This is a genomic window from Citrobacter sp. wls716 (assembly GCF_005280975.1).
Classification (GTDB): domain Bacteria; phylum Pseudomonadota; class Gammaproteobacteria; order Enterobacterales; family Enterobacteriaceae; genus Citrobacter; species Citrobacter youngae.
This window is the reverse complement of the sequence record NZ_SZWX01000057.1, coordinates 1-115,343: the sequence shown is the minus strand read 5'-3', so window position 1 is coordinate 115,343 and position 115,343 is coordinate 1. Positions and strand designations below refer to the sequence as shown.

111 protein-coding genes, 3 tRNA genes and 1 pseudogene (1 of these 115 running past the window's edge) are annotated in these 115,343 nt (G+C 51.9%); 62 read left to right on the top strand and 53 right to left on the bottom strand.

Going from position 1 to position 115,343, the window contains the following annotated elements; genetic code table 11:
• On the bottom strand, window positions 1-215 hold the beginning of the coding sequence (gene gpmB / locus FDX24_RS22380; RefSeq protein WP_005123948.1) for a 2,3-diphosphoglycerate-dependent phosphoglycerate mutase GpmB. 433 nt of this gene lie to the left of the window's left edge; only the first 215 of its 648 coding nucleotides appear in the window; its start codon is at window positions 213-215; the stop codon falls past the left edge of the window.
• 52 nt (window positions 216-267) lie between these two features.
• Here gpmB and yjjX point away from each other — a divergent pair, with 52 nt between their 5' ends.
• Window positions 268-783 carry an inosine/xanthosine triphosphatase gene (gene yjjX, locus FDX24_RS22375; protein ID WP_137364956.1) on the top strand — a complete coding sequence of 172 codons (516 nt, stop codon included), beginning with the start codon at window positions 268-270 and terminating at the stop codon, window positions 781-783.
• 55 nt (window positions 784-838) lie between these two features.
• Here yjjX and trpR read toward each other — a convergent pair whose 3' ends face one another.
• Window positions 839-1,165, bottom strand: a complete 327-nt coding sequence (gene trpR / locus FDX24_RS22370) for a trp operon repressor (protein ID WP_003837292.1) — start codon at window positions 1,163-1,165, stop codon at window positions 839-841.
• An 88-nt stretch (window positions 1,166-1,253) separates the two neighbouring features.
• Complete coding sequence (gene sltY / locus FDX24_RS22365; protein WP_137365012.1) at window positions 1,254-3,191, bottom strand: murein transglycosylase; 1,938 nt, start codon at window positions 3,189-3,191, stop codon at window positions 1,254-1,256.
• A 332-nt stretch (window positions 3,192-3,523) separates the two neighbouring features.
• On the opposite strand from sltY, the gene ettA reads away from it, so the two are divergent.
• Complete coding sequence (gene ettA / locus FDX24_RS22360) at window positions 3,524-5,191, top strand: energy-dependent translational throttle protein EttA (RefSeq protein WP_048212765.1); 1,668 nt, start codon at window positions 3,524-3,526, stop codon at window positions 5,189-5,191.
• 99 nt (window positions 5,192-5,290) lie between these two features.
• Here the strand turns inward: ettA and nadR are convergent, their stop codons facing one another.
• The 3 genes from nadR to serB all read right to left on the bottom strand — a co-directional run bounded on the left by nadR (window position 5,291) and on the right by serB (window position 9,022).
• A complete protein-coding gene (nadR, locus tag FDX24_RS22355) occupies window positions 5,291-6,544 on the bottom strand; it encodes a multifunctional transcriptional regulator/nicotinamide-nucleotide adenylyltransferase/ribosylnicotinamide kinase NadR (protein ID WP_137364955.1) in 1,254 nt (417 codons plus the stop codon).
• Between the two features lie 115 nt (window positions 6,545-6,659).
• Window positions 6,660-8,042, bottom strand: a complete 1,383-nt coding sequence (gene radA / locus FDX24_RS22350) for a DNA repair protein RadA (RefSeq protein ID WP_001728171.1) — start codon at window positions 8,040-8,042, stop codon at window positions 6,660-6,662.
• Between the two features lie 11 nt (window positions 8,043-8,053).
• Window positions 8,054-9,022 carry a phosphoserine phosphatase gene (serB, locus tag FDX24_RS22345; protein ID WP_101741335.1) on the bottom strand — a complete coding sequence of 323 codons (969 nt, stop codon included), beginning with the start codon at window positions 9,020-9,022 and terminating at the stop codon, window positions 8,054-8,056.
• 116 nt (window positions 9,023-9,138) lie between these two features.
• Here serB and FDX24_RS22340 point away from each other — a divergent pair, with 116 nt between their 5' ends.
• Both FDX24_RS22340 and lplA read left to right on the top strand, forming a co-directional pair.
• Entirely contained in the window at window positions 9,139-9,780 is a 642-nt protein-coding gene (locus tag FDX24_RS22340; protein WP_048212768.1) for a YtjB family periplasmic protein, read from the top strand.
• A 21-nt stretch (window positions 9,781-9,801) separates the two neighbouring features.
• Complete coding sequence (gene lplA, locus FDX24_RS22335; protein WP_048212769.1) at window positions 9,802-10,818, top strand: lipoate--protein ligase LplA; 1,017 nt, start codon at window positions 9,802-9,804, stop codon at window positions 10,816-10,818.
• A 95-nt stretch (window positions 10,819-10,913) separates the two neighbouring features.
• Here the strand turns inward: lplA and deoD are convergent, their stop codons facing one another.
• From deoD to deoC, 4 genes are all read right to left on the bottom strand, one after another.
• Window positions 10,914-11,633 carry a purine-nucleoside phosphorylase gene (gene deoD / locus FDX24_RS22330; RefSeq protein WP_000224864.1) on the bottom strand — a complete coding sequence of 240 codons (720 nt, stop codon included), beginning with the start codon at window positions 11,631-11,633 and terminating at the stop codon, window positions 10,914-10,916.
• A 203-nt stretch (window positions 11,634-11,836) separates the two neighbouring features.
• Window positions 11,837-13,060, bottom strand: coding sequence for a phosphopentomutase (gene deoB / locus FDX24_RS22325; protein ID WP_003019037.1), 1,224 nt, complete (start codon window positions 13,058-13,060; stop codon window positions 11,837-11,839).
• Window positions 13,061-13,111: 51 nt separating this feature from the next.
• Window positions 13,112-14,434, bottom strand: a complete 1,323-nt coding sequence (deoA, locus tag FDX24_RS22320; RefSeq protein ID WP_043018339.1) for a thymidine phosphorylase — start codon at window positions 14,432-14,434, stop codon at window positions 13,112-13,114.
• Between the two features lie 180 nt (window positions 14,435-14,614).
• Window positions 14,615-15,394: a deoxyribose-phosphate aldolase gene (gene deoC / locus FDX24_RS22315; RefSeq protein WP_003019042.1), complete on the bottom strand. Its 780-nt coding sequence runs from the start codon at window positions 15,392-15,394 to the stop codon at window positions 14,615-14,617.
• Window positions 15,395-15,655: 261 nt separating this feature from the next.
• On the opposite strand from deoC, the gene FDX24_RS22310 reads away from it, so the two are divergent.
• Together FDX24_RS22310 and FDX24_RS22305 are read left to right on the top strand one after the other, a co-directional pair.
• Window positions 15,656-17,206 carry a YjjI family glycine radical enzyme gene (locus tag FDX24_RS22310; protein WP_061067195.1) on the top strand — a complete coding sequence of 517 codons (1,551 nt, stop codon included), beginning with the start codon at window positions 15,656-15,658 and terminating at the stop codon, window positions 17,204-17,206.
• A complete protein-coding gene (locus FDX24_RS22305; protein WP_048212772.1) occupies window positions 17,178-18,041 on the top strand; it encodes a YjjW family glycine radical enzyme activase in 864 nt (287 codons plus the stop codon). The genes FDX24_RS22310 and FDX24_RS22305 overlap by 29 nt, the downstream gene beginning before the upstream one ends.
• 37 nt (window positions 18,042-18,078) lie before the next feature.
• On the opposite strand, the gene FDX24_RS22300 is transcribed toward FDX24_RS22305, so the two are convergent.
• From FDX24_RS22300 to FDX24_RS22265, 8 genes are all read right to left on the bottom strand, one after another.
• Window positions 18,079-18,855: a metal-dependent hydrolase gene (locus tag FDX24_RS22300; protein WP_137364954.1), complete on the bottom strand. Its 777-nt coding sequence runs from the start codon at window positions 18,853-18,855 to the stop codon at window positions 18,079-18,081.
• On the bottom strand, window positions 18,852-19,925 hold the full coding sequence (locus tag FDX24_RS22295) for a patatin family protein (RefSeq protein ID WP_137364953.1): 1,074 nt from the start codon (window positions 19,923-19,925) through the stop codon (window positions 18,852-18,854). The genes FDX24_RS22300 and FDX24_RS22295 overlap by 4 nt, the downstream gene beginning before the upstream one ends.
• 130 nt (window positions 19,926-20,055) lie before the next feature.
• Window positions 20,056-20,217, bottom strand: coding sequence for a DUF1328 domain-containing protein (locus FDX24_RS22290; protein WP_003019081.1), 162 nt, complete (start codon window positions 20,215-20,217; stop codon window positions 20,056-20,058).
• Window positions 20,218-20,345: 128 nt separating this feature from the next.
• Window positions 20,346-20,963 carry a molecular chaperone OsmY gene (gene osmY, locus FDX24_RS22285; RefSeq protein WP_061067191.1) on the bottom strand — a complete coding sequence of 206 codons (618 nt, stop codon included), beginning with the start codon at window positions 20,961-20,963 and terminating at the stop codon, window positions 20,346-20,348.
• 308 nt (window positions 20,964-21,271) lie between these two features.
• Complete coding sequence (gene prfC, locus FDX24_RS22280) at window positions 21,272-22,861, bottom strand: peptide chain release factor 3 (protein ID WP_115643925.1); 1,590 nt, start codon at window positions 22,859-22,861, stop codon at window positions 21,272-21,274.
• A 92-nt stretch (window positions 22,862-22,953) separates the two neighbouring features.
• Window positions 22,954-23,634 (bottom strand): pyrimidine 5'-nucleotidase, encoded by a 681-nt coding sequence (gene yjjG, locus FDX24_RS22275; RefSeq protein WP_137365011.1) that lies wholly within the window; start codon window positions 23,632-23,634, stop codon window positions 22,954-22,956.
• A 14-nt stretch (window positions 23,635-23,648) separates the two neighbouring features.
• A complete protein-coding gene (rimI, locus tag FDX24_RS22270; protein WP_003829985.1) occupies window positions 23,649-24,095 on the bottom strand; it encodes a ribosomal protein S18-alanine N-acetyltransferase in 447 nt (148 codons plus the stop codon).
• Window positions 24,064-24,477: a DNA polymerase III subunit psi gene (locus tag FDX24_RS22265; protein WP_137364952.1), complete on the bottom strand. Its 414-nt coding sequence runs from the start codon at window positions 24,475-24,477 to the stop codon at window positions 24,064-24,066. Before FDX24_RS22265 ends, rimI begins: the two co-directional genes overlap by 32 nt.
• A 102-nt stretch (window positions 24,478-24,579) precedes the next feature.
• On the opposite strand from FDX24_RS22265, the gene rsmC reads away from it, so the two are divergent.
• From rsmC to FDX24_RS22245, 4 genes are all read left to right on the top strand, one after another.
• Window positions 24,580-25,611 (top strand): 16S rRNA (guanine(1207)-N(2))-methyltransferase RsmC, encoded by a 1,032-nt coding sequence (rsmC, locus tag FDX24_RS22260; protein WP_137364951.1) that lies wholly within the window; start codon window positions 24,580-24,582, stop codon window positions 25,609-25,611.
• A gap of 139 nt (window positions 25,612-25,750) precedes the next feature.
• A tRNA-Leu gene (locus FDX24_RS22255) sits at window positions 25,751-25,837 on the top strand.
• A gap of 28 nt (window positions 25,838-25,865) precedes the next feature.
• Window positions 25,866-25,951 (top strand) — tRNA-Leu (locus tag FDX24_RS22250).
• Window positions 25,952-25,983: 32 nt separating this feature from the next.
• Window positions 25,984-26,069 (top strand) — tRNA-Leu (locus FDX24_RS22245).
• Window positions 26,070-26,108: 39 nt separating this feature from the next.
• Here the strand turns inward: FDX24_RS22245 and FDX24_RS22240 are convergent.
• Window positions 26,109-26,345 (bottom strand): DUF1435 domain-containing protein, encoded by a 237-nt coding sequence (locus FDX24_RS22240; protein WP_086523828.1) that lies wholly within the window; start codon window positions 26,343-26,345, stop codon window positions 26,109-26,111.
• A gap of 253 nt (window positions 26,346-26,598) precedes the next feature.
• On the opposite strand from FDX24_RS22240, the gene FDX24_RS22235 reads away from it, so the two are divergent.
• A complete protein-coding gene (locus tag FDX24_RS22235; RefSeq protein ID WP_048212780.1) occupies window positions 26,599-27,675 on the top strand; it encodes a GGDEF domain-containing protein in 1,077 nt (358 codons plus the stop codon).
• 108 nt (window positions 27,676-27,783) lie between these two features.
• Entirely contained in the window at window positions 27,784-28,572 is a 789-nt protein-coding gene (gene fhuF / locus FDX24_RS22230) for a siderophore-iron reductase FhuF (RefSeq protein WP_048212781.1), read from the top strand.
• A gap of 29 nt (window positions 28,573-28,601) precedes the next feature.
• Here the strand turns inward: fhuF and FDX24_RS22225 are convergent, their stop codons facing one another.
• Window positions 28,602-29,945 (bottom strand): PTS sugar transporter subunit IIC, encoded by a 1,344-nt coding sequence (locus tag FDX24_RS22225; RefSeq protein ID WP_048212782.1) that lies wholly within the window; start codon window positions 29,943-29,945, stop codon window positions 28,602-28,604.
• Between the two features lie 365 nt (window positions 29,946-30,310).
• On the opposite strand from FDX24_RS22225, the gene FDX24_RS22220 reads away from it, so the two are divergent.
• Window positions 30,311-30,769 carry a YbaK/EbsC family protein gene (locus tag FDX24_RS22220; RefSeq protein ID WP_048212783.1) on the top strand — a complete coding sequence of 153 codons (459 nt, stop codon included), beginning with the start codon at window positions 30,311-30,313 and terminating at the stop codon, window positions 30,767-30,769.
• A gap of 45 nt (window positions 30,770-30,814) precedes the next feature.
• Here the strand turns inward: FDX24_RS22220 and bglJ are convergent, their stop codons facing one another.
• Window positions 30,815-31,504, bottom strand: coding sequence for a DNA-binding transcriptional activator BglJ (gene bglJ / locus FDX24_RS22215; RefSeq protein ID WP_048212784.1), 690 nt, complete (start codon window positions 31,502-31,504; stop codon window positions 30,815-30,817).
• Window positions 31,465-32,190 carry a response regulator transcription factor gene (locus FDX24_RS22210; protein ID WP_061067185.1) on the bottom strand — a complete coding sequence of 242 codons (726 nt, stop codon included), beginning with the start codon at window positions 32,188-32,190 and terminating at the stop codon, window positions 31,465-31,467. Before FDX24_RS22210 ends, bglJ begins: the two co-directional genes overlap by 40 nt.
• 443 nt (window positions 32,191-32,633) lie before the next feature.
• Between FDX24_RS22210 and FDX24_RS22205 the strand changes: the two genes are divergently transcribed.
• From FDX24_RS22205 to opgB, 6 genes are all read left to right on the top strand, one after another.
• Entirely contained in the window at window positions 32,634-33,410 is a 777-nt protein-coding gene (locus FDX24_RS22205) for a threonine/serine exporter ThrE family protein (RefSeq protein ID WP_048212786.1), read from the top strand.
• The gene (locus FDX24_RS22200; protein ID WP_048212787.1) at window positions 33,401-33,874 is read left to right on the top strand and encodes a threonine/serine exporter; all 474 of its coding nucleotides are present in this window, start codon (window positions 33,401-33,403) and stop codon (window positions 33,872-33,874) included. Before FDX24_RS22205 ends, FDX24_RS22200 begins: the two co-directional genes overlap by 10 nt.
• A 122-nt stretch (window positions 33,875-33,996) precedes the next feature.
• Complete coding sequence (dnaT, locus tag FDX24_RS22195) at window positions 33,997-34,536, top strand: primosomal protein DnaT (protein WP_137364950.1); 540 nt, start codon at window positions 33,997-33,999, stop codon at window positions 34,534-34,536.
• Window positions 34,537-34,538: 2 nt separating this feature from the next.
• Window positions 34,539-35,276: a DNA replication protein DnaC gene (dnaC, locus tag FDX24_RS22190; protein WP_061067183.1), complete on the top strand. Its 738-nt coding sequence runs from the start codon at window positions 34,539-34,541 to the stop codon at window positions 35,274-35,276.
• A gap of 70 nt (window positions 35,277-35,346) precedes the next feature.
• Window positions 35,347-35,838 carry a DUF2501 domain-containing protein gene (locus tag FDX24_RS22185; protein WP_048212789.1) on the top strand — a complete coding sequence of 164 codons (492 nt, stop codon included), beginning with the start codon at window positions 35,347-35,349 and terminating at the stop codon, window positions 35,836-35,838.
• A 240-nt stretch (window positions 35,839-36,078) separates the two neighbouring features.
• Complete coding sequence (opgB, locus tag FDX24_RS22180; RefSeq protein WP_137364949.1) at window positions 36,079-38,370, top strand: phosphatidylglycerol--membrane-oligosaccharide glycerophosphotransferase; 2,292 nt, start codon at window positions 36,079-36,081, stop codon at window positions 38,368-38,370.
• Window positions 38,371-38,414: 44 nt separating this feature from the next.
• On the opposite strand, the gene FDX24_RS22175 is transcribed toward opgB, so the two are convergent.
• The gene (locus tag FDX24_RS22175) at window positions 38,415-39,860 is read right to left on the bottom strand and encodes a tagaturonate reductase (protein ID WP_048212791.1); all 1,446 of its coding nucleotides are present in this window, start codon (window positions 39,858-39,860) and stop codon (window positions 38,415-38,417) included.
• A 13-nt stretch (window positions 39,861-39,873) separates the two neighbouring features.
• A complete protein-coding gene (locus FDX24_RS22170; RefSeq protein ID WP_048212792.1) occupies window positions 39,874-40,896 on the bottom strand; it encodes a zinc-binding alcohol dehydrogenase family protein in 1,023 nt (340 codons plus the stop codon).
• Window positions 40,897-41,033: 137 nt separating this feature from the next.
• Here FDX24_RS22170 and FDX24_RS22165 point away from each other — a divergent pair, with 137 nt between their 5' ends.
• The 3 genes from FDX24_RS22165 (at window position 41,034) to FDX24_RS22155 (ending at window position 44,091) form a co-directional block, all read left to right on the top strand.
• Window positions 41,034-41,948: a GntR family transcriptional regulator gene (locus FDX24_RS22165; protein WP_003019148.1), complete on the top strand. Its 915-nt coding sequence runs from the start codon at window positions 41,034-41,036 to the stop codon at window positions 41,946-41,948.
• A 213-nt stretch (window positions 41,949-42,161) separates the two neighbouring features.
• Window positions 42,162-43,523 carry an MFS transporter gene (locus tag FDX24_RS22160; RefSeq protein ID WP_061067180.1) on the top strand — a complete coding sequence of 454 codons (1,362 nt, stop codon included), beginning with the start codon at window positions 42,162-42,164 and terminating at the stop codon, window positions 43,521-43,523.
• A 52-nt stretch (window positions 43,524-43,575) separates the two neighbouring features.
• Entirely contained in the window at window positions 43,576-44,091 is a 516-nt protein-coding gene (locus FDX24_RS22155; protein ID WP_137364948.1) for a GNAT family N-acetyltransferase, read from the top strand.
• An 85-nt stretch (window positions 44,092-44,176) separates the two neighbouring features.
• Here the strand turns inward: FDX24_RS22155 and tsr are convergent, their stop codons facing one another.
• Window positions 44,177-45,838, bottom strand: coding sequence for a methyl-accepting chemotaxis protein (gene tsr / locus FDX24_RS22150; RefSeq protein ID WP_137364947.1), 1,662 nt, complete (start codon window positions 45,836-45,838; stop codon window positions 44,177-44,179).
• A 355-nt stretch (window positions 45,839-46,193) separates the two neighbouring features.
• On the opposite strand from tsr, the gene btsT reads away from it, so the two are divergent.
• From btsT to yjiA, 3 genes are all read left to right on the top strand, one after another.
• Window positions 46,194-48,344 carry a pyruvate/proton symporter BtsT gene (btsT, locus tag FDX24_RS22145; protein WP_115601038.1) on the top strand — a complete coding sequence of 717 codons (2,151 nt, stop codon included), beginning with the start codon at window positions 46,194-46,196 and terminating at the stop codon, window positions 48,342-48,344.
• A gap of 202 nt (window positions 48,345-48,546) precedes the next feature.
• A complete protein-coding gene (locus FDX24_RS22140) occupies window positions 48,547-48,741 on the top strand; it encodes a YbdD/YjiX family protein (RefSeq protein ID WP_003830038.1) in 195 nt (64 codons plus the stop codon).
• 12 nt (window positions 48,742-48,753) lie between these two features.
• Window positions 48,754-49,710, top strand: coding sequence for a GTPase (gene yjiA, locus FDX24_RS22135; protein WP_101743000.1), 957 nt, complete (start codon window positions 48,754-48,756; stop codon window positions 49,708-49,710).
• A gap of 63 nt (window positions 49,711-49,773) precedes the next feature.
• Here yjiA and FDX24_RS22130 read toward each other — a convergent pair whose 3' ends face one another.
• The 3 genes from FDX24_RS22130 to FDX24_RS22120 form a co-directional block, all read right to left on the bottom strand.
• The gene (locus tag FDX24_RS22130; RefSeq protein WP_121585443.1) at window positions 49,774-50,076 is read right to left on the bottom strand and encodes a BrnA antitoxin family protein; all 303 of its coding nucleotides are present in this window, start codon (window positions 50,074-50,076) and stop codon (window positions 49,774-49,776) included.
• Window positions 50,063-50,350, bottom strand: coding sequence for a BrnT family toxin (locus tag FDX24_RS22125; protein WP_137364946.1), 288 nt, complete (start codon window positions 50,348-50,350; stop codon window positions 50,063-50,065). The genes FDX24_RS22130 and FDX24_RS22125 overlap by 14 nt, the downstream gene beginning before the upstream one ends.
• Before the next feature lie 268 nt (window positions 50,351-50,618).
• Window positions 50,619-51,533 (bottom strand): restriction endonuclease, encoded by a 915-nt coding sequence (locus tag FDX24_RS22120; protein ID WP_137364945.1) that lies wholly within the window; start codon window positions 51,531-51,533, stop codon window positions 50,619-50,621.
• Window positions 51,534-51,731: 198 nt separating this feature from the next.
• Between FDX24_RS22120 and hsdR the strand changes: the two genes are divergently transcribed.
• The 4 genes from hsdR (at window position 51,732) to symE (FDX24_RS22100) (ending at window position 58,989) form a co-directional block, all read left to right on the top strand.
• Entirely contained in the window at window positions 51,732-55,241 is a 3,510-nt protein-coding gene (gene hsdR / locus FDX24_RS22115) for a type I restriction-modification system endonuclease (protein WP_137364944.1), read from the top strand.
• 71 nt (window positions 55,242-55,312) lie between these two features.
• Complete coding sequence (gene hsdM / locus FDX24_RS22110) at window positions 55,313-56,902, top strand: type I restriction-modification system methyltransferase (RefSeq protein ID WP_137364943.1); 1,590 nt, start codon at window positions 55,313-55,315, stop codon at window positions 56,900-56,902.
• On the top strand, window positions 56,899-58,419 hold the full coding sequence (locus FDX24_RS22105) for a restriction endonuclease subunit S (RefSeq protein ID WP_137364942.1): 1,521 nt from the start codon (window positions 56,899-56,901) through the stop codon (window positions 58,417-58,419). Before hsdM ends, FDX24_RS22105 begins: the two co-directional genes overlap by 4 nt.
• A 225-nt stretch (window positions 58,420-58,644) precedes the next feature.
• Window positions 58,645-58,989, top strand: coding sequence for an endoribonuclease SymE (symE, locus tag FDX24_RS22100; RefSeq protein WP_137364941.1), 345 nt, complete (start codon window positions 58,645-58,647; stop codon window positions 58,987-58,989).
• A gap of 81 nt (window positions 58,990-59,070) precedes the next feature.
• Here the strand turns inward: symE (FDX24_RS22100) and tssD are convergent, their stop codons facing one another.
• From tssD to FDX24_RS22065, 7 genes are all read right to left on the bottom strand, one after another.
• Window positions 59,071-59,562, bottom strand: coding sequence for a type VI secretion system tube protein TssD (gene tssD, locus FDX24_RS22095; RefSeq protein WP_137364940.1), 492 nt, complete (start codon window positions 59,560-59,562; stop codon window positions 59,071-59,073).
• Window positions 59,563-60,069: a hypothetical protein gene (locus FDX24_RS22090; protein ID WP_137364939.1), complete on the bottom strand. Its 507-nt coding sequence runs from the start codon at window positions 60,067-60,069 to the stop codon at window positions 59,563-59,565.
• Window positions 60,069-60,431, bottom strand: a complete 363-nt coding sequence (locus FDX24_RS22085) for a tlde1 domain-containing protein (protein WP_061067169.1) — start codon at window positions 60,429-60,431, stop codon at window positions 60,069-60,071. The genes FDX24_RS22090 and FDX24_RS22085 overlap by 1 nt, the downstream gene beginning before the upstream one ends.
• 277 nt (window positions 60,432-60,708) lie before the next feature.
• The gene (locus FDX24_RS22080; RefSeq protein WP_137364938.1) at window positions 60,709-61,773 is read right to left on the bottom strand and encodes a DUF2955 domain-containing protein; all 1,065 of its coding nucleotides are present in this window, start codon (window positions 61,771-61,773) and stop codon (window positions 60,709-60,711) included.
• A complete protein-coding gene (locus tag FDX24_RS22075) occupies window positions 61,763-62,830 on the bottom strand; it encodes an HlyD family secretion protein (protein WP_137364937.1) in 1,068 nt (355 codons plus the stop codon). The genes FDX24_RS22080 and FDX24_RS22075 overlap by 11 nt, the downstream gene beginning before the upstream one ends.
• A gap of 6 nt (window positions 62,831-62,836) precedes the next feature.
• Window positions 62,837-63,301, bottom strand: coding sequence for a MarR family winged helix-turn-helix transcriptional regulator (locus tag FDX24_RS22070; protein ID WP_048212801.1), 465 nt, complete (start codon window positions 63,299-63,301; stop codon window positions 62,837-62,839).
• 146 nt (window positions 63,302-63,447) lie between these two features.
• Window positions 63,448-63,612: a DUF1127 domain-containing protein gene (locus FDX24_RS22065; RefSeq protein WP_071887315.1), complete on the bottom strand. Its 165-nt coding sequence runs from the start codon at window positions 63,610-63,612 to the stop codon at window positions 63,448-63,450.
• Window positions 63,613-63,789: 177 nt separating this feature from the next.
• Between FDX24_RS22065 and FDX24_RS22060 the strand changes: the two genes are divergently transcribed.
• The 4 genes from FDX24_RS22060 (at window position 63,790) to mdtM (ending at window position 68,490) form a co-directional block, all read left to right on the top strand.
• Window positions 63,790-65,202, top strand: coding sequence for a PLP-dependent aminotransferase family protein (locus FDX24_RS22060; protein ID WP_137364936.1), 1,413 nt, complete (start codon window positions 63,790-63,792; stop codon window positions 65,200-65,202).
• Window positions 65,203-65,410: 208 nt separating this feature from the next.
• A complete protein-coding gene (locus FDX24_RS22055) occupies window positions 65,411-66,226 on the top strand; it encodes an AraC family transcriptional regulator (RefSeq protein ID WP_137364935.1) in 816 nt (271 codons plus the stop codon).
• Between the two features lie 48 nt (window positions 66,227-66,274).
• Window positions 66,275-66,925: a LysE family translocator gene (locus FDX24_RS22050; RefSeq protein WP_137364934.1), complete on the top strand. Its 651-nt coding sequence runs from the start codon at window positions 66,275-66,277 to the stop codon at window positions 66,923-66,925.
• A gap of 323 nt (window positions 66,926-67,248) precedes the next feature.
• Window positions 67,249-68,490 carry a multidrug efflux MFS transporter MdtM gene (gene mdtM, locus FDX24_RS22045; RefSeq protein ID WP_137364933.1) on the top strand — a complete coding sequence of 414 codons (1,242 nt, stop codon included), beginning with the start codon at window positions 67,249-67,251 and terminating at the stop codon, window positions 68,488-68,490.
• An 80-nt stretch (window positions 68,491-68,570) separates the two neighbouring features.
• Here the strand turns inward: mdtM and metC are convergent, their stop codons facing one another.
• Together metC and FDX24_RS22035 are read right to left on the bottom strand one after the other, a co-directional pair.
• Window positions 68,571-69,761, bottom strand: a complete 1,191-nt coding sequence (gene metC, locus FDX24_RS22040; RefSeq protein WP_048212806.1) for a cystathionine beta-lyase — start codon at window positions 69,759-69,761, stop codon at window positions 68,571-68,573.
• 31 nt (window positions 69,762-69,792) lie between these two features.
• Window positions 69,793-71,025 (bottom strand): dicarboxylate/amino acid:cation symporter, encoded by a 1,233-nt coding sequence (locus FDX24_RS22035; RefSeq protein ID WP_048212807.1) that lies wholly within the window; start codon window positions 71,023-71,025, stop codon window positions 69,793-69,795.
• Window positions 71,026-71,244: 219 nt separating this feature from the next.
• On the opposite strand from FDX24_RS22035, the gene FDX24_RS22030 reads away from it, so the two are divergent.
• From FDX24_RS22030 to FDX24_RS22005, 6 genes are all read left to right on the top strand, one after another.
• Window positions 71,245-72,171, top strand: coding sequence for a LysR family transcriptional regulator (locus tag FDX24_RS22030; protein WP_048233971.1), 927 nt, complete (start codon window positions 71,245-71,247; stop codon window positions 72,169-72,171).
• Window positions 72,172-72,246: 75 nt separating this feature from the next.
• Window positions 72,247-73,527, top strand: coding sequence for a DUF445 domain-containing protein (locus tag FDX24_RS22025; RefSeq protein ID WP_115643944.1), 1,281 nt, complete (start codon window positions 72,247-72,249; stop codon window positions 73,525-73,527).
• Window positions 73,528-73,540: 13 nt separating this feature from the next.
• On the top strand, window positions 73,541-74,005 hold the full coding sequence (locus FDX24_RS22020) for a GNAT family N-acetyltransferase (protein ID WP_048212809.1): 465 nt from the start codon (window positions 73,541-73,543) through the stop codon (window positions 74,003-74,005).
• Window positions 74,006-74,100: 95 nt separating this feature from the next.
• Window positions 74,101-75,252 carry a double-cubane-cluster-containing anaerobic reductase gene (locus tag FDX24_RS22015; protein ID WP_137364932.1) on the top strand — a complete coding sequence of 384 codons (1,152 nt, stop codon included), beginning with the start codon at window positions 74,101-74,103 and terminating at the stop codon, window positions 75,250-75,252.
• A 9-nt stretch (window positions 75,253-75,261) separates the two neighbouring features.
• Window positions 75,262-76,029: a putative 2-hydroxyacyl-CoA dehydratase activator YjiL gene (gene yjiL / locus FDX24_RS22010; RefSeq protein WP_061067157.1), complete on the top strand. Its 768-nt coding sequence runs from the start codon at window positions 75,262-75,264 to the stop codon at window positions 76,027-76,029.
• On the top strand, window positions 76,026-76,277 hold the full coding sequence (locus FDX24_RS22005) for a DUF3343 domain-containing protein (RefSeq protein ID WP_086523573.1): 252 nt from the start codon (window positions 76,026-76,028) through the stop codon (window positions 76,275-76,277). The genes yjiL and FDX24_RS22005 overlap by 4 nt, the downstream gene beginning before the upstream one ends.
• 642 nt (window positions 76,278-76,919) lie before the next feature.
• On the opposite strand, the gene FDX24_RS21995 is transcribed toward FDX24_RS22005, so the two are convergent.
• From FDX24_RS21995 to uxuA, 5 genes are all read right to left on the bottom strand, one after another.
• Window positions 76,920-77,912, bottom strand: coding sequence for a porin (locus FDX24_RS21995; RefSeq protein ID WP_137364931.1), 993 nt, complete (start codon window positions 77,910-77,912; stop codon window positions 76,920-76,922).
• 121 nt (window positions 77,913-78,033) lie between these two features.
• Window positions 78,034-78,237 carry a hypothetical protein gene (locus tag FDX24_RS21990; protein WP_071887314.1) on the bottom strand — a complete coding sequence of 68 codons (204 nt, stop codon included), beginning with the start codon at window positions 78,235-78,237 and terminating at the stop codon, window positions 78,034-78,036.
• A gap of 638 nt (window positions 78,238-78,875) precedes the next feature.
• Complete coding sequence (gene uxuR / locus FDX24_RS21985; RefSeq protein WP_003033268.1) at window positions 78,876-79,649, bottom strand: Uxu operon transcriptional regulator; 774 nt, start codon at window positions 79,647-79,649, stop codon at window positions 78,876-78,878.
• A 132-nt stretch (window positions 79,650-79,781) separates the two neighbouring features.
• A complete protein-coding gene (locus FDX24_RS21980; protein ID WP_137364930.1) occupies window positions 79,782-81,257 on the bottom strand; it encodes a fructuronate reductase in 1,476 nt (491 codons plus the stop codon).
• 79 nt (window positions 81,258-81,336) lie between these two features.
• Complete coding sequence (gene uxuA, locus FDX24_RS21975) at window positions 81,337-82,521, bottom strand: mannonate dehydratase (RefSeq protein WP_003837169.1); 1,185 nt, start codon at window positions 82,519-82,521, stop codon at window positions 81,337-81,339.
• A gap of 259 nt (window positions 82,522-82,780) precedes the next feature.
• On the opposite strand from uxuA, the gene gntP reads away from it, so the two are divergent.
• Window positions 82,781-84,124, top strand: coding sequence for a gluconate permease GntP (gene gntP / locus FDX24_RS21970; RefSeq protein WP_003033260.1), 1,344 nt, complete (start codon window positions 82,781-82,783; stop codon window positions 84,122-84,124).
• A gap of 49 nt (window positions 84,125-84,173) precedes the next feature.
• Here the strand turns inward: gntP and FDX24_RS21965 are convergent, their stop codons facing one another.
• Genes FDX24_RS21965 through FDX24_RS21955 form a run of 3 tightly spaced genes read right to left on the bottom strand, consistent with a single transcriptional unit; the run spans window position 84,174 to window position 87,016 of the window.
• The gene (locus FDX24_RS21965; protein ID WP_137364929.1) at window positions 84,174-84,866 is read right to left on the bottom strand and encodes a lactate utilization protein C; all 693 of its coding nucleotides are present in this window, start codon (window positions 84,864-84,866) and stop codon (window positions 84,174-84,176) included.
• Window positions 84,859-86,286: a LutB/LldF family L-lactate oxidation iron-sulfur protein gene (locus FDX24_RS21960; RefSeq protein WP_137364928.1), complete on the bottom strand. Its 1,428-nt coding sequence runs from the start codon at window positions 86,284-86,286 to the stop codon at window positions 84,859-84,861. Before FDX24_RS21960 ends, FDX24_RS21965 begins: the two co-directional genes overlap by 8 nt.
• A gap of 10 nt (window positions 86,287-86,296) precedes the next feature.
• Window positions 86,297-87,016 (bottom strand): (Fe-S)-binding protein, encoded by a 720-nt coding sequence (locus tag FDX24_RS21955; protein WP_005134137.1) that lies wholly within the window; start codon window positions 87,014-87,016, stop codon window positions 86,297-86,299.
• 556 nt (window positions 87,017-87,572) lie between these two features.
• Here FDX24_RS21955 and FDX24_RS21950 point away from each other — a divergent pair.
• Window positions 87,573-89,126, top strand: a complete 1,554-nt coding sequence (locus tag FDX24_RS21950; protein ID WP_137364927.1) for an L-lactate permease — start codon at window positions 87,573-87,575, stop codon at window positions 89,124-89,126.
• A 458-nt stretch (window positions 89,127-89,584) separates the two neighbouring features.
• On the opposite strand, the gene FDX24_RS21945 is transcribed toward FDX24_RS21950, so the two are convergent.
• Window positions 89,585-90,850: an aromatic amino acid transporter gene (locus FDX24_RS21945; RefSeq protein WP_137364926.1), complete on the bottom strand. Its 1,266-nt coding sequence runs from the start codon at window positions 90,848-90,850 to the stop codon at window positions 89,585-89,587.
• Window positions 90,851-91,039: 189 nt separating this feature from the next.
• The gene (locus FDX24_RS21940) at window positions 91,040-92,410 is read right to left on the bottom strand and encodes a tyrosine phenol-lyase (protein WP_137364925.1); all 1,371 of its coding nucleotides are present in this window, start codon (window positions 92,408-92,410) and stop codon (window positions 91,040-91,042) included.
• 778 nt (window positions 92,411-93,188) lie between these two features.
• On the opposite strand from FDX24_RS21940, the gene symE (FDX24_RS21935) reads away from it, so the two are divergent.
• The 4 genes from symE (FDX24_RS21935) (at window position 93,189) to FDX24_RS21920 (ending at window position 95,306) form a co-directional block, all read left to right on the top strand.
• Window positions 93,189-93,551, top strand: a complete 363-nt coding sequence (gene symE / locus FDX24_RS21935) for an endoribonuclease SymE (RefSeq protein WP_040230256.1) — start codon at window positions 93,189-93,191, stop codon at window positions 93,549-93,551.
• Between the two features lie 249 nt (window positions 93,552-93,800).
• A complete protein-coding gene (locus FDX24_RS21930; protein ID WP_137364924.1) occupies window positions 93,801-94,475 on the top strand; it encodes a hypothetical protein in 675 nt (224 codons plus the stop codon).
• A 1-nt stretch (window position 94,476) separates the two neighbouring features.
• A complete protein-coding gene (locus FDX24_RS21925; RefSeq protein ID WP_137364923.1) occupies window positions 94,477-94,824 on the top strand; it encodes a hypothetical protein in 348 nt (115 codons plus the stop codon).
• Between the two features lie 2 nt (window positions 94,825-94,826).
• Window positions 94,827-95,306, top strand: coding sequence for a type VI secretion system tube protein TssD (locus FDX24_RS21920; protein ID WP_048219803.1), 480 nt, complete (start codon window positions 94,827-94,829; stop codon window positions 95,304-95,306).
• A gap of 217 nt (window positions 95,307-95,523) precedes the next feature.
• Here the strand turns inward: FDX24_RS21920 and FDX24_RS21915 are convergent, their stop codons facing one another.
• Window positions 95,524-95,850, bottom strand: a complete 327-nt coding sequence (locus tag FDX24_RS21915; RefSeq protein WP_137364922.1) for a DUF1493 family protein — start codon at window positions 95,848-95,850, stop codon at window positions 95,524-95,526.
• Window positions 95,851-96,046: 196 nt separating this feature from the next.
• Between FDX24_RS21915 and FDX24_RS21910 the strand changes: the two genes are divergently transcribed.
• A complete protein-coding gene (locus tag FDX24_RS21910) occupies window positions 96,047-96,919 on the top strand; it encodes a phosphorothioated DNA-binding restriction endonuclease (protein WP_137364921.1) in 873 nt (290 codons plus the stop codon).
• Between the two features lie 132 nt (window positions 96,920-97,051).
• On the opposite strand, the gene FDX24_RS21905 is transcribed toward FDX24_RS21910, so the two are convergent.
• Both FDX24_RS21905 and FDX24_RS21900 read right to left on the bottom strand, forming a co-directional pair.
• Window positions 97,052-97,474 carry a FosA7 family fosfomycin resistance glutathione transferase gene (locus tag FDX24_RS21905; protein WP_137364920.1) on the bottom strand — a complete coding sequence of 141 codons (423 nt, stop codon included), beginning with the start codon at window positions 97,472-97,474 and terminating at the stop codon, window positions 97,052-97,054.
• A 178-nt stretch (window positions 97,475-97,652) separates the two neighbouring features.
• Window positions 97,653-98,108, bottom strand: a complete 456-nt coding sequence (locus FDX24_RS21900; RefSeq protein ID WP_137364919.1) for a very short patch repair endonuclease — start codon at window positions 98,106-98,108, stop codon at window positions 97,653-97,655.
• A gap of 225 nt (window positions 98,109-98,333) precedes the next feature.
• Here FDX24_RS21900 and FDX24_RS21895 point away from each other — a divergent pair, with 225 nt between their 5' ends.
• Both FDX24_RS21895 and FDX24_RS21890 read left to right on the top strand, forming a co-directional pair.
• On the top strand, window positions 98,334-99,473 hold the full coding sequence (locus FDX24_RS21895; protein ID WP_137364918.1) for a DNA cytosine methyltransferase: 1,140 nt from the start codon (window positions 98,334-98,336) through the stop codon (window positions 99,471-99,473).
• Window positions 99,409-100,482, top strand: a complete 1,074-nt coding sequence (locus FDX24_RS21890; protein WP_137364917.1) for a restriction endonuclease — start codon at window positions 99,409-99,411, stop codon at window positions 100,480-100,482. The genes FDX24_RS21895 and FDX24_RS21890 overlap by 65 nt, the downstream gene beginning before the upstream one ends.
• Before the next feature lie 44 nt (window positions 100,483-100,526).
• Here FDX24_RS21890 and FDX24_RS21885 read toward each other — a convergent pair whose 3' ends face one another.
• From FDX24_RS21885 to FDX24_RS21875, 3 genes are read right to left on the bottom strand one after another with little or no spacing between them, the layout of a single operon-like run.
• Window positions 100,527-101,423 (bottom strand): hypothetical protein, encoded by an 897-nt coding sequence (locus tag FDX24_RS21885; protein WP_137364916.1) that lies wholly within the window; start codon window positions 101,421-101,423, stop codon window positions 100,527-100,529.
• Window positions 101,424-101,427: 4 nt separating this feature from the next.
• Window positions 101,428-102,591, bottom strand: coding sequence for a DUF3696 domain-containing protein (locus FDX24_RS21880; RefSeq protein WP_137364915.1), 1,164 nt, complete (start codon window positions 102,589-102,591; stop codon window positions 101,428-101,430).
• On the bottom strand, window positions 102,591-104,519 hold the full coding sequence (locus FDX24_RS21875; RefSeq protein ID WP_137364914.1) for a DUF262 domain-containing protein: 1,929 nt from the start codon (window positions 104,517-104,519) through the stop codon (window positions 102,591-102,593). The genes FDX24_RS21880 and FDX24_RS21875 overlap by 1 nt, the downstream gene beginning before the upstream one ends.
• 215 nt (window positions 104,520-104,734) lie before the next feature.
• On the opposite strand from FDX24_RS21875, the gene FDX24_RS21870 reads away from it, so the two are divergent.
• The 14 genes and pseudogenes from FDX24_RS21870 to FDX24_RS21800 form a co-directional block, all read left to right on the top strand.
• Window positions 104,735-105,625: a hypothetical protein gene (locus FDX24_RS21870; RefSeq protein ID WP_137364913.1), complete on the top strand. Its 891-nt coding sequence runs from the start codon at window positions 104,735-104,737 to the stop codon at window positions 105,623-105,625.
• A gap of 138 nt (window positions 105,626-105,763) precedes the next feature.
• Window positions 105,764-105,958, top strand: a complete 195-nt coding sequence (locus FDX24_RS21865) for an AlpA family transcriptional regulator (protein WP_001561320.1) — start codon at window positions 105,764-105,766, stop codon at window positions 105,956-105,958.
• Between the two features lie 16 nt (window positions 105,959-105,974).
• Window positions 105,975-107,228 carry a ParB family protein gene (locus FDX24_RS21860; RefSeq protein WP_137364912.1) on the top strand — a complete coding sequence of 418 codons (1,254 nt, stop codon included), beginning with the start codon at window positions 105,975-105,977 and terminating at the stop codon, window positions 107,226-107,228.
• Complete coding sequence (locus FDX24_RS21855; RefSeq protein ID WP_137364911.1) at window positions 107,212-107,769, top strand: DUF2857 domain-containing protein; 558 nt, start codon at window positions 107,212-107,214, stop codon at window positions 107,767-107,769. The genes FDX24_RS21860 and FDX24_RS21855 overlap by 17 nt, the downstream gene beginning before the upstream one ends.
• On the top strand, window positions 107,759-108,631 hold the full coding sequence (locus tag FDX24_RS21850) for an STY4528 family pathogenicity island replication protein (protein WP_137364910.1): 873 nt from the start codon (window positions 107,759-107,761) through the stop codon (window positions 108,629-108,631). Before FDX24_RS21855 ends, FDX24_RS21850 begins: the two co-directional genes overlap by 11 nt.
• A gap of 159 nt (window positions 108,632-108,790) precedes the next feature.
• Window positions 108,791-109,402, top strand: a complete 612-nt coding sequence (locus tag FDX24_RS21845) for a PFL_4669 family integrating conjugative element protein (RefSeq protein ID WP_137364909.1) — start codon at window positions 108,791-108,793, stop codon at window positions 109,400-109,402.
• A complete protein-coding gene (locus FDX24_RS21840) occupies window positions 109,392-109,817 on the top strand; it encodes a DUF3158 family protein (RefSeq protein WP_137364908.1) in 426 nt (141 codons plus the stop codon). The genes FDX24_RS21845 and FDX24_RS21840 overlap by 11 nt, the downstream gene beginning before the upstream one ends.
• Before the next feature lie 191 nt (window positions 109,818-110,008).
• Entirely contained in the window at window positions 110,009-111,814 is a 1,806-nt protein-coding gene (locus FDX24_RS21835; protein WP_137364907.1) for a DNA topoisomerase III, read from the top strand.
• Between the two features lie 107 nt (window positions 111,815-111,921).
• Complete coding sequence (locus tag FDX24_RS21830) at window positions 111,922-112,104, top strand: hypothetical protein (RefSeq protein WP_001561310.1); 183 nt, start codon at window positions 111,922-111,924, stop codon at window positions 112,102-112,104.
• 282 nt (window positions 112,105-112,386) lie between these two features.
• Window positions 112,387-112,830: an STY4534 family ICE replication protein gene (locus FDX24_RS21820; protein WP_049079530.1), complete on the top strand. Its 444-nt coding sequence runs from the start codon at window positions 112,387-112,389 to the stop codon at window positions 112,828-112,830.
• Between the two features lie 70 nt (window positions 112,831-112,900).
• Window positions 112,901-113,284 carry a hypothetical protein gene (locus FDX24_RS21815; RefSeq protein WP_071684804.1) on the top strand — a complete coding sequence of 128 codons (384 nt, stop codon included), beginning with the start codon at window positions 112,901-112,903 and terminating at the stop codon, window positions 113,282-113,284.
• Between the two features lie 114 nt (window positions 113,285-113,398).
• The gene (locus tag FDX24_RS21810) at window positions 113,399-114,055 is read left to right on the top strand and encodes a pilus assembly protein PilL (RefSeq protein ID WP_137364905.1); all 657 of its coding nucleotides are present in this window, start codon (window positions 113,399-113,401) and stop codon (window positions 114,053-114,055) included.
• 3 nt (window positions 114,056-114,058) lie between these two features.
• Window positions 114,059-114,733, top strand: a complete 675-nt coding sequence (locus tag FDX24_RS21805) for a TIGR03759 family integrating conjugative element protein (protein ID WP_137364904.1) — start codon at window positions 114,059-114,061, stop codon at window positions 114,731-114,733.
• A pseudogene (locus FDX24_RS21800) lies at window positions 114,712-115,173 on the top strand (transglycosylase SLT domain-containing protein); the annotation flags it as partial. The gene FDX24_RS21805 and the pseudogene FDX24_RS21800, both read left to right, overlap by 22 nt.
• Window positions 115,174-115,343 lie beyond the last annotated feature (170 nt).

Sequence of the window (115,343 nt, the reverse complement as noted above, 5' to 3'; positions counted from 1 at the left end):
CAGCCGCAGGCCTGGGCGATGATTTCTGCGGTGCGTCGTGTACGACCTAAATCGCTACTGATGACATGCGTAATACCAAACGAGCGGGCGCGTTCACCCACCTGCATGGCTTGCTGCTCACCTTTAGCGGTCAGTGGGCTGTCTGACTGGCCTTGAATACGTCGCTCGGCGTTCCACTGCGTTTCGCCATGGCGAACAAGGTATACCTGTAACATGCTTTTTTTCCGTTATACTGCGATGCGATGAATTTTCAAACTGAGCTTAATTATGCACAAGGTTATCTCTGCGACCACCAATCCTGCCAAAATTCAGGCAATTCTGCGGGCATTTGAAGAGATTTTCGGGGAAGGATCCTGCCATATTGAACCCGTCGCCGTCGAGAGTGGCGTGCCGGAACAACCTTTCGGAAACCAGGAAACGCGCACTGGCGCACGAAATCGCGTTGATAACGCTCGCCGCCAGCACCCGCAGGCTGATTTCTGGGTCGCCATTGAAGCAGGAATTGACGATGACGCCACCTTTAGTTGGGTGGTAATTGATAACGGCGTCCAGCGCGGCGAAGCCCGTTCAGCCACGTTGCCATTGCCTGCTGTCATTCTCGACAGAGTCCGCTTGGGTGAAGCGCTCGGCCCGGTAATGTCGGACTATACAGGTATTGATGAAATTGGCCGTAAAGAGGGTGCAATCGGCGTGTTTACTGCAGGTAAGCTGACGCGCTCGAGCGTCTACCACCAGGCGGTGATTCTGGCGCTCAGCCCGTTTCATAACGCGGTGTATTTATAGCATTGTGCCGGATGTTCAATCGTAGGCCGGATAAGGCAAAGCCGCATCCGGCGGATCAATTTTTCCCGAGCAACACCTGTTCCAGCCACTGACGCAGATCCACCGGCGCGGATTTGAGGCTATTCGACCCTCGCGTAATAGTAGCAATCCCCGCCCCGAGCTCGTTTTTAAGCTCACGCTGGCTCATCTCACCGCGCAGCAGCTCTTCAATGATACGCACACGCGTGCCCAACGCTTCACGCTCATCCGGCGTTAACATCAAATTGAGCAGTGGCAGGTGTAAATCTTGTTCGTAGGCGTGTTTAAGCAAATCGACAAAACGTAACCACTCCTGGTGACGTTGTTCTGCCATCTCTGCTGAATAGGGTGATTGCTGAGTCATAAGTTATCGCCATCGTTGCGGGGGAAGCGTGCTTGCTTCCCCCTTTGTACTCTTTAACGAGTACGATAGCATAACACAACCGACACGATCAGTAACGACGTTGCCATTCTGCGTCGCTCATCAACTCCGGTTTATCGCCGAGAAAATAGCGATAGTACGCATCGTATGCCAGCACGTTCTTCACATAACCACGCGTCTCTGAGAATGGAATGCTCTCGACAAACGCGACGGCATCAATGCGGCCAGCGCTATTGCCAAGCCAGGTGCGAACGCGCCCCGGACCGGCATTATAGGCTGCTGACGCAAAGATGCGGTTATTGCCAAATTGCTGATACACGTACTGCAAATAGCTGGTTCCGATGTTGATGTTGGTATCAGGATCCAATAGCTGGCTCGGACTGCTGTAACCCGGAATCGAGAACATTTTCACCGTATGCGTCGCCGTACCCGGCATAATCTGCATCAGCCCGCTTGCGCCAACCGGTGATTTCACTTTCGGGTTCCAGGCGCTTTCCTGACGCGCTATCGCCATCGCATAGCTTGGCTGAATATCCTTGCCGCTGGTGTAACGGGTAAACAGATCCTTGTAGGCCAGAGGGAAACGTTCTTCCAGGTGATCCCACAGCTTACCGGCGATCGTGGCCTGAACGCTCAGATCCCACCAGTGATTGTTGAACGCGTAACGCGCCAGTTGTGCCTGTTCAGACTTCGTGCGGCTGGTAACCAGATTCGCCCACTCACTGCGTGCGGTATTGTCCATGTTCCAGTACATCAGTTCACGAACACGCGCCATTTCTGGTCCCTGAGTCAGCGCAGAATCAACGTTAGCTGGTGCTTTATCCACTTTCAGCGCGTACTCTTCGCCCAGGCGCTGTGCCGCCACCATCGGATAGAAACCGCGCTGCTGCATGAGTTGGTGCAGGATCTCTTTGGCTTCCGCATCGCGTCCGCGCTCCAGCAGCAGATCCGCCTGCCAGTAGCGCCATTCATCTTTTTCTTTGGCTTCCATTGGCAAACGCGCCAGCCAGGTATTCAGGCCACGGCGATCGCCGGTTCCCAGCGCCATGCGCACACGGCGCTCCACAAGCGTTGTGGAATTCGAGCGCATAATGGCATCATCGCGCCATTTGGCCTGCTCGTCGGTAACGTCATTGCCCATCAGGCGCCAGGCAACAATATCGCGCAGATCCTGGGTTTGCTCGTCATTCAGCTGCTGCGCCTGCACCAGCGAGGGGATCATCAGGCGGGCGTTTTCCACATCCTGGCGCGCCACGCTGGCAAAAGCCACCGCCGCCATCTGGCGCGTAAAATCTGTTGCTCCAGTTGTCCGCGCAAAGGTCATCACCGAATTAGGATCGTTGGCCAGCGCGATAATTGCCTGCGCAATTGTCTGATACTGTGCAGGCATCTGTCCGGCCAGCGCGGTCACCAGTCCGGTATTCCCGGCTTTCATCGCCAGACGGATACGTTCCAGATACGCCAGCGGATCCTGAGTACCGGAAGCGCGCCATACGCCAAATAATTTGTCACAAGCGTTCGGCTGGCTTTTGCCGGTTAACCACAGTTCTTTCGCGCCCTGCCAGGCTTCTTCGGTTTGCCCGGTACTCCATTTCGCAAAGTAATAGTTACATTGCGCTTCCGTGGTACCCGGTTTTTCCGGGCTGAACGCCAGCAGTCCACGCCAGTCTTCGCGGCGCGCCAGTTCGTTCACGAAACGCGATTGCAGCGTACGCGCCGGGGGCAGCGTCGGGTTGGTGCGCACAAAATTGGTGACGGTAATGGTGGGCTGATTCATCAGATCGTCAGTGATCTGGCGATATTCCAGATAAGGATACAGAGGATAGTTCTTCAGCCCGGGCATCATCTGCTCTACGACGTCCATTTGTCGGTTATCCCAGGCTTGCTTAATTTGCGCATAGCGATTGCGCTGCTCATCCAGGGAATCGGCTCGCGCCACTTGACTGACCGTCAGCAGACATACGCTGGCCGCCAGCAGGCGCCAGGTAAATTGTTTGGCTTTGTCCACAAGCTCTTCCTCTTGTCGTTTACGTCTGTGCAGCATCATGCCGCTTAATTCATTCATGCTAACCAGACATTGCAGAATGTGCCACGTCACGGACACTTTTTTACTTTTGTTGCGAGTGAGATCTGCTGGCTGGGATTGGGCAATGAAAAAGGCTACACTTCGCCTTTGATAACTATTTACCAATAATTAGCCCTCAATAATTCAAGTTGCAGCAAGGCGGCGAGGGAGTGAATCCCCTGAGCGTACAAAAGTACGTGACTGGGGTGAACGAACACAGCCAACGCATCTGCGGCTTGAAGTATGACGGGATAAACATTAGAGGCGAGTCCAACGTGGCCCAATTCGTTTATACCATGCATCGTGTCGGCAAAGTCGTTCCGCCGAAACGTCATATTCTTAAAAACATCTCACTGAGCTTCTTCCCTGGCGCCAAAATCGGTGTACTCGGTCTGAACGGCGCGGGTAAATCTACCCTGCTGCGCATCATGGCCGGCATTGATACCGATATCGAAGGCGAAGCTCGCCCACAGCCTGGCATTAAAATCGGTTACCTGCCGCAGGAACCGAAACTAAACCCGGAACATACCGTTCGCGAATCCGTTGAAGAAGCGGTTGCCGAAGTGGTTAACGCACTGAAAGGCCTGGATGAAGTGTACGCCAAGTACGCAGAGCCAGACGCCGACTTCGATAAACTTGCTGCGCAACAGGGCAAGTTTGAAGAGATTATTCAGGCGCACGACGGTCATAATCTGAATGTACAGCTCGAACGTGCCGCCGATGCCCTGCGTCTGCCGGACTGGGATGCCAAAATTGAGAAGCTTTCCGGTGGTGAACGCCGCCGCGTCGCGCTGTGCCGCCTGCTGCTGGAAAAACCAGACATGCTGCTGCTCGACGAACCGACTAACCACCTGGACGCCGAATCCGTGGCGTGGCTGGAACGCTTCCTGCATGACTTCGAAGGCACCGTGGTGGCCATTACCCACGACCGGTACTTCCTCGACAACGTAGCGGGTTGGATTCTGGAGCTTGACCGCGGTGAAGGTATTCCGTGGGAAGGCAACTACTCCTCCTGGCTGGAGCAGAAAGATCAGCGTCTGGCCCAGGAGGCCTCTCAGGAAGCGGCTCGCCGTAAATCCATTGAGAAAGAGCTGGAGTGGGTACGCCAGGGCGCGAAAGGCCGTCAGTCTAAGGGCAAAGCCCGTCTGGCGCGCTTTGAAGAACTCAACAATACCGAATACCAGAAACGTAACGAAACCAACGAACTGTTTATTCCACCAGGACCTCGTCTGGGCGATAAAGTCGTTGAAGTCACCAATCTGCGTAAATCCTACGGCGATCGCGTACTGATTGACGACCTGAGCTTCTCGGTACCGAAAGGCGCTATCGTCGGCATTATCGGTCCGAATGGCGCGGGTAAATCGACCCTGTTCCGCATGATGTCCGGTCAGGAACAGCCTGATAGCGGCACCATTGAGCTGGGTGAAACCGTGAAGCTGGCGTCTGTTGACCAGTTCCGTGATGCCATGGACAACAGCAAAACCGTGTGGGAAGAAGTGTCCGGCGGGCTGGATATCATGAAGATCGGCAACACCGAGATGCCAAGCCGCGCCTACGTAGGCCGCTTTAACTTCAAAGGGGTGGATCAGGGCAAACGCGTCGGCGAGCTGTCCGGTGGTGAGCGTGGCCGTCTGCACCTGGCGAAGCTGCTGCAGGTTGGCGGTAATATGCTGCTGCTCGATGAACCAACCAACGACCTGGATATCGAAACCCTGCGCGCGCTGGAAAACGCCCTTCTGGAGTTCCCGGGCTGCGCGATGGTTATCTCGCACGACCGTTGGTTCCTTGACCGTATCGCCACCCATATTCTGGATTACCAGGATGAGGGTAAGGTTGAGTTCTTCGAAGGTAACTTTACCGAATACGAAGAGTACAAGAAACGCACGCTGGGCGCGGATGCACTGGAGCCGAAGCGTATTAAGTACAAGCGTATTTCTAAGTAATTAGCGTTAAGCGCCGGATGGCGGCGTGACGCCTTATCTGGCCTACGAGGTTAGTGCGACTTGTAGGCCGGATAAGCGCAGCGCCATCCGGCATGTAAACTATCTCTGTTCGCCCATCAACTCTTTTACCAGCTCCACGCAGCGCAGGAAGCGACCATCGTAGTCCGGCTCCTGAACGTGCACAAAATCGATGTTGTTTTCCTGTAACATCTCCACCAGCAACGTCTGAAACGCTTTTCTGTCAACCGAGCTGCCAAGGCTGCGCAAACCATCTGCCACCCACGGGGTGTTGTTTTCCAGCAGGATCACCAGGTCAAAGCGATACTCGTCAATCAGCGCCTGCACAAACGGGTGTTCACGCCCTTCGTACTTTTTGCAGAAGGCCTGAGTGGTCACGAAATCGGTGTCGATGAACGCCACTTTATTGGCATACTTAACAGCAAAATCAATGTATTGCGCTTGTCCCAGGGCGATTTTATCGTAGTCAGAATACTGTAATGCCATCTCGTCGCCGCCCAAATGGGAGAAGACGTAATCACGCCCATATTCCCACGCACTGGTGGTGTTAAAAATGTTGGCGAGCTTGTTCACCAGCGTCGATTTACCGCTCGACTCCCCGCCGAGGATCGCCACGGTGCGCACGAAAAACGGCTTCACTTCGGTGGGAATATACTCCCAGTAGCGAAACGGGTTCTCACGGATTTGCCCGCCGCTGATGCTCATAAACGTCCGCTTGGGATCCACCAGCACGGTTTCGATCCCCAGATGTTCGAGGTATTGCGGGGCATCTGACTCTTCAGAGGTGTAGATCCAGTTTGGCTGGATCCCTTTCTCCTGCATGAACGTTTTTATTCCGTTGCTCCACACGTCCCAACCATGTGGATACGGCTCCATGCCCTCTTCATTGAAGGCATGAATACGAATATTTTTCTGATACTTAAAGGTTTGCAGCAGCCAACGCAGACGATCGGGCACCGTGGGCTGTTGCGACATGGCGCTGTCTTCAAACAGACTACGATCGCGCGTGTCGTCATAGCCCATAATGATATGCAGTTCATCGACCTGACTACAGGCGCGCTGGATAAGATAGATATGGCCGGTATGCAGCGGATAAAACTTACCGAATACCACACCGATATTTTTCTGCTGACGCGGAAACTCCAGTCCGAGAAAACGGTGCAACGCCTCCAGCTTTTGCGCGCTGGGGCTTTTAATTTTGGCATTCAGAAGCTGGCTTAGATATCCCTTGGTCATGCCACTGGCATCCGCCACCTGTTGCAGGGTACAGCCCTTTTGCTTAATGGCGGTTTTCAGATAATCAAATGACACAAGAGCCTCCTGCTGAAGAAACATGTAAAAATGCCTGATGGCGCTTCGCTTATCAGGCCTACAACATCAATCCGTAGGCCGGATAAGACGCATTGCGTCGCCACCCGGCAAATTATACAACATCAGTGCATACAGATAATTATAGGTCGTCAAACACGCTTAACGCATCTGCAAGCTTCTTAACGCCAAAGACCTGCATCCCTTCCGGCACTTTTTTCGGAACGTTAGCGGCAGGAACAATCGCCCGGCGAAAGCCGTGCTTCGCCGCTTCGGAAATACGCTCCTGACCGCTCGGCACAGGGCGGATTTCTCCCGCCAGCCCCACTTCACCAAAGACCACCAGATCCTGCGGCAACGGCCTGTCGCGCAGACTGGAAACCATTGCCAACAGCAGTGCCAGGTCGGCGCTGGTTTCGGTAACCTTTACGCCGCCGACCACGTTGACGAACACGTCCTGATCCGCCATCTGCAAGCCACCGTGACGATGTAACACCGCCAGCAGAATCGCCAAACGGTTTTGTTCCAGACCGACCGCCACGCGACGCGGGTTCGCCATCATTGAGTGATCGACCAGCGCCTGAATCTCTACCAGCAGCGGGCGCGTGCCTTCCCAGACTACCATCACCGAACTACCGGAAGTGACTTCATCGCCACGGCTTAAGAAGATTGCAGACGGGTTGCTGACTTCGCGCAGACCCTGCTCGGTCATGGCAAAGACGCCCAGCTCATTCACCGCGCCAAAGCGGTTTTTGTGGCTACGCAGAGTGCGGAAACGGGAATCAGCGTCACCGTCGAGCAACACCGAGCAGTCAATACAGTGCTCCAGCACCTTCGGCCCGGCCAACGAGCCATCTTTGGTGACGTGGCCGACCATCACAATCGCTACGCCGCGCGTTTTGGCAAAGCGCGTCAGGTAAGCCGCAGTTTCACGCACCTGTGCCACGCTGCCCGGCGAAGACTGAATGTCCGCCATATGCATCACCTGAATGGAGTCGATCACCATCAGTTTCGGCTGTTCTTCTTCAGCAATCAGGCAAATTTGTTCGATACTGGTTTCCGACAGCATGTTCAGGTTCGCCGTCGGCAAGCCAAGTCGATGCGCGCGCATCGCCACCTGTTGCAGCGACTCTTCGCCAGTGACGTACAGGGTTTTCATCTGCTCGGCGAGCCTGCACAGCGTTTGTAGCAGCAGCGTTGATTTCCCCGCGCCGGGGTTACCGCCAATCAGTATGGCGCTGCCGGGAACCACCCCGCCGCCGAGCACGCGGTCAAACTCTTTAAATCCGGTAGAAAAACGCGGCAGTTCCTCAAGGCTGATGTCAGAAAGCTTCTGCACTTTTGCGACGCCCGCATTTCCGGCGTAGCCGCTGAGTCGCTCGTTGCGCGCCACCGTTGGCGACGCGGCAAGGCGCACCTCGGTTATGGTGTTCCAGGCCTGACAGGCGCTGCATTGCCCCTGCCAGCGCGGGTAATCGGCCCCGCATTCATTACAAACAAAGGCGCGTTTAGGAGCTTTTGCCACGTTTTACCTCATTATTTCTGATTCATGCTGCCAGAGAGAATGCAGAACACGCCCATCAGGTCAGCGTGACGGATAGTAATCTCCGTCTTTTCATTCACTTTGGGTTTCGCATGATACGCAATGCCCAGCCCGGCCGTTTTGATCATCGGCAGATCGTTGGCACCGTCGCCGATCGCCACCGTCTGCGCCATCGGGATCTCATACTCTTGCGCCAGGCGGGTCAGAGTACTGGCTTTGTACTGCGCATCGACGATATCGCCGATCACGTTGCCAGTGAATTTACCGTCCATGATCTCCAGCTCATTCGCTACAGCTGCCGTCAGGCGCAGCTTGTTACGCAGATAATCGGCAAAGAAAGTAAACCCGCCAGAAGCGATAGCCACTTTCCAGCCAAGCGTTTCCAGTTTTAACACCAGTTGCGTCAGGCCTGGCATCAGCGGCAATGTTTCGCGCACCTGGTGCAGAATATTGGCATCAGCACCCTTCAGCGTCGCCACGCGGCTGCGCAGGCTGGCGGTAAAATCCAGTTCGCCGCGCATCGCGCGTTCGGTGACTTCAGCAACCATTTCGCCGGTTCCGGCCAGTTTAGCAATTTCATCAATGCATTCGATCTGGATAGCCGTTGAATCCATATCCATCACCAGTAAACCCGGCGTGCGCAGATGCGGAATTTTACCTAATGGGGCAACATCCAGTTTGGCGTCATGCGCCAGTTTTGTCGCTCTCGGCGTTAACGAGCCCGCCAGACGAATCACCTGATAATCCTCAACGCACCAGGCGGCTACGATCACCATCGCCGCACCCAGTTTGCTCTGGTATTGCGTTAAACGTTGTTTATCCAGCCCACGACCATACAGCAGCCAGCCACTGCGGCCCGCGTGGTAATCCAGCGGCATCACTTCATCACCGCTTAAAGAAAGGGGCAGACCTGGCCACAGAGAGACATCTTCAGGTAGATCGCACCAGGTAATGTTAGGCATTAAAGCTCCTGTAAAATCGTTCGGGTCGGAATCATCCAGCGGAAAATAACGCATGAGGCTACCCTGTAACCAGCGCTTCTGGCAACATTAAGCCTCAAATTTTCAGCAGGTGGAATATGGCTCGCGCAAAACTGAAATTCCGACTTCATCGTGCAGTGATTGTATTGTTCTGTCTCGCGTTGCTTGTCGCCCTGATGCAGGGTGCATCCTGGTTTAGTCAAAGCCACCAGCAGCAACGTAATCCGCAGTTGGAAGAACTGGCGCGTACACTGGCCCGCCAGGTCACCTTAAACATCGCGCCGCTGATGCGCACCGAAACACCGGATGAAAAGCGCATCAAAGCCGTACTCACGCAGTTAACGGAAAGTAGCCGTATTCTGGATGCGGGCGTGTACGATGAACAGGGCGATCTGATTACCCGCACTGGTGAGAGTGTCGATGTCCGTGACCGGCTGGCGCTCGATGGCAAAAAAGCCGGGGGCTATTTTAATCAGCAAATCGTTGAGCCCATTCAGGGGAGAAACGGCCCGCTGGGTTATCTGCGCCTGACACTCGACACCCACACGCTTGCCACCGAAGCGAAGCAGGTAGACAACACCACCAACATCTTACGCCTGATGCTGCTTCTGTCACTGGCTATTGGTGTAGTCCTCACACGTACATTATTGCAAGGCAAGCGTACCCGCTGGCAGCAATCCCCTTTCCTGCTGACCGCCAACAAACCGGTGCAGGAAGAAGACAACGAGAAAAAAGAGTAATTCAAAGAAAGGAAATCGACCATGACCACACTACGCCTGCTTATCTCAGACTCTTACGATCCGTGGTTTAACCTGGCGGTTGAAGAGTGCATTTTTCGCCAGATGCCCGCCACGCAGCGCGTCCTGTTCTTGTGGCGTAACGCCGATACGGTGGTGATTGGCCGGGCGCAAAACCCGTGGAAAGAGTGTAATACCCGCCGGATGGAGGAAGACAACGTGCGGCTCGCCCGTCGCAGCAGCGGCGGCGGCGCGGTGTTCCATGACTTAGGTAATACCTGCTTTACCTTTATGGCCGGTAAACCGGAATACGACAAAACCATCTCCACGGCAATAGTCCTCAATGCGCTGAATACGCTGGGCGTAGAAGCTGATGCCTCCGGGCGTAACGATCTGGTGGTGAAAACGCCGGATGGCGATCGTAAAGTCTCTGGTTCTGCTTATCGTGAAACGAAAGACCGCGGATTCCACCACGGCACGCTGCTGTTGAATGCCGATCTCAGCCGCCTGGCAAACTATCTCAATCCCGATAAAAAGAAACTTGCCGCTAAAGGCATCACTTCGGTTCGCTCGCGCGTGGCGAATTTGACCGAGCTGTTACCGGGCATCACTCATCAACAGGTCTGTCAGGCCATCACGGAAGCCTTTTTCGCCCACTACGGCGAACGCGTAGAAGCCGAGGTAATCTCCCCGGACAAAGCGCCGGATCTGCCGAACTTTGCCGAAACCTTTGCCCGCCAGAGCAGTTGGGAGTGGAACTTTGGTCAGGCGCCGGCCTTCTCGCACCTGTTGGATGAGCGTTTCACCTGGGGCGGCGTTGAGCTGCATTTCGACGTTGAAAAAGGCGTGATTACCCGCACCCAGGTCTACACCGATAGCCTCAATCCCGCGCCGCTGGAAGCGCTGGCGGGTCGTCTGCAAGGATGCTTGTATCGTGCGGATATGCTGCAACAAGAGTGCGAGGCGCTTCTGGTTGATTTCCCGGAGCAAGAAAAAGAGTTACGCGAGCTGTCGGCATGGATTGCCGGAGCGGTGCGTTAAGCACTGGCCTGAAATTGCCGGATGGCGGCTGCGCCTTATCCGGCCTACATACTGCTGTAGGCCCGGTAAGCATCGCGCCACCGGGCACAAACAACTTACTCTTTATCGCCCAGCAGAACGGATTCCAGTGCAATTTTGATCATGTCGTTGAAGGTCGTCTGACGTTCAGCGGCAGTGGTCTGCTCGTGAGTACGGATATGGTCGGATACAGTGCAGATGGTCAGCGCTTTCGCACCAAATTCAGCCGCAACGCCGTAGATGCCCGCTGCTTCCATTTCCACGCCCAGCACGCCGTATTTTTCCATCACGTCGAACATTTCGCCGTCCGGAGAGTAGAACAGATCAGCGGAGAACAGGTTACCCACGCGCGCGTCTACGCCCAGCGCTTTTGCTGCATCAACGGCGTTACGCACCATGTCGAAGTCAGCAATAGCTGCAAAGTCATGATCTTTAAAACGGATACGGTTAACTTTGGAGTCGGTGCAAGCACCCATACCGATAACCACGTCACGCAGTTTAACGTCCATACGCACAGCGCCGCAGGAGCCTACGCGAATGATTTTCTTCACGCCGAAATCGGTGATCAGCTCTTTGGTATAGATGGAGCAGGACGGGATACCCATACCGTGGCCCATAACGGAGATCTTACGGCCTTTGTAGGTACCGGTGAAACCTAACATACCGCGAACGTTGTTCACTTCGCGAACATCTTCGAGGAAAGTTTCAGCAATATGTTTCGCACGCAGCGGGTCGCCCGGCATCAATACGACGTCAGCGAAATCACCCATTTCTGCATTAATATGTGGAGTTGCCATTTTTTATCCTTATTTCGTTGTTATTGCCTGATGGCGGCTACGCCTATCAGGCCTACAAAACGTATGCAAAACAGTGAAATACCCTAAGGATTTCGCGTTGTAGGAAGGCGACGAATTCGTGAATCCCCGGGAGCATAGATTAACTATGTGACCGGGGTGAGCGAATGAAGTCAACGCATCTACAGCGCGAAAGACAACGGGTATTACAGCATGTTTTTACCGTAGTCCATCGGCGACGTACCAAAGTAGCTCGCCAGCGTCTGGCCGATATCCGCGAAGGTTTCACGGTGACCTAAAGAACCTGGTTTCACTTTCGGGCCGTAAACCAGTACCGGAATGTGTTCACGGGTGTGGTCAGTCCCGGTCCAGCTCGGGTCGCAGCCGTGGTCAGCGGTCAGGATCAGAATGTCATCTTCCCCCACCAGCTCCATCAGCTCAGGCAGACGGCGGTCGAACAGTTCCAGACCTGCGGCATAACCGGCGATATCGCGACGATGTCCCCAGGAAGAGTCGAAATCAACGAAGTTGGTGAAGACGATGGTCTTATCACCGGCTTCTTTCATCTCTTTGATGGTGGCGTCAAACAGCGCGTCCAGACCGGTGGCTTTCACTTTTTTGGTGATGCCGCAGTTCGCATAGATATCCGCGATTTTACCCACGGAAACCACGTGGCCGTCTTTCTCGTCGACCAGTTTCTGCAGCACGGTCGGTGCTGGCGGCTCAACGGCCAGATCGTGACGGTTACCGGTACGCTGGAAGTTACCGGCTTTATCACCGATAAACGGACGCGCGATAACACGACCGATGTTGTAACCACCTTCGGTCAGTTCCTCACGAGCGATTTCGCACAGTTCGTAGAGTTTATCCAGGCCAAAAGTCTCTTCGTGACAGGCAATCTGGAACACGGAGTCAGCGGAGGTATAGAAAATCGGCTTGCCGGTTTTCATATGCTCTTCACCCAACTGATCCAGAATCACGGTACCGGAAGAGTGGCAGTTACCGAGGTAGCCCGGCAGGTTGGCACGTTTTACCAGTTTATCCAGCAGTTCCTGCGGGAAGCTGTTTTCATGATCGGAGAAGTAACCCCAGTCAAACAGAACCGGTACACCGGCGATTTCCCAGTGGCCAGACGGTGTGTCTTTCCCGGAAGAGAGTTCATGCGCCCAGGCGTAGGCACCAATCACTTCCGCATTACCGTCCATGCCGGCAGCAATTTTACCAGTAGAACCTTCGTGAGCTTTCACCAGGCCCAGACGGGTCAGGTTAGGCAGATTCAGTGGGCCTTTGCGACCATTGTCAGCTTCACCTTTCGCACAGGCTTCTGCAATGTGTCCCATAGTGTCTGAGCCTACGTCGCCAAAGCGATCCGCATCTTCAGTCGCACCAATACCAAAGGAGTCCAGCACCATAATAAATGCACGTTTCATCTTGTTCTCCATACATCTGCGCCGCAAAAAAGCGATCAGATCAGTATACAGTTATTCGGTTATACGACGATAGACTGTCGGTGTAATTTCTGGCGCTTTATCGTCAAGGCTAATTGCCGCTTTGACCGCTTTCGCCGCTTCCTGCCAGCTGGCCTCGTCTTTGGCGTGGATCACCGCCAGCGGACGCTGTCCGTCTACGCTGTCGCCCAGACGCGCCATGTCGCTAAAGCCAACGCTGTAATCAATGGTGTCCGAGGCCTGACGACGACCGCCGCCCATGGAAACGACCGCCATCCCCAGCGCACGGGTATCCATCGCGCTGACAAAGCCTTCGGTATCAGCATATACCGCTTTGCTGAGCATTGCCGTCGGCAGGTACTTCGCATAATTTTCGACGAAATCGGTCGGGCCTTTTTGCGCCGCCACCATGCGACCAAAAATCTCTGCCGCTTTACCGTTATCCAGCACCGCCTGCAATTTCGCACGGGCTTCGGCGTCATCTTTCGCCAGCTTGCCGGAGATCAGCATTTCCACGCACAGCGCCATGGTAACGTCTAACAGACGTGGATTGCGGTATTCACCGGTCAGGAACTGCACAGCCTCGCGAACTTCTACCGCGTTACCTGCGCTGGAGGCCAACACCTGGTTCATATCAGTTAACAGCGCGGTGGTACGTACACCCGCACCGTTTGCCACGCCGACAATCGCTTCAGCAAGGGCTTCAGAGAGCTCGTAGGTCGGCATAAAGGCACCGCTGCCCACTTTCACATCCATCACCAACGCATCCAGCCCTTCCGCCAGTTTTTTCGCCAGAATGGAACCGGTAATCAGCGGGATGGAATCCACCGTCGCGGTAATATCGCGGGTGGCATAAAAACGTTTATCCGCCGGTGCGAGCGAGCTGGTTTGCCCAATAATCGCCACACCCACGTCTTTAATAATTTCACGGAAACGGGCGTCGTCCGGGAAGATGTCAAATCCTGGAATAGCTTCCAGTTTATCGAGCGTACCGCCGGTATGCCCCAGGCCACGCCCGGAGATCATCGGAATATAGCCGCCGCACGCAGCAACCATCGGGCCTAACATCAGTGACGTTACGTCACCTACGCCGCCGGTAGAGTGTTTATCCACAATCGGGCCGTTCAACTGCAGGCTTTTCCAGTCCAGCACAGTTCCTGAATCACGCATTGCCATGGTCAGCGAAACACGCTCAGGCATTGTCATATCGTGGAAAAAAATGGTCATCGCCAGGGCGGCGATTTGCCCTTCAGAGATGGTATTGTCGCGAATGCCATTGATAAAGAAACGAATTTCTTCATCGCTCAGCGCATGACCATCACGTTTTTTACGAATAATTTCTTGTGCGAGAAACACGGTAACCCCCGATTAATCAGGTTAAATGCGGCGGAAAACCCACTGCAATGGATGATTACTCTAAATAATTCAAGTCGCAGGAAGGCGGCAAGGGAACTCATCCCCAGGAGCTTACTAGAGTAAGTGACTGGGGTGAGAGAGTGCAGCTAACGCACCTGCGGTTTGAAGTATGACGAGTAATTAGTAGCTGCTTGCGCTCTTACCGTCGCCGTGACCCAGCGCTTTCAGCAAGCTAGCCAGCAGGCTGGACGCGCCAAAACGATAGTGACGGGAATCAGCCCAGTCAGCGCCAAACAGTTCATCGGCAATCGCCAGGAACTGCTGTGCATCTTCTGCAGTACGCACGCCGCCAGCCGGTTTGAAACCTACAGTTTTAGAAACACCCATGTCGCGGATCACTTCCATCATGATGCGTGCGCTTTCCGGCGTCGCATTGACCGGCACTTTACCGGTAGACGTTTTGATGAAATCAGCACCGGCTTTGATGGAGATTTCAGATGCTTTGCGAATCAGTGCTTCTTCTTTCAGCTCACCGGTTTCGATGATCACTTTCAGCAGAACGTTTGCCGCCGCACACGCGTCTTTGCAAGCTTTAACCAGATCAAAACCAATCTGCTCGTTACCGGCGATCAGCGCACGGTACGGGAACACCACGTCAACTTCATCGGCACCGTAGGCGATCGCCGCGCGAGTTTCCGCCAACGCAATCTCGATGTCGTCGTTGCCGTGCGGGAAGTTGGTGACGGTTGCAATGCGGATGTCCGGCGTACCCTGCTCTTTCAGAGTCTTACGCGCAATAGGGATGAAACGCGGATAAATGCAGATTGCGGCAGTGTTGCCAACCGGGGTCTTCGCCTGATGACACAGCGCGATCACTTTTTCATTGGTGTCGTCGTCATTCAGAGTGGTCAGGTCCATCAGTTTCAGTGCACGCAGGCTGCTTGCTGTTAAATCGGTCATAACATTCTCCAACGGCGTCGCCGTATAAAATTTCACCTTGCGAGTTTGTTAGTATTCTAACATCCGCTCGCTATTACACTTCGATATACATCACAGTTAATGAAAACCACATACAGATTTGCATTACTCTAATGAGATCTACTTCAAATAAATTACCTTTTCTAAAGGGATGCGGTGGCATCAGGCGCATCCGGATCAAAGGTTGTGGCGGCGTTGCTTTCTACAATGGCGTTACACCTTCGGGATAAAAAGGAATCAACGATGCCCACGTCAAGCGAACTCGCGCTGCAACAGCGTTGCCAACAAATCGTGACCAGTCCGGTGCTCAGCCCTGAGCAGAAACGCCACTTTCTGGCGCTGGAGGCTGAAAACGCGCTGCCCTACCCGCAACTGCCTGCTGAGGCACGCCAGGCACTGGATGACGGGGTGATCTGCGACATGTACGAAGGCCATGCTCCGTTCAAACCGCGTTATGTTTTACCCGACTACGCGCGTTTTCTGGCCAACGGCTCATCATGGCTGGAGCTGGAGGGGGCAAAGGATCTCGATGACGCATTATCCTTACTCACTATTCTTTACCATCACGTTCCGTCAGTGACGTCGATGCCGGTCTATCTCGGTCAACTCGATGCCCTGTTGCAACCGTATGTTAGAATTCTAACACAAGATGAGATCGATATTCGAATAAAACGTTTCTGGCGTTATCTCGACCGTACCCTGCCAGATGCCTTTATGCATGCCAACATTGGCCCGGCCGACACGCCGATTACACGCGCAATTTTACGCGCAGATGCAGAGTTAAAGCAGGTTTCACCTAATCTTACCTTTATTTATGATCCGCAAATTACCCCTGACGATCTGCTGCTCAACGTGGCGAAAAATATTTGCGAATGCAGTAAACCGCACATTTCTAACGGCCCTGAAAATGATAAAATTTTCACAAAAGGCCACTACGGCGTCGTCAGTTGTTACAACTCACTGCCAATGGCTGGCGGCGGAAGTACGCTGGTCAGGCTCAATCTGAAAGCCATCGCAGAGCGCAGCACCTCTGTCGATGACTTCTTTACGCGCACCCTACCGCACTACTGCCAGCAGCAAATCGCTATCATTGATTCACGATGTGAATTCCTCTATGAAAAATCACATTTCTTTGAGAATAGCTTCCTGGTGCAGGAAGGGTTGATTGATCCCAAGCGTTTTGTGCCTATGTTCGGGATGTATGGTCTGGCGGAGGCGGTAAATCTGCTGTGTGAAAAAGCAGGGCAATGCGCGCGTTACGGGAAAGATGCGTTTGCCAATCAGCTAGGCTACCGTATTAGCGCCCAACTGGCGGAATTTGTAGAAAGCACACCGGTGAAATACGGCTGGAATCAGCGCGCGATGCTGCATGCACAGTCGGGGATCAGTTCTGACATCGGCACCACGCCGGGCGCTCGCCTGCCCTACGGTGATGAACCGGACCCGATCACCCATCTGCAAACCGTTGCGCCGCATCACGCGTATTATCACGCCGGTATCAGCGACATTCTCACGCTGGATGAAACCATCAAGCGTAATCCTCAGGCGCTGGTGCAATTGTGCCTCGGCGCATTTAAAGCCGGGATGCGTGAATTTACCGCTAACGTTAGCGGTAACGATCTGGTCCGCGTCACCGGTTATATGGTGCGCCTGTCGGATCTGGAAAAATATCGTGCCGCAGGTTCTCGCACCAACACCACCTGGCTTGGCGAAGAAGCCGCGCGTAATACGCGCATTCTGGAACGACAACCTCGCGTGATTAGCCATGAACAGCAGATGCGCTTCGGTAAGTAAGCTGATTCCCTTCTCCTGCGTCGACGGGCCGGGGAGTCGCCTGGCCCTGTTCCTGCAGGGATGCAATTTGCGCTGTAAGAATTGCCACAACCCGTGGACGATGGGACGCTGCAATGACTGCGGGGAGTGTGTACTGCATTGCCCACATGAAGCGTTAAGTCTGAGCGCGGGAAAAGTATGGTGGCAATCTGATATTTGCCAGCAATGCGACACCTGCCTGCACATGTGCCCCCAGCAGGCTACGCCGATGGCGCAGACCATGAGCATTGATGAGGTACTGCAGCATGTTCGCAAAGCCTCGCCGTTTATTGAAGGAATGACGGTCAGCGGCGGCGAAGCAACGACCCAGCTACCGTTTATTGTGGCGCTGTTTAGCGCGATCAAAACCGATCCGCAGTTGCAACACCTGACCTGTATGGTAGACAGCAACGGCATGCTGAGCGAAACCGGCTGGCAAAAGCTGTTGCCGGTGTGCGACGGCGTAATGCTGGATTTAAAAGCCTGGGATAGCGCATGTCATCGTCAGTTGACAGGGCGCGATAACACGCTGATTAAACAAAGTATTACCTTTCTGTCCGGGCAAGGGAAACTTGCGGAACTGCGCCTGCTGATTATCCCTGGTCAGGTGGATTATCTCCAGCATATCGATGCGCTGGCGGCGTTTATCAAGCGTTCAGGTGATGTACCGGTGCGGCTGAATGCCTTTCATGCGCACGGGGTATACGGCGAAGCAAAAGACTGGCCGAGCGCCACGCCGGAGGATGTGGAGCACCTGGCGCAAAGATTGCGCGAGCGCGGGGTGGATAATTTGATCTTCCCGGCTTTGTATCTGTGAAATGCCGGATGAGATGCGAAAGCGCCGCATCCGGAAATCAAAAATCAAACAACGCCGTCGTATTCCGATACAGCGCGTCAGCAATCACGTCCGCAGGTTCCGGGCGCAGCTCGCATAAGACGTCAAACACTCTGACTACCTGCTCCGGGCGGTTGGGCTGGCCCTGAAATCCGTTGAGCGGCATATCCGGCGCATCGGTTTCCAGCAGCAGTGACTCCAGCGGCAATCGCGCCATTACCTCGCGGGTTTTGCTGGCGCGTGGATAAGTAATGGTGCCGCCCACGCCAATTTTGTAGCCCAGTTGCACAAAGCGTTCAGCCTGCTGAAAACTCCCGGAAAATCCATGCACCACGCCGGTTCGCGGCAAAGCATGGCGTTTCAGGTGCATCGCCAGCTTGTCATGCGTGCGTCGCGAATGCAGGATCACCGGCAGTTCGTACCGCTTCGCCAGCTTAAGTTGCGCTTCCAGCACCCGCTCTTGCTTGTCGAATTGCGGATCGTCGCGATACAGATCCAATCCAATCTCACCTACCGCCACCAGCTTTTGTGGGCGCTTATCCAGCACCTGTTGCAACTGGTCCAGGCAGTCATCACTATGTTGTTCAATAACAATGGGATGTAGACCAAGCGCGGCAAATAATGGAGGATAATTTTCCGCTAACGCCAGTACGCGGGAAAAATTCGCCGCCTCGGTAGCCGGGACGATAATACTGCCCACACCGGCTTCACAGGCGCGCTGCAGGCTGGCGGATTCGTCGCCAGTAAACGGAGGGAAATCAAAGTGACAATGCGTATCGATAAAGCGAAAACTCACGCCAAATCCTCATTATCAAACGTGGTGTCGTTAGCCTGGGGCGCGCTGCTCGCAACGGACGCATGGGCATCGTTGGCAACGGGTGCAGGTGGAACCACCACCGGTCCCGGCACCACAATCTTCGGCGTCTGACGAGGCAGCGGCGCGTTTTTCGCCAGCAGTTTACCAATCGTTGCCAAAAAATAGCGCCCGCACAGGCGTCCGGTTTTGTAGTCTTCACGCAATGCCGGAATACGGCTCCCCAGTGCCATACTATGGAGTGGCTTTGGTGGGTAGATCTCAAAGATACGCAGCTTGCCCGGCGGTTTCTCAATAAAGCTCTGAATCGCGCGATAGGTGGCTTCATGGTGCTGCACCAGATTCAACAGTGGTTGCAGGCTGCTTTCGCCCAGCCAGCGTTCCATACGTTTGAACCATTGTGGGGTGTAGTACATTTGCGAAGGCACCGTGCGGATAACCACCAGCGTTTTCGCCCCCTGCTTCGCCGCTTCCTGCACGGGAATAGCGTCGCTGACGCCCCCATCCAGGTAATTCACGCCGTCCAACACAACCCCAGTGCGGTAGAACCCGGGAATCGCGCTGGAGGCACGAATAAGATCGAGCCAGTTTTGCCGGTTCGGCGAAAAATAGCCCGGTGTGTAGTCATCTCCCCGGCAGGCGCACATATAAAACGCTTTACCTGCCTCAAACAGGCGCTCGGCGTTATCCATTGCCAGCGGCATTTGGGACGAGGTCGAATCCACCAGCCAGTCGAGGTCGATTAAGTTTCCCCCGCGCACAAAGCGCACCGGGTCAAAAAACTCACGTCGGGTAGTGTAACGCATAATGACTTTGCGCCCGTAACCGGGCTGGTTACAGAGATAGGCCGACAGATTTTGCGCGCCAGCAGATGTCCCGTAGAAGAGATCAAAAGGATTGAACTGGGCGCGCATGAACTCATCCAGTACGCCGGCAGTAAAGATCCCCCGTTGCCCTCCACCTTCGCACACCAGCGCCATGCTGCCTGGTTGAAATGGACGTAACGATAACGGCGCTATATTACCGAGCGTAACGGGTATTCTCTGCCCCACCTCTGCCTTCCTGTTTTTTGTAATAGAGCAACAAGGTAACGCAAATTGCCTGGCGCTAAAACCGTAAAAGCCAGTCCAATGGACTGGCTTAGTAGCAAGTTATCTTTACGGTTTTCTTTGCAGTTGCATGCTAGGGTCGTTTACGCCCGGTAAACAAGCTGACCAGAAACAGGATGATCCCCACCACAAAAACAATTTTTGCAGCACCTGCTGCAGTACCCGCCAGTCCACCAAATCCCAGAGCGGCGGCAATTAACGCGATAACCAGAAATATGATGCCCCATCGAAACATATGCTTCTCCTTTACCATAGTTAATGTCGACCGCTTGATATGAGCGCTCAGGCAGCTCATCGGCGATATTTTTAGTGTGGTGCACAATACGCCTCCCGACAAACGTCAGGAGGGCGAATTAAGTCTAATTACTGAGTTTTGAGGTCGTTTTTGACGCTTTTCACGCCATCAATCGCTTTGGCGATGCTCTCAGCGCGATCGCTTTGCGCCTGTGAATCGACAGTTCCTGAAAGCTGTACCACACCATCGGTGGTTTCAACTTTCACTTTGCGGGATGGGACAATATCATCGGCCAGCAGCTTGGCTTTTACTTCGCTGGTGATGGCCGTATCGCCGGCATAGCCTTTTACGGAGGTGTTTTTGCTGTCACGCACGTGCAGTTTGTCGCTAACGGAGGTCACGCCCTCAACGCCTTTCGCGACTTTAACGGCCTCTTCGGCCTGCGCCTGGCTTTCAACAAAGCCGCTTAGCGTTACTACTTTCTGATCGGTCTTGACGGAAATATCGGTGCTCTTAATGCTATCGTGGTCCACCAGCGCGGCTTTTACTTTGGCGGTGAGGGTGCTGTCATCCATGAAATTACCGACTTTGTTCATAGAGCTATCGACTTTCTGCCCCGCACTTTCGAGCCCGGATTGCGCTTTATCCATTGTGGCGTTTTCTGCATAAGCAGAACCCGTTGCCACAGCGGAAGTCAGCATCACGGCCAGCAGCGTTTTAGAAATCTTAAGTCCTGTCATTGTCATCGATGTATTCCTGTATGTTTTGCTAAAAGCCAGGCTCTGCCGTTATACGGCCTGAACCAGCAACTAATTTTGTAAGTGGAATAAATATCAGCAATAGAAGCTGCAACAGGCAGCCTAAAAAGCATTTAACGCCGATATTTATGTCACCACATTGTTAAATATAGTTCAGGATTTCGTGATCGCAGCCCAAACTGGCTAAGAAACAGGCAGACAAAAGAAAAACGCGAGGTTTTAAGAACATTCCGCAAGGGATTTAAAAGACAGGGAAAGTTGCAGGGCACGGCGGATACCGTGCCCTGGAAGGTCGATTAGTGTTCGCGTGTTTTACGGAACTGAACGTCCGGGTAACGTTCCTGGGTGAGATTCAGGTTAACCATGGTTGGCGCGATATAGGTGAGGTTATCACCGCCATCCAGCGCCAGCTGAACTTCGTTTTTACGCTTAAATTCTTCGAATTTTTTCACGTCAGAACACTCTACCCAGCGCGCAGTCGCCACGTTGACGGATTCATAAATGGCTTCAACGTTGTACTCGCTCTTCAGACGTGAAACCACCACGTCAAACTGCAGCACACCCACCGCGCCGACAATCAGATCGTTGTTGGCGATCGGACGGAAGACCTGCACTGCACCCTCTTCTGACAGTTGAACCAGCCCTTTCAGTAGCTGCTTCTGCTTCAATGGATCCTTCAGGCGAATACGACGGAACAGCTCCGGCGCGAAGTTCGGAATACCGGTGAACTTCATCATTTCGCCCTGGGTAAAGGTATCGCCGATCTGGATAGTGCCGTGGTTATGCAGACCAAGAATATCGCCCGGATACGCTTCTTCCACATGAGAACGGTCACCGGCCATAAAGGTCAGCGCATCGGAGATCACCACGTCTTTACCAATGCGCACCTGGCGCATTTTCATGCCTTTCTCGTACTTGCCGGAAACCACACGCATGAAAGCGACACGGTCGCGGTGTTTCGGGTCCATGTTGGCCTGAATTTTAAACACGAATCCGGTGAACTTCTCTTCAGAGGCTTCCACAACGCGGGTATCGGTTTTACGCGGCATCGGCGCAGGCGCCCACTCCACTAAGCCGTCCAGCATATGGTCAACGCCGAAGTTACCCAACGCGGTACCGAAGAAGACCGGGGTGATTTCGCCCGCAAGGAACAACTCATGGTCGAACTCGTTGGACGCGCCCTGCACCAGCTCCAGCTCGTCGCGCAGCTGCTGCGCCAGGTCTTCACCCACGGCAGCATCAAGTTCCGGGTTGTTGAGACCTTTAACAACACGCACTTCCTGAATCGTATGGCCTTTACCGGTCTGGTACAGATACGTTTCATCTTTATAAAGGTGATAGACGCCCTTGAACAACTTCCCGCAGCCAATCGGCCAGGTGATCGGCGCACAACCGATTTTCAGTTCGTTCTCAACTTCATCCAGCAGCTCCATCGGATCGCGGATGTCACGGTCGAGTTTGTTCATAAAGGTCAGGATCGGCGTATCGCGCAGACGGGTAACTTCCATCAGCTTACGGGTACGATCTTCAACACCTTTCGCAGCATCGATAACCATCAGGCAGCAGTCCACCGCCGTCAGAGTACGGTAGGTATCTTCGGAGAAGTCTTCGTGCCCTGGGGTGTCCAGCAGGTTCACCAGGCAGTCATGATACGGAAACTGCATCACAGAGGTGGTAATGGAGATACCACGTTGCTTTTCCATTTCCATCCAGTCAGATTTTGCATGCTGGCTGGAGCCACGGCCCTTTACCGTACCGGCGGTCTGAATGGCCTGTCCGAATAACAGTACCTTTTCAGTAATTGTCGTTTTACCGGCATCCGGGTGAGAAATAATGGCAAAAGTGCGGCGTTTGGCCACCTCTTGCAAATAAGGAGACAACGTCATAGTCAAATCTTCTTAGGTAAGCACGGCAACGGGCCGGGCAAGTTGAATACGAAAAATTGCGGCTATTTTACCCATCAACGGGGGGGAGGCAATCAGTGTTTACACAGGAGCTGCTCCAGTTCGCTTAATGACGCTACGGTCCAGGTCGGCTGAATGCCCGCAGGCTGCTCGCGGTTGTGCGTATTTAGCCAGCAGGTGGATAGCCCGGCGTTAATGCCGCCAAGAATATCGGACTCTGCGGTGTCACCCACCATTAGCACGCGAGAACGGTCAGGATTGCCCGCCTGCTCCAGCGCATGGTCAAAAATACGGGGATCGGGTTTTGCCACCCCAACCTGTTCAGAAATCACCAACAGGTCGAAATAGTCGCGTAGCCCCGTCCGTTCAAGGCGGACTTGCTGTAACGCCGTGAAGCCGTTGGTAATGATGCCGATTTTCGCTTTATCACGAATCGCATTGAGCAGAGAAACCGCCCCCGGCAACGGCGAGCAGATCTCCGCCATCGCATTGATGAATGCATCATTAAGCTGGCCCGGTTCAACCTTCAGGCGTTCGGCCCAGCTCTGGAAACGGGCATGCTGCAGCTGTAATGAGGTAATCGCACCGTTTTGATAATCCACCCACAGCGGTTTATTCACGGCCTGGTAGTCCTGAAAATCTTCAGCGGTAAAGGTAATGCTATAGTCGAGAAACATCCGCTGTAAGCCGGTAAACGAGTCAAATGTAAACAGCGTTTCGTCGGCATCAAAGAAAATCCAGTCCCACTTCTTCATCATTACACCTTGTCTTACATGCTGATTGGCAACGCCATGATGATGGCGTCTTCGTGACCATCGGCCGTTGGATAGTAATTGCGACGGATCGTCGCCTCGTTAAAGCCTAAGCTTTCGTACAGCGCGATAGCGGCGGCGTTTGAGGCGCGCACTTCAAGCCACAGCGTCAAAATGCCACGCTTTTCCAGCTCATCGATCAGATGCTCCAGCAGCTCACGCCCCAGCCCACGGCGCTGAAAGTCAGGGTCGACGGCAATATTGAACAGCGTAGCTTCATCCAGCACGACCTGCGTAATCGCAAAGGCCGCCATCACGTCATCAACCCTCAACTGAAAATTGAGGTAACGATCGCCCTGGTTGCTGGCAAATGTTTTTTCACTCCAGGGAAAAGCGTGGGCGCGTTTTTCAATCTGAAATGCTGCGGGTAAATCAGTCGGTTCGAGGGAAGAAATCGTGTTCATATGCGCAGATTTGTTGCCATAACGCGGCGCGGGCCGCGGGGTTTTCCCGTAATTCATTAAACGCAGGACTCGCGACCTGAGCGCCCTCCAGCAGCAGCGGCTCTTCGGTTCCCAGCCGCCAGCTATTACAGCGACTACCTTGCGGCAGCATGGCGACACGGTCAGGCGTCAGTTGTAAAACCTGATCCGGGCTGACGGTTAATGAGCGTAAAATATCGCTCATCAATGGTTCGGTTAGCGCGGGTAACTGTTCCGCAACCATCACCAAACGGACATGCGCAGGAATGGAAATCGCGATTTCGCCCTGCAGTGCGCCAGGACGACGCAACGACCACTGCGTAATGCCCAGTTGCTGTAACTGCCAGTCTCGTCGGGATGTCATAGCGAAACGCTCCTGTAATCAGGGGCGCAAATATAGCAAATTTGTCGAATCCGTGCCATCAAACAACTATAATCCCCCGCTGTACAATTTAAGGAGCACTCCATGTCTGCTTTTACCCCGGCAAGTGAAGTCTTGCTGCGCCACAGTGATGATTTCGAACAAAGCCGTATTCTGTTTGCCGGTGATTTGCAGGATGACCTGCCTGCCCATTTTGAAAGCGCCGCCAGCCGTGCGCATACTCAGCAGCTTCACCACTGGCAGGTGCTTAACCGCCAGATGGGCGACAACGTCCGCTTCAGCCTCGTCGCTCAAGCCGATGACGTCGGCGATAGCGATACGCTGATCTACTACTGGCCGAAGAATAAACCTGAAGCCCAGTTCCAGTTGATGAACCTTCTTTCGCTGTTGCCGGTGGGTACCAATATTTTTGTTGTTGGCGAAAACCGCAGCGGCGTACGTAGCGCCGAGCAGATGCTGGCCGAATACGCGCCGTTGAACAAAGTCGACAGCGCACGTCGCTGTGGCCTGTACCACGGTCGTCTGGAAAAGCAGCCGGTCTTTGATGCTGAAAAATACTGGGACGAATACCAGACAGACAATCTGACCATCAAAACGCTGCCGGGCGTATTCAGCCGTGACGGCCTGGATGTTGGCAGCCAACTGCTGCTCTCCACGCTGACGCCGCACACCAAAGGCAAAGTTCTGGATGTCGGCTGTGGCGCGGGTATCCTCTCCGTCGCGCTTGCCAGCCACTCGCCAAAAGTGCGCTTAACCCTGTGCGATGTTAGCGCCGCCGCTGTTGAAGCCAGCCGCGCAACGCTTGCCGCCAACGGTATTGAAGGTGACGTCATCGCCAGTAACGTCTTTTCTGACGTGACGGGTCGCTTTGATATGATCATCTCCAACCCGCCGTTCCATGACGGCATGCAGACCAGCCTGGATGCCGCGCAAACGCTGATTCGCGGCGCCGTACGTCATCTGAACAGCGGCGGTGAACTGCGTATCGTGGCAAACGCCTTCCTGCCTTATCCGAAAGTACTGGATGAAGTGTTTGGCTTCCACGAAGTTATCGCGCAGACCGGGCGCTTCAAGGTCTATCGCACCATCATGACGCGCCAGGCGAAAAAAGCGTAATTGTCTCGCAGCGAACGGCCATTCACGTGGCCGTTTTTGCATCAATCGGCCCAGCCTGGACAATTAACTATTGACGAAAAGTTGAAAACAACTAGAATGCGCCTCCGTGGTAACGATACTTTTTGAGTGTCGATGGTATGCGAAGGTGGCGGAATTGGTAGACGCGCTAGCTTCAGGTGTTAGTGTCCTTTCGGACGTGGGGGTTCAAGTCCCCCCCCTCGCACCATAATCCACGTTGATATTGCTCGCACTGGGCGAAGGTGGCGGAATTGGTAGACGCGCTAGCTTCAGGTGTTAGTGTCCTTAGGATGTGGGGGTTCGAGTCCCCCCCCTCGCACCAACGAGGCGATATCAAAAAAATAAGATGACTGTGCGAAGGTGGCGGAATTGGTAGACGCGCTAGCTTCAGGTGTTAGTGTCCTTAGGATGTGGGGGTTCGAGTCCCCCCCCTCGCACCAATTATCTTATCTTTCCTTCGATTTTCTTCCCTGTTTTGCTCATCCCTGATTCCAGTTCATCATTACCAAAACAATGCCGCCGATCAGCGCCGCGCATGAAGGTAATAAGACAAAGTGCCGTAAACGCTTGTGGTATAACATGAGTGAAGTCAGTAGTAATCCTAATACAATCATCGCCTTCCATGCGTCGAGTGACAGATCAGTAAATGCCAGCCCGGCAATCACTATCCCCGGCAGCAAAACCCCCCATCCACTGCCCAGCGCACGTTGCAACATGGTTTCACCTATGACATTGATAATGATAACCAATATCATATGATAAATTTTCTCATTTGTCAGCCAGGAAAGGCTATCAATTCTATGAGTTTTACTTAACGATTGATGACATAAATAGTTTAAGGTGATAAATTGCTCGCCGGTTAGCTTTTCATCAAAAAACAATAACGACCTGAACGAATGATTTTTCGCTCATCATTTTTTCCTTACAAACACACCTTCGTATATTGCAGATAAATAACAATATTTACCTATGACAGTACAATCCTGGCGAACTCTGCGCACTAAGAAATATCAACTTTCTTTACGTCTGTTTCTGCTTCTCAATGCAGTCTCCGCGCTGTTTACGCTTGTTTTCCCACTTTTTGCCGTCAAAGCCGTATCTGTCCCGGCGTTGCTCATCCTGGCCGCCAGTACATTGCTGTTGGCATGGCATGGCAAATATGCGAATAAAAAAATTAATCTTCCTTTTATTTCAATCGTTTTTGGCTTGCTATGGGCATTACATATTTTTCTGAAATATAACGCGCTAGGTCATAATGATTATTATTTTCTGTTAATCGCACTTCTCAGCGTGCTGTTTATTGGTTCTATCGCTTTTGCCAACAATATCATCGCCTTTACGCTACATTCGTTACCCTCAGTCGTCGTCTGTTTATGGCTTAACGGCAGCGAGCATGGTCTGCGAATTTTCTATTTTATGGCGCTACCCATGGCCGGGATCGCCATCCAGCATGTGATACAAAAGCGCTACGACGGCTTCGCCCAGCAGCTGATGTACAAACTACTGGAAGAACGGGAAACCCTGAACGGACTCAGCATGCTCGACCCGCTAACCGGTTTGTACAATCGCCGGGGGCTGCAACACAGACTCGATACGCTGTTGGCCCTGAGCAACTCGAAGCACTACGTCCTGCTGATGGATATCGACCATTTCAAGGCCTATAACGATCATTACGGACACATGATGGGCGATCAGGCGCTGATTCGCGTTTCTGCCGCGATTCGTGATTCCGTACGCTCCCGGGACGTGGTGGCACGTTTTGGTGGCGAAGAGTTTATGGTTTTGCTGACCGCGGTCGACCCCCAACAGGCCCAGGCTGCCGCCGAGCGTATTCGCCAGAAAGTGTACGATCTTAAAATTCCACATATGTTTAATGAGAGCGTAGCAACCAATGTGACGGTCAGCATCGGTATTGCGCCTTTGGTGGAACAGGATATTGACTCCGCGATTACCAGAGCAGACAAAGCGCTTTATGAGGCCAAGAATATGGGTCGAAACAACACCCTGGTCAGCGATGAGCTGCGGATAAACTGCACCTCTTCCTGAGTTTTCCGTGCGGAACAGCCCGATCTTGCGACAAAGATCTTGCCATCGTTTACCCCCATCTATAGGATTAGAAATCATTATCATTTAGATTAACATCCTTATATCGCCATGGCTTACCGTTCCGCACCCATCGTTGAAGATGTCATCTGGCACAGCCATCTCCCTTCAGAGATGCCCTCGCTGGCGGCTTCCGTGCGTGCGACCATAGCCCAAACCCGCGAACATTTGCTGGATTTCATTCGCCTTGACGAGACCCCGCCGCAAGGTGCAATGACATTACATGAATGGACGCAACCGACAACGTTAAGTTCGCTTCTGGCCGTTTATTCAGACCACATCTACCGCAACCAGCCCACGTTAGTACGCGAAAATAAACCGCTGATCTCCCTTTGGGCGCAATGGTATATCGGCCTGATGATGCCCCCGCTTATGGTGGCTCTGCTGACGCAAAAAGAGGCTATCGACGTCTCTCCTGAACATATGCACGTGGAGTTTCACGAAACCGGGCGTGCCGCATGTTTCTGGATAGATGTACATCAGGATCACCAGACCACGGCACTCTCACCGCAACAACGTATGGAAACGCTGATTTTGTCAGCCCTGACACCGGTCGTTCAGGCACTGGAATCAACGGGTGAGATCAACGCGAAACTTGTCTGGAGCAATACGGGATACTTAATTCACTGGTACTTAACGGAAATGAAGCCGTTGTTAGGTGAAGAACTGTTGAACACGCTGCGCCAGACCTGCTTTTTTGAGAAACAACTTTCCTGCGGTCAGGATAATCCTCTATGGCGTACCGTTGTTCCACGCGAGGGACTGTTAGTACGCAGAACCTGCTGCCAGCGCTATCGCCTGCCCGATGTTCAGCAATGCGGCGACTGCACGCTAAAATAAGCGAGGAGCCGTAGCCCCCCGCCAACACTTTATGCAACCTGCTGATTTTCCTCTTCTATCCGCTGAGCTTCTTCTTTTTCCTGCGCCAAGAGTTGCCTCTCATAAACCTTAAAGAATGGGAAGTAGATGATGGCAGAAACCAGCGCCAACACGACCACCAGGATCGCCGCACGATAATCCCAGCCTAACGCCCATGCCGCGCCAACGGGTGCCGGTGCGGTCCAGGGAACCACTGAAATCACCCGCCCAATTAGATCCAGCTTCATCGCCGCCCAGGCCAGCACCGCGTTCACCATTGGGGCCAGCAGGAAGGGAATAAAAAACACTGGATTCATGACAATCGGCGTACCGAAAATCACCGGCTCGTTAATGTTGAAAATACTGGGGACCACGCTCAAACGCCCAATCGATCGTAGATGGGCCGAGCGGCTGCGCAGATAGCAAATCACCAGCCCCATCGTCGCGCCGGAACCACCAACCACAATGAAGAACGTCCAGAACGCTTCCATAAAGATATGCGGCAACGGCGCACCCTGCGCCAGCGCCGACTGGTTCATCCCGAGATTGGTGAGCCAGAACATTTGCAGCATTCCCGACACAATAGCCGCGCCGTGAATACCGGCAAACCACAGCAGATGGCCGATCAGTACTGCCAGCAGTATCGCCGGCAGAGAATCCGCTGCGGACACCAGTGGTTTAAAGATGGCCATAATGGCCTGCGGGATCAGCATATCAAACTGCGACTGTATCACCAGGCTCAGCGGGTACAGCGTCAGCACCACCACCAGTACCGGGATCAGGAGATCAAATGAGTTTTTGATCATCGGCGGCACTTGATCGGGTAAGCGGATCCCGATGTTGTGCGCCTTCAGGAAGCGCATCATTTCAACGCAATAAATTGCCACCAGGATGGCAGTGAAAATTCCCGTACCGCCGAGGCTATCAACCGGCATCGTACCTTTGGTTTTCGGTGCGGCAATCAACAAAAACGCCATGATCGACAGCATCGCGCACATAAACGGATCTAACTGATGCGACTTCACATAGTGCTTGCCCAGGTTATAGGCAATAGCCGCACATATGTAGACCGACATGATCCCCATCGTCATATCAAACGGCGTGAGTATCTGGCCTTCAAATTGTTTTGCCAGATCCAGCCATGCGCGGGCAAACCCCCAGGTGGTATCCGGCGAAAAAGGCGGATAGGCAAAAACCAGCAGAAAAGACCCTACAATCATAAACGGCATCGCCGAAATGAAACCATCACGTATTGCCATCACATGGCGTTGTGAAGAAATGCGCCCGGCGACAGGGCTAACGTAGCTTTCAACAAAGCGGAAAATCACATTAAATACAGCATGGTTAGTAGACATAGCCGTTCTCCCGTTGTGCTAAACCCTGCAACCGTGCTGGTATCAACACCACCACGTAAAACCCATTCCTACTATTCGCAACCGTGCCGGGAGAAAAACCAGCCTTACCGCTTTTTGAGTTAAGTTTCATAGATGGCTCTTATTATGTGATACAGAGGGAGTGACAGCTTCAGTATTAATCGCCATTTCAGTATTCCGCAACCGGTTACTGTAACCGGTTTCTTTGATTGTGAAGGTGATCGAGAAACTGCCAATGTTGCTGTGTTGTTACAATAAAATATTTACAGTAACGCTGCCCCTATGACAAATTACGCCAGGCGGTTTTCTGCTATGTAGGACTGCGGATAAGCGAGAGGGAGAGAAGAATGAGTTTACAATCAGTACGGCAGTTTTTAGCGCAACATGCGCCAGATATTGAAATCATCGAATTAGATCAAAGCACCGCCACCGTCGATCTGGCAGCCAAGGCCCATAACGTCGAACCAGGGCAGATAGCAAAAACGCTGTCACTAAAGGTGAAAAACGACATTATCCTGGTCGTCGCCAGAGGAGATGCTCGCCTCGATAATAAAAAACTGAAAAATACGTTTGGCGCCAAAGCGCGCATGCTGAGTAGCGATGAAGTAGTCAACGCAACAGGTCATCCCGTAGGAGGCGTATGTCCTTTCGGGTTGGAGACACCCATATCGGTGTACTGTGATGTCTCGTTGAAACACTATACAGAAGTGCTCCCTGCAGCAGGAGCCACTCACAGCGCGGTTCGCATTGCACCAGAAAGAATAGCAGAACTGACTGCGGCAACCTGGGTTGATGTGTGCCAGTGATCGATTTACCTTTCCATGCCAATGACTACGCCGGTACGCATCTTCTCAAGCACGCCATAACGGGGCAGTACGACGAAAAGATGACGGTTCTGCAGAGCGCACATGCAGCAGGATATCGGCAGCATTCAGTAATCCGGCATCCGAACTAACGCCCAGTTTGGACATCACATTAAATTTATGCGCACGAATCGTTTTAATGTTTCGCTCAAGCTCAATCGCGATCTGCAGCATCGAATAACCATTCGACATATAGCGCAGAATTTCGCGCTCGGTTGGGCTAAGCATACGGCATTGATTGATATACCAGAGCTTCTTCGTGTCTTCTGTTTCCCCTCTGGCGCAATCCAGCGCTGCAAATAATTCTTCCTGCAACATACTCAGCGTGGATGCTTTGCTAATCACGGCATCCAGTGGTAGCGGTGACAGCGAGCCAATTAGCCGCGCCTCGTCATCATCATCGGCAATGACCACCCGCTTGATGCGAGGGTGTTTCACCGCCAGCTCTGTCAGATAAGCCAGTCCGGTGCGGCGATCGGTTCTTTTCGCGGAAAGTGAAAAAATAACCGCGGAAAATGACGTCTGTGACATCGCCTGGCTTAAGGCTGGCTGTCCTGAAAAGGGATGAAGTTGGTATTGATTGTTCGGTCTGGCATTAAATAAATTATAAATACCCACGCTGCTCATTACACACTTTTCTACCAGTGCGACATTTCTTTTGATACTTCTGTCTTCCATTCCGTGGTCTCTCCATAAACTGAAGGTAGATTCAACTCTCGTGCTCCTTGAGAACTATTTATCCAGGCATACATCTCCGCATTGCTGTGTATTGACAGACGACGCATCGCACTATTTTTCTGGGCGCTGATTGTCTTATTACTTTTTTTAAGTAATGTGGCAATCTGATTAATCCCCCAGCCCTTTCCCAGAAGCCGTAACACTTTCCGTTCAGATAGCGTCAGAATAATTGAGTGTACGCTATGATCCTGTTTTTCTGGTGCTATTACCGGAGAGAGCAATACCGGGCTAATTCTGTCGGCATAAACATTCCCTGCATCAATAGCATTTACTAAACTATCAATCGGTTCGGCATCTGATAACAGCGTACTGATTGGACACATCAGCATCTCAACGGCCACAGGATAATAATTTCGAGAAACGAGAAAGACCCAGTGAATATCACGATATTGAGGTAACAAAGAATAATATTGTTCGCAGACCGCACGCGGATGACTGCAGTCTCCGGTTAAATCAGCGATAACCAGATCTGAACGTCGCAGTTGCATCAATGTTAGTTCTTCTACGGCGCGGCAGTAGGTCAGTTTGTAATCAGAGAAATGCGCTTGCATTACCCCTTTAAGCCCAATTTGTATGATAGGTAATTTACTAATAATAATTGCGTTCTTGCAGCGTCCTGGCAACATAACTCCTCCATATTCACATGTCTTCAATCTTGCGCGCGCAAGTATCACCTACAATCAAATAAAATAATTAATAAATAGACATGCGTTAAACAATAGACAGGATGAATTATTTATCCTTATTCTAAATAGAAAATGGCGATGCTACGTTCCCAATAACATCACACTATAAATTTATCATGCCATAATCACGCACATGTACATTCATTGTACAATTAAAATAACTACATTAAATTATTAGCATTCCTTACGTAATTACTGTTCATCTCGAAAAATTTAGCCCTGGTTCAGGAGTGTGTCCCACGATACGATTTCCTACAACCACCAAGTGACCTGTTTCTTTTTTCAACACAAAAATTGATCTTATCCAGAGCCAACCGACTCACGCTTCATGATAAAAAGAAGATATTCTTCATTAAGAGAGCATCTTTTAGTCAGAGCGAGCTATGCAAACAGAGCAGTCGTCACAAAGAACGGTTACACGGTTATGTATACAATGCGGGCTTTTTTTACTGCAGCATGGCGCAGAAAGCGCGTTGGTCGATGAACTCTCCACCCGCCTGGGTCTGGCGCTTGGGATGGACAGTGTAGAAAGTGCCATATCATCGAATGCCATCGTCCTGACGACGATCAAAGACGGACAATGCCTGACATCGACCCGAAAAAATCAGGATCGTGGCATCAACATGCACGTCGTGACGGAAGTGCAACACATCGTTATTTTGGCAGAGCATAATCTGTTGGATGAAAAAGGGGTAGAGAAACGGTTTAACCAAATCAAACCGCTACGCTATCCCAGATGGCTGGTTGCTTTCATGGTAGGATTGTCCTGCGCCTGCTTTTGTAAACTCAATAACGGCGGCTGGGATGGCGCGATGATCACCTTTTTCGCCAGCATGATCGCCATGTACATTCGCCAGATCCTGGCTTCCCGGCATTTGCATCCACAAATCAACTTTTGTATTACCGCTTTTGTCGCGACCACCATATCCGGCCTGCTGCTTACGCTACCGACGTTTAATCACACACCTACCGTAGCCATGGCCGCCAGCGTGCTGTTATTGGTCCCCGGTTTTCCGTTAATCAATTCGGTTGCGGATATGTTTAAGGGACACATTAATACCGGACTCGCTCGCTGGGCGATTGCCAGTCTGCTTACGTTGGCGACCTGTATTGGCGTGATCGTGTCGATGACCTTATGGGGGCTGCGCGGATGGGCGTGATCGATTTCATACTGGCGCTGATGCAGGATATGATCCTGTCGGCGATCCCGGCGCTGGGCTTTGCTATGGTATTTAACGTACCGCATCGGGCACTCCCCTGGTGTGCGTTACTCGGCGCGCTTGGGCACGGTTCACGGATGGTGATGATGACCGCAGGGTTTAATATTGAATGGTCCACCTTTATGGCGTCGCTGCTGGTCGGCTGCATTGGGATCCAGTGGTCGCGCTGGTATCTGGCGCATCCGAAAGTCTTCACCGTTGCGGCAGTGATCCCTATGTTTCCGGGGATCTCCGCCTACACCGCCATGATATCCGCCGTAAAGATCGGTCATTTCGGCTATAGCGAAGCGCTGATGATCACCCTGCTGACCAACTTCCTGAAAGCCTCATCGATTGTCGGTGCGCTCTCCATCGGTCTGTCCGTGCCAGGATTATGGCTGTATCGCAAACGTCCACGCGTTTGACGGTGCACTTTCTTTAATACCATGCAGAGAGGGGAACCTTCCCTCATCTGCTGCTCTCCTCTCTCTCTGTGTTACTATAAAAGCAGTTCCTTCTCGGTTGTTGTTCAGTATTGAGAAACATTATGCCCTGCAAAATTTTGACGCCGGACGTCACTAGCATTGACGCCTTACTACACGATCACCAAACGGTGCTGGCCAGGTCTGCGGGCGGTGCCGTAGCCGTATTCGCCAACAACGCGCCAGCGTTTTACGCGGTGACGCCTGCACGGCTGGCAGAGTTGCTGGCACTTGAAGAGAGGCTGTCACGCCCGGGAAGCGATGTAACATTAGATGCCCAATTTTATGAAGAGCCGCAAGCGGCACCGGTTGCCGTACCAATGGGTAAATTTGCTATGTACGCTGACTGGCAGCCAGATGCTGACTTCCAGCGTCAGGCCGCCTTGTGGGGCGTGGCGTTAAGAGAGCCCGTCACCGCCGAGGAACTGGCTTCATTTGTTGCCTACTGGCAAGCCGAAGGCAAAGTCTTTCACCATATTCAGTGGCAGCAAAAACTGGCGCGCAGCATTCAGATTGGACGGGCCAGCAATGGCGGAATGCCAAAGCGCGATGTGAACAGCGTCAGTGAACCTGACAGCCACATTCCACCGGGTTTTAGAGGATAACGATGAAAAACGTTGGCGACCTGATGAAACGTTTGCAAAAAATGATGCCACCCAATGTTGAGCCAGCCTTCAAAACAGGCGAAGAACTGCTGGCATGGCAAAAAGAGCAAGGTGAAATTCGCGCCGCCGCGCTGGCCCGCGAAAACCGGGCCATGAAAATGCAGCGTACATTCAACCGTTCCGGTATCCGTCCGCTGCATCAGAACTGTTCGTTCGATAACTATCGAGTGGAGTGCGAAGGTCAGATGAATGCCCTGAGCAAAGCTCGCCAGTACGTTGAAGAGTTTGACGGCAACATCGCCAGTTTTATCTTCTCTGGCAAACCTGGCACGGGTAAAAACCATCTGGCCGCCGCCATCTGCAACGAACTGCTGCTGCGCGGCAAGTCGGTACTGATTATTACCGTCGCCGATATTATGTCGGCGATGAAAGAAACGTTTAGTAATCGTGAAACCAGCGAAGAACAGTTGCTCAACGATCTGAGTAATGTGGATCTGCTGGTGATCGACGAGATCGGCATGCAGACAGAATCCCGCTATGAAAAAGTGATTATTAATCAGATTGTCGATCGCCGTTCATCCTCAAAACGTCCGACCGGCATGTTAACTAACAGCAATATGGATGAAATGAACAAGCTGCTGGGCGAGCGCGTGATGGACCGTATGCGCCTTGGCAACAGCCTGTGGGTCATTTTTAACTGGGAAAGCTACCGTAGTCGGGTCACCGGTAAAGAGTATTAACGTATTAGGACCACTCCTAAGACTGCCAGCGCTATACTGCGCTGAAAAGGCATAACACGAGTTGCATATAATGATGAAAACTACCAAACGTCTGCTGTGCTGTGCGCTTGCCGCCGGCACGCTCATCTCCACCAGCGTTTTTGCCGCCTCCTGGCAGGATTCGCTCTCCAGCGCGGCCAGTGAGCTGAGCAAACAAAGCTCCGGCTCACAAAGCAGCTCATCGCTCTCTTCCCTGACCAGCCTGCTGAATGGCAGCAATCAGTCGTTGACCTCCAGCAGCATGAATAACGCCGCCGGGATCCTGGAATATTGCGCGAAACAGAAGCTGGCCTCGGTCACCGACACGCAAAACGTCAAAAACCAGGTGCTGGATAAACTGGGCCTCAGCGCGCCTGAGCAGAAACAAGACACCAACTATATGGACGGTATTCAGGGTCTGCTCAACGCCAAAGATGGTCAACAGTTGGACCTGAACACCATCGGTAACAGCTCGCTGGCGCAGAAAGTTAAAACCAAGGCCTGCGATCTGGTGTTAAAACAGGGGATGAACTTCATTTCCTGATGCCACAAATGCCGCGCCCGGCCATTTCACCACCGGCGCGGCAGCAATCAATCCCACGAAGATATTTACCTACCACATGCGGAGTGATTGCCCGCAAAAACCCGCATATCTAAACCAATTCTGAATAACAACGTAATTAAATGTCACTACAATTGCAGCAATATAACAACGCTATTACATTGTACTGTCCAGAAATGATTAGCCTGCCAGGCGTGTGCCGGGTTTACTGAGGATCGACCGTTGTCAGAATTCATCTCCATCACTTTGTTTCTCGCTTCAGTGCTGATTTACGCCTGGAAAGCGGGTCGCAACACCTGGTGGTTTGCCGCCACGTTAACGGTGCTGGGGATCTTTATTGTCTTAAACATCACGCTGTATGCCAGTGACTATTTCACGGGTGACGGCATCAACGATGCGGTCCTGTACACCCTGACCAACAGCCTGACCGGCGCGGGGATTGGAAAATATATCCTGCCGGGCGTTGGGATAGCCCTGGCGCTGACCACCGTTTTTGTCACGCTGGGTTGGATACTGCGTCGCCGTCGCCATCATCCGCATCATGTGGGTTACAGTCTACTGGCCCTGCTGCTGGCGCTGGCTTCTGTTGATGCCAGCCCGGCGTTCCACCAGATAACTGAACTGGTTAAATCCCAGTCACGCGATGGCGCTCCCGATTTTGCGGCCTATTACAAAGAGCCATCAAAAACGATCCCCAATCCGAAGCTGAACCTGGTTTATATCTACGGCGAAAGTCTGGAGCGCACCTATTTTAATAACGACGCATTCCCGGATCTGACACCGGAACTCGGCGCGTTAAAAAATGAAGGTCTGGATTTCAGCAATACCATGCAGCTTCCGGGTACCGATTACACCATCGCCGGGATGGTCGCCTCCCAGTGCGGTATTCCGCTGTTTGCACCATTTGAAGGCAACGCCTCGGCGTCGGTCTCAAGTTTCTTCCCTAACAATATCTGTCTGGGCGATATCCTGAAAAACTCCGGCTATCAGAACTACTTTGTGCAGGGTGCCAACCTGCGCTTTGCCGGCAAAGACGTGTTCCTGAAATCTCACGGCTTTGACCATCTGTACGGTGCACAAGAGTTAAAAAGCGTGGTGTCGGACCCGGCCTATCGTAACGACTGGGGCTTCTACGACGATACCGTGCTGGACGAAGCATGGAAAAAATTCGAAGAGCTTTCGCGCTCGGGCCAGCGTTTTTCACTGTTTACCCTGACCGTGGATACCCATCATCCGGATGGATTTATCTCACGTAGCTGCAACCGTAAACGTTATGACATCGACGGGAAGGCCAACCAGTCGTTCAGCGCGGTCAGCTGCAGCCAGGAAAATATCGCCGAATTTATCAATAAAATCAAATCATCACCGTGGTTCAAAGACACCGTGATCGTGGTGTCTTCCGATCATCTGGCGATGAACAACACCGCATGGAAGTACCTGAACAAGCAGGATCGCAACAACCTGTTCTTCGTGCTGCGCGGCGACCAGCCACAGCAGGATACGCTGGCGGTGAAGCGTAACACCATGGATAACGGTGCTACCGTACTGGATATTCTCGGCGGCGATAACTTTATCGGCCTTGGACGCAGCAGCCTGTCTAGCGAATCCGTATCGGAAGTGTTCCTGAACATCAAAGAGAAAATGCTGGCGTGGAAGCCCAATATCATCCGTTTGTGGAATTTCCCGAAAGAGATGAAAGCATTCACCATCGATCGGGACAAAGAGATGATCTCTTTCTCAGGGAGCCATTTCCGTCTGCCGCTGCTGCTCCGGGTCTCGGATCAACGCGTCGAACCGCTGCCGGAAAGTGAGTACTCAGCCCCGCTGCGCTTCCAGCTGGCGGATTTCGCCCCACGCGATAACTTCGTCTGGATAGACCGCTGTTACAAAATGGCGCAACTGTGGGCGCCAGAACTGGCACTCTCTACCGACTGGTGCGTATCACAGGGGCAACTGGGCGGGCAGCAGATCGTGCAGCATGTCGATAAAGCCAACTGGAAAGGGAAGACGACATTTAAAGACACGGTGATCGACATCGAACGCTATAAAGGTAACGTCGATACGCTAAAAATTGTCGATAACGATATTCGCTACAAAGCTGACAGCTTCATTTTCAACGTAGCGGGCGCGCCGGAAGAGGTGAAACAGTTTAGCGGCATATCACGCCCTGAGTCCTGGGGACGCTGGTCTAACGCCCAGTTGAGTGAAGAAGTCAAAATCGAATACAAAACTCCGCTACCGAAGAAATTCGATCTGGTTATCACCGCGAAAGCTTTTGGTGACAACGCGAATCGCCCTATTCCCGTACGCGTCGGTGGCCAGGAACAAACGCTGGTATTAAGCCAGGAGGTCAGCACGACCACCTTGCATTTTGATAATCCAACGGACGCCAATACGCTGGTGATTGTCCCGCCCGATCCGGTCGCCACTAACGAGGGCAACATTCTCGGCCACTCGCCGCGTAAGCTGGGGATCGGGATGGTTGAAATCAAAGTAGTGGCTGCTCAGGGATAAAAAAGAACAGCGCCCAACACCACACCGGGCGCTGCATGGCAACCTTATTCCAGACCGTTCACCGCCTGGCGCATACCCTGCACCAGAATCATCTCCAGGTTAGCCGTCACCTGTCCGGCAAGCCCTGGTTGCAACGTTAAATCTTCACCCCAGTGCGCCGTATCGCCGAGCACGGTATCCACCAGTTCACGCAGCGTTAAATCATTACCTACTCGCGGCCACAGGCTGGCATACAGGCTTACCCACTGTTCATCATCCTGGATCGGATAGCGTTCCCCGTCGCGCTCTGCACGATAAAATGCCAGCAGCGCAGCGAGGGCAAACGTTAACCGCACGGGCCAGCGCCCATTTTGCTCACCCACCAGCAGTTGCGGCAAAATTCGGGTACGAAATTTAGTCATCCCGTTAAGCGCAATGGAAAGCAACTGGTGACGGATGTAAGGGTTCTGAAAACGCCCGCTTACCGCGTCGGCAAATTCATGCAGTTCATCCGCCGGGAGATCCAATGCCGGTATGATTTCCTCGCTAATCGCCTGTTCGACAAAGCGGCGGACATCGGCATCCTGCATCGCCTCACCGACGGTCTCCAGTCCGCACAGCCACGCCACCGGCACCAGCGCCGTATGCGCCCCATTGAGAATAGCGACCTTACGCTCTTTGTACGGTTTGATATCGCTCACCACACGGATATTCAGCGGACACTGCGCCAGCTTCAGCTCCTCTGCCAGCCACTGCGGCCCCTGAATAACAAACAGATAAAAATGCTCCGCGGTATCGAGAAACGCATCGTGATAACCAAGCGTAGCTTCCAGCGCGGCAGCTTCTTCACGCGGGTAGCCGGTGACAATACGGTCGACCAGCGTGGAACAGAACGTGTTTGCCGTCTCCACCCAGTCGGCAAACGCCGGGGGAAGCCGCCACTCCTGCGCATACCGCAGCACCAGCGTTTTGAGCGCCTCACCGTTATAGTCGATAAGCTCGCACGGGATAATCACCCAGCCCTTATCCACCGCGCCCTCAAAGTGGTTAAAGCGCTCGAGCAGCAGGCGTGTCAGTTTGGCCGGAAAGCTCACTGGCGGCGCATCATCCACACTGTCTGCCGCGTGATAGCTAATTCCAGCTTCGGTAGTATTTGAAAACACAAAGCGGATATCCGCATTGTGCGCCAGCGCCAGATACGCCGCGAAGTCCTGATAGGGATTGATTTCGTTATTTACCGAGCGGATCAGCCGCGCCTCGCTTACCGCCTCACCCTGCTCGTTTAGCCCGCGAATCAGTGTGGTATACAGCCCGTCCTGGGTATTCAGCGACGGCGGAAAATCGGTATTAATTGGCCGAACGATGGTCACGCCCGCGTTCAGACTGGTATGCTCGTTGAGGATATCCAGTTGCCAGTCGACAAACGCCCGCAGAAAGTTACCTTCTCCAAACTGGATCACGCGCGTTGGGTAGCTGGCTCCCGGAAAATCACGTCGATTTAATGTCTTCATCCTGTTTTCCCTCTCAGAACGTGATCACGCCTTTAATCAGTTCACGGTTGTTGATCACATCCCGCTCGTAAATTTCTGCCAGTGTGGCAAATGCGTAACGGTGCGTAAGCATCATGTCGGCGGTCAATTTGCCTTCCGACATCAGGCGGCCCACTTTGGCGAAATCTTCCGGTGTGGCGTTGCGACTGCCCATCATGGTGGTCTCTTTCTTGTGGAACTCAGGGTCTGAGAACTGCAAATCGCCTTTAAACAACCCAACAAAAACGATGCTGCCGCCATGGCGAATCAAATTCACCGTGTTATTCATCGCATGCTGATTCCCCGTGGCATCAATCACCTTTTGCGCCAGCGAACCGCCAAACTGGTTTCGCAGCTGCGTATCAAAATCGTCAGCGGATGGGTCGATAACCGGAAGTCCCAACCGGGAAACCACATGCTCCCGGCGCGCCGGACTGGTATCGGCAACCACCACCTGTGCGCCATCGGCTTTGGCAATCGCTGCAGCCCCCAGGCCAATCGGACCGGCGCCAACCACAAGCACCTGCTCACCTGGTGCCACCGCCGCCCGGCGTACCGCATGCGCGCTGATGGCATAAGGCTCAATCAGCGCCGCCGCCTGTGGGTCAATCCCCTGCGCATCCAGCAGATTGGTAACCGGAACAGAAAGATATTCACTGAAACCGCCATCCTGATGGACGCCAATCACCGAAATCTTCTCGCAGCAGTTGGTACGCCCGCTCAGGCATGCCGGACACTGCTGGCAGGCCACGTAAGGAATAACCGCCACCTGCTGTCCATTTTTCATATTCTGGATATTTTTTCCCAGCCCGACAATTTCCCCACATATTTCATGACCTAACACTCGTGGGTAACTGAAAAAAGGTTGATTGCCGCCCCAGGCATGAATATCGGTACCACAAATTCCTACCGACTTAATTTTAATGAGTGCTTCACCCTCACCCGGAATAGGTATTTCGCGCTCTTTCCAGACTAATTTTTTAGGTTCCTGGCAAATCAACGTATTCATCGTAGACATGATTCTGCTCTCCTTTTTTTCTGTTGCCTCAGATATCAACGAAAATAAAAAAGCCGGAGAAAGCAGAAACACAATCTGTGAATTCCAGCGCATAAAAATGTTTTAAATCGGGTTTTAATAGCCAAAAAGGAGAAGCCATGAGCCGTTCACAAAACTTACGCCACAACGTGATTAACCAGATAATCGATGATATGGCGCGGGGTCATATCCCTTCCCCACTTCCTTCGCAAAGCGCGCTGGCGGAGATGTACAACATCAGCCGCACCACCGTGCGCCATATGCTGAGCCACTTAGGCGAGTGCGGGGTGCTGACCCAGGTCGGTAGCCACTATGTCATCGTGCGTAAACCTGACCATGACGACGGTTTTGCCTGCACCACCGCCTCCATGACCGAGCAAAACCGGATTTTTGAGCAGGCGTTTTTCACCATGATCAACCAGCGCCAGCTGCGCGCGGGCGAGAGTTTCTCCGAACTGCAGCTTGCCAGAGCCGCGGGGGTAAGCCCGGTAGTGGTACGGGAATATCTTTTAAAATTCGAACGTTACAACCTGATAAAAAACGAAAAACGCGGTCAATGGAGCATGAAGCAGTTCGATCAGGCCTACGCCGAGCAGCTGTTTGAACTGCGAGAAATGCTGGAAACCCATTCCCTGCAGCATTTTCTCAATCTGCCCGACGATGACCCACGCTGGCTGCAGGCAAAAACGCTACTCGAGCGCCACCGGATCCTGCGCGACAGCATCGGCAGCAGCTTTCGTATGTTCTCGCAATTAGACCGCGAGTTTCATGCTTTACTGCTCTCTGCTGCCGATAATATATTTTTTAATCAATCACTTGAAATCATCTCCGTGATTTTCCACTTCCACTATCAATGGGACGAAAGCGACCTTAAGCAGCGCAACATCATTGCCATCGATGAGCATATGACCATCCTCAGCGCGCTGATTTGCCGCAGCGACCTGGATGCCACTCTGGCGCTGTGTAACCATTTGAATTCAGCCAAACAATCGATGATTCGCTCCATCAACCAAAGTCATAGCGCAGCACATTAAGTACCGATAAAAAACAGCAAACTATTACCGGGAGCACGATTTTATAAAAATAAAAACGCCGGAAAAATACCTCTTGCCTATGCTCACGCTAAGTCGACTGCATTAAAAAATTTTGTGAGCGGTGATGAGTAAATTGTTTCATCACTGGTATTTTTTCAATACTGCACAGCCCGGCTGTGTGAATAATAAATTATTGAGGTTCAGGAGTCCGGCGTGGAAAAAAATAATATTACCCTCGACCCGAGTTCTTCGTTTGGCACGTCGTCATCTGCGGATATTAATGTTCCGCCTGAAGGCATGGTGCAACGCAGTAGCCGAATAAAACGTATTCAGACCACGGCAATGATTTTATTATTTCTTGCTGCGGTAATTAATTATCTCGACCGCAGTTCTCTGTCGGTCGCTAACTTAACGATTCGTGAAGAACTGGGGCTGAGCGCCACGCAAATCGGCGTGCTGCTGTCGGTTTTTTCTCTCGCTTACGGTATTGCCCAGCTCCCCTGCGGCCCGCTGCTGGATCGCAAAGGTCCGCGCATTATGCTTGGGCTGGGGATGTTCTTCTGGTCGCTGTTTCAGGCGATGTCCGGCATGGTACACAGCTTCACTCAGTTTGTGCTGGTGCGTATCGGGATGGGGATCGGCGAAGCGCCAATGAACCCGTGCGGCGTAAAGGTCATCAACGACTGGTTTAACATCAAAGAGCGCGGCCGCCCGATGGGATTATTCAACGCCGCCTCCACCATCGGGGTTGCCATTAGCCCGCCGATTCTGGCTGCCATGATGCTGGTAATGGGCTGGCGCTGGATGTTCATCACCATTGGCGTGCTGGGTATTTTCCTCGCCATCGGCTGGTACATGCTGTATCGCAACCGCGAGCAAATTGAGCTGAGCGCCACCGAACAGGCGTACCTGAACGCCGGTAGCGTCAATGCCCGTCGCGATCCCCTGAGCTTTGCCGAATGGCGCAGCCTGTTTCGTAATCGCACGATGTGGGGCATGATGCTGGGCTTTAGCGGCATCAACTACACCGCATGGTTATATCTGGCCTGGCTGCCAGGCTACCTGCAAACCTCCTATAACCTGGATTTAAAAAGCACCGGATTAATGGCGGCGATCCCGTTCCTGTTTGGCGCAGCCGGCATGTTGATCAACGGTTTTGTCACCGACTGGCTGGTGAAAGGCGGTATGGCGCCGATTAAGAGCCGTAAGATTTGTATTATTGCCGGGATGTTCTGTTCTGCGGCCTTCACCTTCGTGGTCCCGCAGGCCACAACGTCGATGGCCGCGGTGTTACTGATCGGCATGGCGCTGTTCTGCATCCACTTCGCCGGAACGTCCTGTTGGGGTCTGATCCATGTTGCGGTGGCTTCACGCATGACCGCCTCCGTGGGAAGCATCCAGAACTTCGCCAGCTTCATCTGCGCGTCATTCGCCCCGATCGTCACCGGATTTATTGTTGATACCACCAACTCTTTCCGTCTGGCGCTGATCATCTGCGGCTGCGTCACCATGGTGGGCGCTCTCGCCTACATCTTCCTGGTGCGCCAGCCCATCAGCGATCCGCGTAAAGATTAATCCTCACAATGCCCGATAACACCGCGCTTATCGGGCATGTTATGCTCGACAAATGAACATCATCTTACGCGCCACCACGCTGGCAGACACTGCCGCGCTTCCCGCCATCGAACGATCGGCGAGCCAACGTTTTTTACAGATCCCGGAACTGGCGTGGATTGCTGACGACCAGATTATATCAGTTGCTCAGCATCAGGCATTTGCCGCCGCTGGCTTGAGCTGGCTGGCGCAGGCCGATGAGCATCCGGTCGGCTTTTTAGTCGCCGAAACGCTGGATTCATCGCTGTTTATTGCGGAACTGTCGCTGCATCAGGCGTGGCAGGGAAAAGGCATTGGCCGCAGATTGCTTAACTATGTTGCCGAACAGGCGCGTGCAAAAGGTTATACGTCGCTTACGCTGACCACCTTCCGCGATGTGCCGTGGAATGCGCCATTGTACGCGCGACTGGGTTTTGAACTGCTGGCTGACGAGACACTTCCTGCAAAGTTGCGCCAGAAAAGAGAAGAGGAAGCGGCGCATGGCCTGGCATATGAATCGCGCTGCGCCATGCGCCTGATGTTGCGCTAATTGCCCGATGGCGGCTACGCCTTATCGGGTCGACATAACTTTCCCGTAGGCCGGATAAGCGATAGCGCCATCCGGCATCACAGTCTTAGAACGTTTCCCAGTTATCCCCGGCATCCGCTACCGCGGCTTTACGCGGCTGGACCGTTGAAACCGGTTTAGCGGCCGCAACGTCACGCGCGCGCTGTTGGTCATGCTGAATACGGAACACCGCAACGGCCTGAGTCAAACGGCTGGCCTGTTCTTCCAGCGCTGCTGCTGCTGCGGCGGATTCTTCCACCAGCGAGGCGTTCTGCTGCGTCACGCGATCCATCTCGGCGACGGCCAGACCGACCTGGTCGATCCCGCGGCTCTGCTCGTCAGAAGCGGAGGCGATTTCACCCATGATATCGGTCACGCGGGTTACCGCATTGACGATCTCATCCATGGTTTCACCGGCGCTTTCAACCAGCGTTGAACCGACATCCACGCGGCTGACCGAGTCTTCAATCAGGCTCTTGATCTCGCGCGCGGCCTGCGCACTACGCTGGGCCAGGTTACGTACTTCACCCGCAACCACCGCAAAACCACGGCCCTGCTCGCCCGCACGTGCGGCTTCTACCGCGGCGTTGAGCGCCAGAATGTTGGTCTGGAAGGCAATGCCGTCGATGACGCTAATAATGTCGGCAATTTTCTGCGAACTGGAAGCGATATCACGCATGGTTTGCACCACGTTATCCACCACTTTGCCGCCTTTCTGCGCGGTTTCCGAAGCACTCAGCGCCAGATGGCTGGCCTGACGGGCGTTTTCGGCGTTCTGCTTCACGGTCGCCGTCAGCTGTTCCATACTGGCCGCGGTTTCTTCCAGAGAAGCCGCCTGTTGCTCAGTGCGTGAAGAGAGATCGTTGTTACCCATGGCAATCTCGCTGGCACCGCTATAGATAGCGTTAGCACCATTACGCACATCACCCACGGTGTTCATCAGTTCACCCTGCATATGACGCAGGCTTTCTGCCAGTTGCCCAATCTCGTTGGACCCTTCTACATCAATGCGCTTTACCAGATCGCCGCTGGCGATATGGCGAATGCTGTCAATCAGACGGTTCATCGGAGAGATAAGAGAAAGTTTGATGCCGAACCAGACCGCAACAATCGCCGCCAGCACGGTAATCAGCACGCACGCCAGTACCCACATCGCCTGGCTGTAAGAGCTGTTGTTATCTTCAACCGCAATGTCATACAGACGGTCATTCTGCTGCATGTAATTGACATACTGCTTCTCAAAACCATCCTGATAGCTTTGCGTCGGTTGATCAAAGAATGCGTTGATCTTCCCTTCACCCAACAGTTGGATCAGCTCCGCCAGCGCACCATGATAGATGTCATAGGTGCGGTTGATCTCCTGGAAAGCGGCGTCACTTTGACGCGGGTCACGCGGGAGAGATTCATAAACCGCCCAGTTTTTTTCCGTCAGTTTCAGCGCCGTGCTCGCTACCTGCATCAGCTCAGCAACGGTCGCACCGCTGCCGATATTGTTCTGATCCATCATGTAGCGAATACCCGCCCGGTTAAGGGTGTTTCGCGTTTGCAGCAGTTCAACCCAGGTGGCATTCAGCGCAGACTGCTGCTGGCGAATGGTTTGCAGAACGGTAAAGTTCTCTTTGTCATTCTTCAGTGAGTTAAAGAACAACCCGCCCGAGGCCAGTTGTAAAACGCCAAATAGCGCCAATACCAGCAGTAAGCTGGTAACAATCTTCATTCGTTTTAACATGTTTTCTCTTTCCGCTAGACAGATGTCAGAATTTTCGGCCTGGAAAGGGAAAACTTTATGGAATTCGTGCTAACTGAATCGATCTCAGCATCGACGATTCGTCGATCCCCGCAGTCAGCCCAGGATCTAAAGGCGTTTATCAGTGATCTCAATCACATAATTATCCCCACTCACCGGCACCAGGAACCGCTCACTGACACTTGGGACCGCTTAAGCTGACATACAACCACTCACTTATTTACCTTACTTTACGCGCGTAACTCTCTGGCAAGATCCTCCCAACATAGCAGTCAACTTATCTCCTCAAACACACAATCAACCCCCCAGCGGCCTCGGCCAATTATTAGGTTTTACTATGGATACGAAAAAGATATTCAAGCACATACCCTGGGTCATTCTCGGAATCATCGGTGCATTCTGCCTCTCGGTAGTGGCATTACGTCGGGGTGAACACATCAGCGCCCTGTGGATCGTGGTCGCCTCTGTCTCCGTTTATCTGGTGGCCTATCGTTACTACAGTCTCTACATCGCCCAAAAGGTGATGAAACTTGACCCGACGCGCGCCACGCCGGCGGTCATCAACAATGATGGTCTGAACTACGTTCCAACCAACCGTAACGTATTGTTTGGTCACCACTTTGCCGCTATCGCCGGTGCGGGTCCGCTGGTTGGGCCGGTACTGGCCGCGCAGATGGGCTACCTGCCCGGTACGCTGTGGCTGCTGGCTGGCGTAGTGTTGGCCGGTGCGGTGCAGGACTTCATGGTGCTGTTTATCTCTTCCCGCCGTAACGGCGCATCTCTGGGTGAGATGATCAAAGAAGAGATGGGCCCGGTGCCGGGAACCATTGCGCTGTTTGGCTGCTTCTTAATCATGATCATCATCCTCGCGGTACTGGCGTTGATCGTGGTGAAAGCTCTGGCTGAAAGCCCGTGGGGTGTGTTCACCGTCTGCTCAACCGTACCTATCGCGCTGTTCATGGGGATCTACATGCGATTCCTGCGCCCAGGACGCGTGGGCGAAGTGTCGGTGATTGGTATTGTGTTGCTGGTTGCCTCCATCTACTTCGGCGGCGTGATTGCGCACGACCCGTACTGGGGCCCGGCGCTGACCTTTAAAGACACCACCATTACCTTTACCCTGATCGGTTACGCGTTTATCTCTGCGCTGCTGCCGGTATGGCTGATCCTCGCCCCGCGCGACTATCTGGCGACCTTCCTGAAAATCGGCGTTATCGTCGGTCTGGCGGTGGGGATTGTTATTCTCAACCCGGAACTGAAAATGCCGGCGATGACCCAGTACGTTGATGGTACTGGCCCGCTGTGGAAAGGCGCACTGTTCCCGTTCCTGTTCATCACCATCGCGTGTGGTGCGGTATCTGGCTTCCACGCGCTGATCGCTTCAGGTACTACACCGAAGCTGCTGGCCTGTGAAACCGACGCGCGTTTCATTGGTTACGGCGCGATGCTGATGGAATCCTTCGTGGCGATTATGGCGCTGGTTGCTGCGTCCATCATCGAACCGGGTCTGTACTTCGCAATGAACACCCCGCCTGCGGGCCTTGGCATCACCATGCCGAACCTGCATGAAATGGGTGGCGAGAACGCGCCGCTGATTATGGCGCAGTTGAAAGACGTTACCGCACACGCGGCGGCAACCGTCAGTTCCTGGGGCTTCGTGATTTCGCCTGAGCAGATCCTGCAAACCGCGAAAGACATCGGTGAGCCGTCCGTTCTGAACCGCGCAGGTGGCGCACCGACGCTGGCCGTTGGTATCGCCCACGTGTTCCACAAAGTGCTGCCGATGGCTGACATGGGCTTCTGGTACCACTTCGGTATCCTGTTCGAAGCACTGTTCATCCTGACCGCACTGGATGCGGGTACCCGTTCTGGCCGCTTTATGCTGCAGGATTTACTGGGTAACTTCGTCCCATTCCTGAAGAAAACCGACTCCCTGGTTGCTGGCGTCGTGGGTACTGCGGGCTGCGTAGGTCTGTGGGGTTACCTGCTGTATCAAGGCGTGGTTGACCCGCTGGGCGGCGTGAAGAGCCTGTGGCCGCTGTTCGGTATCTCTAACCAGATGCTGGCTGCCGTGGCGCTGGTTCTGGGCACCGTGGTACTGGTTAAAATGCAGCGCACCAAATACATCTGGGTTACCGTTGTTCCGGCAGTATGGCTGCTTATCTGCACCACCTGGGCGCTGGGTCTGAAACTGTTCAGTACCAACCCGCAGATGGAAGGCTTCTTCTTTATGGCGAATCAGTACAAAGAGAAGATTGCTAACGGCGGCGAACTGACCGCACAGCAGATTGCCAATATGAACCATATTGTCATCAACAACTACACCAACGCAGGCCTGAGTATTCTGTTCCTGGTGGTAGTGTACAGCATCATTTTCTACGGGTTCCGTACCTGGCAGAAAGCCCGCACCATCAACGGTCGCTCTGATAAAGAAACACCGTATGTACCGGTGCCAGAAGGCGGCGTGAAAACCTCTTCACATCACTAACCTGAAGCCGGGTGGCGCGCTGCGCTCCCGGCCTACATCACTTAGTGCCGCAGGCGTAATTGGCGCAGTCAGTTTGGCCGCGGACAGCGCGCAGCAACCGGAGCGTACACGCTGTACGTGAGGATTGCGAGCACTGCCCGCGGTCAAAATGGCAAGTGAAATAGCCTGCATCTACGAGCTCAACATATATCCGGGGCGTTTTATGTTTGGTACTTTAGGTCAGGCAAAAAAGTATCTCGGTCAGGCGGCAAAGATGCTGATTGGCATTCCGGACTACGACAACTACGTCGAGCACATGAAGACCAACCATCCCGATAAGCCGTACATGACCTACGAAGAATTCTTCCGCGAGCGCCAGGAAGCCCGCTACGGTAGCGGCGGAAGCAGTTGCTGTTAGAAGGAGAAATGAATGACCCCGATTGCAGTTACCCTACTCACCGGCTTTCTTGGCGCGGGTAAAACCACCCTGCTGCGCCATATTCTCAACGAGCAGCACGGTTACAAAATTGCCGTTATCGAAAACGAATTCGGCGAAGTCTCAGTGGACGATCAGCTGATTGGCGACCGTGCCACGCAGATCAAAACCCTGACCAACGGCTGTATTTGCTGTACCCGTTCGAGCGAACTGGAAGACGCGCTGCTCGATCTGCTCGACAACCTCGACAAAGGCGCGATCAATTTCGACCGTCTGGTGATTGAGTGCACTGGCATGGCCGATCCTGGCCCGATTATTCAGACCTTTTTCTCCCACGAAGTCATTTGCGAACGCTACCTGCTGGACGGTGTAATTGCGCTGGTTGACGCAGTGCATGCCGACGAACAGATGAACCAGTTCACCATCGCTCAGTCGCAGGTGGGCTATGCCGACCGAATTCTGCTGACCAAAACCGACGTGGCAGGCGAAAGCGAAAAACTGCGAGAGCGCCTGGCGCGCATCAACGCCCGCGCCCCGGTGTATACCGTCACGCATGGCGATATAGATCTCTCGCTGCTGTTCGACACCAACGGTTTTATGCTGGAAGAGAACGTGGTCAGCGCCAAACCGCGCTTCCACTTTATCGCCGACAAGCAGAACGATATCTCCTCGATCGTCGTCGAACTGGATTACCCGGTGAACATCAGCGACGTATCCCGGGTGATGGAAAACCTGCTGCTGGAATCCGCCGAGAAACTGCTGCGCTACAAAGGTATGCTGTGGATTGAAGGCGAACCAAACCGCCTGCTGTTCCAGGGCGTCCAGCGCCTGTACAGCGCCGACTGGGACCGCCCGTGGGGCGACGAACAACCGTACAGCCAACTGGTGTTTATCGGTATTAACCTGCCGGAAGACGAGATCAGAGCGGCATTTGCGGGGTTGAAGAAGTAGATTTTTTGTAAGCCGGATAAGGCGCAGCCGCCATCCGGCACTCACTGCCCCAGTATATTCTGACTATTTCTTATTTTGCTCGCGCAGCATCGCTTCGCGCAAAATGGCGTTGAGCCGCGTCTGGTAACCCTTTCCAGGGCGTTTCAACCATTCCATCACGTCAGCATCAATGCGCACGGATGCCTGCGTTTTCAACGGCCGGAAAAACTTACCGCGATTAGCCTCTGACCACTGCTCATCTTCTGTCGCAGGAATGTCACTGTAATCAATTTCATCATCCGATTTATTCGCCAGCGCTTTCAGTTCAGCCTCATGCTGAGGACTCAGCGTGGATACGCTGCCGCGTTTATGCTTAACCATGTTCATAACGACTCCTCTCTTTACGGTCTGCCTTTCTGGCGCTGATGATGCGAATCACTTCATGACCACTTTCGAACTGAACGCTGTGGGCAACCAGAATAACCACAATGCCATGAACAAGACCGATGGTCTGCCAGCGATACTCGCCATTCTCATATCGATCCTGCCGCGACAGATGTTGGGGATCGTCAAATACCAGCACTGCATCTTCAAACCGGACACCGTGTTTCCTCAGGTTACTTTGTGCCTTGTTTGCATCCCATTCAAACTCCATTGGCATGTGCTTTCCTTAATTGTATATACAAAAATGTATCTACAATTATCTTTTCATTATAGTGAAATTGTTGGAAATAGCTTCACATTTTGCACATTCGACAGAAGGGAAAAGTGAGCGGGAGAGTGTGCCGGATAAAGCGAAGCCGCCATCCGGCATGGGTTTAGTGCTCATACTTAGCCATAAAAGCCGCTTAATTTCTGGGCGAGAAGAAATAAGGGTGCCCACAACGTGATTCATCACAATTACTCGCAATCAAGTTCCAGCATTACCCCTACTCAAAGTAATCCATATCGAGTTTGGGCAACTTGAGTAAACGTGAGGATACACCAATATCATTATCAATCATCAGATGTACCAGCCTGTCGCCATCCACCAGCACCAGACCTTCGACTTTGTTAGCATAGTCTCTGGCATGCGCCGTAAAGCCTGAAGTGGTGATAAAGACGCCACGTTTCACTTTTTGCTCAGGCAATGCACCATAAAAGCCCCTGACTTCAGCACTACCAACGGTACCTTTCCAGCGCTTGGCCTGAACGTAGACTTTTTCCAGCCCGAGCTTATCGAGAGAGATAATACCGTCAATGCCGCCATCGCCGGTTCCCCCTACGCGCTGCAAATCACCGCGATGACCGCCATATCCCAGGCGGTGCAGCACATCTAACACAATTACTTCAAAACGCGCGGGCGAAACCTGCAACAGATTCTCCAGCAGTTCTTCGGCAACAGATTCACGAATCTCATTGAGCGCTTGCTCCAGGCGATCGTCCGGGCTACTTCGGGCAAGCTCACCCTCCTCAATTGATTCTGGCTGTGGATCTAACGCCACCGCATCCGCCTGCTTACTGAGCTTCACGCCGTTAAAATCAAAAGCAAAATGACTCACTTCCTGCTCGGTCATCGACTGCGGGTGCGAGGCAACCCAGCTCATTCCCGCGGGTGTTAAACACCATTTTCCCCGGGATAGACTCTGCGATAACCCGGCACGTTTGAGGCGATCGTGCGCCCAGCCGGTACGGTTTTGGTACGTCAGTTGCCCACTGGTAATCGTCTCAGCACGCTGCTGCTCATCTAACCCAAGCATGTCGGCTGCGGCTTCACGCACCTCTCTGACCAAAGCGCCCTCGGGTCGGGTTGCCAGGAAACGCAACACTGGTTCAATAAATTTGTCGTATGTTGGAACAGCCATAAATCCATCCCTGCTATTGATACAAATCAGATAACCCTCTCAGGAACTATATTCCTCAATAACACATTAAGAAAGAATCGGTTACTCTCTTATCGTTCATTGATTGAACGGAACATGAAGGCTACCATGAAGCCTGATAGCTCCCATTTCGATTTGGGGTAATAGATTCATCCCCGCTCAGGATCTGGATAGATAACAATGGAAAAATCCAACTTCGTTTTTCTGAAAGGCGTTAACGACTTCATTTATGCCATTGCCTGCGCGGCGGAAAACAACTACCCCGACGACCCTAATACCACCCTCGTCAAAATGCGCATGTTTGGCGAAGCCACCGCGAAACATCTCGGCCAGTTGCTGGATATACCCGCCTGTGAAAACCAGCATGACCTGCTGCGTGAGCTAGGCAAAATTGCATTTATTGATGACAGCATTCTTGCCGTTTTCCATAAGCTACGCCGTATCGGTAACCTGGCCGTCCACGAATATCATAACGATCTGGATGATGCCCAGATGTGCCTGCGGCTAGGGTTTCGCCTCGGCGTCTGGTACTACCGGCTGGTGACCAAAGACTATGAGTTCCCGGTGCCCGTGTTTGTTCTGCCGGAGCATGGCGAAACGCTTTATCACGTAGAAGTCCTCACGCTGAAGCAACAGCTGGAACAGCAGGCGCAGGAAAAGGTACAAAGCCAGGCCGAGCTGGAGGCTCAGCAACAAAGGCTCATCTCTCTCAACGGCTACATTGCCATCCTTGAGGGCAAACAGCAGGAAACCGAAGCCCAGACCAAAGCACGTCTGGCCGCACTGGAGGCCCAGCTTGCGGAAAAAGATGCCGAGCTGGCGAAGCAGACCGAACAAGAACGCAAGGCCTATCACAAAGAGATCACCGACCAGGCTATCAAGCGCACGCTGAATCTCAGCGAAGAAGAGAGTCGCTTCCTGATTGACGCCCAGTTGCGTAAAGCGGGCTGGCAGGCCGACAGCAAAACGCTGCGCTTCGCCAAAGGCGCGCGCCCGGAAGCGGGCGTCAACAAGGCGATTGCGGAATGGCCAACCGGCAAAGATGAAACGGGTAATCCCGGCTTTGCCGACTACGTTCTGTTCGTTGGCCTCAAACCCATCGCCGTGATTGAAGCCAAGCGCAAAAACACCGATGTTTTCAGCAAGCTCACCGAGTCGTATCGCTACAGTAAATACTTCGATAACGACTTCCTGCGCGATACGCTGCTGGAACATTACTCGCCCGATGAGGTGCATGAAGCGGTACCGGAATATGAGGTAAGCTGGCAGGATACCAGCGGTAAACAGCGCTTTAAAATCCCCTTCTGCTACTCCACCAACGGGCGTGAATACCGCGCGGCGATGAAGACCAAAAGCGGTATCTGGTATCGCGACGTCCGCCACACCACCAACATGTCGAAAGCGCTGCCGGAGTGGCATCGCCCGGAAGAGCTGCTGGAGATGCTGGGCAGCGACCCGCAGCAAAAAAACCAGTGGTTTGCTGAAAACCCCGGGATGAGTGAACTCGGCCTGCGCTATTACCAGGAAGATGCCGTCCGCGCGGTGGAAAACGCTATCGTTAACGGCCAGCAAGCGATCCTGCTGGCGATGGCGACCGGTACCGGTAAAACCCGTACCGCCATTGCTTTAATGTTCCGCCTGATCCAGTCCCAGCGTTTCAAACGCGTGCTGTTCCTGGTCGACCGTCGTTCGCTCGGCGAGCAGGCGCTGGGATCGTTTGAAGACACGCGCATTAACGGCGACACCTTTAACAGCATTTTCGATATCAAAGGCCTGACCGATAAATTCCCGGAAGACAGCACCAAAATTCACGTCGCTACGGTGCAGTCACTGGTCAAACGCACGCTGCAATCTGATGAACCGATGCCGGTCGGTCGCTACGACTGTATCGTCGTCGATGAAGCGCACCGCGGCTACATTCTCGATAAAGAGCAGACCGAAGGCGAGCTGCAGTTCCGCAGCCAGCTGGATTACGTTTCCGCCTACCGTCGCATTCTCGACCATTTCGATGCGGTAAAAATTGCCCTGACCGCCACGCCAGCGTTGCACACGGTGGATATTTTCGGCGAGCCGGTTTACCGCTACACCTACCGGACAGCGGTGATCGACGGCTTCCTGATCGACCAGGATCCGCCAATTCAGATCGTCACCCGCAACGCGCAGGATGGCGTCTATCTTTCCGAGGGTGAACAGGTGGAACGCCTGAACCCGCAGGGCGAGCTGATCAACGACACGCTGGCTGACGATCAGGATTTTGAAGTCGCCGATTTTAACCGTGGCCTGGTGATCCCAGCGTTTAACCGCGCGGTATGCGGCGAGCTCACCAAATACCTGGATCCCACCGGGCAGCAAAAAACGCTGGTGTTCTGCGTCACTAACGCCCATGCCGATATGGTGGTGGACGAGCTGCGTACCGCGTTCAAGAAAAAGTACCCGCGGCTTGAGCACGACGCGATCGTCAAGATCACTGGCGATGCCGATAAAGACGCGAAGAAAGTGCAAAGCATGATCGTCCGCTTCAACAAAGAGCGGCTGCCCAATATCGTGGTCACCGTCGACCTGCTGACCACCGGCGTCGATATCCCGTCTATCTGTAATATCGTGTTCCTGCGCAAAGTGAAAAGCCGCATTCTCTACGAGCAGATGAAGGGCCGCGCCACGCGTCTGTGCCCGTCGGTGGGGAAAACCAGCTTCAAGATTTTCGACTGCGTCGATATCTACAGCTCGCTGGAAAGCGTCGACACCATGCGCCCGGTGGTTGTGCGTCCGCAGGTGGAGCTGCAAACGCTGGTCAACGAAATTACCGATTCAGAAACTTACAAAACCATTGAAGCGGATGGCCGCAGCTTTGCCGAACACAGCCATGAACAGCTGGTCGCCAAGCTGCAGCGCATTATTGGCCTCGCCACCTTTAACCGCGACCGCAGCGAAGCGGTGGATAAGCAGGTCCGCCGTCTGGATGAGCTGTGTCTGGATGCGGCGGGCGTCAGCTTTGGCGGCCTGGCTTCGCGCCTGCGGGAAAAAGGGCCGCACTGGAGCGCCGAGATTTTCAATAAGCTTCCCGGCTTTATCGCCCGCCTCGAAAGGCTGAAAACCGATATCAACGCCCTGCGCGATGCGCCTATCTTCCTCGATATTGATGATGAAGTGGTGAGCGTCAAATCGCTGTACGGCGATTACGACACGCCGCAGGATTTCCTCGAAGCCTTCGATGCGCTGGTGCAGCACGCCCCTAACGCCCAGCCTGCGCTGCAGGCGGTGATCAATCGCCCGCGCGACCTTACCCGTAAAGGGCTGGTGGAATTGCAGGAGTGGTTTGATCGCCAGCATTTTGAAGAGTCGTCTCTGCGTAAGGCGTGGAAAGAGACACGCAACGAAGACATCGCCGCCCGACTGATTGGCCATATCCGCCGTGCGGCGGTGGGCGATGCGCTGAAACCGTTCGACCAGCGCGTCGACCATGCGCTGGAAAAAATTAAAGGCGAGAACGACTGGAACAGCGAGCAGCTAAGCTGGCTCGAGCGTTTAGCGCAGGCGCTGAAAGAGAAAGTGGTGCTCGACGACGACGTGTTCAAAACCGGTAATTTCCATCGCCGCGGCGGTAAGTCGATGTTACAGCGTACCTTTGACGACAACCTCGACAAGGTGCTGGATAAGTTCAGCGATTACATCTGGGATGAGCTCGCCTGACGCGTTATCATCCCCGGCAATTTCTTCTTCTGCGGCCCCGATAAGGGCCGCTGTTTTACATGGGATCTTCAATGAACAATAACGATCTGGTCGCCAAGTTATGGAAACTGTGCGACAACCTGCGCGACGGCGGCGTCTCCTATCAAAACTACGTCAATGAACTCGCCTCGCTGCTGTTTTTGAAAATGTGCAAAGAGACCGGCCAGGAAGCGGACTACCTGCCGGAAGGCTACCGCTGGGATGACCTGAAGTCGCGCATTGGCCAGGATCAGATGCAGTTCTACCGTAACCTGCTGGTCCAGTTAGGTGCTGATGAGAAAAAGCTGGTGCAGGCGGTGTTCCATAATGTCAGTACCACCATTGAGCAACCCAAACAGCTGACTGAGCTGGTCAGCTATATGGACGCGCTGGACTGGTACAACGGCGACCACGGGAAGTCCCGCGACGACTTCGGCGATATGTACGAAGGGCTGTTGCAGAAGAACGCTAACGAAACCAAATCCGGCGCGGGCCAGTACTTTACTCCGCGTCCGCTGATCAAAACCATTATCCATCTGCTGAAGCCGCAGCCGCGCGAAGTGGTGCAGGATCCGGCAGCGGGTACGGCGGGCTTCCTGATTGAAGCGGATCGCTACGTGAAGTCGCAGACTCACGATCTGGATGACCTTGATGGCGACACGCAGGATTTCCAGATCCACCGCGCGTTTATCGGCCTCGAGCTGGTGCCCGGAACCCGTCGTCTGGCGCTGATGAACTGTCTTCTGCACGATATTGAAGGCAACCTCGACCACGGCGGCGCTATCCGTCTGGGCAACACGCTGGGCAGCGACGGCGAAAACCTGCCGAAGGCGCATATTGTCGCCACTAACCCACCGTTTGGCAGCGCCGCAGGCACCAACATCACCCGTACCTTCGTGCACCCGACCAGCAACAAACAGCTGTGCTTTATGCAGCATATTATTGACACCCTGCACCCCGGCGGCCGCGCGGCGGTGGTGGTGCCGGATAACGTGCTGTTTGAAGGCGGCAAGGGTACCGATATTCGTCGCGACCTGATGGACAAATGCCATCTGCATACCATCCTGCGCCTGCCGACCGGCATCTTTTACGCCCAGGGCGTGAAAACCAACGTGCTGTTCTTTACCAAAGGCACGGTCGCCAATCCGCATCAGGATAAAAACTGCACCGACGACGTGTGGGTGTATGACCTGCGGACCAATATGCCGAGCTTCGGCAAGCGCACGCCGTTTACCGGGCAGCACCTGCAGCCGTTTGAAACCGTCTACGGTGAAGATCCGCACGGCTTAAGCCCGCGTGAAGAAGGCGAGTGGAGCTTTAACGCCGAAGAGAGTGAAGTCGCCGACAGCGAAGAGAACAAAAACACCGACCAGCATCAGGCCACCAGCCGCTGGCGCAAGTTCAGCCGCGAATGGATCCGCACGGCAAAATCCGATTCGCTGGATATCTCCTGGCTGAAGGACAAGGACAGCATCGACGCCGACAGCCTGCCAGAGCCGGACGTGCTGGCGGCAGAAGCGATGGGTGAGCTGGTGCAGGCGCTGGGTGAGCTGGATGCGCTGATGCGCGAGCTGGGCGCGGGCGAGGAAGCGGATGCGCAGCGTCAGTTGCTGGAAGAAGCGTTTGGTGAGGTGAAGGCATGAGTGGGGAGAAATTGCCGGAGGGGTGGAGTGAAACAGAAATTGGTGATATCGCAGACATAATCTCAGGTGGTACACCAAAATCAGGGATCGCAGGAAATTTCGCGCTTTCAGGTGAAGGTATTGCTTGGCTGACACCGGCTGATCTGAGCGGATATAAAAAGAAGTTTATTTCTCACGGAGCTAGAGACTTATCTACAGATGGTTATTCATCCTGTTCAGCAAAGTTGATGCCAGCAGGAGCGATACTGTTTAGCAGCAGGGCCCCCATAGGCTACGTTGCGGTTGCATCAAATGAGATCTCAACTAATCAGGGATTCAAAAGCTTCGTTTTTACAAATGATATTTATCCCGATTATGCTTATTACTATCTCCGTAATATCAGGCATCTTGCGGAAGCAATGGGAACGGGTACAACATTTAAAGAAATCTCGGGTAGCGCAGCTAAAACGCTTCCCTTCGTTATGGCTCCGCTCGCTGAACAAAAAATCATCGCCGAAAAACTCGATACGTTACTGGCGCAGGTGGACAGCACCAAAGCACGTCTTGAGCAAATCCCACCAATCCTGAAACGTTTTCGTCAGGTGGTGCTTGAAGATGCTGTCAGTGGCAAATTAACGAAAAACTGGAGAGATGCGAGAATTAGTGAAGAATCAGCTGAAGAACTTCTCGTAAACATAAGTAAAACAAGAAAAAAAAACCTTACTAGTGGCACAGACTCTCTAGCTACAGAATCCAAGCGATATCTTGCAAAGATCGATGCCCATCATTTTAATATTCCTGATATTATTCTTCCGGCTGGATGGAAATGGACTACTTTCTTACAGTCGATGGAAAAAGTGGTTGATTGCCATAACAAAACAGCACCATATACAGAGGAAGGTATTTATCTTATCAGGACACCTGATATTCGTAACGGCATTATTTCATTAAAAAACACTAAATATGTCAATGAAGATACCTATAATTTCTGGTCAAAACGATGCCCTCCAAAAAGTGGTGATATAATTTTCACACGAGAAGCCCCTATGGGAGAGGCAGGAATTGTACCCGAGAATACACTTCTATGTATGGGACAAAGAATGATGCTACTTCGCCCAATACAGAGCTATCTCAATAACAAATATGTTTTGCTGAATATTCTATCAATTAGTTTTCAGGCGAGAATGATGGCTCAGGCAATTGGTACTGGAGTGAAACACCTTCGGGTAGCTGATGTCGAATCATTAATGTATCCTTTACCACCACTCCCTGAGCAACACGAAATCGTCCGCCGTGTCGAACAACTCTTCGCCTACGCCGACACCATCGAAAAGCAGGTCAACAGCGCCCTGACCCGCGTCAACAGCCTCACCCAGTCGATCCTGGCGAAGGCCTTCCGCGGCGAGCTTACCGCCCAGTGGCGTGCTGAAAACCCAAGTCTTATCAGCGGTGAAAACAGCGCTGCCGCCCTGCTGGAAAAAATTAAGGCTGAACGCGCCACCAGCGGCGGTAAAAAAGCCTCACGTAAAAAAGCATAATCCTTATAAAAGCGCACCGAAAGAGTGCGCTTTTATCTATTCACGCGTATTTATAATCCGCAAAAATATATCTTATTTATTCCGAATCGCGCTTATTACGTTCTGTTTTTAGCTGGACTTTTCTTTTATTTACTGATGATATACACAGGTATTTAGCGCGATGCGGTCGTGCGCCAACACAACCGCATCGCTCATCACAATCACTATTCCAGGAGAATAGCAGTCATGACTGATACCCATTCTATTGCAGATCCGTGCGATCCAGAAGTCTCCCCAACAAATAATCGTCTCGGTACCGTCAGCTATGCGAGTCGTTATCCGGATTACACGCATGTTCCGGCAATTATTATGAAAGGCCAGTGGCTGGCTGTCGCCGGTTTTACCACCGGAACCCCATTCGATGTCAGAGTGATGCCAGGCTGCATCGTGCTGACGGCAAAACTGCCGGAGCCGGAAGAGCCCGCGTTACTGCAGTCGCTGCGTCGGGTGTGCAAGCTGTCCGCGCGTAAGCAACGGCAGGTGCAGGAGTTTATCGACGTAATTTCGGCGAAGTCGCGCAAGCAGGGATAACTTCTAAGATGCCAGACGGCGCTCAGGAGTATAAGCGCCGTGTATTGATTGCGTGACATCATTTTATCCAGAGCCATTTACTCAAAACCCTAAGCGATAATCCCAATCATCAGAGTGGACTATATTCCCATCATGATAGTGCCAGGTAATCTTCTTGTAGCGGAACTGAGCAAGTTCAAGATGGGTCTGTTTTTCGTAATAAGGATCTTTAACATCGTGCATCAGTGAAAAAATCGTAACGACTTTCACATCTTCCAGGATTATCGTGAAATAGACCTCTTCCTGACCAGCATCATTTATTCGATAGAGATCAATAGCCGCTTTCCTTAATGTTTCTCCGGTACTTAATGCTTTATACAAAAGCACACTAGAAGCATCAATTTCCTTTTCAATTAAAAATGGACGATGTTGACGTTTACTCAACACCCTTCCATTATGCAAGTCAGAGTTGTAACTCACATTATGATACAAACCTAAAACCTCGATCTGATTTTCACGGTCTTTTACCATCACACTACCTTTGATAACATTACCAGCATCATCGATTAGTGACATATATCCAGGGATAGCCATTTATGAATCCTTATTAAATGGAACAGAATTTTCGACAGTATTGATCATAACCGCAATACACCGTTTCCCTTCTGCCGTTTTGATCTTATACATTTCCCTGATGGAATTAACAAATAGCTTATTCATTTCTTCTTCTGACTCAGGGAAAGAGGCAAATGCACATATCTGCTCAATAGTCAGCAATGGTCTCTTATCGTTCAGAATAGCCAAAACACCGGCGGGGTTATGTGGAATGGCTTCAGATACGGCCCCCTGCAAATCTTCCGCAGTGCTAGCATCTACTCCTGATTCCAGAGCACTGGCCACCGTTAACCAGTCATTATTACCTTTGCTAATTTCAGGAATAATATGGTTCCACCATTCTGATTCATTGTCATTATAAAGTGTGTGTACAACAGCATTTGCTCCTTTTTCATTTATCATCTGCAGAAGCTGAGGTGCAGTATGCTCTGCAGCGCAGGAGGCACCCGAAAGCATAAACAGAAAGAAGATAATAATAAATTTCATTATCTTACCACCAAAATTGTATCACCCGAATCGTAAATGGTTTGGCGCTTATCTTGTCCATTCATAATGATACACCCTGCAGATGCCGTTCCAGGTGGCAGCCCTTTTTTATCGCCATGAATTTCGAAATGATCTCTGCCAAAAGTATTGGTCCCTGCAATAGGTTCAAGGATGATAGCGGAGGGGCTTTTGTGATTATTCCATCCCGCAATAAAATAAATACCTCGAGGAATGGGGCCCTTGTTACGTATGTGTTCACAGTTTGGTTTATCCTTTGATTCACCGGCACCACTGTAGCAATAAGCAATTAACTCACCGTTATGGCTCAGTATACCTGTCGATACTTTATATTCCCATGTCATATGATTTTACCCCCTTTAAAATATAATAATCACACTTATCATATTTAATCGTAAAATTAAACTTGTTCATAAGGTCACAATTATTAAAATTCAGAATACTTATAACTCATATATTTTTATTTTTCGAACAAATAACTCTTATTCTGAATAATTAGATAACGGTGAAGCAGCAGGCAATCTGAATTGCCCGGTGACGCGATGTGACCGGGCCTGGAAATAGCGTTTTCTCGTAGGTAGCATAAGGCGTTTACGCCGCCATCCGGCACTCACCTTCCACTCACTCGGTGATCACAAATCGTGTCGCCGCAAAGCAGTTCAAAACCCGGTGCACCAGAAATACCATCGTTAACGTGGCCAGCAGCGCGACGGTAACGGAAGTGATGCGGTAGAGATCGCTGAATACCAGGTCCTGATCCGGATGCAGGTTCTGCCCGAACATAATGCCGATGGTGGTGATACTGGCAAAACCCACGCCCGCACCGACTTTTTCCATCACGTGCAGGCGGGCGCTGAACGCCAGTCCAAGGCCAATCAGCGGCATCATCAGCAGCATATGATTGCTGAAATCATACACCAGCAGTTGCACCAGCAGAATATACAGACAAGCCAGCACCACGCCGACCACACGCCAGAGAGAACTCAACACCGCGCCGCGATAATGCATCGGAAACAGGATCAAAATGCCCGCCATCAGCGCCGACAGCGAATCGCTCAGGTCACAAACCTGAAAGACCACAAAAATCATTGTCGCCACCGAACCGGAAAGCAGCGATTCGTGACGAACCCGGGCGTCATCTTTCTCAATGCGCGGGGGCGGCTGGCGGGGCTCTGCATCCGGGATCAGATAATGCAGCAACGCGCTCAGCGCCACCGCCATGACGCAGGCTTCCATATTGGAGAACATCAGCGTATGCCAGTTGGTGGTGGGATAGCTCATAAAGTTGAGCATCGTGCTCTGGCACACCACGCCCATTGAGCCGAACAGAAACAGCGGTCCTTTGCTCATCAAACGAAAACGCATCACGTACAGGCCAAATACCACCAGTGTCATAATCAGCGGCCATTGTGAGAGATAGCCGACAATCAGTACCATTTCGACGCAGTTCACCGCCGCACTGAACACAAACTGTTTGGCCACATGGCGGTTGAACACCGGCACCAGCGACAGCAGCATCAGCGGATAAACCACAAAGAACACGCCGTACTGCACGTTATAAAAGGTCGAGATACTCAGCGCGATTGTCCCGGCAACCGAGATACGCAGGGTCTGGCGAAAATCATTGGCGGTGTAGACAATATTCCCGTGCGGCGTAAAGACGTGAGCCAGGGTGTTAATAGACATAATGCAGCCAGCTGACAAGGTGGATCTGCGCTCCGGCAAAGGTGCGGGCGAACATCCCCTCGCTGTTATACAACTGCACCGTGGCGCGTGCCCCGGTCGGCAACGGCGTGTCGAGCGGTTCGTTCAGCGCGACGTGAATACGCATACGCTGGGCATCGCGCACCCAGCGGGTAGATTGTTCCGGTTGCGACAGCTGGCCGTTAACCTGCTCCTGGCCCGCCAGAATACCGGCATCGCTGCTGGTGACGCGGGCAGAGAAAACTTTGCCCGGCATGGCGTCGAACACCACGGCGGCATCGGTATCCACTTTAGTGTGGCGCAGGCTTTTCTCGCGGAAGTCGGCCACAATATCAGTCTGGTGGCTGACCAGCGCCAGCAATGGCGTGGCGGCAGTGGCGTAAAGTCCGGGGCTAAGCTGGAGGTTGCTCACCGTGCCGTCGGTCTGTGCATACACTTTGCTCCAGCCGAGGTTCAGTTGTGCCTCTTCCAGCGCGTTACGGTATTTTTGCAGCGTCACGTTGCGGTTTTCATCGCGCTCGCCGCGTTGGATCAGCAGGTTCTGAATACTGGCATTGAGCGCCGACACCGACTGCTCGCTGGTTTGCCAGGCGGTGCGCACCTTGTCGAGATCGGCTTGCGACACGTTCTGCATGGCACTCAGGCGCTGATAGCGGTCAAGGGTGGTCTTATCGTTCCGGGCGTTGAATTGCGCGGTGCGCAGGTTGGCACGCGCAGAGGCGATCTGCGCATCCAGCTGTTGGTTGCTCAACTTTGCCTGCTCAAGAGCAATTTGCGCGGCCTCAACCTTATTGATAAACGGCGTCGGATCCAGTTCGTACAGCAAGTCACCCTTTTTCACCTGGCTATTATTGTGTACATGCACCTGCGAGACGTAGCCGGAAACGCGTGAGGAAACAGGCGTTACCACGCGCATCACCGTGGAGTCCGGCGTCAGCGGGATCCAGATATCGGCAACGATAAACCAGGCGAATATTACCAGGAAAGCGGCAATACTCACCCTTACCCAACGGGCAAATTTTTGTTCTGGGGTCATCATAGTTTTTTAGTGTTGATTGTCTTCTTCGCGGATTGTCCGCAGATTGCAGGCGATTTGATTGAGCGTGGCGCTGAAGGAAGCGAGTTCCGCCTCAGGGATGGTGCAGGTGACGCGATGTTGGTATGTCTCTATCACCCGGTTGAGTTCGTCCAGCCTTGCGCGGCCTTGCTCGGTCAGCCTGAGCAGGCGAATGCGTTTGTCATAAGGCGATGTGGAACGCAGCAGATAGCCGTGCTTTTCCAGCTGTGAGAGGGTGCGCATCAGCGGCGGCAGTTCAATACCCTGCACCTGTGCCAGTTCACTGACCGAGACGTTGTCTCCCAGTTGATACAGTTGCATCAGTACCGTCCAGCTTGACTGCGTCAGGCCTGTGTCGGTAATGGCTGCATCAATAATGGCCCGCCACTGCCGCACCACCATTGCCATGCGCATCCCCATCGGGCGGCGGGCAAACCGTTCATCTTCAGTCATGTTTTCTTCCCCTCATCGCTGAGAAGAAAATAATACTTATCAGGGTAAGTATCAAGAAACAGACTAATCAGAAGCATGAATTGATAAATACCATGAATGAAAAAGAGGCCGGGTGGTAGCCCCCGGCCTTTGTTGGTGAAGAAAAATCACTCCACCTGATCGCGTCGCAGCCCGACATCCCGCAACCGCTCGTCGCTCATCTGCTGCAATAAGCGCCGCGTTTGCGCCCGCAAATGCCAGCGTTTTATCACCTGCCAGATCTGCACAAATCCAATAAACGGCTGCTTTGCTTTATTTTCGTGAAATTCCATACCTTGCCTCCCCGTCTTGCCAGAGGCTTTATCTTCACGGATTTGGCCAGGCACAATACAGACTCACAAAGTACTTTTCTTTAACATACAGATTGGTTAAAAAGGATTCTGCATCGCTTTTTTCACGCCAATCTGTACTGGTTTTTTAATCTGTATGGTACCCATGAGGGATACAGCATGACGCGTTATCAACATCTGGCCAATCTGCTGGCCGAACGCATTGAGCAAGGGCTGTATCGCCATGGCGAAAAACTGCCTTCGGTACGCAGCCTGAGCCAGGAGCACGGGGTCAGCATCAGCACCGTTCAGCAGGCGTATCAGACGCTGGAACAGCGCCAGTTGATCACCCCCCAGCCACGTTCCGGCTACTTTGTCGCGCCGCAAAAAGCGCAGCCTCCGGTGCCGCTGATGTCGCGACCGGTCCAGCGTCCAGTGGAGATAACCCAGTGGGATCAGGTGCTGGATATGCTGAAAGACAACGCGGACAAATCCATCACGCCTTTCAGCAGTGGCGTGCCCGATATCAATCAACCCAGCCTGAAGCCGCTCTGGCGCGAGTTAAGCCGCGTGGCGCAGCATAATCTGAAAGCGATTTTGGGCTACGATGAAATCTCCGGGTGCCGTGAACTGCGCAGTCAGATTGCGCGCCTGATGCTGGACAGCGGTTCGGTGGTTAATGCAGATGATATTGTGATCACCAGCGGCAGTCAGAGCGGAATGTCGCTGGCGTTGCTGACGGTCTGCCAGCCCGGAGATATTGTCGCCGTTGAATCACCGGCCTACTACGGCACGATGCAGCTACTGCGCGGCTTAGGGATCAAGGTGATTGAGATCCCAACCGATCCAGACACCGGGATCAGCATTGAAGCGCTGGAGCTGGCGCTGGATCAGTGGCCGATCAAAGGCGTGCTGCTGGTTCCCAACTGCAACAACCCGCTCGGATTCATTATGCCGGATGCACGTAAGCGGGCGGTCCTCGCTCTCGCTCAGCGCCACGATATTGTTATTTTTGAAGACGATGTGTATGGCGAGCTGGCCACAGAGTATCCGCGCCCGCGCACTATCCACTCCTGGGATAACGACGGTCGGGTAATACTCTGCAGTTCGTTTACCAAATCCGTCGCCCCTGGTCTACGCGTGGGTTGGGTGGTTCCCGGTCGCTATTACAACAAACTCCTGCACATGAAGTACGCCGTCATTGGCACTAACGTTCCCGCTACACAGCTGGCGGCTGCTTCCTTCGTGCGGGAAGGCCATTACCATCGGCATATTCGTCGTATGCGCCAGATTTATCAGCGTAATATGGAGATCTACACCTGCTGGGTACGGGAATTTTTTCCCTGCGGAATCTGCGTCACCCGACCAAAAGGCGGCTTTATGCTGTGGGTTGAGCTGCCGCACCAGGTCGATATGGTCTGCGTGGCTAAGCAACTCTGCCGCCTGAAAATCCAGGTCGCACCGGGATCGCTGTTCTCCGCATCCGGAAAGTATCGCAACTGTGTACGCATCAACTGCGCATTGCCGCCCAACGAGAAGCATCGGGAAGTGATGCAAAAGCTCGGGGAAGCAGTAAAGGCGGCAATGGAGTAAATCAGACCGCCCGGTGCTACCGGGCTGGCGATTGCGCAGAGCCAGCCATCTCTCTTTGCGAGGCGATTTCCGGGATAAATACGTCCCTATGTAACGTCTGCATTTGTCTGGAACCCGTCACGCAGAATCGCTATCTCAATACGCATTCCCGCTTTTTGACCGCGCAGCCTGTGCTATAACAAATCATCACTTTCAGGGAGGACGCGATGTGACACACACCCGGGATATTCCACAATCGTTCTGGCGAGACGAACTGCTCCCGTGGCTGGAGCTACGCAGCACCTGGCAAAGCCAGCAGGCCTATAAACGACATCACCACTCTCAGCTCTCGATTGGGGCGATTCTTGAGGGGGAAACATGCTGCCAGTGCGATGGAAAAGATTACCACCTGAAAGTGGGCGATCTGATTGTGATCCCGCCAATGGTGCCACACAGTTGTAATCCCGTTAACGGGCAGTTTCGCAGCTATCACATGCTTTATCTTGATGCCCGGTGGTGCCTTGTCCTTCTGCCTGCGTTGAACAACAATCAACTGCTTTGTTCGCGCGATCCCGTTATTCGCGATGCGCAATTATTCCAGCGCTATTTGGATCTTGTGGCGCTCATGCCGCAACGGCAAACAGCGCAGATAACGGATGCCGCACAAGCATTGCTGCGCTCGCTGCCATTGCAGTCGGTAGCACCGGAAAACCTAAGCGCCGCCGGCCAGTATCTGCGCGAGCGGTTGCAGACCAACCTGCAGGCTCCGCCCTCGCTGGGCGATTTGGCGCAAGAGTGCAGCATGCGTAAAGAAACGCTGATCCGTACCTTTAAGCAGGACACCGGACTCACACCGGCAAGTTATCTGAACATCTTGCGGGTTGACTATGCCCGCCAGCGGCTTCGTGCCGGGGATGAGATTGCCGATGTCGGCTATCAGAGCGGGTTTGCCGACCAGAGCCATTTCCATCGCACCTTTGTCCGCTACACTGCAGCCACGCCGCGCCAGTACGCGTTGGGACGATCAATATCAGACAATAATTAGCGCTGCGCCAGGCGTACAGTTCTCTCAGATTCATTGTCTGAGGTCGCTATGTCGTTGCTTACTGAACTTTTTCCTTCTGCTTTCCCCGCGCTGGCGCTGGCGCATTTTGTCGCATTGCTCAGCCCAGGACCGGACTTCTTTTTACTGGTCGGTTACGCCGCCCGTTACCGGATGCGCGGCAGCACCGGGCTGTGTGTGGGTATCGCCGTCGGCAATGGGCTGTATATCCTGCTGGCGATTATCGGTTGGGGGATCCTGCGCCAGCTTCCCCTGCTGTTTACGGTTATTGAGCTGCTGGGCGCGCTCTATTTATTGTGGATAGGCAGCCTGCTGATACGCAGCCGCCCGCAAGCTCTGACCGGAGCAGACACCCTGTCTGCCTGCCCGGGATTTGGTAAACAGCTGCTGCTGGGGCTAGGTTCGTCACTGCTTAACCCAAAAAATGCGCTGTTTTATCTGGCGCTGATGACCGCCCTGATCGGCCCATCGGTAACGCTGCTGCAACAAGCCGTGAGCGGGATCTGGATGACCAGCGTGGTGCTGTTATGGGATCTGCTGATTGTGATGTTCATCGGCTTGCCGCAGATCCAGCGGCGGTTAACCTTGGGGATCGTGTGGATCGAACGCATCGCCGGGGGCGTACTGATCGTCTTCGGCGGTGCGATCGCGCTGCGTTTTCTGCAGAGCGTCACTTTCTGATAAGCGTGACGAATTTCTGCAAATAAAGCGGATAAACCCGTTTAATTAATATCCAGTTCGCATTACACTTTGGGTGGCTATTATCCATTCAACCAATTCTTCCCGAGGTGCGATGTGCTGATTGTTACCTGTAATCGTTACGTTTTCTGACCCGGGTCTGAAAACGTTTCTCCTGTTTGCGCCTCGCGCGGGCAGCGTTTTTGATTACATGAAATTCAGTACATTTGTAGTCTGCTTTTTTCTGTCATCGGCCTGACGTCTCAAAGACGGTATTGAATTTCGCTATTCCCGTTGAGGGTTTTCTCCCGACAAGGAGCTGTTTTATGCAACGGATTCTCGCGTTTTTCTCCCAACGCGCCACGACGCTATTTTTCCCCATCGCGTTGATTTTATATGACTTCGCCGCCTATCTGTCGACGGACCTGATCCAGCCCGGCATCATTAATGTCGTGCGCGATTTCAACGCCGATGTCAGCCTGGCACCGGCTGCGGTGAGCCTTTATCTGACAGGCGGCATGGCGCTGCAATGGTTGTTAGGCCCGCTTTCCGACCGGGTTGGCCGCCGACCGGTGCTGATCGCGGGGGCGTTCATCTTTACCCTCGCCTGCGCGGCCACGCTGTTCACCACGTCAATGACGCAATTTCTGGTTGCCCGATTTGTGCAGGGCACCAGCATCTGTTTTATCGCCACTGTGGGTTATGTCACGGTGCAGGAGGCGTTTGGGCAAACGAAGGCCATTAAGCTAATGGCGGTAATCACCTCTATTGTACTGGTTGCGCCGGTTATTGGCCCGCTCTCCGGAGCAGCGCTGATGCACTTTGTCCACTGGAAGTTTCTGTTTGCCATTATTGCCGTCATGGGGTTTATCGCCCTGATTGGGTTAGCGTTAGCCATGCCAGAAACCGTCCAGCGCGGCACGGTGCCGTTTAGCGCGCGTGGCGTACTGCGCGATTTCCGCGACGTTTTCCGCAACCGGGTATTCCTGTTTGGCGCAGCCACGCTATCGCTAAGCTATATCCCGATGATGAGCTGGGTGGCGGTCTCACCAGTGATCCTGATTGATGCGGGCGGCATGACCACATCGCAGTTTGCCTGGGCGCAGGCGCCGGTATTTGGCGCGGTGATCGTCGCCAATATGGTGGTGGTTCGTTTTGTGAAGGATCCAACCCAACCCAGTTTTATCTGGCGCGCCGTGCCTGTTCAACTGAGCGGGTTAGCGGTGCTGATCGCGGGTAATTTGCTGTTGCCGCACGTCTGGCTGTGGTCAGTGCTGGGAACGAGCCTGTATGCGTTTGGCATTGGAATGATCTTCCCGACGCTGTTCCGCTTTACGCTGTTTTCCAACAACTTACCAAAGGGTACGGTTTCCGCGTCGCTGAATATGGTGATCCTGACGGTGATGGCGGTTTCTGTCGAAATTGGACGCTGGCTATGGTTTAACGGCGGCAGGATTTCGTTTCATCTGCTGGCGGTTGCGGCGGGGATCGCTGTCGTGTTCACGCTGGCAGGCTTACTCAAACGGGTACGCCAGCATGAGGCAACGACGTTAGCCACTGAAAACTAACCTGCCCGCTTATCCGGCCTACGACAACTATGTAGGCCGGATAAGGCGCTTGCGCCGCATCCGGCTACGCTCACATCACCTTACGCAATGCGTGCAAATCCCGCTTCGAGATCGGCAATCAGATCGCCAATATCCTCCAGGCCAATATGCACCCTGACCAGCGTGCCGCTGAAATCCACCTCTCCAGCCGGGCGGATGCTGTTCAGCTCTTCCGGCTGGTTCGCCAGAATGAGCGACTCAAATCCACCCCACGAATAGGCCATATGGAACAGCGAGAAATTATCGAGGAAATTCGCCATCTGTTCGTCGGTGAGTCTCTTTTTCAGCACAAATGAGAACAGGCCTGAGCTTCCGGTAAAATCACGCTGAAAATACTCATGGCCCGGACATTCCGGTAACGCCGGATGGTTCACCCGCGCCACTTCCGGTCTTGCCGACAGCCAGCGAGCAATATGGATACTGCTCTCCTGATGCTGCTTAAGGCGTACCGCCAGGGTGCGCAATCCGCGGCTGCCGTTGTAGGCGGTATCGGCATCCAGCGTTTGCCCCATCAGGTAGGAGTTCTCGCGCAGACGATCCCAACAACGGGCGTTAGACACCGCCGTGCCCAGCATGCCGTCCGAATGACCGATGGTGTACTTCGTTCCCGCCTGAATAGAAATATCCACGCCATAATCCAGCGCTTTGAACAGTACGCCCGCCGCCCAGGTGTTGTCGATCATAATGACAATCTCCGGATTCACCGCGCGGATAGCCTTCACCATCCCCGGCACGTCCTGGACTTCCATGGTGATAGAACTTGGTGACTCAAGGAATACAACCTTCGTTTCCGGACGCAGAAGATCGACGATACCTGCACCAATCAGCGGATCGTAATACGTTGTTTCCACGTTGAATTTACTCAGGATCTTATTGCAAAAATCTTGGGTTGGCTCGTAGGCCGCGCCGGTCATCAGGATATGATCGCCACCCTGAACAAACGCCAGAATGGCATTGGTCACCGCCGCAGCACCACATGGGTACAGCGCGCAGCCAACGCCGCCTTCCAGTTCGCTCATTGCCTTCTGGAAGGCAAAGTGGGTATAGGTTCCGCGACGACCGTAAAACAGCTCGCCGTTCGCACGATTGGCGGTGGCAAATTTCTTGTCCTTCACGGTATCAAACACCAGTGAAGAGGCGCGTTGGATAACCGGATTCACCGCTCCCTGGGTGTAGCGTTTGTCACGACCAGCAACAACCAGGTGCGTCTCAAGCTTCATTGCGTCTTTCATAACATCTCCTGTTCTTAATCCGTGTGAATACCTATACCACCGCAGCAGTAGAGTTTATTTCAGTGTTGGTCTGCTTTTTTCCTGCGAACCGTTCAACAATCTGCGCCGCATTCAAATCATGGATAACGTTAATCAGTGTGGCCGGCGCATCGGTAATGGTGCCCAGCACCACCAGCATCGGAATCGCTTCCATTGGCAGGCCCAGCGTGGTGACGATAAAGATTTCACCGAGGAACGCCCCGCCCGGCACGCCGCCAACGATAATGGCGGAGAGCACCGCAATCAGCATCGTCAGGAAGAAGGTTTCGGTAGTGAATTCCATGCCCAGCACGGAATAGATAAAGACGATTTTCAGCGCGGCAATCATCGCCACACCGCCCTTGTTCAGGTTAACCAGTAGCGGAATGGACACATCAACGATTTCCGGGTTAATCCCCATCGCCTTACCGGCGCGCAGGGTTACAGGTAGCGTTCCCAGTGAAGAGCAGGTCCCCAGCGCGGTGGCTGAAGGTTCAATCGCGTTTCGCCAGAAGGCTTTGACCGCCGGAATACCGCCGCCAATATACGAATAGAGAATCGAGCCAAAAACGAAGTAGACCAGCGTAGCAACCATAAACAGGCCGATAGCGCGGGCAAAGGTTAACAGTAGTGCAGAGTCCTGACTGGCCATGGTGGCCGCGAAATAGCAGCCCAGACCAACCGGTGCCACCTTCATAATGATCGAGACGATCTTCATGATCACGGTATTGGCATCTTCCAGCAGCGACGCAATGCGTTTACCCGCCTGATCCGATTGCCCAATCGCCACACCGGCGATGATCGCCATTACGATCAGCGCCAGAATATTGGACTTAGAAAACAGTCCGATAAAGTCGCTGGTGGTGATCATGCTGACAAAATCCATCTTGCCGCTGCCCGCCTGCACCGACTGCGAGAGATCGATAGTGACGCCCTGTGCCGGGTTATACCATAGCGCCAGCGCGACGATCCCCGCCGCAGGAATAAAGGCCATTGCGATCGAAACAATGAAGATAATCGCCATAATACGTCCCAACCTTTTCAGGTCGGTCATACTGGCGATGGAAGACATGACGCTGATCCCCACCAGTGGCACAATAATCATAAATAACAGGTTCAGGAATATCTGACCTATCGGCTGGAGTTTACCTGCAAACGATGGGGCATAAATACCTAATAAGCCGCCAATCACCAGAGCAACTAATAAAATAATCGACGATCTGTAGGGTTCGAGTCGTGACCACATAATCGGTACCTTTAGAATAATAATTAATGAGATTAAATTCACAATGTGATGAGTTTCCGTTTCGCCTCCTTTTATTTTGTGACGTAACTCACCTAAGTTGTTATTTTTTCATTTTGCCAGCAAGTTGTTTCCTGTGATTCAATAGTTGCATGTTTAAAAGGCGAATGTAACGGCCTATTCGTACCGTTTTTGCAAATCACTTGTGAATTTAAGGAAATTATGAGTACGCCGATTTCACTCAAGCATCTGGAGTTTTTTACTAAAATCGTCGACTGCGGAGGATTGTCAGAAGCCGCGGCGCAGCTCAACGTCTCGCCATCCGCGGTCAGTAAAAGCCTGGCGGCGATGGAAGATACGTTAGGCACGACATTAATTAAACGCACCACCCGCAGTATTACCCTGACCGATGCCGGGCAATATCTCTTTAATCGCGCTAACAAGCTGTTGAAAGAATTCGACGAAACCCTGAACACCACCTCCGGTTATTACCATAACCCGCAGGGTGAATTACGCATAACCTGCTCAATTGCGTTTGGTTATTCCCGGCTGGTAAACCTGGTGGATAAATATCGCTCCCAGTTCCCGGATGTGAATCTGTATATCGATCTCAACGATAACTTCGTCAATCTGAACGAAACGGATTTCGACATTGCCCTGCGAATTTCCACCGCGCCGCCGCAAAACTATGCGATGCGCAAGCTGGTGCCTGTTCGCTGGGCGTACTGTGCCTCACCCGGCTACCTCGCCAAAAAAGGTATGCCCCAGCGTCGCAGCGATCTGGTAGATCATGATTGCCTGGTTTACCCGGGCCTCACGCCGGTACTGAAGGTGGCAGATGAACAGGATCGACTGCATCAGTTAAAACTGCATATGCCGATCCAGGCCAACAGCAGTCTGGTGCTGTTGAAGTCGGTGCTAGAAGATCAGGGGGTGGCGTATTTGCCCACTTATCTGATTGGCGATCATATTCAAAAAGAAGAGATAACACCGCTGATGCTCGACGGCACCATCACCTGTGAAACTCATGCCCTGTATGCGCTCTATTTTCCCAGTAAGTACAGCAATCCGAAGGTGCGTTCGTTTATCGATTTTCTGGTCGCAGAACTTGGTCCCTTACCGGCGTGGGATAACTGGATCCCAGGATAAACGCTTCCCACCTGAAAATGGGAGACGCGCCACAATTTTTGCGCGATCCCCCCGTCTGGCTCTATCCTTAAGCCTATGAATAAAATTGCTGAACTCAAACGTGCCAAGCGCCTGGCGCTCTCATTGCTGCTGATCGCTGCCGCGACGTTCGTCATCACGCTGTTTTTGCCGCCCAACTTCTGGGTACTCGGGATCAAAGCGATTGCTGAAGCGGCGATGGTCGGCGCGCTGGCGGACTGGTTCGCCGTGGTAGCGCTTTTTCGTCGGGTGCCGATCCCGTTTATCTCGCGCCATACGGCGATTATCCCGCGTAATAAAGACCGAATCGGCGAAAATCTTGGTCAGTTTGTACAAGAAAAATTCCTCGATACCCAGTCGCTGATAGCCCTGATCCGCCGCCATGAACCGGCGCTGTTGATCGGCAACTGGTTCAGCCAGCCGGAAAACGCCCAGCGCATCGGCCAGCATCTGTTGCAGATCATGAGCGGTTTTCTCGAACTGACCGACGACTCGCGCATTCAGCGGCTGATCAAGCGGGCGGTGCACAAGGCCATCGACAAGGTCGATCTCTCCGGAACCAGCGCGCTGATGCTGGAAAGCATGACCAAAAACAATCGCCATCAGGTGCTGCTCGATACGCTGATCGCCCAACTTATCGCCCTGCTCCAGCGCGACAGTTCACGGGCGTTTATCGCCAGACAGGTAGTGCACTGGCTGGAAACCGAACATCCGCTGAAAGCAAAGATCCTGCCGACCGAATGGCTGGGCGAGCACAGCGCCGAGCTGGTATCGGATGCCGTTAACTCCTTGCTGGATGACATCAGCCACGATCGGGCGCATCAGATCCGCCACGCATTCGATCGCGCCACGTTTAAGCTCATCGACAAGCTCAAACACGATCCTGAGATGGCCGCGCGGGCCGAAAGCATGAAAAGCTATCTGAAGGAAGACGAAGCCTTCAACCATTATCTTGGCGAGCTGTGGGCAGACCTGCGCCAGTGGGTGAAAACCGACATTAACGCCGACGATTCCCGCGTGAAGCAGCGCATCGCCAGCGCCGGGCAGTGGTTCGGCGAAACGCTGGTAGCCGACAGCGCCCTGCGCGCATCACTGAATGGGCATCTGGAGCAGGCCGCGCATAAAGTTGCCCCGGAGTTCGCCAGCTTCCTGACGCGCCATATCAGCGACACGGTGAAAAGTTGGGATGCACGCGATATGTCGCAGCAAATTGAGTTAAACATTGGCAAAGATTTGCAGTTTATTCGCGTCAACGGCACGTTGGTTGGCGGTTCAATCGGGCTGGTGTTATATCTGTTGTCGCAAATTCCGTCCCTGTTGACGCTGGCGAATTTTTAAGGAGGAAGATTCAATGACGATGAGCATCCGCATTTTTTCCCTGCGCGAGACGCCAGAAAAGCTGCACGAGATCACCGCTTACTTTCAGCAGCAATGGGCCTCAGAAGACTCCATGGCGGTATACGAGGATGCATTGCGCCGTTGTATTGGCGCAAAGAACCCGCTACCGCAGTGGTACTGGCTACAGGATGGTGGCAGCATTGTTGGCTGCGCTGGATTGATCACCAATGATTTTATTAGTCGCGGCGAACTGTGGCCGTGGCTATGCGCGCTCTATATCGATCCTCGCTATCGTGGTCACGGTCTGGCGTTTCGCCTGATCGAACATATTGCACAGCAGGCCAGACAGCTGGGTTTTACGCAGCTCCATCTGTGTACTGACCTGGAAGGTTTATACGAGAAAGCGGGATTTTACTTTGACGGGCCAGGCTATCATCCGTGGGGGGAAGTCTCGCGGGTCTACAGCCGTAATCTGTAAACGCGCAATTGTTGCACATCAATAAAACCTGACATATTACAGGGTTATAATGCGGCGTCTTTTTACTGTCTCCCGTGTTACGGGGAAGGAAAATCATGTCGCTAATCACCGATTTACCCGCTATTTTCAATCAATTCTCCGACGCCCGTCAGAAAGGTTTTCTCACCGTAATGGATCTTAAAGAGCAAGGTATTCCGCTCGTTGGGACCTATTGCACCTTTATGCCGCAGGAGATTGCGATGGCGGCGGGCGCGGTCGTCGTTTCCCTGTGCTCGACCTCTGATGAAACCATTGAAGAGGCCGAAAAAGATCTGCCGCGGAACCTGTGTCCGCTAATCAAAAGCAGCTACGGGTTTGGCAAAACCGACAAATGCCCCTACTTCTATTTCTCTGACCTGGTGGTGGGCGAAACCACCTGCGATGGTAAAAAGAAAATGTACGAGTACATGGCCGAATTTAAAGCGGTACATGTAATGCAACTGCCCAACAGCGCCAGCGATGCAGCTTCCCGTGCGCTATGGAAAGCCGAGATCCGGCGTCTGCAGCAGGTCGTCGAAGCCCGTTTTGGCACAGCCATTACCGAAGCTGCGCTGCGTGAAGCCGTTATTCTCAAAAACCAGGAACGCCGGGCGCTGGCGAATTTCTACCGCGTTGGCCAACTTAACCCACCCGCGCTTAGCGGCAGTGACATTCTGAAAGTCGTCTACGGCGCCACCTTCCGTTTTGATAAAGAAGCGTTGATCGACGAGCTTAATAGCATGGCCGAGCGCGTACATCTGGAATGGCAGGCAGGGAAACGTCTGGCGTCACGTCCGCGCATCCTGATAACCGGCTGCCCCATTGGCGGCGCGGCAGAGAAAGTCGTTCGTGCCATTGAAGAAAACGGTGGTTGGGTCGTGGGTTATGAAAACTGCACCGGCGCAAAGGCCACCGAACAATACGTGGCGGAAACCGGCGATGTCTACGACGCGCTGACTGATAAATACCTCGCCATCGGCTGCTCCTGTATTTCTCCTAACGATCAACGCCTGAAAATGCTCAGTCAAATGGTTGAAGAGTACCAGGCTGACGGCGTCGTCGATGTCATTTTGCAGGCTTGCCACACCTACGCCGTTGAATCACTCGCTATTAAGCGTCACGTACGCCAACAGCACAACATTCCTTATATCGCGATTGAAACCGACTATTCCAGCGCAGATATCGGCCAGCTCAGTACCCGCGTCGCCGCATTCATTGAGATGTTGTGAGAAACGCAGATGACATACTCAATTGGGATTGATTCTGGATCCACGGCGACGAAAGGCGTTTTGCTGGAAGGTAACGTCATCAGACGCCGCTTCCTTTGCCCAACGCCTTTTCGCCCCGCGGACGCGATCGCGCAGGCATGGGAAACGTTGCAGGCTGGGCTGGAGAACCGACCATTTTTAACCCTCACCGGGTACGGACGGCAGCTCGTCGATTATGCCGACAAACAGGTCACTGAAATTTCCTGCCACGGGCTTGGTGCGCGATTGCTGGCTCCCGGCACCCGCACAGTGATTGATATCGGTGGTCAGGACAGTAAAGTCATCCAGTTGGATGACGATGGCAATCTCAGCGATTTCTTAATGAATGACAAGTGCGCTGCCGGAACCGGGCGGTTTCTGGATGTTATCTCACGCACCCTCGGAGCCAGCGTAGAGCAGTTGGATACGATTACTGCTGGCGTCGAACCGCATGCTATCACCAGCATGTGTACAGTATTTGCCGAGTCAGAAGTCATTAGCCTGCGCTCTGCGGGCATCGCGCCAGAGGCGATTCTGGCTGGCGTGATCAACGCAATGGCCAGACGCAGCGCTAACTTCATCGGGCGGCTTTCAGCACAAGCACCGCTGTTATTTACCGGCGGAGTCAGCCACTGTCACGCCTTTGCCCGTATGCTCGAAGGTCATGTAGGCATTCCCGTACACACGCATCCCGACGCACAGTTTGCCGGTGCAATCGGAGCGGCGTTGATAGGCCAGCGTCAGGGGAAACGTCAGTGAAGGAAACGCTGTTCTTGTTTCATTCCACTGTCGGTGTCATCAAAATGCGCAAGGCGCTACAGGCCGCAGGGGTCCGCTTTCGGGTGGCGGATATTCCCCGCGAGCTACGCGGTGGTTGCGGACTCTGCATCTACATCGACTGTGCTACTGGCATGGAAGAAGAATGGGTGATCCCTGGGCATACCGAATCTATCTACCGCCAGGAAAACGGAAACTGGCGCTGTATAGCCGCGTTCCCCGCCTCCTGAACACGCCTGATTAGCGCGAAACGCTGATATATACTCGAATTATCCAGGGTATAAACAACCGCTTATAGTCTGTAAAGACCATCACTCCGCTAACGCCATAGATATATTTTCATCAGATTGTTCTGCAATTAAATGTCAGCATTTAATAACCTGTAAATAACAGTCAAACACCTCTCTAAAAACTTTATAATTTACTTTTATGTATATACATTTACTGATAGCACATGCGTAAAAATGGACATATTACTTAAATTGCAACAGCACTTGCGGGAAGAGCACATGTCGAGGTTAAAAAACTCATACTTGGGTTGATTATTCTGGCTGGTTTAATTAGCACGGTAGGCGATTATAAAAACTTTGGTCTATTTGGTGCAGCAGGATTGTTGATTATATTTCTGTTAACAACCGTTTTCTTGTGGCAATGGGCTTCTGGAAAGTTTCCGATGGAAGTCATGCGTATTTCCATTACGCATAATCCTCTTTTTTACCTCATTCTCTGTGCCGTTGCATGGGTAAAAGTGGATATCTGGAAATGGCTATTTAGCGATCTGCAGTCGGAACAAAACCAACCGATATGAGCCTCAAAATCATATGTAAAAAAGGCGTCTTACTAAAGACACCTTGTTCAATCATTACAAAAACTTAGAACTGGTAAGTCAGACCAGCAACAACCTGGTTATCGTCGTTTTTGCCATCAAGCAGGTTAATTTTGTAACCCACATCAGCCACCATGTTTTTGTTGAAGTAGTAATCAGTACCCAGCGCAACGTATTCGGTCTTATCCGTGTTGTTATTGGTGTCACGCGTATGCACGTATGCCACGTTCGGACGCAGGCCAAAATCAAACACATAGGCAGCCATCGCTTCAAAATGTTGTGCTTTATCAACACCCTGAATCAGATTATGGGACTCGCCGTACAGGGTCGCAACGTAGATAGCATTCGCGTCATATTTCAGGCCAGCGCCCCAGAATTCAGCGTTATTACCTTCCCACTTACCGTCTTTATTGCCTTTCTTTTGGTCTGCGGTAATTGAGCTATTTGTGTAGGTCGCAATGGCAGAAACACCGGAATCCGAAATATTGTCATAGCCCAGGGAGAAGCCGTAGCCGTTACCGTGCTGCTTAGCCGGATTTCCATTGGTATCATCCTGACCCTGGTATTGCGCGCCGATGTTCAGACCATCAACGGCACCAAACAGATTTTTGGTGCGGAGTGTTGCAACGCCAGAAGTGCGTGTAGTAAGGAAACGGTCAGTATCCTCAAAGGAGTCGCCGCCGAACTCTGAAAGAGTATCAGTATAAGCTCCCACATCGTAAGCGATGCCATAGTTACGACCATAGTCAAAACTGACGTCATGACCATAATCCAGGCCAGCAAACGCCAGACGTGTATTAACGCCATTCTGAGAACCTTCTGCTTTAGCGGCATCAAACTGACTTTCAAACTGGCCGTAACCGGTAAGTTGATCGTTGATTTGCGTCTCGCCGCGAAAACCCAGACGTGTGTAGGTTTCATCAGCATTAGTACCATCAGTCCAGGAATGGGCTGCTTTTACTTTGCCGTAGAGATCCAGCTTGTTGCCATCTTTATTATAAATTTCCGCTGCATGAACGGAGGTTACCCCTAATGCCATTGCAGCTATGGATTAAGGGGCAATACCAATAACACACCAAAAAAAATACCAATGAAGGTAATAATGAAGTGGCAAGACATAATTCATTTTTGGATTTTCAATCAAAACCGGACAGCGATAATTACTCGAGACTTTCACTCTCATTAACTGAGCGATGCAACATTAATGCTTCAGCAATAATATCTTGTTTACTTTTACGCGTTTCAAATGCCAGTGTTCGGACATATTCCCAAAGAGAAGTATCAACACGGGCACTTAAAAGAACCATATCTTTAGATCGGGTCCCTCTGGCTTTTCGGATATCGGGATAATCTCGAGAAGGCATTTTTAACTCCTGAACGCAATAACACGCTTATGGCGATGAAATATGCAGTCAGTGTAAAAACATGTCAACGGCAAAAAAAAAATCACAATAGTAATGAAACTGTTAATAAACACAAAAAAGTGGAACGATATTTCAAATGAAAGATAACTTGATTGTAGAATAATGTGTAATTTTTACTTTACGAATATTTGTTCTTACTCATTTGATTAAAATGGGAGAGGCTGGACGAGTAATCAACCTGCGTAAACAAAACATCATTCTGACCAATAAGTTACAGAGCGTGATTAATGTCTACTTTTATCTAAACCCTCTGTTTTTATACGCCCTTAAGTACACATTAACGGCACTAACCGTTGGGCAAATCAGTGTGATTCTCACTTCGCATTGACCTGTTTTGTCGAAAAATAAGCACGAAAAGGTAAAAATAAGGTAAATGGTGCATTTTTTTGCACGCGAAAATAAGTTATTTTTAATTGATATATATCAATTTTCGCTCCGCAATTACGCTGCAAAAAATGCCATCAGCATTGATGGAAACATTATTTTACGTCGCGTCCAGACGGGGAAAATAGTCAGCGAAAATCAGCGGGAAGTGATACGCGGGCCGGAATGGCCCACGTTGTAAAAGGGAAGGAAAATCAGGCGTTAACTTTATCCAGCGGCCAGGAATCAAACAGATAACCATCAAAATCAATGTCATCAACATTTGAAAACTCCAGCAGACGCTGTTTGACGTTTTCCAGATGCTGCCACATGGCCAGCTTGGCCGCGCGGGCATCTTTTTTAATGAGTGCCGCCAGGATCTGCTTGTGGTCGCCCATCCACTCTTTTCGGTAATGAGTATCGTCGAGGTGGCTATGGAGCTGGATCCACATCGGGTTGTTCTCACGCCACTGCCATGACTGGCGAAACAGCTCCACCAGCATGCTGTTATGCGTGGCTTCAGCGATGGCGAGATGGAACTGCATGTCGCCGCTTTCAGAACCGTTCGGCTCACTGGACGCCAGCTCCCGCTCTTCCAGTTGCAACGCCTGGCGCATTTTGACGATATCTTCGCGGGTAGCCTGCAGCGCGGCAAATTCGGCGATATTGCTTTCCAGCAGTTGTCGCGCCTGCAGCAGCTCAAACGGGCCCGCATCATTGCAATGATTTGCATCCGTACTGTCGATAGTCTGCGCGTCCGCGTTGTCGAGCACGTAGATCCCGGCCCCGCGGCGCACGTCCACCAGGCCTTTAATTTCCAGCATGATTAACGCTTCGCGAACCACCGTACGAGTGACATTGAGCATCTCGGCAATTTCACGCTCTGGCGGCAAGCGCTCACCGGGCTGGTACGGCGTCTGAACAATCAGATCGCGGATCATGGCACCCACTTCCTGGTAGGGTCTTTGCTGAGAAGTGTTCGATTTCATCGTGTTACGTCCGTCAGATGCGTGTAGTCAGATACGGGGAATAGGTATCGAACTATAGCATTTGCGGGAAGCCAAAAACAGAAAACGGGTCAACCAAACCAATATTTTGATTGACCCGTCATAGTTCGGAAGTTACGCGTCAGCGCTTAATGCCGCAACGCACTCACGTGCGCCGTGTTCACATAGCTGTTGATACGCCGCAATAATGGTCTCCACAAAGTCGGCGTTTTCCGCCAGATCATGACCAAAAATGCCAGACAGCCCCAGCAGCGCCGTCACACGCTCGGCTCCCTGGTACTGTTGGTTAATGCACTGAAATTCCGCCAGCATTGGGTCGACAACATCAATGGCCTGCCCCTGCTCATCCACACCGTGGGTGTAGCGCATCCAGCCCGCCACGCCCAACGCCAGATGATGCCAGCCGCTGGCGTTTTGCAGGTGCAGACGCACTGGGTCCAGCAGGCGCTGCGGTAATTTCTGGCTGCCGTCCATCGCAATCTGCCAGGTACGGTGGCGCAGAGACGGGTTGCTGAAACGCTCGATCAGCAGCGTGGCGTAGGCGTTGAGATCGGTGCCTTCCGGCATCGAGAGCGTCGGCGCTTGCTCCTGCATCATCAGCGCAAACGCCGCTTTGCGGTACGCCGGGTTGGTCATAGTATCGGCGATGGTTTCATAGCCGCCGAGATAACCCAGATATGCGAGGAAAGAGTGGCTGCCGTTGAGCATGCGCAGTTTCATCATTTCAAACGGCACCACGTCGGCTACGAACTGTGCGCCAACCTTGTCCCAGTCAGGACGACCGTTGACAAAATTGTCTTCAATTACCCACTGACGGAACGGCTCGCAGGCGATAGCACACGGATCGTAAACGCCCAACTGGTCGGCAATCTCCTGCAACGTTTCCGCCGTCGCCGCCGGAACAATGCGGTCGACCATAGTACACGGGAAAGTCGCATTAGCTTCAATCCACTGCGCCAATTGCGGGTCGCGCGCCTGCGCCAGCCCCAGTACTGCGACTTTCGCCACATGCCCATTTTCACGCACGTTATCGCAGGACATCACGGTAAAGGCCGCCAGCCCCTGCTCACGGCGCAGGTACAGCGCTTGTACGATGTAACCAATCGCCGATTTCGGCGCGGTCGGATTCGCCAGATCGTGTTTAATCAGCGGGTTATTGAGATCTAACTGACCGCTGGCCGCATCGGTGCAGTAGCCTTTTTCGGTGACCGTCAGCGAAACAATTGCCGTCTGCGGGCGCGCCATCGCCTGTAAAATACCGTCACAGCCGTCAAGATCCGGGTGCAGCGCTTCTTTCATTGAGCCGATCACTTTCAGCACGGTGTTGTCCGCGCCTTTTTCCGCCACGGTATACAGCAGTTGCTGCTTGCGCAGATTTTCAATCAGTACGCGGTCATTACCCGGCATCAGGTTAACTTCACAGATCCCCCAGTCGCTGTCGGTGGTTTCCAGCAAATGATGGGTGTACAGCGCCTGATGCGCGCGGTGAAAAGCGCCGCATCCCAGGTGAACAATGCGGGATTGCAGGCGCGAGCGGTCCCATGCAGGGCGCGCAACCGGCAGGTCGCTATTGGCAATTGTCGTTGTCATCGTGAACTCCAGAACCCGTTGAAAGGCCAACGGATGAGAAAAGAAAAACGCCGGCCAGACTGGTGGCCGGCAACTCGCTTTAGCGGCTGAAGAAAGCGCGCTGGATAGCCATCTCAACGCCGCGCACTTCCGCCAGCCCTTTCAGGCGACCAATCGCGGAGTAGCCTGGGTTGGTTTTCTTTTTCAGATCGTCCAGCATCTGGTGGCCATGGTCCGGACGCATGGGGATCAGATCCTCTTTGCCCTCGGCTTTACGGCGTTGTTCTTCTTCAACGATCGCTTTCACCACTTCGTACATGTCGACATCGCCATTCAGATGCGCCGCCTCATGGAAGGTTTTCGGGTTATCTTCACGCAGCGTGGAGCGCAGATGGGTGAAGTAAATGCGTGGGCCAAACTGTTTGATCATGTCGACCAGATCGTTGTCCGCCCGCACGCCATAGGAGCCGGTGCACATGGTGAAACCGTTCGCCATGCTGTTGACCGTATCGACCATCCACTGCATATCTTCCACGGTGGAAACAATGCGCGGCAGGCCAAGGATCGGGCGCGGCGGATCGTCCGGGTGTACCGCCATGCGTACGCCAGCTTCTTCCGCCACTGGAATAATCGCCTTCAGGAAGACGGCGAAATTCTCACGCAGCGCGGCTTTGTCGATATCTTTATAGCGCGCCAGATGCTGGCGGAACTGGTCGAGCGTGTAGCCTTCTTCCGCACCCGGCAGACCGGCGATGATGTTGCGGGTCAGACGCGCCTTATCTTCATCGCTCATGGTAGCGAAGCGTTCATTTGCCTGAGCAATCTCTTCGGCGGTGTAATCCGCTTCCGCGCCCGGACGCTGGAGGATATGCAGCTCAAAGGCGGCAAATTCAATCTGGTCAAAACGCAGCGCTTTGGAGCCGTCCGGCAGGACGTATTCCAGGTCGGTACGGGTCCAGTCGAGAACCGGCATGAAGTTGTAGCACACGGTACGAATACCGCACTGAGCCAGGTTACGCAGGCTTTGCTGGTAGTTGGCGATCCACTGCAGATAGTTACCGGAACGGGTTTTAATGTCTTCATGGATCGGTACGCTTTCGACGACCGACCAGACCAGGCCCGCCTGCTCAATAATGGCTTTGCGTTTTAGGATCTCATCAACTGTCCACACTTCCCCGTTCGGGATATGGTGCAAAGCGGTGACAACACCTGTGGCACCCGCCTGACGTACATCCGCTAAGGTGACCGGATCGTTAGGACCATACCAGCGCCATGTCTGTTCCATGTTTTATTCCTCGTTACGTTATGGACTCGACGATATGGCACATAAATTCCTCCTTTTGGTATGACATGTCAACCTGAAGCTCAAAATTGGTTAACCAAATCACAATTCATGCTGATGATACCGCCATTTTACGGCCATGCAGCCCAGTAAGAATGTAAACATGTAACGCAATGTGACATTCATCGCATCAATGGTTAACCAATATATGTAGCATCTCAACCAAAATCATAATAGTTCAACCAATAAAGGTAGACGTTATATGCACGTTCTCAATATTCTGTGGGTCGTATTCGGCATCGGTCTGATGCTGGTGCTCAATCTAAGATTCAAAATAAACTCGATGGTCGCCCTGCTGCTGGCGGCGCTCTCGGTCGGTATGCTGGCGGGTATGGATTTAATGGAGCTGCTGCACACCATGAAATCCGGTTTTGGCAGCACGCTGGGTGAACTGGCGATTATCGTGGTATTCGGGGCGGTCATCGGTAAGCTGATGGTTGATTCCGGGGCGGCGCATCAGATTGCCCATACGCTGCTGGCGCGCCTCGGCCTGCGCTACGTGCAGCTGTCGGTGATCATTATTGGTCTGATCTTCGGCCTGGCGATGTTCTATGAAGTGGCATTTATTATGCTGGCGCCGCTGGTGATCGTCATTGCCGCAGAGGCGAAGATCCCGTTCCTCAAGCTGGCGATCCCCGCCGTTGCCGCCGCCACCACCGCTCACTCGCTGTTCCCACCACAGCCGGGCCCGGTTGCGCTGGTTAACGCCTACGGCGCGGACATGGGCATGGTCTACATCTACGGTATTCTGGTGACCATTCCGAGCGTGATCTGCGCCGGGCTTATCCTGCCGAAGTTCCTCGGCAACCTCGATCGCCCAACGCCGTCATTCATGAAAGCCGACGTACCGGTTGACCAGAACAATCTGCCCTCCTTCGGCGTGTCTATTCTGGTGCCGCTGATCCCGGCAATTATCATGATCTCCACCACCATCGCCAACATCTGGCTGGTGAAAGGGACGCAGGCGTGGGAAGTGGTCAACTTCTTAGGCTCATCACCGATTGCAATGTTTATCGCTATGGTTGTCGCCTTCGTGCTGTTTGGTACCGCGCGTGGTCACGACATGCAGTGGGTGATGAATGCCTTTGAAAACGCGGTGAAAAGCATCGCCATGGTGATCCTGATTATCGGCGCTGGCGGCGTACTGAAGCAGACCATTATTGATACCGGCATTGGCGATACCATCGGCATGCTGATGTCGCACGGCAATATCTCTCCGTACATCATGGCGTGGTTGATAACCGTGCTGATTCGTCTGGCAACCGGACAAGGCGTAGTCTCAGCCATGACGGCGGCAGGGATTATCAGCGCCGCCATCCTCGACCCGGCAACCGGTCAACTGGTTGGCGTCGATCCGGCGTTACTGGTGCTGGCAACGGCAGCAGGCTCCAACACCCTGACCCATATCAACGATGCCTCGTTCTGGCTGTTCAAAGGCTACTTTGACCTGTCGGTGAAGGATACGCTGAAAACCTGGGGTCTGCTGGAGCTGGTGAACTCCGTGGTTGGCCTGATTATCGTATTGATCATCAGCATGATTGCATAACGTCGATACCGCTCTGGCCCGCAGCGCCAGAGCGGTTTTCCATCCTGCCTCAACAATCCTCAATAATCAGATACACCGCCTTCACCGGGCCATGCACCCCAACCACCTTGATAAGCTCAATATCCGCCGTCGAACTGGGTCCACTGATGATGTTAATGCACGATGGCATACGCTCGCCGGCCTGCGCCTTCTGATGCAGTTTTTCTGCCAGTTGCGCCACGCGCGGCAGGATAGCGCTTTTGCGTAGCACGAAAATTGAGGACTCCGGCAGCAGGCTAATTGAACGCCCACGCTCCGGTGCGGAAAACAGCACCACGCCGCCGGACTCGGTCAGGCCATACTCGGCATACACCACGCCCACTTTCGCCTGCTCGGCCTGAGTAATATTTTCGCTGCCACGCGCCGGATCCCAGACCACAGCGTTACATTCCTGTTGCAAGCGTTCGGTAATGCCCAGCGCCGCCAGCCGGCTGTCGCCGCTGATGACCACCGGCTGACCCAACTCTTCGCACAGGCGTTGCGCGGCTTCTGCGGCCAGGTCTTCGCGAGTCAGCTCACAGCGGGCCAGCATCACTTCACTGGCAAACTGGACAAACGCATCGCAGCGCTGCTGCGGGCTAAGTTCGGTCAGGCGTTCATTGGCATAGTTGTTCACCGGCGCGGCATCCGTTTGCGGCTCAAAACGCAGCGGGCGGCCCAGCGCCTGGGCAATGGTGTCTAAAAACGCGGTACGGTTATCCATTCTTTTTCTCCTGCGCCTGATGTTTCTTAAACCAGCTGCGGAAGCTCTCGCCGTCGGCATCAGGCAGATCGCGCGCCTCCATCCAGTCACCAATCGCGCCAACCTTGAGCGGGGTTTTGCCACCGTTGATAAACCAGCTCGCCGCATGTGCGCCCGCCATCATCCCGACTTTCCACAGCCCCGGATGGCTATTGGCGTAGGCGAACATTTTGATCGCCCGTCGCTCGGCTTTCGGCGTAATGCCCTCCTCGGCCATCACCCGACGATGCCGCAGTATCAGTTTTGACAGCGGAATCTTAACCGGACAAACGCTGTCACAGGCCGTGCATAATGAACAGGCGTATGGCAGATCTTTAAAATCTTTATAGCCGCCGAGCAGCGGAGAGATCACCGCGCCGATAGGGCCGGGATAGATAGAACCATAGCCGTGTCCGCCAATGTGACGGTACGCCGGGCAGGTGTTCATACAAGCCCCGCAGCGGATGCAGCGCAGCACATCGCGAAACTCTGAGCCCAGCACCTGCGAGCGGCCGTTATCGACAATCACCAGATGGAACTCTTCCGGGCCGTCGACGTTATCCGCCTCGCGTGGGCCGGTCAGCCAGGTGTTGTAGCCCGTCAGACGCGCGCCCACGGCGCTGCGCGCCAGCATGGTGATCAGCACATCCACCTCGGCAAAGGTCGGCGCGATACGCTCCATGCCCATCACCGCAATGTGTGTTTTCGGCAGCGTGGTACACATCCGCGCGTTGCCTTCGTTGGTCACCAGGCAAACAGAGCCGGTTTCCGCCACAGCAAAGTTACAGCCGGTAATACCGATTTCGGCACTGAGGAAATCCTCGCGGATCTTCTGGCGAATGAATAAGGTCATCGCCTCTGGCGTTTCCGGGCCGTCATACCCCAGACGCTCATGCAGCACGCGGCGGATCTGATAGCGATCTTTATGAATAGCCGGGACCACAACGTGCGAAGGCGGATCCTGATCCAACTGCAGGATATATTCGCCGAGATCGGTTTCGATCACCTGAATTCCGGCATCCTGCAGCACATGGTTGACGCCGATCTCTTCGGTCACCATCGACTTGGACTTCACCACCTTCTTCGCATTTTTACTTTGCGCGACCTGCAAAATGTAGCGGGTAGCGTCTTCTTTGGTCTTTGCGAAATAAACGTGGCCGCCGTTTTGCGTCACTTTCTCGGAGAGTTGATACAAGTAAGCGTCGAGGTTGCTCAGAACATGATCGCGGATCTGGCTGGCACGATCGCGCCAGTCTTCCCAGTGACCTAGCTCATCAACCATTTTCTGCCGATTCGCACCAATACGCTCCTGCGCGTTGGCCACGGCTTTGCGCATGATCGGATCTTCGATCTGCTGACGAATGCGCAGTTTAAATTCTACATCGCTGGTTTTTATCGACATCTCTTTCCCCTCAGCGGCTCATCAGCACTTCAGCAATATGCATCACTTTGACCGGCTGGCCTTCACGTTGCAGTCGGCCGCCAATATTCAGCAGGCAGCTGACGTCAGCGCCAATCAAAAACTCCGGCTTCGCATCCATCAGATGTAAGACTTTTTCTTTCACCATCTCACCGGATATCTCGGCCATCTTGACCGAGAACGTCCCGCCAAAGCCGCAGCAGGTATCCTGATCGGCAAACGTCATCAGCTCCAGCCCGCGCACGTTTTTCAGCAGCGTCAGCGGCTCTTCCTTCACTCCCAGCTTGCGGGTCAGGCTGCAGGAAGGATGATATACCGCGCGGCCCTGCAGGCTGGCGCCGACATCCACCACACCCAGTTTGTTGACGATAAAAGAGGTGAGATCCTGCATACGTCCGGCAACCTTCTCGGCGCGCAGCGCCCATTCAGGCTCATCCGCCAGATACGTCGGGTAGCTTTTTACCGCGTAGGTGCAGGAGCCTGCCGGGGAGATAATTGGATCGTCGTTGTCTTCCAGGGCGGCGATCAGGTTTTTCATCCCGGGGATCGCCTCTTTGATGTAACCGCTGTTGATGGCTGGCTGACCGCAACACCCTTGCTTCTCGGGGAAATTAACGTGACAGCCCAGTTTTTCCAGCAGCAATACGGAGTCTCGTGCCATCCGTGATTTCAGGGCGTCACCAATACAGGTAACAAAGAAATTTACATTCACAATAATTACTCCATTGCTTCATTTCTGTTTATTGCGCTTGATATCGCTATATCACGCCCAGTCTTCTGTTTGCTGGTTTTGCCGATGTCTGGGTTCATGGTGTTTGTTGGATCATGCTCCTGAGATGGTCGATTTCCGCTTCTTATATCAGGACCATCCTAAATGCCTGTATTTTCATTTGTATGACAAAATCAAATAATCCTCCAATCAACTCGTACATGCAATACCCTGGTTTATTTCTTTCGGCCTCGCTCACATTTTTATATTGAAAACCACCGCGTTATGAACAGCTTAAAAATAGTTTCAGGTGCTGACTATTCCTGTCACTACCATTAATAAAAAGGTTATTAAATAACTATTTATAGGTACTTAGCCTGCTCTTAAGTATATTTACCTGGCATTGAATTTTAATTAAAAGATTACAATAGTTACAAAACCATTAATCATAATTACTTTATTCACTGAAGCGATTCAGTTTGCATCTTTTATTTACACGGCAATATAGCCTTCCCGCCATAAATATAAATCAGGTTTAATAAACCAATCAGGAATAGCAATGAACGAATACTTTATGTTTGCCCTGGCACTCTCTCCGTTACTACTGATGGTATTTTTAATATTGAAATTGAAAATGCCTATTCATTATTCCGTGCTGATCTCTTTAGTATTCACCGCGGCGCTGTCGGCTGTGTTCTGGGAGATGCCCGTACAGAATCTAAAAGCCGCGATAGGCTATGGCGCACTGAAGGGATTATGGCCGATTGTGATTGTGATCCTCGGCGCCATCTTCAGTTATAACGTTATGCAGGCGACCAAAGCGCTGGATATTCTGCGCGATATTCTCGCCAGCATTAGCGAAGATAAGCGTATTCAGGTGCTGCTGATTTCATGGTGCTTTGGTGGATTTCTTGAAGCCGCGGCGGGTTATGGTACAGCAGTCGCCATTCCGATCGGTATTCTTATCGCACTGGGTTTCAACCCGCTGAAGGCGGCAATCGCCTCTCTGGTGGCAAATACCGTTCCCACTGCATTCGGCGCGGTCGGGATCCCGGTTTCTATTCTGGCGGAACAGGTTAACCTGCCGGTTTATACCTTAGGCGGAACCATTATTCTGCAGCTTGCGCTGTTTAATATCCTGCTGCCATTTGTGATTATCTGCATTATTGGCGGCGGTCTGAGAGCCATTCGCGGCGTATTTTTAATCACGCTGATTTGCGGTATTACCACGCTGGTTCCGCAGTATTTTGTCGCTATTCATCTCGGCGCTGAATTACCCGCCTTTGCCGGTAGCCTGGTCAGCCTGTTTGCCGTGGCGATGGTTAGCCGCCTGCGCAAAGGGCAAACCGATCCCGAGTGGCGAATTGAAGTCAGCCATAACCGCGAAACCACTCCGCGTTCGGCAAAAGTGTTGTTCCGCGTGGGTTCTATCTATCTGTTTATTTTTGTCTTTATCCTGCTGTGTTCGCCGCTGTTCCCGACGATAAAAGGCGCAGCCTCACAACTGGCCTCGGTGCTGCATTTCACGCTTGCCGACGGCGAAACGCTGGCGCTGAAGGTTGAATGGGTGACCACCCCGGGGATGCTGATCATCTTTGCGACTATTATCGGCGGCTTTATTCAGGGGGCGTCCGCGCGCGGGATGCTGGAAGTGTTTATCAAAACCATTTTCCAGCTTAAAAATTCCATTGTGGCGATTATGGCGATCGTCGCACTAGCCACGGTGATGGATCTCAGCGGGATTATCTCCACACTGGCCCAGTCGATTGTCGATCTGACCGGCAGCTCATACGTCTTCCTCGCCCCGGTGATTGGCGCACTGGGCACGTTTGTTACCGGCAGCGATACCAACTCGAATATTCTGTTCGGCAAACTGCAAACTATTGCCGCCAGCAAACTGCATATCGACCCCAACTGGCTGGCGGCGGCCAACACCTCTGGCGCAACGGGAGGGAAAATGATTTCGCCGCAGAGTATCGCCATTGCGGTTTCAGCCACAAAAATGGACGGTCAGGCCAACCAGATTATGTCTGGCACCATGAAATACTGCTGTGCCTACATAGTGATCCTCGGCCTGAAAGTCGGTCTCTTTTATTACTGGTTTATGGCGTAAGCCATTGTCAACCCCGCCAAATTCGCGGCAATCGTATTTGACGCAATGGTGAACTAAAAGGTTTACACCGACCCGGAATCGGAACGACGTCACTGGCTTTACGATTTGTCGGCGCTGACTACAATAGCGCCGATGTTTCAAATCGAGGATTGTTGTTATGTTGTTCTGGAAAAAGATGGTGAAGAAGTTCGACGCCTTTTCCGCGTTGATCCCACCACGCTACTTCCGGGTGTAATGCCTGATGGCGCTTCGCTTATCCCGCCTACGTTTAACGCTCTTTTGTAGGCCGGACAAGGCGCAAGCGCCGCATCCGGCAGCGACCGCAGAATAAAGCACGCCTTCTTTCACTTACGCAGCCTGCACGCCCTTAACACCCTGACCCACAAACGAAGCCATGCAAAACGGTAGACCAGCGGATGCTGAAATCGTAGCAATGTCAGAAACATAACTCCCCCGCGCTAACGAAACGTTGGCAGCAGACCAAATACATCCAGAACAACCGTCAGATAGACAACTGCTCCGCAGATAATCACCAGGTTAAGCACGGTGTTATTACAGGGCGCGGTATAGCTGCTGGTTGAAAAACGCTTGCGCGCGGCTTTCACCAGGAACGGCGGCAGGATCACACTCCAGATGGTAAAGGCCAGACCGGCGTAACCAATCGCGTGCACAAAACCGTTCGGGAAGAAGAAGCACACGGCGGCTGGCGGGAAGTAGGTCACCAGCGCGGTTTTCAGGCGGCCCATGCCGTCGTCCGGGAAGTGAAACAGGTCGGCGATGTAATCGAACAGACCAAGTGTCGCCGCCAGCAGGGAACTGGCTACCGCGAAGTTGCCGAAAAAGGTGAGGATCAGATCCATATAACGGCTGGTGAACAGCCCGCTGATGGCCTCGACAAACACATCGATATTGCCGCCTTTGGCGATAATCGGCGGGAATGAGGAACGGCTGATGTTACCCATCGTCACGCCCAGCCAGAAAATATACAGCAGCAGAGCAAACAGCGTACCGATGATAATCGAACGCGTAATATTCGAGACTCCGCTTGTGCCATACAGTTTGACCAGGCTCGGCACGTTACCGTGAAAACCAAACGAGATGATGCAGAACGGCAGCGTCATCAGGATATACGGCAGATACTGCGAATTGGGCAACGCCACCGCCACGCTGTCGATGAGTTTTGCCACTTCGATATGGCCAATCAGCCCGGAGAACGTGGCAAAGAACGCCACAAACTTACCGATAATCAGCACGGTAGTGATGCGTCCAACCAGCAGGGAGCTATACCAGGCAATCGCCCCTACCAGCATACTGACGATCACCACCGAGATATTCGCCGGAAAGCGCACGCCGCTGTATTTGAACACAGTTTGTGCCATCACCGCCGACGAACCGGAGATATAGGCATAGGTCAGAATATACAGCACAAAGCCGAAAGCGATACCCACCACGATATTCCACTTCCGGCCTAATAAATCCTGAGTAAAGGTATTAAAACTGGCACCGGCGCCATAATGCAGGTTAACTTCGACCAGCATCAGACCGGTTAATAACATCATGATGGCGATAAACAGAAGAATAACAGAGGCACCGGGGAACCATACGCCGGCCATCGCAATCGGCAGGGAGAACATCCCGCCACCCACTACGGTCGCGATAACCAACATGGTTCCGCTAATCAGTCCGGGGGTACTACTCTGTCGCTCAATGGCATTAATATCCATGATAAATGTTCCTGTAGACTATTCGTTATAATTACAGCTGTCATTTGTACATCATGCGGATAATAAAAATGTCGGAGTCAGGGTTTACTTTTTTTAGTTATGTCACGGTAACGGGCACCGCAAAGGCTTCCTGTTCATGGAAAAGGAATACAAAAAAGCCCCATCAGGTGATGGGGCCATAACTATTTTTTAGATGTAATCAAAGCGTGCAGTAAAGAAACGCAACTGCTTCGGCTCGTAAATAAACTTCAGCCCGCGAATATCTTCTTTGTGCTGGTAAAGTTTAATAATACCGTCAGCTACGACATCCATATGCGCGTAGGTATAAACGCGGCGTGGAATAGTCAGACGCACGGTTTCCAGTTTCGGTCTGTGGTGTTCACCGGTCACGTTATTACGGCCTGCAGAGATTATTCCGCGTTCCATACTGCGCACACCAGTTTCCACATAAATGCTCGCCGCCAGGCTTTGCGCCGGGAACTCGTCCTGCGTCAGATGCTCGCAGAAGCGACGCGCATCGAGGAATACCGCGTGACCGCCTACCGGTTCAACAATCGGTACGCCAGCGGCTTTCAGCTTATCGCCCAGGTAGCGAACCTGCTTCACGCGGTGCTCAATATATTCGTATTGCATGGCTTCGCGCAGGCCAATCGCCATGGCTTCCATATCACGTCCGGCCAGGCCGCCGTAAGATGGCATCCCTTCGTAGACCACGACTAACTCTTTGGCAGAAGAGAACATTTCGTCATCGTTCATGCACAGGAAACCGCCGATGTTCACCAGACAGTCTTTTTTACCACTCATGGTACAACCGTCGGCGTAGCTGAACATCTCATGCACGATCTCGGCGATGCTCTTGTTCTCAAAGCCCTGCTCTTGCTCTTTGATAAAGTAGGCGTTTTCCACGCAACGGGTGGCGTCGTAGAACACTTTAATGCCGTGCGCTTCTGTCAGTTCACGCACCGCACGCATGTTCGCCATGGAGACCGGCTGCCCGCCTGCGAGGTTAACCGTCACCGCCAGGCAGATATACGCAATATTTTCTGCGCCTTTTTCATCAATCAGCTTTTGTAATTTTTTAAGATCGATATCACCTTTAAACGCAATATTCAGACCGGCATCGTGCGCTTCGTCACGAACGATATCGACAAACACCGCACCATTTTTTTCCTGGTGATAACGGGTGGTGGTGAAATACATATTCCCGGCAACATATTGCCCAGGTTTAATAGCCAACTGCGATAACAGGTTTTCTGCGCCGCGGCCCTGGTGAGTAGGAACAATATGTTTAAAGCCGAACAGTTCCTGCACGGTTCTTTCCAGATGATAGAAGTTTTCGCTGCCCGCGTACGCTTCATCACCTATCATCATTCCGGCCCACTGCTTGTCGCTCATTGCGTTAGTGCCACTGTCGGTCAGCAGGTCAATATAAATATCTTTCGAATTTAACAGGAAAGTATTGTAACCCGCTTCCTGCATTTTCTTAAGGCGCTCATCACGCGGGATCATAGATACAGTTTCAACGCTTTTAATACGGAAGGGTTCTGCCGGATAATTCATTTTGTTTCTCCAGTAACAGTGGTCATGTACGTATTAATGTGAAGTAAATCATACCTGGTTCATCAATAAAGTCTGATGAAATATAACTATTCGCCTCCTGAGCCAGGGGGAGAAATAATGTGGAGGCACTATGCAAGATTTGATTGATTATGGAAATAGCCCGGTCAACATTAATCACTGGCAATAATTTAAAAAGCTGTAAATGTGAGTGATGCAAATCACACGTCATTTTTTTACCCGTTAATATTCAACAAGTTTTTTTTTGCGTTTCGATTTGCCATTCGCGGTAGTGCGCCCACTGAGGGGGGAAATACTGAAAACTTAACTTTCCAGGCTGTGCGCATAATGTATTCGTGAATGAGTACACCCCATTTTGTGAGAGTCGGATCACTTCACGGACTTATATTTGTGATTCACATCACCAAAAGTGTAAAGCAAAGTGTACAAAACGGTGTTGTTTCAGAGTTTACTATTTGCTTCAGTGAGTTAGATCGCATTTTTGGCCAGATGCCGACAGGCGTTGTTTTCTGGAAATGGCAGGTATTTAGCAGACTGGAGGGGAATGGATTTATACGGTGAATAATACCGGGTTTATTGGGATGAAGGCGTTTTCTATTTATTCCGAAAGCGTGCTATTCGCGCTTATTTCATATTATTTACATCTGGACTTTCCCCAGTTTACTGGCGTCATTTACAGGGGTTTTATTAGCGCGATGCAAAGGTGTTGGCGCACCAATGCATCGCTGATCGCAGTAACTATTAAAGGAGAATAGTCACCATGACTGATACGCATTGTATTGCAGTTTCATTTGATCCAGAAGTCCACGCCGCAGATAACCGTCGCCTGAAGGTGGGTTATGCGAGCCGTTATCCCGATTACAGCCGTATTCCGGTGAAGTACGTTCGGTTTCCGTCAATTGTGATGAAGGGCCAGTGGCTGAAAGCCGCCGGATTCGACACCGGCACCGACGTTGATGTGCGCGTAATGCAAGGCTGCATCGTATTAACCGCTCGCACCGCCGAACCCGAAGAGTCAGAACTAATGAAATCCCTGCGCGCCGTGGAAAAGCTCTCTGCGCGCAAGCAAAAGCAGGTACTGGAGTTTATCGGGGTGATTGCGGGGAAAGCGTTGAAGGGGTGAGAGTGTGATTGTCATTGTAATTGTAATTGAGGCGCCTGTGGGCGCCTTTATTGAGGAAGCATTTTCATGTGATTTTTTATATCAGCACTAGAATATTTAGCTCAAGAATTAATATCTCTAATTAATAACCAATGTCGATATTCTTATATGCTATTTGAGAAACTGTTACTCAGGTCAACTATTTCACCATCTATTTTTGTTATTTACATGCTTTCATTTCTAGCCATCTTATTTTATTAGAGGATTGCCATGGCCGATATAGAAGGCATTGCAAGAAGGATCTATAACATTACCATTTCACCTGATACAGTCACAGGACTTATCAATGGTGGCCTGTCTGTTCCTTTAGATTATGGATATATGATTTACGGTGTCTTTGATACAGACAGCAGATTTAAACGAGAAACAGAACGTATTCGCATCATGACAGCCATAAAAAATGACATTCTAAATTATGAGAATATCGTCAATGCTGTTTCTCGCATCTTTCATCTTTTTAACAATTTCTTATCCGAACAGGCACAAGATAAAATATACAGAGTCGTTATTACATCTATAGCAGGAAGGATTATTGCAAATACAATCGCCTCAAACATTGCGAAAGCCGTTATCGAAAAAACATCTTTCACTTATGTTGTCTTTAAGGGTAAAGGTAATCCCATAACACTGTTAAGCACCTTCCTTTTATTGGGAGGTATGACCGAACGTTCTATCAGGACATCGGATGGCCTCAGTACAGATGCACCCGAGATATACGAGTTATTAAGACCTCATGACTACGATCTTCTTTATTTCCTTTTCATTGATGCAGTACAACCTTTCGTTGATGCTATACATGCTGGATATACAGAAGGAAAACCTACTTTTATAAAAATAATTGAGTTAGTGGGAGAACATTTAAACGGTAAGTCTAAGGACTGGTAACATGAAAAAACTTATCACCCTAATAATAAATTCATTGTTTTGTGGGTATGTTGCCACCCTTTGTTTAATTTCTCTCATCGAATTCGATTCATGGCAGGATAAAATCCTTGCCATTATTATCATCGTTGGAAGTGCTTATATTATCGCCTTTATAGCCAATAGGTTCTTACCAACAAAGATACACCTGATGGGGGGAATTCTTGATCTATTATCCGGTCCATTGCTAATCGCAGGAGGCCTCGCCTGTTTCGCTTTTCTTGAACCCTGGCCCATAAAAATTATTGGAACATTCGTTTGGATTCTCATCATGCTTTATTTCCCTTCCCGTATAAATATAGATAAGGACTAATCATGTCAAACCCAGCCTATCTGTGGTTAACCGATGCAAATGGCTCCCCCGTAATGGGAAGCTCGCAAGTCGCTGGACGCATTGGTGCTATTGAACTGAAAGCAGTCACTCATCACCTGTCTGTCCCTGTAGATGGGAATACAGGTAGACTGACAGGAACGCGTGTGCACGCGCCGATTACAATACAGAAGGAGTTTGATAAAACAACGCCCCTTTTGTATAAAGCGTTAAGTGAAAGCCAGACATTAAAATCAGCCACAATAAAAATGTATCAAATTCTGGAGGTTGGTATTGAAAGTGAATATTTTAATATCATTTTAGAAAATGTAAAAGTGACAGGAATCACACCAAATTTATTCCCCGGTTCGGGAACAGGAACTCACAATGAAACTATTCAACTAAGATATGAGGCTATTACATGGAAGCACTGCGATGGAAATATCATTTATAAGGATGCCTGGAATCACAGAGTAATTTCGTAACTGCCATTGAGTATTTCACCAGCACAGAAAAATGTGCTGGTTGTGAAAGCATACGTTTTATGAACAAACGAGGTCATTCCTCTCTAATAAACAGTGAGATACACCACCAAAACTTTTGAGTAAACTGATACTGCCATTATTCTTCGTATAATTATTTCCCAGATTTTGTCGATGCAATCAACATCTAATTGCGTCAGTATCCTCTGTAAGCATACTGTCAATCATATAACCAGCGACCTGCACTGGCTGACTCTGCAAGCATTCGCACAGTAAGCGGTTTTGACACTTGTTTGATGGTTTCGTTGGTAAACCACTTTCGATAGATCGCTTCTCTTTCCCACGGGTAATAGGCCTTGAAATCAATGACTGAAACATCAACGTTATATTTCTCTCTAAAATCATCAATGGCATACGGTAATTCATCCCATTCAGCGTAACCTTGCAACGGCGTATCGAGTTCAATCGGGATAGGCTTGAAAGTAAACGTTACTGCGAGAGATAACTCCCCCCGAAAAAATTCCAACACCTCGTTATTCATCACCATCGAAGATCCTTCGATATGCAATAATTTGCTTACTTATCGTACTCCTGCGTCTCCAGTTCGGGGAACGGTAACCGCCATGGCGTATGTGTTTTTTAGAAAACATAAAAGTGACGTCGATAGCGCATCTACCCGTCTTTGCTTGATCAGGTGATATTTTGCGAGCATCATCGCAATTATTTACCCGATAATGAAATCAATGACTTCCAGTAAAACCCTGCAACAGGCAATTGCCGACATCACCATCTGGCGTAAAGGCGAGCAGCGTGCTCCTCACAAGCCTCTGCTGCTGCTTCATGTGCTGGCAGGTTATCAGCAGGGACATGATCGCCTGTTTGACTACGGTTCGGAAGTTCGCGACCCGTTGCAAAGCCTGCTGGAGCGATTTGGGCCACAGCGCGCGCAATACCGCCCGGATATGCCTTTCTGGCGCTTACAGGGAGATGGGTTCTGGGAGCTACAAAACGCCGAGCACTGTTCAACATCCGGTAGCAGCAAGCAGCCCCCTGCCGGGGAACTGGTAACGCACAACGTTGCCGGAGGTTTTGATGAACAACATTTTGCCCTGCTGAAAAAGAGCAAAAACCTCATTAATTCCCTGGCCCAGCAAATCCTCGAGGCGCACTTCACCGAAAGCATTCAGGAAGAGATCGCGGATGAACTGGGATTTGATATCCTGCAAATCCGCAAACATCGGGACCCATTTTTCCGCCAGCAGGTTCTGCGTGCCTATAACTACGAATGCGCCATTTGTGGCTTCAATATGCGCCACGATAGCACTTCAGTTGCGTTAGAAGCTGCCCATATCAAATGGAAACAGCACGGCGGCCCGTGCGAGACTTCAAACGGCCTGGCGCTCTGCGCAATCCACCATAAAGCCTTTGATAAAGGTTCGATTGGGCTGGATGAGAGTATGCGAGTACGGGTGTCACCTGCAGTAAATGGCAGCGGCATGGTGGGCAGACTGTTCTGGGATTTCGACGGTAAATCGATAGCGCTGCCGATGATGCGCGAGAATTACCCAAAAGAAGGGTTTGTGGAGTGGCACAGGAAGGAGGTGTTTAGAGGGTGAGTGCGAAGGCCGGACTCGCCTTTTCTTTTAATATATTGAAAATTAATGGGTTATGAGATTTTATTTTGAGGGTTTGCCCCCAGAATGGGACATAAAATTGAATACTGCGTGGAAGATCACAAAGTTGGGTGATTATTTTCCAGTACCGAAACGCATTCCAGAGTAAGGCTTCTCACGGCATTGCGCCAGTCGAGATGCTAAATCTCCCACATGCAACTCCAGCTTGTGACCATCCGGGTCAAGAAAATAGAAAGATTGCCCTTCGCTTTTGTTGTCTTTCCAGACCGTCACTCCCGCCTTTTTCAGCTTATATGAGAACGGCTCAAAATCCTCTGACGCAATGCTGAATGCGTAGTGGGTGTAGTCACTTTCCTGCGGTGCCACGTAGTTACGGGATACGTCATAAGAAAGGCAGATCCAAAGGTCACCACAGGTAAGGTAAGCACCGGTCTCCCACTCAGCATGTAACTGCAACCCCAGCAAATCACGCCAGAAGGTCAGGCTAGTTTGCAAATTACTGACGGCAAGCGTTAAGTGGTTCAGAGATTGAAGCATAGGGATACCTATTGATGATTAATCATAAACCTGAATAATAATCCTATGTAATTTTACTGAAAAATATTTTTTGCTGAGCTTGCAATGCGTAAAATTTTAATCGAATGATTTAATTTCAGATATGGTTATAAAGTAACAATGCGAGATATTTCCACACCAAATGTCATATCATAATAATTTATCTCGGAAACTCAAAAGTAGGCATAGGTTTTTTTGCACTCATCTGTGTTGAATTTGCCCCACCTCTAAGCCATTCATCGATGTAATCAATAAAATCGACAAAATCAATACTTTTAAGTTTTATTGCACACTCCCATATAATCAGAACGCGGATATTTTTAGATGCAAGAACATCTTGATTTCTGATATCTCTCTCTTGATTTTTATTGATTTTATCTTGCCAGTATGATTCATTATTTTTAGGAACGTGAGAAATAGGGCAGCCGTTGCCATGTCCATGCCAAAAACAGCCATGGATAAAAATGACTGCATTGTATTTTGGGAAATACATATCTGGTCTTCCAGGCAAACCACTATTATGCAATCGATAACGAAACCCTCTTGCAAACAACGGCCTCCTGATTCTTAACTCAAGCTTGGTGTTTTTTGATTTAAATAACCTCATATTAGGCATATAAGCACCTTCGGTTTCCAAATCTATAATAGCAGCTTATACCATTAAGCAATATATTAACACCTAACTTTATAACAATAAACACTATCTAACCTGCTGTGGTATCAGGCCTTACTTGCTGATATATTAAAAAGTAAATTGATAATTAATAAGTTATCATGTAAAATAGTAGGATCGTACAGCGATATATTTAGTAAAAATTTAAGCTAACTTGATAGGTATAAAATGTCCACAATGAAACCCGCTATATTTTCATTCTTTTCAGGATCAGGTTTTCTTGACCTAGGCTTCGAAAATGCCGGGTACGAGGTGGTTTTCGTCAATGAATTCCATCCTCCCTTCATGGACGCGTATAAACACTCAAGAAAAAAACTTGGCAAACAACCACCGCGCTTTGGATATGCTCCAGAAAGCATTGAAACTATTGAGCATTCGGTGATTAAGCATAGTATGAAAACGCTTAAAGGTGAAAATCGGCTCGTGGGCTTCATTGGTGGGCCACCATGCCCTGACTTTTCTGTTGCCGGCAAAAACAAAGGCAAAGATGGTGAAAATGGCAAATTATCACAAAGTTACATTGACCTGATAATTGAAATGATGCCTGATTTCTTCCTTTTTGAAAACGTAAAAGGCTTATACCGGACTCTTAAACATAGAGAATTTTTCGAACAAATTAAGAATGAACTAGCTTCAGCAGGATATATCCTGCATGAAAGATTGATTAATTCAATTGAATACGGTGCGCCTCAAGATAGAGAAAGGATTATTTTAGTTGGTTTTCTTGATAAGTCTTTAGCCAAAAACTTCGAATGGAGCGGTCAAATATACCCCAATAAGAAAGCTTTTCAGTTCCCTTGGCCAACAACAAACACATACGAAGAAGACTCAAGTATGGAATGCCCGCAAGGTATTCCAGAAGAACTTACTATAGAATACTGGTTCGAGAAAAACGATGTTAGCAATCATCCAAACGCTAAACATGTATTTACGGCCCGAGCCGGTTTAGCAAGATTCCAGTCAGTAGAAGAAGGCGATGATAGTAAAAAATCATATAAAAGGCTTCATCGCTGGAGATACTCTCCGACAGCAGCGTATGGTAACAATGAAGTTCATCTTCATCCATACAAGCCTCGTCGCATTACGGTCGCTGAAGCGTTGGCAATCCAGTCCTTGCCAAAAGATTTTGAGCTACCAGGAGATATGACTTTATCGAATATGTTTAAAACAGTCGGCAACGGAGTTCCCTATATCGCCGCGCTCGGTATTGCCCAATCAATTTTGCAACATTTAGGATACAGTAATGAGGATAACAGCATCGAATCTGGTTCAGGCGATTTCGAGCTTACCCAAAAATACGCTGTTTAATTATGTAAACGATAGGAATAGCGGGAAGATTGAAATCGTACGTATCCAACATCCCGAAGGTCCTATCGAAATAAAGAGATTTGATCCCAAGAAGGGTCAAACTCAAGCAACAGCCAAAACAGAGAGTATTTCGACTCAAATGCTTTGGCGACTTGCAAATGCACTCGAAGAAAACAGACCTGTCAACGTTGAAAGGGTTTTCGGTGCCAGTTACAACACCCGCTCGGTATTGGAGAGCTTGCTCGCGCATACTCCAGAGTTCTATTGGTGTAGGCCAGCCAGACTGGAAATCATGAATGCACAAAAGTCTATAAAGCCAGGGCATAAGCATCTGATTTTTCTGCCCGATATGCCACATACTAATGGTTTGTTAGTTGAGCACCAGACTAATATTGTCGTCTCTGAAATGAGCTTCGATGTTGTCCACCAAAGCGTCGATATTGAGACCATTAAGCCGACTAAAGGCATGACTATTGAAGAAAAAAGACGTCATGCTCAGATACAAATTGCTTTAGTAAAAATAGGTTATTGTTTAGGTTTAGATACTTGGGTAGCAGCCAATGATCGTAGCTTGCAATATAATGGTAAAGCTATAGCCCAAATGGATGGAGTAATAAGTTCATTATCAGATGAACAAGTACTGCAATCATATAATGATGCAATTAAAGATGCCCGTCTAATAGACTGCATTTGGTTTAGGGATGGCCGCATGATGCCAGCTGTAATGGAGATTGAACACAGTACTGGTATAAAAAGTGGACTTACCCGCATGAAACAATTTTATGATCATGCACCGAGGTTACAAGATATCCGCTGGACTATCGTTGCTCCTGATGAATATAGAGCAAAGGTGATTGAATTTGCAAACATGCCACAATTTAAGGAATTAAAATCTCGGTTTTTTCCATATTCAGCAGTAGAAGAACTGTATTCGCTCTGTGAAAGAAGAAAGCCAAAGGGAGTTTCAGACGATTTCCTAGATTCATTTATGGAAGAATGCGTTTCATAAATATATTTCTGCCAGGGGATATAAAACATATCCCCTAAATATTTTCAAAGATGTTCCCCTATATGGGCAATTGATATTTTAGGTTTTTTTGAGTCTATTTTATTAAAAAAACCAAAGTATATCCTATTAAAATAATAGGTACCATTTCCATTAGCACCATCTACTCTTTCTAATTTGTAATGATATTCACAGTTCACGTTTTCATATACTACATCATCAATAACAAAGTCTCTTTTTAGTGCCTTTATCTTTCTTTTATTTTTCCCTTTACCTTCGGCTGTAACAGGAAATTCTAGTGAGGCATTCATATTATCTATATTATTTTGTGAATCATGTGGGATGATATTATAACAATTAGCAAAACATAAAAATCGTGATATTGCTCCTTGAAAATTTCTATACCCACCATCCATCTTTCTAATACTATCAAAAGTTTTATATTGACTATGGAGAGGATTATCGAGGAAAATTATATTGTTATATATATTCTGTATGTCTTTAGAATATTCTGAATGCTCTCGTTTATTTTCTGATAAAATCCTAGTGCAGAATTCAACAAGAGTATTCTCACATGATATTCTCGCTTCAACCCTTAATAGTGGAAACTCTGTACTTCCGGATATATATATTCCAAGCCAGCGACCATAGTACTCCGGAGCATCATCGTTTGCTAACACAATTGCGTTTTCTGAATCAACATCAGTCACATTTATATTGCTAATTCCATCATAAAATTTACTCATTGCCCAGCCACTGTCCAAAGAGGCAGAATACAACTTAGGAGCAATTGAATTATAAAAATCGGAGCATAGAGAAAATACTATAAAATCAGAGGTCATCTTTCCTTTTAATTTGTTGAAAATATCCACATTAAACAAAATATCATCAATGGAGTTCTCAAAATTAAAGCTATCTGGTGTAAGACAAACATTGGCTTTCATAGCATCATCCCAGACGATTATTTTTAGGCAAGGTTCCAGTCATTAATGTATACATATCTTGAGATTGTTGGTCAAAAAAGCCTTCAGGCCATTTAGACAACTTTCCTTCATTATCGATATCTATTTTCGTTACTTCTGTGCAATCATTCACTTTAGATATATAGTAGAGCGTAAACAAATCTGGAGAAAAGTATTTACTTGTTTTTGAAATAACTCTTATTCCATTGAGTAAATGATCACTATGCGTTTCAATTATCACTTGCACTCCAGCTTCAGCCGTCAAAGCAATTAAACGCCCTAGATAGCTTTGTCCTCGTGGATGCAAATGTGCCTCCGGATTTTCAATTATCACCAGATCACCTTTATTTGCCAAGATTAAAGCGGTGACAATACCCAAGGCATAAGTATATCCAAAGCCAATATTTATTGGCTTAGTTTGATGCCCATTTCGAGTAACAATTGAATTAAAAGCAATATTCGCAGAATCTTCCACTTTGGGTATTATTTTATAGTCTGGTGAAATCTCCTGCATCCAAGAAGTTATATTCATAAAAGCGTTATTATCTTTTACATTATGATGTTTTCGAGGATCCTGCTTATTTTTATTTCCTGAAATAAAAAGATGTCTTCTGTTTGCCAGCCCTTCTAGGACTTCAACTGTATATTCTCCTTGTTTTCCTAACCAATCTTGATGGTAATTATGGTTGGAGAGGGGCATATTATCTCGCGGTCCATAGCGATCCGCCTCAAGAAATTGGAATTTAAACCCCTTTTTATAAAGGCTTTTAACTCCTCTCAATTCCCCCCCTTTACTTATTATTGGCAATTCATTCTTATTAGGCAACTCATCCCTATAAAATCTACCTTCGGTGCCATATCCCCATAACACTTCATTTTTCTGAAACTTTAAACCAATAAGTAAGTCATCATCCTCTCTATTATCATAATTATGGATGTCATCTATAGAACCAATATGTACCAAATCTCCATTAATTTTCAGTGCTTCATTAGAATGAATATTTGTCTGTAAGAACATGCCTATTGCTTGAATTGCTGTACTTTTGCCAACTGAGTTATTACCACAAAAGACCGTCAAATTTGAAAAAACAAACGACTGTTCTTTATAAGATTTAAAGTTTTTTAGTTTCAATTCCTCAATAAATAACATTACTCATCTCCTGTATATTTTGAAAATGAAATGCCAGTGCTCTTTTCCAATATAGCGGAAAAGGCTGAAAATCTATATAAAACTGTAATTCTTTTCCCTGTTGATGTTGAAATTGAATCCCTAAAACCTCTATTTGAATCTCTGTATGCTTGAGACGTCCATTCAGCATATTCTGGGGAATTATTCTCAATGGCTGTATATAAAAGGTCTAAAAATTCAGACTGATTATTTTTAAGAGTTATTTTTTGTTCCGCAGATAGAATAGAAAAATAGTATATAACGATCTCAAATAATTGTTTACTTATTGGAGCATTCTTGTTGGCAGGTTCTTTAACAAAAGCAAAATCACCAAAAATTTCCTTGGCTAAAATCAACGCAGCATTATATTTATAGTATAGCTCAATATATTGCTTGCTTTTTGCATTAATAGTTGCTTGTCCAGAATCAATATTCTCTTCATTATCCAAAATAAGGTTGTATTTATTTAAAAGCCGCATTGTTTGAGACAGAAAAGAGTCGTATGAATTTTGAGAATAATTTTCATAACCTTGAACCATGAATGATAACGCAGATAAGCACAGCTCCATATCTTTTTGTCGATCAGGTTTAACTTTGTTCCTTGTTGCATTTTTAAATGAATCGAGCGATGCAAGATATCTCAAAAACTTAACACTCGATCCTTGATTAAGTGCCGATCGAATTTCCTGATCGCTAAGTTTAACTCCATAGGTATTAATTCTATGGAACAACTCCACTATCATATTTGAATTTTCATCGTTCACATCAATAAGATAAGCTGTTATCGCATATTCACGAATATCTCGTTGTTCAGTACGTGATAAATCTTTAAAATATTTCCCATTAAGATTTGGCAATACCTCTAGATCAGTTAACGGAAAATATCCGCTTATGAAGTCATAAATTGATGTTATTCTTTGAAGACCATCAACAACAATCCAGGTATCACCTTTTTGCCCAAAATAAAAGACAGGGATAGGAAGTCTCATTAAAATTGATTCGATCAATTTTGCTTTTTTATCTTGTTTCCAAATTCGATCTTTTCTTTGAAAATCCGGTTGGAGCTCAATATCACCAAATTGAACCCGGTCAAATATTAGTGATAAAGTTGGTGTAAATGGTATTACTTTTATAATTCCGTTTTTTTTAACAGAATCACTATCGAATTCCTTCTCATCAGCGTCATCTTCTATATCATCACCTGAATCGATACCAGTATTATCCGGATTGTCAAGTGCGTCTTCAAATGAATTATAGTGATTAATATTTAACTCAATGCCACTATTAAAATCATTTTTATCATCCAATGAAACGATAGCCTCAGATAAAGAATCATTAATTTCTTTTAATAGGCCAAGAGAACTCTCCACTTTTATAGCAGATAACTCTCCAGGATACTTCTTCAGCACAACATCGTACGCATCGTACATATCTTGCAAGATTCTGTTCTGCCTTGCATTTAACTCATCAAGATTTAGGTTTAAAAACTTATCAACCTGCTTTCTTAAAAGCCTGAAATCCTGTCCTTGAACTTCTGAAAGAGTCCCAGCATCATGAACATTTTTATTTCGAAGCAAAATGTGTTTTTTATTTTTATATTTAAAATATTGTATATATGGCAGGTTGGCGAAAATAGTTTCCGGATGGTTCCGGCTAGAACCACTACCAAAAAGGGATTGATCTACATTACAAAATCCTTTTCGGTTTAGATCATTAATAATTGCACCAATCTCCGTTGAGATGGTTCTTCCTGTTGTTTTTCTATCTTTTGGGCTAAAAACAAAATATTTCCCAGCATCTCTGTCAATTTTTGTGACATAGAGAACACCTGTACTGGAATTAATTGGCTGTAACTCAAGACCAATCAGCATAGTTTCAATATCAGTAAGCACATTGTCTAAGTTAATCATTAAGTGCCGTCTCATCTATTTAAAAAACTTCCACGCATAATAACACGACATCCAGCCAATACAAAATACTTAAAAATCATAATGTTAGATAGTTAACCTGCAAATAAAGTAACTTGTATACCAATTTAATCGTTTAACTCCCTAAACTTATAGTGGGTTCAGCATTTTTTGTTCAAGAAACATTAACTAGCATCTAATAATTTAAGGAACACCCTATGCCCCCACACAAAATCCGCCAGGAGTGGCTGACGCTGGACGAGGCCGCAGAAGTCATCCGGCAGCACAACATCACGTTGCTGCCTGCCGACCTGATCCGCCATGCCCTGCACGGCGATCTGTCGCTCTCGGTCTACTTCCCTTCACCCGTCCTTCTGAGACCACTCAATCCCCCTTGCCGCTTTGCCTGCCGATTCAGCAAGCCGCCCTTTCCGCCTTCGCAGTGCAACAAACCCGGCAACCGCAAAGTGATGGCGAACTCTCCGCCGTGCAGACGCGACCCGACTTTGCAACTGACCACCAGTCATCTGTGGAATTTGCCGTTAATCGGCCTTGAACGCCTGCTGCTCCACCAGCAACTGGCGAAAACGTTGAATCGTCCTTGCCCCAAAGATACCCACTGCTGCAACCAGATTGGCATCGTGGTCTGCGATGAGAACGACAGCTACTACCAACTCTGTTGCCGCAAATCGTTGCGGGAGCTTTTACTGGAACTGCTCGCCACGCAAAACAACCTCCAGGAAGAACTGCATCTGCTGATTGGCCAGCTGTATGGCAATGGCCGCGATAACCTGAAATCCCGGCTCAGTCTGTCCGTCTGCTACCTACAGGACACGCTGCCTCCAGACGCACTGTTCGTCATCCGCCGCATCCACCTGGAGGCTTTTCTGGATCACTATCAACCCGAATCAAAGGAACGGATCACCTCCGCGCTTTCCCGTTTGCTGTGGCTGGCCTGCAAACACAACCCGCAACTGGACGATGAAATGCTGGAGCATCCCTACAAACTGCTGAACATTTTCGAATGCTGGGCGCGTGAAGAAGGTATGCACCTGCCGCTGAGCCCCGAGACGCTGAAAACCGCCCTCCAGCGCGGCGCACCGCCGTAACGCGATCAACTAACCCTTTCAACTAACAACTCTCACTAACCCAGATAAGGATTTTTACTGCCTGGCAGGGACGCTGCTGCTTTGATAACCACGCCCAACGTGCTGATGTGAACGAACTTGGACACAGGAGGAATGGTTATGAACAGCGACAGATTTTTACGCTTACGCCAGGTGGAAGACAAAATCGGCTTCGGTAAATCGTGGATTTACCGGCAAATCCAGCTGCAACAGTTTCCGCCGTCCATTCGACTCAACAGCCGCCACGTCGCCTGGCTGGAAAGCGAGGTGGATGCCTGGATCCACCAGCGCATCCGGCTTACCCGCGATGTCTGAATGCCGGAGGAAGATTATGTGCGCTTCACATCTGCTCAATCGCTGGCTTCACGGTGCCAGCACTACCGGAGAACAGGAGATGGTCCAGGTCAGTCTGGAGCAAATCCAGCCGTTCTCCCTCAATCCCCGCGTCACCCGCAACCCCGGCTATGATGCGCTGAAAGCGTCAATTCTCGCCCGTGGGCTGGATAACCCGCCGGTGTTGACCCGTCGCCCCGGTGATGAAAAGTATATGCTCGCCAGCGGCGGGAATACGCGCCTCGCCATCCTCAATGAACTGTGGCAGGAGACGCAGGATGAGCGTTACCACCGCGTCTGCTGGCCGTTCAGACCGTGGCCGGAAACGCTGTCAACGCAGCAGGGCGAAGTCCAGTGCCTGATCGGCCATCTGGCGGAAAGCGACCTGCATAACGGATTGATGTTTATCGAACGGGCGGAAGGCATTCTGCATCTGCGCGATCTTTACCAAGAGGCAGGCATTGAATGCGTGACGCAACTGGCGCTGGCGGAGCAACTGACCCGCGACGGCTACCCCATCAGCCAGTCGCAAATCAGCCGGATGCTACAGACCGTCGACTGGCTGCTGCCCTGCATTCCGAATGCGCTGTACGGCGGGCTCACCCGAACGGTTATCGATCGCCTGCTGGCGCTATGCAGTGCAGCGGAACAGGTCTGGGTAAAGCTGATGCCGCTGGAACGCCAGCCGGAATTTGCCGACCTGTTCAGCACGGCCCTCGCCACCTTTGACGGCGATCCTGAAGCCGTGGTGCCGCCTCTGGTGCAGGATGAGTTGCTCGGCGAGATGAGTAGCCGCAGCGGCATAAGCTGGAACACGTTACTGGCAGAACTGACCGACGGCCAGAGCAAGCGGCAGGCGCTGCTGGGACCACCAGCCGAAAAAGTCCTCTGGCCGCCACCGCCGGAAACGGAAAAAACACCACTCGAACCCGGCGGGCCAGCGCCGTCGCCGCTGGTGAATACCGCCCGCTCGTTGTGTGCCTGCTGGGGACTGGACGCCGGTATCCAGCCGGACGACAGCGCTCCGGCCGGTTTCACCCTCGCGCCCTGCCACGATTTTCCCCATCCGGCGGCACAGCGCTGTTACCAGGTGCTGGCCGCCCTGAATGGCGATACCAGCACGCCGATGCCCGCCCTTGAGTTGTTGCTGTCGCCGGACTACGACAACGCTCAGATCCAGCAACTGATGCAGCTTATCAGCCTGTGCCGCCAGCGACGGCTGCGGGAGATTCGTCATGACGCCCTCAGTTAACCAGGCAGTACTCACCCACATCGTCCAGGCGCTGAAGGAGGGGCAGATCCGCTACTGCGAATCGCTCGGCTTCAGCCCGCAGGAGCTGTGCGAGCTGACGCGCCTCACCGCCGATGACATCCTGTTTCTCAGCAACAGCGCGGTGCAGTTCATCACCACCCACATTGACCACGAGATGCTGGGTCGGATGCTGGCGAGGATGGAGCAGGAGCGACTGTTCCAGCAGCGTCTGGAGCAAGCCCTGTCGCTCGGCGCGTCCATCGAGTTCATCAATCACTATTTTGGCCTTTCCACGCCGGAGGTCTGCGCCCGGCGGCGGCTGATTGGCCTGTTTGTCCGGCAAGGGCGCAACAATGCTCCAGATGAGCAGGTGGAAACGCTGGTATGGAATGAGTGGCAGAAGACGGGCGTGAACAAGCTCGACTCACCCGAAGCGCTGACCGCCATGATGGCGATGGCCCGCGAGCATGACCTGTCGCTGACGGTTATCTGGAACCTGCTGCGCCTGTGGACTCAGGAGAAGCTGCTGCATGAAAAGTGACGATCGGCTGCTGTTTCTCGGTAACCCGCAGCAGAGCGTGCCAAAGCGCCTGCTGCTGGCGCGCAACCTCTCACCGCGCGACAAGTTCGCGTGGCAACTGCTGCGCCTACACGCCCGCGACGATGGCAGCGGCGTCTTTCCCTCCTACAACGACCTGCAGGGCTGGCTCTCCGACCAGCCTGAGGGCGAGAAGGCCTCGCGCAGTACCGTCAGCAACGCGCTGATGATGCTGCGGATCACCCGCTGGCTGAGCCTGTGCCAGCGACTGCGCGACGAACAAAGCGGCAGGATCACCGGTAACCTCTACGCCCTGCATGATGCACCACTGACTCATGCCGATGCCTGCCGGATGGACAGCGAATATCTGGCGCTGCTCACCGCCTGCTCCCGCCATCGCAACCGACGCATCCGAAACATCGCTATCGGGCTGCTGCTCACCTTGCAACAACCTGTGGACAGTGGACGAACCTGCACTGAGTCTCCATTGAAGACCCCTCCGGGTCTTAATCGAAGACTCAGTAAAAAATGCCCGAGTCTTCAATTAAGACTCAGTGATGTGGCGAGGGCTGGCGGGCAGCCGGAGCCGCCTTGCGTACATACTGGTACAGATTTAAACAATAAACATCAAAAGCGTACGCAACTGCTGCACTGGCCTGTGGATAATCCCTTCAGCGCCAGCGAGCGCCGCGCCGCCGAACGCGCGATGCGCAATCTGGAGCCCTCCCTCTGCCAGCAGGTGCTGGACGACTGCCTGTGGCGGATCGCCGCCCACGATATCCACCGCCCCCTCGCCTATCTGCTGGCAACGCTGGAGAAAGCCAGACGGGGCGAGTTCAATCAGCTTCGGCGCAGGCGCAGATAGCCCTGATTTTATGCGCACCGCATAAAGCCGGTGTACCAGCTATCAATCAAACCTCATTCATCGGCGAAATTAACTTTCTGTGAACCAAATGGGTTTCCCGTCGCCTGACTCATTGCACGGACCGACACTGCGGGCATCTGAATCCATGGAGAATTTCCGATGCCTGGCACAAACCTTTTCAGCGATATCCGCATCACCCTGCACACCCGCGTCACCGCCCGGCTTTGGCAGGCGCATCCCACCGGAATGCTGCTCTGTCTGGCGTTACTCAGGCGTCTGCTGCGCGCCGAAGAGGCCGACGATCCGTGGGCCGCCCACTGGCTGAAGCAACTGCGCATCCGCCTGAACCTGATCGCGCACCTGCTGAAGCAAAAAAACCGTCGGCTGGACCAAGCTTTCGCCAGCCTGCCGGACGCTATCCACACCACGCAGGTCAGTAACCCGTCCCCGACCGAATTCATCCTGCCGCTGGCGCTGTTCTCACCGCCCGGTTCGCGCCTGCTGCAACAGTTGATTGATTACGATCTGCTGGTCCGCCGCACTCTGCTTGCCTGGCATCTCGGCCTTATCACCCAGGCGGAAAAGCGCGATTTCATTGCCACGATTCCACGCCTGATGCTTCAGGTGTTCAGCTTCGTAAACCGCTTTCGCACCACTGGCGTGACCCGCGCTGACGTGCGGGCGAACAGTCCGCTGGCGCAGACGATGGCGCATAAGCTCGGGAATTTGCCCAAAAAGATGCTTGCGGAGATACAGCGCGATGTTCAATGACGATGATGATGAACGCTCCGCCCGCAAAAGCTCGCTAAAGGGCCTTTTAAAGGCCTTTAAGGGTAAGGGAGAGCTGCTAGCGCTGGTGCGGGAATTACAGACGCTGCGCATGCAGTTGCAACTACGCCAGCCGATGCTGAAACAGGCGGTGTATGAACTGCCGGGGCGTAACGTACCGCTGATCCTGTGCAGTAATCCGGCACGCTCTGGCGTCAGCTATCTGCGCTGGCGTAACCTGGACAACAACCGTTCGGGAGGCGTGGCGTTGCAGGAGGCCATTCAACAGCCGGACGCGAGCGATGAACTGCGCGACGCGCTGATGGCGCTCGAATGGCAGCGACAGGTGCTGAATACGCAGCTTTCAGTGGTGATGTTTATGCTGCGGCGGATACGCCCATTAACCACGCTGGTTTAAAATTTTGCGCAAAGTTAAACCCTGAGTGTCACGTTAGCGATTGTTTTAAACTCAGTTCATGCACCTAAAAACAGGCACTATCCGCTTAATGCACGTTTTAAGGTGCAATTTTTACCTTCTTCCTCCAGTTTCCCCTGTCGCCTTATCCCTCCGGAACACCATGCTGAACTCCCTTTCACCGGAGACAGCCCATGCAACTTTACCTGTGCGAAAAACCCTCTCAGGCGCGCGATATCGCCCGCGTTCTTGACGCCCGTAACCGCAGCGATGGTTACCTGCATAACGCCACCGTAACCGTCACCTGGTGCTTTGGCCATCTGCTCAGCATGGCCGCGCCGGAGGATTACGATCCGGCGCTGAAACACTGGCGGACGGAACAACTGCCGTTTATTCCCCCGGCATGGCGGCTGGTGATCCGCCCGGAGGTGCGCAAGCAGTTCCGTATCATCAAGAAGCTGCTGAAACAGGCGGATGCGGTTGTAATTGCCACCGACGCCGACCGCGAAGGCGAAACCATTGCCCGTGAAATTCTGGAGCAGTGCCGCTGGCGCGGCCCGGTCCAGCGACTGTGGCTGTCGGCGCTGGATGAGGCCAGTATCCACAAGGCACTCGCCGCGCTTCGCCCCGGCGACAGCACGTTTCCGCTGTACCAGGCTGGACTGGCGCGCGCCCGCGCTGACTGGCTGGTCGGCATCAACATGACCCGCGCCTGCACGCTAATGAACCGGCGGCACAAAGGCGTGCTCTCTGTGGGCCGGGTACAGACGCCGACCCTGCGTCTGGTCGTGGAGCGCGACCGGGAGATCTCCCGCTTCACGCCCCGCCCCTGGTGGCGGGTAGATGCCCGATTGCATACAGGCGGCAATTCCTTTCTGGCACAGTGGCAGCCCGATGGAGCTTACTGCGATGACGAAGGGCGCTGTATCCGCGAATCCGCCGCCCGCGAGGCCACCGCGCACCTGCAACAGGCCGGAACCGCGCTGGTACTGGATGTGACCACCCGGCGGGAGAAAACACCGCCACCGCTGGCCTTCACCCTCAGCGCCCTGCAGCAGATCTGCTCAAAACAGTGGGGCATGAGCGCACAGGAGGTACTGGATATCGCCCAGCGCCTGTATGAAACCCATAAAGCCACCACCTATCCGCGCACCGACTGTGGCTGGCTGCCGCTCTCGATGCACGCTGAAGCGCCGCAGGTGCTGGCCGCACTGGTCTCCAGCGACGCCTCACTCCAGCCCCTCGCCACGCAGCTTAATCTGCAACAACGCTCACGACTGTGGGACGACAGCAAAATCACTGCCCACCATGGCATCATCCCGACCCGTAAAACGGTAGATCTGACGCAGATGAATGAATGCGAGCGCAAGGTCTACGGCCTGGTACGCAGCCATTTTCTGGCGCAGTTTCTGCCGGACCATGAGGTGGATAAAACGGAGCTGCGTCTGAACTGCGCCGGGGAAACGCTGACTGCCCGTGGCTCAGTAGTGATTGTCAGCGGCTGGCGACAACTGTTTTTGCGCGAGATGGCAACCCAATCACCGGAAGAAACGCAGGCACTTCCCGCCCTGCAACAGGGGCAAACCTGCGAGGTGGAACAGGTGGACGTTCGCGCCCGCCAGACCCAACCGCCGGAGCACTACACGGAAGGGACGCTGATTGCCGCGATGAAAAATGCCGCCCGCTTTGTCAGCGATGAGCGCCTGAAGCAACGGCTGAAGGAGAACGCGGGCATCGGCACCGAAGCCACCCGCGCCGGGATTATCCAGACGCTCCTGAAGCGCGGCTATCTGATTAAGCAGCGCCGTTTCCTGCTGGCAACGAATACGGCCAGCACGCTGATTGATGCCCTGCCGGAAGCACTGAAAGATCCGGGCACCACTGCGCTGTGGGAGCAAATGCTGAATGAAATCGCGATGGGGAAAATGGGACTGGAGGCGTTTCTGACGCAGCAGCAGCAGAACGTCACTGAGCTGATTAAGTCGTTACGGAATGAGTAAATAACCTGTTTCCTACATCACACTTTTACTTTTCCCTGATTGCTCGTTCAAATTGGCAGTCTGATGATCCTCTCTGAGGAATATTCCTCATTTTTCGGAGTGTTAAGATGGCCAAGAATACCGGAGACGGTTATCGCAAGGGCTCTGTTACAGACCGCACACAGGTTCAGAATCCGCAGAATGGCAACTACACCAAACGCGATACAACGACAGGTCGCTTTATCGACCAGAAGCAGGACGGCACTCCCTTTAAAGGTGTCGCCAAAGAAGTCGATGACCGCCGGAAATAATCTTTAGCTACCTTTCAGGGCCTTAGTGATTAAGGCCTTTTTGCATTCTGTACTACCAACTCTCACACCTTAAAAACAATTCCCACTTTCACTTCCCCCAGCCAAAGATTCAACTAAACGGGTCAACCCAAAACCCGCCATGCATTCCTGAAACGCGGAGGCGCACAGCGCGGAATGCCCGTACTGCCAGTAACTCAGACGCTTACCAGCCGATGAGCCAAACCCGAAGCGGGGCATCCCCGCGCATGGGGCGCTCCGAATCTTCAACACGGAGATATCGCCATGAACGATACCCACTACTTCAACCTGTATACCAGCGGTCTGGGCTACCTCAACCGGATCCGGGAAGTGACCCCGAAAAAAGGCGAGCCGTTCCTGTGCTGCGACATTGCCGCACTACGGGGCGAAGCCAGCAACGCGGAGCACACCTGGTTCGACTGCCGCGTCAGCGGCAAGGAAGCGCAGAAACTGGTGCGCCGCTGTATCGACGCCTGCGAGCAGAAACGCAAGGTCCTTATCCAGTTTCGCCTCGGCGATCTGTATGCCGACACCTTTGTCTACAGCAAAGGCGACCGTAAAGGCGAAACCGGCGTCAGCCTGAAGGCCCATCTGCTGCAAATCGGGCTCATCAAAATTGACGGTGAAGAGGTTTATCGGGCAGAACGCGAAGCTGAATCCCAGCCAGCGCCTGCCGCGCCGCCAGCAGAGCCTGTAGCGCAGTTCTGACGCACAGCATTCACCCTGCCGGGGAAATTCCCCGTCGGGGCGTTTCCCTAGTTTTTTACCGGAGAGACGCATGATGAATACCGTATTTGACTCACGTGAAGAAGCCCTTGACCAGGGCGCGCTGTTTAATCTGAATGACGCAGCGATAGCGGCCAGACTGCCGATGGAACTGGCCATTACCCCACCGGCCCACAGGACATGTCTTGAAGGCCGGGATGACAACGCCATGCAGAATTTACTGAAAGGCGTTGAAATGGCTGCGGTCGTGGCCTTTGTCTCGCAAACGCCGCCGCAGCGCATCATTCGTATTGATTACCGCTCGGTGCTGTCGCAGAAAACCAACGGCAGCACACAGCAGCAAACCGTCAGATTGACGTTACGCGTTCATTTTTCTGAGCGCGGCATCCCCATCGCCGCCACGCTTGGGCTGATGGGGGAAAAATTCCCTTACTGATCTGATTTTGCGCCCGGAGTAACGGGCGCTATTTTTTTACATGGCAAACAGTTGCCGGTGGTCCCTTGCCCCCCTCATCCGGCACGCTCCTGTAAAAGTACTGTGGAGGATGCGATGAAACGACTGCTGCCAGCTCTGCTTCTGTTCATTTTCAACGGCGTGGCCGCCTCGCCAGTCACGCCTTTCGTAGTGCGCTACGACCGCTATCTGCTGGTCAGCACGTCACCGCAACATCCGCCACTCGAACAGCTTACTGCCCTGTCCGTTCCGCCCGGTTTTCACCCGACGGTAGGGGAAGCGTTGCAGTACCTGCTGCGCGACAGTGGCTGGTCTTTGTGTCTTGCCGATGCGCGCCGGGCGCAGCTTTATGGGCTCCCATTACCGCTGAGCCAGTACCACACCGGTCCGCTACGCCTGAAGGCCGCCCTGCAACTGCTGGCGGGCCCGGCGTGGCGGATAATCGCTGATGAGAACCGCCGCGAAATCTGCTTTACCGGCAACAACTCCCTGCCCCCGACGGTGGCTTACCGTCATCCCGTGTCTCTCCGCCCTTTAGGGCCGTTAACGGCCCCGTTTTTTCTCGCCGGAACCGTACAGCGCGGTGATATCCGTCTGGCGGTTATCGTGCCGCCGGAGGCCGTTTACCTCCATCAAGTGGTTTGGATGCGCAGGGGAGAACAGTGGCACGGCTGGCGGCTGGAGCGACTTGATGAGTACCGGGCGGTATTCCGCCACGGCAAACGCCAGCTAACGCTGAAGATGCCGGAGTAAGCGATGAAACGCCTGATTATCCTGTTACTGTTCACCACCAGCGTGCTAGCGCAGCCGCTTCAGATGCAGACCAGCCAGAACGTGGACTCAGCTCTCAGGCAGTTGACCACGCAACAGCAGGCCACCGTCTGGGGCGTCACGCCGGAGGAGTGGCAGCGCTATCTCATGCTGAAACAACAGGTGCGCGGCGTCTGGTCGCCGGGGCTCGATCCGCTGACCACGCTGGGCGTTGAAGCCGACACTGACCACGAACGTCAACGCTTCGCCGAACTGCTGGTCAGGCAGGAATACCAGCGGCTGGAGAAGGAACTTGCCTTCCAGCGTGCCTATGATGCCGCCTGGCAGCGCCTCTATCCGGGCCTGACGCCGCTGAAAACCACCTCCGCCAGCACTTCCCGCGTTTCGCTGTTCGTTAAAGATGACTGCCCGCCCTGCGACAGCCTGCTGCGTACCCTGCTGGCACAACAGCGTCCGCTGGATATCTGGCTAGTCAGCAGTGAGGGTGATGACAACCGGGTGCGCCGCTGGGCGATGGCGCATGGCATTGATGCAAAACTGGTAAGTGAACACAGCATCACGCTTAACCACGACGCGGGCCGCTGGCTTCTGTTGGGGCAGAGCAAAATCCCGGTGGCGCTGGAACGTAAGGGGGAGCAATGGCGCGAGGTCCTGCCCTAATCCTGCTGCTGCCTTGTCTGGCGCTGGCGCAGCCGCTGCCGGAAGCGTACCTGCGCGCCGCGGAGCATTTCCGCGTACCACCGGAGCTGCTGTGGGCGGTGACGCAAACCGAAAGCGGGGCGAACCTGAGCGGCAAACATCGCCCGTGGCCGTGGACGCTCAATATCAAAGGTACTGGCTACCGCTACGCCAACCGGGAGCAGGCCTGTCAGGCGCTGCTGGCCGCTATCCGTCGCACCAGCCCGAAGCGCATTGACGTGGGGCTCGGGCAAATCAATATCGGCTGGCACCGGGCGTATTTTGACTCGCCCTGTGACGCCCTGCATCCCCTGCAGAACTTGTTGCTCACCGCCCGCCTGCTGCGTCAGCGCTACGATGAACGTCCCGGAAGCTGGCTCAATGCCGCCGCCCGCTATCATCGTCCCGCTCCGCCACTTCCAACAGGAATCCCCGCCATGAGTTGCTACGCGCTGGAAGCGCTGCTGCGCCCGCCCGTGGAGTTTTACAGCACCGTCACCGCTGGCTGTGGCGCATTAATCTGCCTGACGCAGGCCCCGCTGCTGATGCTGACGCCGTGGCAGGCCCAACCGATGGCCTGCGCCCTGATGCT

Excerpts from the sequence above, each read along its gene's own strand:
- yjjX (WP_137364956.1), top strand. The coding sequence starts at position 268 with ATGCACAAGGTTATCTCTGCGACCACCAATCCTGCCAAAATTCAGGCA.
- trpR (WP_003837292.1), bottom strand. The coding sequence starts at position 1,165 with ATGACTCAGCAATCACCCTATTCAGCAGAGATGGCAGAACAACGTCAC.
- nadR (WP_137364955.1), bottom strand. The coding sequence starts at position 6,544 with ATGTTTCTTCAGCAGGAGGCTCTTGTGTCATTTGATTATCTGAAAACC.
- serB (WP_101741335.1), bottom strand. The coding sequence starts at position 9,022 with ATGCCTAACATTACCTGGTGCGATCTACCTGAAGATGTCTCTCTGTGG.
- FDX24_RS22340 (WP_048212768.1), top strand. The coding sequence starts at position 9,139 with ATGGCTCGCGCAAAACTGAAATTCCGACTTCATCGTGCAGTGATTGTA.
- lplA (WP_048212769.1), top strand. The coding sequence starts at position 9,802 with ATGACCACACTACGCCTGCTTATCTCAGACTCTTACGATCCGTGGTTT.
- deoD (WP_000224864.1), bottom strand. The coding sequence starts at position 11,633 with ATGGCAACTCCACATATTAATGCAGAAATGGGTGATTTCGCTGACGTC.
- deoB (WP_003019037.1), bottom strand. The coding sequence starts at position 13,060 with ATGAAACGTGCATTTATTATGGTGCTGGACTCCTTTGGTATTGGTGCG.
- deoC (WP_003019042.1), bottom strand. The coding sequence starts at position 15,394 with ATGACCGATTTAACAGCAAGCAGCCTGCGTGCACTGAAACTGATGGAC.
- FDX24_RS22310 (WP_061067195.1), top strand. The coding sequence starts at position 15,656 with ATGCCCACGTCAAGCGAACTCGCGCTGCAACAGCGTTGCCAACAAATC.
- FDX24_RS22305 (WP_048212772.1), top strand. The coding sequence starts at position 17,178 with ATGAACAGCAGATGCGCTTCGGTAAGTAAGCTGATTCCCTTCTCCTGC.
- FDX24_RS22290 (WP_003019081.1), bottom strand. The coding sequence starts at position 20,217 with ATGTTTCGATGGGGCATCATATTTCTGGTTATCGCGTTAATTGCCGCC.
- osmY (WP_061067191.1), bottom strand. The coding sequence starts at position 20,963 with ATGACAATGACAGGACTTAAGATTTCTAAAACGCTGCTGGCCGTGATG.
- prfC (WP_115643925.1), bottom strand. The coding sequence starts at position 22,861 with ATGACGTTGTCTCCTTATTTGCAAGAGGTGGCCAAACGCCGCACTTTT.
- yjjG (WP_137365011.1), bottom strand. The coding sequence starts at position 23,634 with ATGAAGAAGTGGGACTGGATTTTCTTTGATGCCGACGAAACGCTGTTT.
- rimI (WP_003829985.1), bottom strand. The coding sequence starts at position 24,095 with ATGAACACGATTTCTTCCCTCGAACCGACTGATTTACCCGCAGCATTT.
- FDX24_RS22265 (WP_137364952.1), bottom strand. The coding sequence starts at position 24,477 with ATGACATCCCGACGAGACTGGCAGTTACAGCAACTGGGCATTACGCAG.
- rsmC (WP_137364951.1), top strand. The coding sequence starts at position 24,580 with ATGTCTGCTTTTACCCCGGCAAGTGAAGTCTTGCTGCGCCACAGTGAT.
- FDX24_RS22240 (WP_086523828.1), bottom strand. The coding sequence starts at position 26,345 with ATGTTGCAACGTGCGCTGGGCAGTGGATGGGGGGTTTTGCTGCCGGGG.
- FDX24_RS22235 (WP_048212780.1), top strand. The coding sequence starts at position 26,599 with ATGACAGTACAATCCTGGCGAACTCTGCGCACTAAGAAATATCAACTT.
- fhuF (WP_048212781.1), top strand. The coding sequence starts at position 27,784 with ATGGCTTACCGTTCCGCACCCATCGTTGAAGATGTCATCTGGCACAGC.
- FDX24_RS22225 (WP_048212782.1), bottom strand. The coding sequence starts at position 29,945 with ATGTCTACTAACCATGCTGTATTTAATGTGATTTTCCGCTTTGTTGAA.
- FDX24_RS22220 (WP_048212783.1), top strand. The coding sequence starts at position 30,311 with ATGAGTTTACAATCAGTACGGCAGTTTTTAGCGCAACATGCGCCAGAT.
- bglJ (WP_048212784.1), bottom strand. The coding sequence starts at position 31,504 with ATGGAAGACAGAAGTATCAAAAGAAATGTCGCACTGGTAGAAAAGTGT.
- FDX24_RS22210 (WP_061067185.1), bottom strand. The coding sequence starts at position 32,190 with ATGTTGCCAGGACGCTGCAAGAACGCAATTATTATTAGTAAATTACCT.
- FDX24_RS22205 (WP_048212786.1), top strand. The coding sequence starts at position 32,634 with ATGCAAACAGAGCAGTCGTCACAAAGAACGGTTACACGGTTATGTATA.
- FDX24_RS22200 (WP_048212787.1), top strand. The coding sequence starts at position 33,401 with ATGGGCGTGATCGATTTCATACTGGCGCTGATGCAGGATATGATCCTG.
- dnaT (WP_137364950.1), top strand. The coding sequence starts at position 33,997 with ATGCCCTGCAAAATTTTGACGCCGGACGTCACTAGCATTGACGCCTTA.
- dnaC (WP_061067183.1), top strand. The coding sequence starts at position 34,539 with ATGAAAAACGTTGGCGACCTGATGAAACGTTTGCAAAAAATGATGCCA.
- FDX24_RS22185 (WP_048212789.1), top strand. The coding sequence starts at position 35,347 with ATGATGAAAACTACCAAACGTCTGCTGTGCTGTGCGCTTGCCGCCGGC.
- FDX24_RS22175 (WP_048212791.1), bottom strand. The coding sequence starts at position 39,860 with ATGAAGACATTAAATCGACGTGATTTTCCGGGAGCCAGCTACCCAACG.
- FDX24_RS22170 (WP_048212792.1), bottom strand. The coding sequence starts at position 40,896 with ATGTCTACGATGAATACGTTGATTTGCCAGGAACCTAAAAAATTAGTC.
- FDX24_RS22165 (WP_003019148.1), top strand. The coding sequence starts at position 41,034 with ATGAGCCGTTCACAAAACTTACGCCACAACGTGATTAACCAGATAATC.
- FDX24_RS22155 (WP_137364948.1), top strand. The coding sequence starts at position 43,576 with ATGAACATCATCTTACGCGCCACCACGCTGGCAGACACTGCCGCGCTT.
- tsr (WP_137364947.1), bottom strand. The coding sequence starts at position 45,838 with ATGTTAAAACGAATGAAGATTGTTACCAGCTTACTGCTGGTATTGGCG.
- btsT (WP_115601038.1), top strand. The coding sequence starts at position 46,194 with ATGGATACGAAAAAGATATTCAAGCACATACCCTGGGTCATTCTCGGA.
- FDX24_RS22140 (WP_003830038.1), top strand. The coding sequence starts at position 48,547 with ATGTTTGGTACTTTAGGTCAGGCAAAAAAGTATCTCGGTCAGGCGGCA.
- yjiA (WP_101743000.1), top strand. The coding sequence starts at position 48,754 with ATGACCCCGATTGCAGTTACCCTACTCACCGGCTTTCTTGGCGCGGGT.
- FDX24_RS22130 (WP_121585443.1), bottom strand. The coding sequence starts at position 50,076 with ATGAACATGGTTAAGCATAAACGCGGCAGCGTATCCACGCTGAGTCCT.
- FDX24_RS22125 (WP_137364946.1), bottom strand. The coding sequence starts at position 50,350 with ATGCCAATGGAGTTTGAATGGGATGCAAACAAGGCACAAAGTAACCTG.
- FDX24_RS22120 (WP_137364945.1), bottom strand. The coding sequence starts at position 51,533 with ATGGCTGTTCCAACATACGACAAATTTATTGAACCAGTGTTGCGTTTC.
- hsdR (WP_137364944.1), top strand. The coding sequence starts at position 51,732 with ATGGAAAAATCCAACTTCGTTTTTCTGAAAGGCGTTAACGACTTCATT.
- hsdM (WP_137364943.1), top strand. The coding sequence starts at position 55,313 with ATGAACAATAACGATCTGGTCGCCAAGTTATGGAAACTGTGCGACAAC.
- FDX24_RS22105 (WP_137364942.1), top strand. The coding sequence starts at position 56,899 with ATGAGTGGGGAGAAATTGCCGGAGGGGTGGAGTGAAACAGAAATTGGT.
- symE (WP_137364941.1), top strand. The coding sequence starts at position 58,645 with ATGACTGATACCCATTCTATTGCAGATCCGTGCGATCCAGAAGTCTCC.
- tssD (WP_137364940.1), bottom strand. The coding sequence starts at position 59,562 with ATGGCTATCCCTGGATATATGTCACTAATCGATGATGCTGGTAATGTT.
- FDX24_RS22090 (WP_137364939.1), bottom strand. The coding sequence starts at position 60,069 with ATGAAATTTATTATTATCTTCTTTCTGTTTATGCTTTCGGGTGCCTCC.
- FDX24_RS22085 (WP_061067169.1), bottom strand. The coding sequence starts at position 60,431 with ATGACATGGGAATATAAAGTATCGACAGGTATACTGAGCCATAACGGT.
- FDX24_RS22080 (WP_137364938.1), bottom strand. The coding sequence starts at position 61,773 with ATGTCTATTAACACCCTGGCTCACGTCTTTACGCCGCACGGGAATATT.
- FDX24_RS22075 (WP_137364937.1), bottom strand. The coding sequence starts at position 62,830 with ATGATGACCCCAGAACAAAAATTTGCCCGTTGGGTAAGGGTGAGTATT.
- FDX24_RS22070 (WP_048212801.1), bottom strand. The coding sequence starts at position 63,301 with ATGACTGAAGATGAACGGTTTGCCCGCCGCCCGATGGGGATGCGCATG.
- FDX24_RS22065 (WP_071887315.1), bottom strand. The coding sequence starts at position 63,612 with ATGGAATTTCACGAAAATAAAGCAAAGCAGCCGTTTATTGGATTTGTG.
- FDX24_RS22060 (WP_137364936.1), top strand. The coding sequence starts at position 63,790 with ATGACGCGTTATCAACATCTGGCCAATCTGCTGGCCGAACGCATTGAG.
- FDX24_RS22050 (WP_137364934.1), top strand. The coding sequence starts at position 66,275 with ATGTCGTTGCTTACTGAACTTTTTCCTTCTGCTTTCCCCGCGCTGGCG.
- mdtM (WP_137364933.1), top strand. The coding sequence starts at position 67,249 with ATGCAACGGATTCTCGCGTTTTTCTCCCAACGCGCCACGACGCTATTT.
- metC (WP_048212806.1), bottom strand. The coding sequence starts at position 69,761 with ATGAAAGACGCAATGAAGCTTGAGACGCACCTGGTTGTTGCTGGTCGT.
- FDX24_RS22035 (WP_048212807.1), bottom strand. The coding sequence starts at position 71,025 with ATGTGGTCACGACTCGAACCCTACAGATCGTCGATTATTTTATTAGTT.
- FDX24_RS22030 (WP_048233971.1), top strand. The coding sequence starts at position 71,245 with ATGAGTACGCCGATTTCACTCAAGCATCTGGAGTTTTTTACTAAAATC.
- FDX24_RS22025 (WP_115643944.1), top strand. The coding sequence starts at position 72,247 with ATGAATAAAATTGCTGAACTCAAACGTGCCAAGCGCCTGGCGCTCTCA.
- FDX24_RS22020 (WP_048212809.1), top strand. The coding sequence starts at position 73,541 with ATGACGATGAGCATCCGCATTTTTTCCCTGCGCGAGACGCCAGAAAAG.
- FDX24_RS22015 (WP_137364932.1), top strand. The coding sequence starts at position 74,101 with ATGTCGCTAATCACCGATTTACCCGCTATTTTCAATCAATTCTCCGAC.
- yjiL (WP_061067157.1), top strand. The coding sequence starts at position 75,262 with ATGACATACTCAATTGGGATTGATTCTGGATCCACGGCGACGAAAGGC.
- FDX24_RS21995 (WP_137364931.1), bottom strand. The coding sequence starts at position 77,912 with ATGGCATTAGGGGTAACCTCCGTTCATGCAGCGGAAATTTATAATAAA.
- FDX24_RS21990 (WP_071887314.1), bottom strand. The coding sequence starts at position 78,237 with ATGCCTTCTCGAGATTATCCCGATATCCGAAAAGCCAGAGGGACCCGA.
- uxuR (WP_003033268.1), bottom strand. The coding sequence starts at position 79,649 with ATGAAATCGAACACTTCTCAGCAAAGACCCTACCAGGAAGTGGGTGCC.
- FDX24_RS21980 (WP_137364930.1), bottom strand. The coding sequence starts at position 81,257 with ATGACAACGACAATTGCCAATAGCGACCTGCCGGTTGCGCGCCCTGCA.
- uxuA (WP_003837169.1), bottom strand. The coding sequence starts at position 82,521 with ATGGAACAGACATGGCGCTGGTATGGTCCTAACGATCCGGTCACCTTA.
- gntP (WP_003033260.1), top strand. The coding sequence starts at position 82,781 with ATGCACGTTCTCAATATTCTGTGGGTCGTATTCGGCATCGGTCTGATG.
- FDX24_RS21965 (WP_137364929.1), bottom strand. The coding sequence starts at position 84,866 with ATGGATAACCGTACCGCGTTTTTAGACACCATTGCCCAGGCGCTGGGC.
- FDX24_RS21960 (WP_137364928.1), bottom strand. The coding sequence starts at position 86,286 with ATGTCGATAAAAACCAGCGATGTAGAATTTAAACTGCGCATTCGTCAG.
- FDX24_RS21950 (WP_137364927.1), top strand. The coding sequence starts at position 87,573 with ATGAACGAATACTTTATGTTTGCCCTGGCACTCTCTCCGTTACTACTG.
- FDX24_RS21945 (WP_137364926.1), bottom strand. The coding sequence starts at position 90,850 with ATGGATATTAATGCCATTGAGCGACAGAGTAGTACCCCCGGACTGATT.
- FDX24_RS21940 (WP_137364925.1), bottom strand. The coding sequence starts at position 92,410 with ATGAATTATCCGGCAGAACCCTTCCGTATTAAAAGCGTTGAAACTGTA.
- symE (WP_040230256.1), top strand. The coding sequence starts at position 93,189 with ATGACTGATACGCATTGTATTGCAGTTTCATTTGATCCAGAAGTCCAC.
- FDX24_RS21930 (WP_137364924.1), top strand. The coding sequence starts at position 93,801 with ATGGCCGATATAGAAGGCATTGCAAGAAGGATCTATAACATTACCATT.
- FDX24_RS21925 (WP_137364923.1), top strand. The coding sequence starts at position 94,477 with ATGAAAAAACTTATCACCCTAATAATAAATTCATTGTTTTGTGGGTAT.
- FDX24_RS21920 (WP_048219803.1), top strand. The coding sequence starts at position 94,827 with ATGTCAAACCCAGCCTATCTGTGGTTAACCGATGCAAATGGCTCCCCC.
- FDX24_RS21915 (WP_137364922.1), bottom strand. The coding sequence starts at position 95,850 with ATGGTGATGAATAACGAGGTGTTGGAATTTTTTCGGGGGGAGTTATCT.
- FDX24_RS21910 (WP_137364921.1), top strand. The coding sequence starts at position 96,047 with ATGACTTCCAGTAAAACCCTGCAACAGGCAATTGCCGACATCACCATC.
- FDX24_RS21905 (WP_137364920.1), bottom strand. The coding sequence starts at position 97,474 with ATGCTTCAATCTCTGAACCACTTAACGCTTGCCGTCAGTAATTTGCAA.
- FDX24_RS21900 (WP_137364919.1), bottom strand. The coding sequence starts at position 98,108 with ATGCCTAATATGAGGTTATTTAAATCAAAAAACACCAAGCTTGAGTTA.
- FDX24_RS21895 (WP_137364918.1), top strand. The coding sequence starts at position 98,334 with ATGTCCACAATGAAACCCGCTATATTTTCATTCTTTTCAGGATCAGGT.
- FDX24_RS21890 (WP_137364917.1), top strand. The coding sequence starts at position 99,409 with ATGAGGATAACAGCATCGAATCTGGTTCAGGCGATTTCGAGCTTACCC.
- FDX24_RS21885 (WP_137364916.1), bottom strand. The coding sequence starts at position 101,423 with ATGAAAGCCAATGTTTGTCTTACACCAGATAGCTTTAATTTTGAGAAC.
- FDX24_RS21880 (WP_137364915.1), bottom strand. The coding sequence starts at position 102,591 with ATGTTATTTATTGAGGAATTGAAACTAAAAAACTTTAAATCTTATAAA.
- FDX24_RS21875 (WP_137364914.1), bottom strand. The coding sequence starts at position 104,519 with ATGATTAACTTAGACAATGTGCTTACTGATATTGAAACTATGCTGATT.
- FDX24_RS21870 (WP_137364913.1), top strand. The coding sequence starts at position 104,735 with ATGCCCCCACACAAAATCCGCCAGGAGTGGCTGACGCTGGACGAGGCC.
- FDX24_RS21865 (WP_001561320.1), top strand. The coding sequence starts at position 105,764 with ATGAACAGCGACAGATTTTTACGCTTACGCCAGGTGGAAGACAAAATC.
- FDX24_RS21860 (WP_137364912.1), top strand. The coding sequence starts at position 105,975 with ATGTGCGCTTCACATCTGCTCAATCGCTGGCTTCACGGTGCCAGCACT.
- FDX24_RS21855 (WP_137364911.1), top strand. The coding sequence starts at position 107,212 with ATGACGCCCTCAGTTAACCAGGCAGTACTCACCCACATCGTCCAGGCG.
- FDX24_RS21850 (WP_137364910.1), top strand. The coding sequence starts at position 107,759 with ATGAAAAGTGACGATCGGCTGCTGTTTCTCGGTAACCCGCAGCAGAGC.
- FDX24_RS21845 (WP_137364909.1), top strand. The coding sequence starts at position 108,791 with ATGCCTGGCACAAACCTTTTCAGCGATATCCGCATCACCCTGCACACC.
- FDX24_RS21840 (WP_137364908.1), top strand. The coding sequence starts at position 109,392 with ATGTTCAATGACGATGATGATGAACGCTCCGCCCGCAAAAGCTCGCTA.
- FDX24_RS21835 (WP_137364907.1), top strand. The coding sequence starts at position 110,009 with ATGCAACTTTACCTGTGCGAAAAACCCTCTCAGGCGCGCGATATCGCC.
- FDX24_RS21830 (WP_001561310.1), top strand. The coding sequence starts at position 111,922 with ATGGCCAAGAATACCGGAGACGGTTATCGCAAGGGCTCTGTTACAGAC.
- FDX24_RS21820 (WP_049079530.1), top strand. The coding sequence starts at position 112,387 with ATGAACGATACCCACTACTTCAACCTGTATACCAGCGGTCTGGGCTAC.
- FDX24_RS21815 (WP_071684804.1), top strand. The coding sequence starts at position 112,901 with ATGATGAATACCGTATTTGACTCACGTGAAGAAGCCCTTGACCAGGGC.
- FDX24_RS21810 (WP_137364905.1), top strand. The coding sequence starts at position 113,399 with ATGAAACGACTGCTGCCAGCTCTGCTTCTGTTCATTTTCAACGGCGTG.
- FDX24_RS21805 (WP_137364904.1), top strand. The coding sequence starts at position 114,059 with ATGAAACGCCTGATTATCCTGTTACTGTTCACCACCAGCGTGCTAGCG.